Source organism: Sphingomonas sp. CFBP 13603 (assembly GCF_014892665.1).
Taxonomy (GTDB): Bacteria; Pseudomonadota; Alphaproteobacteria; order Sphingomonadales; family Sphingomonadaceae; genus Sphingomonas.
The window spans coordinates 1-96,113 of the sequence record NZ_JADBIA010000015.1 but is presented as its reverse complement, the minus strand read 5'-3'; the positions used below and the strand labels follow the sequence as shown (position 1 = coordinate 96,113).

Sequence of the window (96,113 nt, the reverse complement as noted above, 5' to 3'; positions counted from 1 at the left end):
GCCGCGGCCAGCATCCACGGCGCGACCCGTCGCGGCGCGCGACCCAGCGCCGCTCGCGCCACCGCGGCGTGCCGCAGCGCCAGCATGTCGGGATGGTCCGCAAGGCTCGCGCTGGTCGCCCGCGCTTCGGAAACCGCCGCCCATGCTGCTGCGTGGCCGGGCCGCGCATGCCAGTCGTTGAACCGTGTAAGCGTCGTGCCGTCGCCGCCATCACAGTCGCGGTCGAGCCGCTCGACCCATTCCGCCGCTTCGATCATCGCGGGATCGCTCACCGTCGCCAGTCCTTCAGCCGTTCCGCGACATGCGCCAACGCGCGCGCCTGATGCTTTTCCGCGGCGCGCGTCGAGATAGCCATGGCATGCGCGACATCGGCCATCTTCAATCCCTCCAGCATCCTGAGCACGAACACGTCGCGCGTCCGTTCGGGCAGTTCGGCAAGCGCACGACGCAGCGCGTCGGCGACATGCCTACTCTCCAAGACGCGGTCCGGCGCGAAATCCGAACTTTCGATGGAAAGATCGTCGATCGGATCGGACAACCCGGCGCCGCGCCCCTGGTTTCGGCGCGCTTGATCCTTGAGGACGTTGGCGGCGGTTACGAAGATGAAGCTGTCGTGCTGGCGAATGTCGTTCGGGTCCGCGAGCCGGCTGAGCCGCAGGAACACCTCCTGCACCAGGTCGGGAACGTCGTGCGACGCCGACACGCGCCGATTGAAGTACCGGCTCAGCGGTCGGCTATACGTCTCGACCAGCGTCCGGAGGATCGTCGCCCTCTCGCCCGGATCGGACGACCTCTTACCCGCCGCGCCCATGCCCACGGTCTAATGGGTCCGCATCGGCCGTCAACGGCTATGCACGCGCCTCGACACCGCACTTTGCCCCGCCTGCGATCGGCACCGTCGGCCTACTCGGCGCTAGTAGCCGAGGTGGTTCGCGCTATGATGCACGCCTATTCTCCAGCGCAATTGATCGAAACGAATGAGACACTTTCCTTCCCGCTTCCGTCGGCTCGACGGGGCGCTTGCCGATCTTCCTCTCGACGAGCCAATGCTGCTCACCGAACTGGACGGCTTCCTCACCGGCATCGTCGTCGGCCCGGACCGAATTCCGCCGAGCGAATGGCTGCAAGGTATATGGGGTATCGATGACGGCGAGACCGCGCCCTTCGAGGATCCCGCCGACGTCCAGTGGTTCGTCGATGCGGTGACGGCGCGCTGCACCGAGATCGTCCGCGATCTGGGCCGCGGCAAACCTCAGCCGATCTTCGACGTCGACGAACGCAATGGCGAGGTGCTCTGGGAGCTGTGGGTCGACGGTTTCTCCGAGGCGATGGCGTTGCGTCCCGACAGTTGGGCGATACTTGCCGCCGGGGCAGACCACGACGCCGCCGACGCGCTGGCACGCCTGTCGTCCCTGATCGCGATCGCGCAGGACGAAAGCCCTCTCGACAGTATCGAGATCAACGTCGTCAACGATCGGGCGCTGGCTGATCTGAACGACAGCATCGTGCGTCTGTACGCGGCGCGCATCCGCGCCGGCGAGCTCGGCTCGATGACACCGCTCCCGCCGACGGCTACGAAGATCGGCCGGAACGATCCATGCCGGTGCGGATCCGGGATCAAGTCCAAGCGCTGTTGCGGATGATTTTTTTCGGGTTAGATCGACGCTGTCCTGAAGGCCGCTAGTCGGAATTCCGTAGCTCGGGATTTCGAGCTCGACCCCCAGGCGATCGGATTTCAGGCGCGTGGTGGTGCCCCCGGCGAGATTTGAACACGCGGCCTACGGTTTAGGAAACCGTCGCTCTATCCGGCTGAGCTACGGGGGCATCGGCTGGCGCAATACGCCGGTCGGGTGGGACGATCAAGCGCTGCGCTCGTGTCTGGTCGTGCACGATAGCATTCGAGCAATGACGATATTTCGGTAGTTCGAACCCTCGATGAGGTCCGATCAAGGGCGACGGGTATCGCTGTCGATGCCCCGTCGCCGCTTGCCGTGCAGTGCGGGCGGTTAGGCCTTGACGTGCTGCGAGATGTACTTGTTCATCTCGAACATCGTGCACTTGTCACGCCCGAAGACCTTCTTCAGCTTCTCGTCAGCCAGAATCTCGCGCTTGTTTTCGGGGTTCTGGAGGTTGTGTGCCTTGATGTAGACCCACACCTTGCTGATCACTTCGCTGCGCGGCAGCTTGTCGTTGCCGACGATCTCGCCGAGCTCGGGAGAGGGCTGGACGGGGGCGTGGATGCCGCCGGTCTTGGGAGCTGTAGCCATAAGCATTCCTTCCTGTTGCGCGCGTGCGTTAGGCACTGCGCGCGTGGTCACGCCTTGGTGAGCGCGTCCGCCTTGTGCGCTGCCTTGCCGCCCTTGTCACTCCTTACGATGAACTGGGGCTCCTCCTTGGAGGCCTTGACGGTGTGGCCCTTGATCTTCGTGTCGCTGGTCTGCTTCTTCTCGACCGTGCCGTGCGCTTCGCCGCCGTGCGATTTCCAGGTGACCTCGTCGCCCTTCTTCGGATCCTTCATCGCGCCATCTCCTTGATTTGAAAGGATCAAGCGCGGGAACGCGGCATTAGTTGCATCGCCTGCGGGTTGCGGAGGCGGGGCGCTGGGGGCATCAGGGCGGCAATCAAGGAGACCCACCCATGAAGACCCGCGCCGCCGTAGCCTTCGAGGCAAAAAAACCGCTCGAGATCGTCGAACTCGACCTCGAAGGGCCTAAATTCGGCGAAGTCCTCGTCGAAATCATGGCGACGGGCATCTGCCATACCGACGCGTACACGCTCGACGGGCTTGATTCGGAAGGGTTGTTTCCGAGCGTGCTCGGCCATGAGGGCGCCGGCATCGTTCGCGAGATCGGCGCAGGCGTGACCAGCGTCGCGGTCGGCGATCACGTCATCCCGCTCTACACCCCCGAATGCCGTCAGTGTAAGTCGTGCCTCAGCGGCAAGACCAACCTGTGCACCGCGATCCGCGCGACGCAGGGGAAGGGGCTGATGCCCGACGGCACGACGCGGTTCAGTTACAAGGGGCAGCCGATCTTCCACTACATGGGCTGCTCGACCTTCTCGAACTTCACCGTGCTGCCCGAGATCGCGGTGGCGAAGATCCGTGAGGACGCGCCGTTCGATACCTCGTGCTATGTCGGCTGCGGCGTGACGACCGGGGTCGGCGCGGTGGTGCATACGGCGAAGGTCCAGCCGGGCGACACGGTTGTCGTGTTCGGGCTTGGCGGGATCGGGCTGAACGTGATCCAGGGCGCGCGGCTTGCCGGCGCAGGAATGATCGTCGGCGTCGACATCAATCCCGACCGTGAGGAATGGGGGCGTCGCTTCGGCATGACGCACTTCGCCAACCCAAAGGATGTGGGCGATATCGTCCAGCACATCGTCGCGCTCACCGATGGAGGCGCGGACTACACGTTCGACGCGACCGGCAACACGACCGTGATGCGGCAGGCGCTGGAGGCGTGCCATCGTGGTTGGGGCACCTCGATCGTGATCGGCGTGGCCGAGGCGGGGAAGGAAATCTCGACGCGGCCGTTCCAGCTCGTGACCGGGCGCAACTGGCGCGGGACGGCGTTCGGCGGCGCGCGCGGGCGCACGGATACGCCGAAGATCGTCGACTGGTACATGAACGGGATGATCGAGATCGACCCGATGATCACGCACCGCCTGACGCTCGACGAGATCAACAAGGGCTTCGACCTGATGCATGCCGGCGAGAGCATCCGCTCCGTCGTGATCTACTGAGGCGCGGGATCATGTTCATGCACATCATGCTCGGCGCCGACGATATCGCGGCGTCGAAAGCGTTCTACGACGTGGCTTTGGGCGCGCTCGGCGTGCCGGAAGGCGTCGTCGATGAATGGGGGCGGGTGGTCTATGCGCACGCCGGCGGACGTTTTCTGCTGACGAAGCCTATCGACGGCGAGCCGGCTAGCCACGGCAACGGCAGCACGATGGGGTTCGCTGCGGCCTCGACCGAGGCTGCCGATGCTTGGCATGCTGCAGGGCTGGCGCACGGCGGGACGGCCTGTGAGGATCCGCCGGGCGTGCGAGAGGCTACGGGAGGGCGGAAGCTGTACCTCGCCTATCTGCGCGATCCGTCGGGAAACAAGATCTGCGCATTGCACCGGGTCGCGTGATGGAAACCGTCTCCACCAGCAAGGCTTATGGCGGCACGCAGGGCGTCTATCGCCACGCGTCGACCGCGACCGGCACCGACATGACCTTCGCGGTCTATGTGCCGCCGCATGACGAGGGGGCGCGGTTGCCGGTGTTGTGGTTCCTGTCGGGGCTCACCTGCACGCACGCCAACGTCATGGACAAGGGCGAGTATCGGCGCGCGTGTGCCGAACTGGGCGTGATCCTGGTTGCGCCGGATACCTCGCCGCGCGGCGACGACGTGCCGGACGACGACGCGTACGACTTCGGCAAGGGCGCAGGCTTCTACGTCGATGCGACCGAGGAACCCTGGGCGAAGAATTTCCGGATGCGGTCCTATGTCGAGGACGAACTGCCAGCGCTGATCGCGGCGGAGTTTCCGGTGGCGGACATGGCGCGGCAGGGGATCTTCGGGCACTCGATGGGCGGGCACGGCGCGCTGACGATCGCGTTGCGCAATTCGGAGCGTTTCCGAAGCGTGTCGGCGTTCGCCCCGATCGTGGCGCCGTTGCAGTGCGCCTGGGGTGAGAAGGCGCTCGGCGGATATCTCGGACCGAATCGGACGACGTGGCGGGCGTACGACGCGTGCGCGCTGATCGAAGATGACGCGCGGGTGGAGGACATCCTGGTCGATCAGGGCGAAGCCGATGACTTCCTGGTCGAGCAGTTGAAGCCCGAGTTGCTGGCCGACGCTTGCAAGGCGGCGGGGATCGACCTGACGCTACGGATGCAGCCTGGGTATGATCACAGCTACAATTTCATCGCGACGTTCATGCCGGATCATGTGGCGTGGCACGCAGAGCGGCTGAAGCGCTAACCACGCGCTTGATGTTTCACGGCTATCGATCTGCAGGTCGTGCCCTCACCCTCGCCGCCCTTGGCGTCTCTCCCTCTCCCGACGGGAGAGGGCAAGGGAGCGTCGGTCGTCATGTTGGCGCTCGTGCCGGGCGGCGCGCGCATCGTCGTCCTGACGAACGTTAGGATCCAGAGCCGAGCACCGCAGCGTTAGCGACCCTGAGTCCTGACGGCGTCAAAATGACGTGATGTGCTTTGCGATCCTCCCCCGCAAGGGGGAGGTGGCTGGCTCTTGCCAGACGGAGGGGGAGGCACGCGCCCACCTCTGCTCCGTGTCCTCCCCCTCCGTCACCTTCGGCGCCACCTCCCCCTGGCGGGGGAGGATCGTTTGCGCCGTCCTTCAGAACTTGAACCCAGCCGCGATGCCGTACCGCCGCGGGTCGATCGTGAAGATATTCGTAAACAGCCCCGACGACTGGTCGCCGACCGCCTGCCCCGTGATCGAGTCGTTGTTCGTCAGATTCTGCACGAAGCCGCGCAGGAACCAGCGGTCGTCGGCGCCGTTCAACTGCACCTGCGCGTTGACCACCTCATAGCCCTGCACGCGGTCAACCAGCTGGTTGAAGATCGATGCGGTGAAGCCGCCGGTGTAGTTGAGATCCACGCGGGGCACGAACGACATGCCGTTGCGGAATGCGATGGTGTACTGCGCGCCTGCCGAGAATTTGTAGGTCGGTGCTTGGGGCAGCTTGCCGCCGCGGATGTTGACGCCGACGCCGTCGGTCACGCTGAACGGCAGCGCACCGGTCGGCACACCGAACAGCGCACGGAGTGGCGCGGGCGGATTGGCCGCGGTCGCGGCGAGAACCGAGCAGAGGCTGTATGCCCCGGTCGTGTTGGTCGACGGGATCGCCACGGGTCCGCGCAGGCCGAGACCTGAGTTCATCGCGCCGACATAGGTGTTCACGCCGAAGATATTGCCCGCGGTGGTTGGCACGACCGCGCAGTTGGCCGCGCTCTGCAGGTCCTTGATGATCACCGCGTCGGAGCGGCCGCCCGACGGATCGCGCGGATTGACCAGGAACTTGTCCGCCGACACCTCGCTGTGGAGGTAGCTTGCGTTCATGTTGACGACGAACGCAGGGATCGGGCTGAGGATCGCTTCCGCCTCAACGCCGTAGACATTGGCGTCGACATTGTCGTTGACCGCGGTCCGCGCGACGATCCGGCTCAGCTGCAACTGCTTGTACTTGTAGTAGAAGCCCGTGACATTGAGCCGCAATGCGCCGTTACCGAAGGTATTCTTGGACCCGATCTCGAACGAGTCGATCTTCTCGGGCGTGAACGTCGTCGGTACCGAGAAGGTCGCGGGCAAGGGCGGATTGATGCCGCCCGACTTGTAGCCACGCGAATAGGACGCGTAGATCAGATTGTCGGGCGAGATCTTGTAGTCGATCACCGCGCGCCCCGTCAGCCGCGAGAAGCTGACCTTGTCGAGCGCATATTCCTGCACCCCGGCGCGCGTGGAGTCGAAGTCGGTGGTGGTGTAGTTCAGCCCCTGCGTCATGTTCGACGCGCCGATCGGGGTGAGCACGTTCAACGTGATGTTGCGCGCCTTCACGTCCTTCTCGTCGTGATTGTAGCGCAGGCCGAGCGTCAGCTTCAGCTTGTCGTTGAACTCGAAATAGGTCTCGCCGAAGATCCCGTAGGATTTCAGGCGGAAATCGTCACCGTCGTTGCGGTAGAACGGCGTCGCGAGGAACGCGTTGCCGTTGACGCCCGGGATCGCCGCCGAGCTGGCTGCGCCGAGCACGCCCGATGCGTAATCAAGCCCGAACGCGTTGACGAAATAGTCGGTGTTCTGGCTGCGCGAGTCCACATAGATGCCGCCGAGCAGGAAGTTGAACATGCCGTCGAACGAACTGTCGATATGCGCCTCGGCCGAATATTGCCGGTTTACCTGGCGCGAGCGATCGACGTCGAGGCTCTGCGCGTAACAGCCGATGCCGTTGCCGCCGAACACGCCGACATTGTTCGTATCGGCACCCGACTGGCACGCGCCGCCGGCCGGGCCATTGGGGATCAGCACGGAGCGGACGCCGTTGAGATAGCCGGTATTGACCAGCGCGCCGCCCGGCAGCCGGATGACCACGCCGGGGCGGCCGATCGCGTTCAGCGTGTTCAGTCCGACATTGGCCGCAAGGGGGTTCTCGACCGCAAGGTTGAAGTCGGTCGTGCTATCGACCGTGTTGCGTGAGAACCCGCCCGTGAAGTTGAACGAGACCGGACCGAAATCGTGGAAGATCTTGGCGGTGTACTGCTCTTCCTCGGCGAAATAGGTCGGGTTGGAGTCGATCCGGACGGTGCGGACGTCGCCGGGATTGACGACCCCGGCATAGGTGTCGGTCGCATACAGGTTCTGCAGGCCGATCGCGGCAATCTCCGGGTGCCCGAGCTGCGTGCCGGCGATTCCGAAATACTGTGTCGAGGCGAGCGTAGCGGCCAGCGTCGAGTTGCCGTTCGGCGTCTCGTTCGCGAGCCGATCGGGGAGGCAGCCCAGAATGCCGGTCGGATCGCGGTGGCAGAGCTGCTTCTGGATGCGGCTGCGGTTGTCCTTCTCGCGGAAATAATAGCCGATCAGGTCGACGCGGGTATCGTTGGTCGGCTCCCACGACAACGTGCCACGGATCGAATACAGGTCGCGCCCGTCGATTTTCGAATTGTCATAGGTGTTCTTGGTATAGCCGTCGCGGTTGAGATACGTGCCCGCGACGCGGATGCCGAGCGTGTCCGTGAAGGGCAGGTTGATCATCGCGCGGGCGCGCTTCGAATCGTAATTGCCGTACTCGGCCTCGGCGGAGGCATGGACCCCCGACAGGTCCGGCTTGGCGGTGATGAAGTTGACCACGCCCGAGGTCGCGTTGCGGCCGAACAACGTACCCTGCGGTCCGCGCAGGACCTCGATCCGTTCCAGATCGAAGAACTCGCTTTCGAACAGTCGCGTGGTGACCAGTGGCATGTCGTTGACGTGGATCGCGGTCGCCTGGTCGCACGTCGCGCCGACGCACAGGTCGCCGATGCCGCGGATCGTGAAGCTCGACGTGGTGAAATTGGTCTTGGTGAAGGTGACGTTGGGCAGCGTCTGCTGGAGCGCACTCGGATTGACGATCTGCTGCTTCGAGATCGTGTCCGCGGTAAAAGCGCTCACTGCAATCGGAACATCCTGCAAACGTTGCGATTGGCGTTGCGCGGTAACCACGATATCCTGCGACGCATAGGCACTGGCCGCGGTATCGGCGGGCGTGGTCTGCGTCGATGTGCCGGGCGTGGATGGCGCCTCTTGCCCGGGGCCATTGGTGGGGCCGGGGTTTTCAGCCGATGTGGTGGCCGTCTGAGCCATTGCCGGCGCAATCGACAGGAGTATCATCGCCGAGGCGGCGAGCAATTCGAACTTGGCCATGTCAGTCCTCTCCCCGATCGTGCCGGTCTGTGCCGATTCACGATTTAGATTTTCAGGTATGGCGAAGTAACGACGAAAAAATTCCACCGTCAACGCTTTTTGAAGCCCGGATTACTTGGATTTATGGCGCGTTGCTGAAATGAAACAGTTGCAAAAGAGGACCCATGTTCTGATGTTTGGGTATGCTGACAAAGGGTGTTGCGATGCGGGATGAACTGAACGGGGCCGAGGAGCGGTCGGTTGACGGAGATGTACTCGGTCCCGACGGCAAGGTGATTGTGCCCGAAGACGTAGCGTCGGCGATCCGTACGCTGATCCGCTGGGCAGGCGACGATCCGACCCGCGAAGGGTTGCTCGACACGCCGCGTCGTGTTGCACGTGCGTGGAAGGAATATTGCGCGGGCTATGGCGACGATCCGGCGAAACATCTCGAACGCGTGTTCGAGGAGGTCGGCGGCTATGACGAGATCGTGCTGCTCAAGGACATCCCGTTCCAGTCGCATTGCGAACATCACATGGCACCGATCATCGGCAAGGCGCACATCGCGTACCTGCCGCGCGACCATGTCGTCGGCATCTCGAAGCTCGCACGCGTGCTGCACGGGTTCGCGCGGCGGTTGCAGGTGCAGGAGCGGCTGACCGCGGAAGTGGCCGACTGCATATGGGACAACCTCAAGCCGCAGGGCGTCGCGGTGGTAATCGAGGCCAGCCACGCCTGCATGACCGCGCGCGGGGTCCGCACGCCGGGGGTGACGATGGTCACGAGCCGGATGATGGGCGTTTTCCGCGACGACGAACGCAGCCGGAAGGAAGTGCTGGCCTTGATGGGGCGTGGCGTCTGATGCGAACCGTCCTGGTGACGGGTGGGGCGAAGCGGCTGGGTGCGGCGATCGTCCGGCGGCTGGCTGCCGACGGGCATGCCGTGGTCGTGCATCAGGGACATTCTCCCGACGAGGCGGCCGCGCTGGTGGCGGAGATCGTTGGCGGGGGAGGGCGTGCTGCTGCGGTGCCTGGGGACCTGAGCGATCTAGGCACGATCGGCGACCTGTTCGCGGCGGCACGCTCGGCGATCGGCGGACCGATCGACGGGCTGGTGAACTGCGCGTCGAAGTTCGAATTCGACCGACCGCCGGCCGTCGATCCGGTACTGTTCGCCGAGCTTGGCGCGATCAATTGCGGTGCTCCGGTGCTGCTCGCGTCCGCGCTCGCGTCGCAGGACGATGTCGCGGACGGCGCGGTGGTCAATGTGCTCGACCAGAAGGTGGCCAACCTCAATCCGGACTTTTTCTCGTACAGTTGCGGCAAGATCGCGCTGGAGGGGGCGACGACGATGCTCGCACAGGCGCTCGGACCGCGCATCTCGGTCAACGCGGTATCGCCGGGGCTGACCTTGCCGAGCGGAGACCAGAGCGAAGAAGAGTTCGCAGCGGTGGCGAGCGACAATTTGCTCGAGCGACCGGTCGGTGCGAAGGCAGTGGCCGATGCGGTCGCGTGGCTGCTGACCGCGAGGGGCGTGACGGGGCAGAATGTGTTCGTCGATTGCGGACAACGGTTTCTGACGCGCGACGGCGACGTGATGTTTGAGGGGCGGAATGGCTGAATTCACGACGATCCTGGACGGACTCGACGTCATGATGCGCCTCGGCATTCACCCGCACGAGGTCGCGCCACAACGCGTGGTCGTTTCGGTCGAGATGACGGTCGTGTATCCGGGGCCGCTTGGCGAAGACGCGATCGGGGAAGTCCTCGATTACGACTTCGTCCGCGCAGGCATTCTGGCGATGGCAGCGGAGCGCCCGTTCGCGCTTCAAGAGACGCTCTGCGAGGCAATCGCCGCACTGTGTCTGGCAGACGAACGGGTGCGGCGGGTCGAGATCGAGACCATGAAGACCGACATATACCCGGACGCCGCGATCGGCTGCCGTATCGTGCGCGAGCGCTCGATCTAGCTGGAGATTGATCCAGCGTTTGGAAAAGACTTGTTTCCCCGCGAAGGCGGGGATCCAGACTGGGCTCCCGCCTTCGCGGGAGAACAAGGAGGGGCATGGCGTCGTATGATTGCCGACCGGCCCTGCCCAGGGCGATAGTCCCACGTTCGGGCGCAATTCGTTTCACGTGCGTAAGGCGCCGATCCTAGAGCCGGTTCGTTCTCTCCCCACGAACCCGATCCGGAGATCAATCTTGAAGATTCTCGTCGTCCTCACCTCGCATGCCGATCTCGGCGATACCGGCCGAAAGACCGGCTTCTGGCTGGAGGAGCTTGCCGCGCCTTACTACGTGTTCAAGGATGCGGGTGCTGACATCACGCTCGCGTCGCCGGCCGGTGGCCAGCCGCCGCTCGATCCAAGCAGCGCCAAGCCCGACGCGCAGACCGATGCGACGCGGCGGTTCGAGGGCGATGCGGAGGCCACCGCGGCGCTCGCCGATACGCGCGTACTGTCCGATATGCGGATCGCCGATTATGACGCGGTGTTCTATCCGGGTGGGCACGGACCGCTCTGGGATCTCGCCAACGATCCGGCATCGATCGCGTTGATCGAAACCGCGATCGGCGCAGGCAAGCCCGTCGCCCTGGTCTGTCACGCACCCGGCGTGCTGCGCGACGTGAAGGCCGCCGATGGCGCGCCGCTCGTGAAGGGCAAGACGGTCACCGGCTTCACCAACAGCGAAGAGGCGGCTGTCGGGCTTAGCGATGTCGTGCCGTTCCTGGTCGAGGACATGCTGCAGCAGAAGGGCGGCACCTATTCCAAGACCGCCGACTGGGGTGTGTACGTGGTCGAGGACGGCCTGCTGATCACCGGCCAGAACCCTGCGTCATCGGCAAAGGCGGCACAGGCGTTGCTGGCGAAGTTGGCGTAGGGAAAGACGGCCACCGGTTCAGCCGGTGGCCGCCTTTTATAAGGTCAGGCGCGGTTGGCGGCGCTCAGGACTGCGCGGACCGACGCGGTGGCGATGTCGGTGTCCATGCCGACGCCGAACACGGTCCGACCCTCGGCAGTCCGGCATTCGACATACGCCGCCGCCTGCGCATCCGCACCGTGGCCGATCGCGTGCTCGTTGTAGTCGACGACGTCGAGTGTCGGCCCGGTCGACTCCGCGATCGCCGCGATCACGCCCGAGATCAGCCCGTTGCCGCGCCCCGAGATCGACCGCTCCTCGCCGTCGATCGCAACCCGGCCGATGAAGACGCGCTGCCCCGACGCACCGCCCTCCTCATAGTCGCGCAGTTCCACCCGGTCGTCGGCCTGCGGCATGTAGGTCCGCTCGAACAGGCTCCAGATATCCGCGGCGTTCAGCTCGCGGCTGGTCTCGTCGGCATAGGCCTGGACGTGGCGGCTGAAGTCGGCCTGCAACCGCTTGGGCAGCTTCAGCCCCTTGTCCTGCTCGATCACCCAGGCGACGCCGCCCTTGCCCGACTGCGAGTTGACTCGGATCACCGCCTCGTAGCTGCGGCCGAGATCGGCCGGGTCGATCGGCAGATACGGGACCTCCCACAGCGTGTCGTTCTTCGCCTCCTGCGCCGCGAAGCCCTTCTTGATCGCATCCTGATGCGACCCCGAGAACGCGGTGAAGACCAGGTCGCCGGCATAGGGCGTGCGCGGGTGGACGGGGATGTTGGTGCAGTAATTGACCGTGTTCACGACGCCGTCGATGTCCGACAGGTCGAGCTTCGGATCGACGCCTTGCGTGTACATGTTGAGCGCGACGGTCACGAGATCGCAATTGCCGGTGCGCTCGCCATTGCCGAGCAGGCAGCCCTCGACGCGGTCCGCACCCGCCATCATGCCGAGCTCCGCCGCCGCGACGCCGGTGCCGCGGTCGTTATGCGTGTGCAGCGAGATCGCCACCGCGTCACGGTTGCGGATGTTGCGCCCGAACCATTCGATCTGGTCAGCATAGATGTTCGGCGTCGCGCACTCGACGGTGGCGGGCAGGTTGAAGATGATCGGATTGTCGGGCGTCGGCATCAGGACGTCCATCACCGCCTCGCAAACCTCGAGGCTGAAATCGAGTTCGGCGGTCGAGAAGGTTTCGGGGCTGTATTCGAACTGCCAGCGGACGTTCGGCTGCTTCGCGGCTTCGTCGCGGAGCACCTTGGCGCCGTCCACAGCGATCTGCTTCACCTGCGCGCGGTCCATCCCGAACACGATCTTGCGCCATGCCGGCGACACCGCGTTGTAGAGATGGACGATCGCGGTCTTCGCGCCGACCAGGCTGGCGAAGCTCGTCTCGATCAGGTCACGGCGCGACTGGGTGAGCACCTGGATCGATACGTCGTCGGGGATGCGGCCGGTCTTCACGAGGCCAGAGATAAAGTCGAATTCGGTCGCGCCCGCGCTCGGGAAACCGACTTCGATCTCCTTCAAGCCCACCTTGCAGAGCAGGTCGAAGAACCGCGTCTTCTTCTCGGCATCCATCGGATCGATCAGCGCCTGGTTGCCGTCGCGCAGATCGGTGGACAGCCAGCGCGGCGGCTTGACGATGGTCTTCGACGGCCATTGGCGGTCGGGCAGGTCGACTTGGGGAAAGGGACGGTATTTGGTCGATGGGTCGCGCAGCATGGCCAGTCTCTCGTGTCGTCGGGAGCGTTCGGGTCAGCCCTTAGGCGCGAGGCGCGGGGCATGGCCACCGCGCAAACGATCGGCGCGCCTAAGGGCGCGTAAGTCGAAGCAGCAGGAGGCGGCCGTGCATCATTGATGGCGTCCTATCGCGCGGACACGTCCCGTGTCCAGCGCGATAGGGATTTTGACAGATTATTGCGCGGAGAAGGCGGCGTTGATCGTGAGGTCGACCTTGTCTGACACGACCGGAGCGTAAGCACCGATATTGAAGTCGCTGCGCTTGATCGAGGTCGTCGCGCGGAAGCCGAAGTTGAGCTTCTTGTTCATCGGGTTCGTGCCCGCGCCGATGAAGGTCGCCTGCAGCACGACCGGCTTGGTGACGCCCTTGAGCGTGAGGTCGCCGGTGATCGTCGCCTTGTCGCCGGTCGCGACGACCTTGGTCGAGACGAACTTCGCGGTCGGGTAGGTCGCGGCGTCGAAGAAGTCCTTCGACTTCAGATGGCCGGCGAACGGTGCCGCGGTGACCGAGAGCTGGTCGATCGCGAAGTTCACCTCGACCTTGGTTGCGTTCGGCTTGGCGGGATCGATCGTGATGCTGCCGCCCGATGCGCCGAGCTGCCCTTCGAGCATCGAGAAGCCCATGTGGTTGACCTGCCACGTGACCTGCGTGTGGTTCGGATCGACCGCGTAGGTGCCGGCGGCGACGCGTGCCTTGACCGGGGCGCCGGGGATGGCGGCGGTCTGGGCCATGATGGGCGCGGCGGTGAGGGCGAGGATCGAGGCTAGGACTAGGCGCATGCGGGGTCTCCTGTTTGACGCGCGATGCTGGCCGAGCGGAGGGGGCGCGTCAAACGACGTTATGCCAACGCTGTGTTTCGGAATTGGGTTGTGGGGGAGGGGGAGAAGAGAGCACCGCTCGTTCTTGTTCCCCCGCGGACGCGGGGGCCCAGCTAAACCACGACCACCGCCCGAGACCCTGGACCCCCGCGTTCGCGAGGGAACAGAAAGGAGAAGCCGGCCCAACCTTACAATACCACCCCGGCGAAGGCCGGGGCCCAATTGGGGGATGTTGCCGACTGAGGACGGCGCTCCTTTACTAAAGCCTTCCCAATTGGGCCCCGGCCTTCGCCCGGGTGGATTGGGGGTATGGGAGCAACCGAAACGCGCTCCTCACGCCAACCCGTCGGCCCCGGCGAAGCCGTGCCCTATGGGCAGGCTTCGTCGTGCCGGCCGCGCTCACGCGCGTTCGCTTCGCTCAGTTGCGCTCGCGATCCACCAAAGCATTCTTCCCGATCCAAGGCATCATCCCACGCAACTCCGACCCGATCTTCTCGATCGGATGCGCCAGCGCCTGCTTCCGCGCCGCCTTCAGCTCAGGCTGCCCCGCACGATTGTCGAGGATGAAGTTCTTCACGAACCGACCCGACTGGATGTCCGCCAGCACGCGCTTCATCTCGGCCTTGGTCTCCGCCGTGATGATCCGCGGGCCCGTCGTGATGTCGCCATATTCGGCGGTGTTCGAGATCGAATAACGCATGTTGGCGATGCCGCCCTCGTACAGCAGGTCGACGATCAGCTTGGTCTCGTGCAGGCACTCGAAATACGCCATCTCGGGCGCGTAGCCGGCTTCGACCAGCGTCTCGAACCCGGCCTGGATCAGGTGGGTGATGCCGCCGCACAGCACGGCCTGCTCGCCGAACAGGTCGGTCTCGCATTCCTCGCGGAAGTTGGTCTCGATGATTCCCGAGCGACCGCCGCCGACGCCGCTCGCGTATGCCAGAGCGATGTCATGGGCGTTGCCCGACTTGTCCTGGTCGATCGCGATCAGGCAGGGGACGCCGCCGCCGCGGACATATTCGCTGCGCACGGTGTGGCCAGGGCCCTTGGGCGCGATCATGATGACGTCGAGATCGGCGCGCGGCTCGATCAGGCCGAAATGCACGTTGAGGCCGTGCGCGAACGCAATCGTCGCACCCTGCTTGAGGTTGTCGTGCAGGTCGGCAGCGTAGATCGCTGCCTGATGTTCGTCGGGCGCGAGGATCATGACGATGTCCGCCCAGGCTGCGGCTTCCTTGTTCGACTTGACCGCGAAGCCCGCCTCGATCGCCTTCTTGGCGGTGGCCGAGCCTTCGCGGAGCGCGATCGCGACGTCCTTGACGCCTGAATCGCGGAGGTTTTGCGCGTGAGCATGGCCCTGCGAGCCGTAACCGACGATCGCGATCTTCTTGTCGGTGATGAGGTTCAGGTCGGCGTCGCGATCGTAATAGACACGCATTGGAATGGTCCTTTCGATAAGGTGTGTCCCTCCGCGAAGGCGGAGGTCCAGGCTGGGCTCCCGCCTTCGCGGGAGAACAAAACTTAAAAAGCGGAGAAGCGTTACGCCGGCTCTTTGCCGCGGGCGATCGCGACGATGCCGGTTCGGGCTACTTCGATCAGACCGACTTCACCCATAAGTTCGACGAACTTGTCGATCTTGTCGATGCCGCCGGTGACCTCGAACACGAAGCTCGACGTCGTCGCATCAACCACGCGCGCGCGGTACACGTCGGCGAGGCGCAGCGCCTCGATCCGGTGGTCGCCGGTGCCACGCACCTTCACTAGGGCGAGTTCGCGTTCGACGTGCGCGCCCTGTGCGGTGAGGTCGGTGACCTTGTGCACCGGCACCAGCCGGTCGAGCTGGGCGATGATCTGCTCCATCGTCGCCGGCGAGGCGCTGGTGACGATCGTGATCCGGCTGACCGACTTGTCCGCGGTGATCTCGCTCACCGTCAGGCTCTCGATATTATAGCCGCGCGCGGTGAACAGGCCGGCGATTCGGGCGAGGATGCCCGGTTCGTTGTCGACGATGACGGCGAGCGTGTGCCGCTCGGCCTTTTCCTGGGAAATGTGCATCTTAAACCAGCGCCTTCGCTTCGTCGTCCATCGTGCCGGACACCTCGTTCGCCTGCAGGATCATGTCGGTATGCGCGGCGCCCGACGGGATCATCGGGAAGCAGTTGGTCAGCTGCGACACGCGGCAATCGACGATCACCGGGCCGTCATACGCGAGCATCTCGGCGATCCCGCCGTCGAGCTGGTCGCGCGTCTCGATCAGGATGCCCTTCCAGCCATAGGCCTCGCCGAGCTTCACGAAATCGGGCAGCGAATCCGAATAGCTCTCGGCATAGCGGCTCTCATAGGTGAGCTCCTGCCACTGGCGGACCATGCCCATATACTGGTTGTTGAGGATGAAGATCTTCACCGGCAACCGGTATTGCGACGCGGTGGCCAGCTCCTGGATGTTCATCTGGATCGAGGCCTCGCCGGCGATGTCGATCACCAGGGCGTTCGGGTTGCCGAGCTGCGCGCCGATCGCGGCGGGCAGGCCGTACCCCATCGTCCCGAGACCACCGCTGGTCAGCCACTTGTTCGGCTTCTCGAACCCGAAATGCTGCGCGGCCCACATCTGGTGCTGGCCGACCTCGGTCGTGATGATCGGCGACTGCGCGTGCGTCGCGTCGAACAGCGCCCGGATCGCGCGCTGCGGCATGATCTCGTTCGGGTCGTTCTCGGGGAAATCGAGACACTTCACCGCACGCCAGCCGGCGATGCGACGCTGCCAGTCGGTCGTGTCGGGCTTGGGATGCTGGCGGCTCTTCCAGATCCGCACCATGTCCTCGAGCGCATGGCCGACATCCGCGATAATCCCGAGATCGACGCGCACCGTCTTGTTCACCGACGAGCGATCGATGTCGATATGCACTTTCCGCGAGTTCGGGCTGAACGCGTCCAGCCGCCCGGTCACGCGGTCGTCGAAGCGCGAGCCGAGCGCGACGACGAGGTCGGCCTGGTTCATCGCCAAGTTGGCCTCGTACGTGCCGTGCATCCCGAGCATGCCGAGCCACTGCGGCCCCGACGCGGGATAGGCGCCGAGACCCATCAGCGTCGACGTCACCGGCGCGCCGGTGATGCGGACGAGTTCGCACAGCAACTGGCTTGCGGCGGGGCCCGAGTTGATGATGCCGCCGCCGGTGTACAGGATCGGGCGTTCGGCCGCGGCGAGCATGTCGACGAGCTGCTCGATCTGCGACTGATCGGCCTTCACCTGCGGGCGATAGGTCTTGTGCTGGATCGGCCCCGGCTTCTTGTAGCGCGCGGTCGCGACCTGCACGTCCTTGGGAATGTCGACGACCACCGGCCCCGGACGCCCCGAGGTGGCGATGTGGAACGCCTCGTGGATCACGTCACCCAGGCGGGCGGGGTCCTTCACGAGATAATTGTGCTTCGAGCAGTGGCGCGTGATGCCGACGGTATCGGCCTCTTGGAACGCGTCGGTGCCGATCAGCGCGGTCGGCACTTGGCCGGTGATCACGACCATCGGGATCGAATCCATCAGCGCGTCGGTGATCCCGGTGACCGCATTGGTCGCGCCGGGGCCCGAGGTGACGAGCACCACGCCGGGCTTGCCGGTCGAGCGGGCATAGCCTTCCGCGGCATGCGTCGCGGCCTGTTCGTGGCGCACCAGAATGTGCTTGATCCGACCGCCGTTCGAATTGTGGCGAAACAGCGCGTCGTAGATCGGCAGCACGGCGCCACCCGGATAGCCGAAGACGACCTCCACGCCGAGATCGCACAGCGCCTCGATCAGGATATCGGCTCCACTCTTCTCGGTCATTTCACATCATCCTTTGCGAGAACACTGCCTTTAGCGTCTCGTGGAGGGGCCGGCTACCGATATAAAAGATGCGTGTCAAACATCATTTGAGCAATATAGTTTCAATTTGCTGCAACCGCGTTGAGAGATCAAGGGCTTCGGTGCGTGTCCATTCGGGCGGTGGCTGGTGCCGGAGCCACGTATATTGTCGCTTGGCGTAGCGGCGCGTGGCGAGCGATCCGGCTTCGATGGCGTCGGGTTTCGACTTCTCGCCGCGAACGAGCGCGGCGATCTCGGGCACACCGATCGCGCGGCGGATCGGGGCGTCCTGCGGAATGTCGGTGCGGGCGAGAAGCGCGGCGATTTCCTCGCGGCTGGTGTCGGCCATTTCGGCGAAGCGCTGGTCGATGCGCGCGTTGAGCCAGTCGCGGTCGGGGATCAGGATGAGCGCGCGGACGTCGATCGTCTCGCCGATCCCGCCGACCTTCTCGGTCTGCCAATCGGTGAGCGTGCGGCCGGTGCCGCGGACGACTTCGAGCGCTCGGGCGACGCGGGTGGTGTCGGCGGCGTTGAGCTTGGCCGCAGCTTGCGGGTCGAGTTGCGCGAGTGCGGCGTGCGCCTCCGCCACGGGTAGGGCGCGGACCTCCTCGCGGAGGGCCGGGTCGATCGCAGGGACGGGCGCTATGCCGTCGAGCAACGTGCGGATGTAGAGCCCGGTGCCGCCGACCAGGATCGGCAGCTTGCCCTCGGCGAGCGTGTCGCGGATCGCCAGCGTCGCCTCGGCGGCCCAGCGCGCAGCGGAGTAGGTCGCGTCGGCGGCGTCGACATGGCCGAACAGCCGGTGCGGGGCGGTCGCTTCTTCTTCTGCCGACGGGCGCGCGGTGACGATGCGGAGGTCGGCATAGACCTGCGCGGAGTCGGCGTTGATGACGACGCCGTCGTGGCGCGCAGCGATGGCCAGCGCGAGCGCGGACTTGCCGCTCGCGGTCGGCCCTGCGATGAGCGCGACCTTCGGGAGAGTTTCTATGTTCACGGCAACGCTTATAGCCTCGGGCACGCTGACCGCAGGCGATATTTCGACCGCGATGGACCGCCTGCGCGACGCGGACTGCGCACCGGGCGCGAGCGGCTGGATCGACGAGGGCGACGCTGCCGACCTGATCTTCGGGATGGCGCCTGACGCGGCGCGGGTCGCGCTCGAGGGGGCATTCCCCGCGACTGACGTCGTCGTACAATCGAGCCTGACGCGCACCAAGACGTTGATCGTCGCCGACATGGACTCGACGATGATCACCGTCGAATGCATCGACGAACTCGCCGACTATGCCGGTATCAAGCCGCAGATCGCGGAGATCACCGAACGCGCGATGCGCGGTGAACTCGATTTCGAAGCGGCGCTCGACGCTCGCGTTGCCCTCCTGAAGGGGCTGGCCGAAAGCGACATCGAACGCTGTCTGACCGAACGCGTGAAGATCATGCCCGGCGCGAAGGCGCTCGTGCGGACGATGCGCGCGCAGGGCGCTCTGGCGGTGCTGGTATCGGGAGGCTTCACGCGGTTCGCGGAGCCGGTAGCGAAGGAGATCGGCTTCGACCGCGCGATCGCCAACGTGCTTGAGATCGACGGTGGCGTGCTGACGGGGACGGTGACCAAGCCGATCGTCGGGTCGAATACGAAGCTGACGACGCTGCACGCCGCGATCGCCGAGCGGGGGATTACGGTCGAGGAGTCGCTCGCGGTCGGTGATGGCGCGAATGATCTGGCGATGATCGAGGCGGCCGGGCTTGGTGTGGCCTATCACGCCAAGCCGATTGTTGCGGCTGCGGCAGCCGCGCGGATCGATCATGGCGACCTTACTGCGCTGCTCTATGCGCAGGGTATCGCGAAGCAGCACTGGGTCTTAGACTAGCCGTCCTTGCGATCCTCCCCCGCTAGGGGGAGGTGGCGCCGAAGGCGACGGAGGGGGAGGACACGGAACGCTGGTTTCCCTTACCTCCCCCTCCGTCTGGCAAGGGCCAGCCACCTCCCCCTGGCGGGGGAGGATCAGAGGGGTCGCGTCAGCCCTTTGCCAACGGCGTACCGCTCGCGTTGCAAACATACGTCGCAAGCTCTTCACGCAACGGCAGGCCCTTGATCGGGCGCAGCGGACCGTCATGCGCTACGTTGGTCTCGACCAGCGCGCGGTTCGGGCCGACGCCGAGGACGTGGAACAGGCGATTGGCGCAATCGGTCTCGGTGCGCGCATAGGCGACCTTACCGTCATGCTCCTGGCGCAGGATCGCGATGATCGTTCCGCCTACGGCCTTGCGCTCGCGCAACAGGAAATGGCGTGACGTCGGATCGGAAGGGGTAGGGATCAGCCGGCCCTTGACCGTCAGCTGCTCGGGCTTGGGTACGGCCACCTCGGTCTCGGCGAGGTTGCGCAGCGATACGCCGTTATCCGCCATCGCGTCGGTATTGGTAGTCGCAGGCTGCTCGCCAGAACACGCGGCCAACAGCGTTGCGCCGGCAAGTGCCAGCGCCAAGGTCTTCGAAATCATTCATCTAGCTCCCGGTCGATGTCGAAACGAAACGACCGGTCCGGCTATTTGATCCCTGCCGCACCGGATCGCTCGGCCGCCGGGTAGCAGGCGACGTCGCTCAGCGCGCCCTCTTGTCGAGGCCACGATCCGTTCGTGCCATGGTCTTCGGCGGGACGGCAGGTTCGCACACGCGACGGGTGGGCTGGCAGGCTATGCCGACTGTCGAACATCCTTTGATGCTGCTTTCGGTGGGGCACGCGCGGCATTGCTGCTTGATCTCGGTGCAGGTCGATGGCGCCGACACCAACGCCAGGGTCAGGAACAACATTCGCACGTCCTTATCAGAAGCATCCGGCTCATCACGAGCATCCTGCTCATCACGAGCATCCGGGGGATCAGATCAAGGCGCGACGATCACGCAGGGCACGCCAGCCGCCGAGCAAGCCCGCGTCGCATCCGCCTTCGACGCGAAGCCGCCCGCCTGGAGCCGGGTCACGCTGCCCGCCTTGGGATAGGAAGGCTGTGCGCCACGGAGCTTGCCGCGAACCTTGTTCCACAGCGTCTCGGCATTGCCCTGGTCGCGGAAGGCGCCAAGCTGGATGCGCCAGTTGCCGGTCGCACGCGCTGGCGCCAGCTTCGCGACGGCAGGCGTCGGTGCGTTGGCTTTCGGCGGCACGGGCTTGGGTGTGGGTTTGGCTACCGGCTCCCGCGCGGGGGCCTGAACGCGGGCGGGCAGCGGACTCGGCGCCAGCCTGGTCGGGCGCGGCGTTTCGGCGATGCGGGACGGCGGGACGGGCGTCTGCCCGACCGTCGAGCGCGGCGCGGCTGCGGGCCTGGCCTGCAACGCATATTGCTGCGCCAGTGCGGTGCCCTTCTCGCGGTCTGCGGGCGAGATATACTGGTCCATCTGCGTCAGCGTCTGCGAGGCGGACTGCAACCCGGACGCCGACGCGCGCGTCATCAGCGCATAGGCGCGCGGAAAATCGCGCGGGACGCCGTCGCCATTGAACAGCATCGTGCCGAGCACCAGCTGGGTCCGCGGTTCGCCGCGCGCAACCGACTTCTCCAGCCATGGCAGCGCGTCGGATTTCTTCCCCGCCTGGAACAGCGCGAGCCCGTAATTGTCCTCGGCCTGCTGATGCCCCTGCATCGCCGCCTTGCGGAACCAGCTCTCGGCGAGCGCCGGATCGAGCGGTACGCCGCGGCCGAGCTTGTACGCCTGGGCGAGATTGAACTGCGCATCGGCATCGCCGCCGATCGCGAGCGGGCGCCATTCGCCGACCGCCTTCGGGAAATCGCCCTTGGCCCAGGCATCGACGCCGGCCTTCACGTCGGCCATCGCGGGAACGGCGACGAGCACGCCGCTCAACGCGACCGCACCCAAGAGAAGCTTCCCAACCGTCATCGCTCTACCTCAACATCCACTCGTCGCTACCATGCCGCCGTTCGGCGCGCATGGCAAAGGGAGCTTGTGCGGATTTCGCACCAATGTCGCTTGATTCGAACCCATTATGAAGCCGCGTTAACCGCTTCTTAGAGCCGCGCATGGCACTCCCGTCGCGAATACCAGGGGTTGGGCCGATTATGCGCGTTCTAGCGTTCGCATCGCAGAAGGGGGGATCGGGGAAGACGACCTTGACGGGTCATCTCGCCGTCCAGGCCGAGCGTGCCGGACACGGGCCCGTGGTCCTGATCGACATCGATCCGCAGGGGTCGCTGACCGACTGGTGGAACGAGCGAACCGACGAAGACCCCGCCTTCGCGCAGACCACGGTATCGCGGCTGGCGGCGGATCTGGAGATCCTTCGCCAACAAGGCTTCAAGCTGGCGATGATCGATACGCCGCCTGCGATCACGATGGCGATCCAGAGCGTGATCCAGGTCGCCGAGCTGATCGTCGTGCCGACCCGGCCCAGCCCCCATGATCTGCGCGCCGTCGGCGCCACCGTCGACATGTGCGCACGGGCCGGCAAGCCACTGATCTTCGTCGTCAACGCGGCGACGCCGAAAGCGCGCATCACCGCCGAAGCCACGCTCGCCCTGTCGCAGCACGGCACGGTGGCGCCGACGATCATCCACCAGCGCACCGACTTCGCGGTGTCGATGATCGACGGACGTTCCGTCATGGAGCTGGACCCGAAGAGCAAGTCGGCCGCCGAGATCGAGGCTTTGTGGACCTATGTCTGCGACCGGCTGGAAAAGAACTTTCGCCGTACCGTGTTCACCGTGCCGACCGCCGCAGGGCATCGCCCCGCCCCTGGTGGCTTCGGTCGTCGAGTGGTCGGCTAAGACCATGGTCCAGCCGAAACCCGCCGCGTCGCTGTCGTCCTCGCTGCTGGCGCGCAAGGGCGATGCACGCCCCGCGATGCGCGCGCAGGACGAACGCGCGCCAAACGATGCAGGCGACGATCTGGGCTGGAACGACATGGGATCGCCCGTGCCGCCCGTGTTGATCGAGCGCGAGGCGTTGAAGGCCGGGATCGAGACGCCGCCGATCGCCGTCGCCGATGTTTCGCTCGCGACTGCCGTACGGATCAGGCGCCAGGCGGCGCCGACGACCCCGGGATCGAAGGCGGCGTTCACGTTGCGCCTCGATGCCGACCGGCATCTGCGGCTTCGGCTGGCAAGTGCAATTACCCGACGTTCGTCGCAGCAACTGATGACCCAGGCGCTCGACGCTTTCCTGCAATCCTTGCCCGAGGTGGAGGCGCTCGTCGCGCAACTGCCGCCCGCAAAACCCAAACGTTGAAACAGGGATCATCCCGATGAACACGCGCGCACTTCTCCTCGGCGGCATATCGGCCCTCCTGCTTGGCGGTACGATGGTCGGTTGCGCCGCCAATGGCGCCATGAGCAACGGGGGCGTCGCCTCGGCCAGCGATCGCAGCGCGGCGCTGGCGTCGAAGGGCGCGGCGCGCGACGCGGGCAAGGCACAGATCGCGCTCGCCAATCGCAACGGATCGGCGGCGATCGGTCTTGCGGAGAATGCCGTCGCGCTGGTGCCGCGGTCGGCGGAGTATCGCATGCTGCTCGGGCAGAGTTATCTCCAGGGCGGTCGGTTCGCATCGGCATCCCGCGCGTTCGCGGACACGCTCCAGCTGTCGCCGGGCAACGGCAAGGCTGCGCTGAACCTCGCGCTGTCGCAGGTCGCGACGGGGGACTGGCAGGCGGCGCGGCAGACGCTGGCGGTAAACGCTGCGATCATCCCGGCGACCGATCGCGGGCTGGCGCTATCGCTGGCAGGGGATACGGCCGGCGGCATCGCGGTGTTGACCGAGGTTGCGCGTTCGCCCGCGGCGAGTGCCAAGGTGCGGCAGAATCTGGCGTTGAGCTATGCGCTGGCAGGGCAGTGGCCCGCGGCGCGCGTGGTCGCCGCGGCGGACATGGCGCCGGCGGATGTCGATGCTCGGCTCGAACAATGGGCGACGTTCGCGCAACCCGCCAACGCGTCGGACCAGGTGGCGGGGCTGCTCGGCGTCCGTGCGGTGGTCGATCCCGGGCAGCCGGCGGCGCTGGCGTTGAACGCGCCCGCGCCTGTCGTGCCGGGCGTTCCCGAGCAGGCCCTGGCGGCGGCCGATCCGGTCGAGGTTCCCGGCGCGCCGCTTCCCGTCGAAACGGCTGCGGCACTGACGGCGGGGCCGGTCGCAGGTTTCTCCAAGGTGTCGTTCGGACCGCGGCAGGAGGTTGTCCAGTCGCTGCCGTCTATGATGATGCGCCCGGCCGGTGGCCCGATCAAGGTTGCCGCGGCGCCCGCGCAAACGGGTCGTGGCATGGCGACCGCCGCGTACCGGGTGAAGGCTGCGGCGACCGGCAACTGGTACGTGCAGCTCGGCGCGTTCGAAAGTGCCGGCGTTGCGAAGGACGCCTGGGGCCGCGCCGCGCGCCGGTTTGCGGTGCTCGCCAGCTATTCGCCGAACGGCACGGCCTTCAAGGCGAGGGGCGAGGATTTCTACCGGCTTTCGGTCGGCGGGTTCAGCCGGTCGGCGGCGGATTCGATGTGTCGCCAGTACCGCGCCACGGGCGGGGCGTGCTTCGTCCGGCAGGGCGCTGGCGATGCGATGGCGCTGTGGTTGCGCAAGCCGGGTATGCAGATGGCGTCGCGGTAAGCGCGCGCCTCCCACCTACATCATAAACGCCACCCCGGCGGAGGCCGGGGCCCAGTTGGGGAACGTCACTAGTTGAAGGCGGCACTCCGTTACGCCGACCTTTCCAACTGGGCCCCGGCCTCCGCCGGGGTGGTGGTGCATCAGCGATGGGGCGCTGGGCGCGTTCACCGAACCTCGCGGCCACCCTTCCACAATCGCAACACGCGACCCTGCACCGGCAAGCCGTCGAACGGAGTATTGCCAGCCTCGGCCGCAAACTCTTCCCCGACGATCTGCCAAGGCGCCTGCTGGTCGAACAGCATCAGGTCGGCGGGCTTGCCCACCTCCAACGTCCCGGTATCGAGCCCGAGCACGCGTGCCGGGTTGCTCGCCAGCAGCGCGAACAGCCGCTCCAGGGTGATGCGCTCGTCGCGCACGAGCATCAGTGCGAGCGGCAACAGCGTCTCCGCGCCCGCCATCCCGCCGCTCGAATCGGTAAACGGCAGCCTCTTTTCCTCTGGCCCGCGCGGTTCGTGCCCCGAGCACAGCACGTCGATCGTGCCGTCTGCGATCGCCTCGAGTGCCGCGCGACGGTCGCTGTCCGCACGCAACGGCGGCGACAGCAGCGCGAACGAGCGGAAGTCGCTGACCGCGATCTCCGACAAATGCAGATGCGCGGGCGTGATGCCGCACGTGACGGCGACGCCGCGACGCTTCGCCGCGCGGATCAGGTCGAACCCGGCCGCCGTCGTCACCTGGCGAATGTGGAGCCGCGCACCGGTATCCTCGGCGAGCATCAGGTCTCGCGCGATCGCCAGCGCCTCCGCCACCGCCGGCGCGGCGGGGAGGCCGAGCCGGGTCGCCGTCTCGCCCTCGGTCGCAACCGCGCCGGCGGTCAGCCCGCCGTCTTCGGCATGCGCGATCACCGTCACGTCGAGATCGCGCGCATAGGCGAGCACGCGCCGCATCACGCCACTGTCGGCGATCCAGTGCTTGCCCGTGCCGACCGCCTTCGCGCCCGCCGACAGGCAGATCGCCATCTCGGCGAGGTCATGGCCTTCGAGTCCGCGCGTTGCCGCCGCGATCGGGTGAATCCAGAGGTCGGGCTTGCCGATCAGCGCCGCACGCTGGACGATACCGGGGTCGTCGAGCACCGGCGACTGGTCGGGCATCAGGCCGATCCGCACGATCCCGCCGGCACGGAACGCAGCACGGTCGACCTTCGCGACGCCGAGGTCGACGATCCCGGGTGCGATGGTCTTGCCGCCGCAATCGACGACCGTCGCATCGGCAGGAATATCGACGATCCCGGTCGCGACGATCACGCCGTCGCGGACCAGCAGATTGCCCTTGGTCACGCCGCCGACCGGGCAGGCGAGGGTTGCGTTGGTGAGCGCGAGGATCATGCCCAACCCTCCACGCCGCGTGCTCTTCGGGTCAGCACGTCCAGGCAGGCCATGCGGACGGCGACCCCCATCTCTACCTGTTCGGTGATCGCCGACCGTGCATGATCGGCCACCGCGGAATCGATCTCGACGCCGCGGTTCATCGGGCCGGGGTGCATCACCAGCGCATCGGGCGCCGCCTTCGCCAACCGGTCGAGCGTCAGCCCGTAGCGCAATCGATATTCTCGCGTGGAGGGGACGTACGCGCCGTCCATTCGCTCGTTCTGGAGCCGGAGCATCATCACCACGTCCGCACCCTCCAAGGCCTTGTCGAAATCGGTGAATGCCGTGACGCCCATCCGCTCGATCATCGGCGGCATCAGCGTGGAGGGCGCGCAGACGCGGACCTCGGCGGCAAGCGCGGTGAGGGCGAGGATGTTCGACCGCGCGACGCGGCTGTGCAGCAGATCGCCACAGATCACGACGCGTTGCCCGGCGATCGAACCCTTGCGCCGGCGGATCGTCAGCGCGTCTAGCAGTGCCTGCGTCGGATGCTCGTGGCGCCCGTCGCCCGCGTTCAGCACGGGGCAGTCGACCTTGTCCGCGATCAACCGCACCGCGCCGCTCGACATATGCCGGATGACGATGACGTCGGCGCGCATCGCGTTGAGCGTCATCGCGGTATCGATCAGCGTCTCGCCCTTCTTCACGCTGGACTGTGCGGCGTGCATGTTGACGACGTCGGCGCCGAGCCGCTTGCCGGCGATCTCGAACGACAGGAGCGTGCGCGTGCTGTTTTCGAAAAACGCATTGATCTGCGTGAGCCCTGCTAGCCGCTTGTCGGGCGTGGCATGCGTGCGGTTGGCGCCGACCCACGTCTCCGCCTCGTCGAGCAGGAACGCGATCTCGTGTGGCTGGAGCCCGTCGATGCCGGTGAGATGCCGGTGCGGAAAGACGGCGCCGCCTTCGATGAGGGCGGCGGGGCGGTGATCTGAGGTTCGCATTAAAGCTGCGGGATAGTGGCGCGCGGGGCAGGGGGCAAGCGCTCCGCGATGCTCCGCCGCAATCCGCATGGTTAACCGGAATTTAGCGTGGATATGGGATGGCGTTTGCAGATGGGGCGAGGGCGCAGGACGAGATGACGAACGCGAACGGAGCCGGATGGTGGGAAACGCGCGCGTTTGCCGTGACGCTCGTCCTGCTGTCCGCGGTGCCGCTGTTGTGGCCGGCGCTGCCTCCACTCAGCGATCTGCCGGGCCATATGGGACGCTGGCATATCGCGATGGCGCTGCCGACCTCGCCCGATCTTCAGCGCTATTACGACTATCGCTGGGCGTTGATTCCCAATCTGGGGATGGACTTGCTCGTGCCGGCGCTGGCGCACCTGTTTCCGTTCGAGGTCGCGACCAAGCTGGCGGTGATCGCGATCCCGATGCTGACTGTCGCCGGGCTGTTATGGGCAGCGCGCGAGGCGCATGGGCGCGTGCCGCCGACCGCGATGTTCGCGGTGCCGCTCGCCTATGCCTGGCCGTTCCAGTTCGGCTTCGTCAATTTCGCGCTGTCGCAGGCGCTCGCGTTCTGCGCGCTGGCGTTGTGGATCCGGTTGGGGCGGCAGGATCGACTTGTCCTGCGCGCGCTGCTGTTCGTGCCGATCGCGTGCGTGCTGTGGATATCGCACAGCTTCGGTTGGGGACTGTTCGGGCTGATGGCGGCGGGCGCCGACGTCGCGCGAGTACGGGCCAGCGGGCGCGGCTGGCCCGCATCGTTCGTCATGGCAGCGGTGCAATGCGTACCGCTCGGCGTGCCGCTGATCGCCATGATCGCCGCCGCTGCGTCGGGGCAGGGGGCGGGAGGGTTGGGCGCCGACGACTGGTTCAACCTGACGGTGAAGACGATGTGGCTGCTGTCGCTCTTTCGTGATCGCTGGCAATGGTTCGATCTGCTCTCGTTGCTGACGGTGATCGGCGTCCTGTACGCAGCCCTGCGGAGCCGACGGATGGGATTTTCACCGCTGCTCGGACTGCCTGCGCTGCTATGCCTCGGCGCGTTCGTCGTGCTGCCACGGCTGCTGATGGGGGGCGCGTATGTCGACATGCGGATCGCACCGGCCGGGATGATGCTCGCGCTGATTGCGATACGGCCGACCGATGTCGCGCAGTCGCGGACGCTGGCGCTGCTGGCGGTGGCGTTCGTCCTGATCCGCTTGACGGGCGACACCGTCAGCTTCGTCGAGCGATCGTCCGAACAGCAGCGGGAACTCGCCGCGATCGGCCATATTCCACGAGGTGCGGCCGTCCTGTCTCTGATCGCACGCCCGTGTAGCGGGGCGTGGACCGATCTGCGGCGCGATCACCTGCCGGGATTGGCGATCGTGCGGCGCGATGCTTTCAGCAACGAGCAATGGGCTATCGAGGGCCAGCAGGCGCTGCAGATCCGCTATGCGATCGCCGCGCCCTATACTGCAGACCCTGGCCAGAGCGTCTATCCGTCGATCTGTGCCGACATAGGTTCCGATTTCGAGACGACGATCGCGCAGTTCCCGCGCGCGGCCTTCACGCACGTCTGGACGATCGGGTTCGCGCCGGGAGCGGCGAAAGCGCCGGACCTGCGCGTGATCTGGACCAACGGTCAGTCCACGCTCTACCGGGTCGTGCGCTAGATCTGCGCGGTCACCAGCGCGTCGATCGCGCCCTGGAGGATGTAGGCGGCGGCCATCTTGTCGACGAGTTCGGCGCGCTTGGCGCGGCTGGCGTCCTGTTCGATCAGCGTGCGGGTGACGGCGACGGTCGACCAGCGTTCGTCCTGGAGGAGAATTGGCAGGCCCATGTCCTTGAGGTTCTGCGCGAATGCTCGCGTCGACTGCGAGCGCGGGCTCTCGCTGCCGTCGAGGTTGATCGGCAGGCCGATGACGAGACCGACGACCGCCTGCGCCTTGATGATCTCGGCGAGTGCGGCCTTGTCCTTCTGGAACTTGGTGCGGCGGATCAGGAGCGCGGGGCTCGCGAACGACCAGCCGGCGTCGCAGAGCGCGGTGCCGATCGTCTTGGTGCCGACGTCGAGGCCGATCAGCCGGCCGCCGTTCGGGAGGGCGTCGCGGAACTGCGCGGCGGAGAGCGTGATCATTGGAAAGCCTTCAGGCGACGGTTGGCGTCGGCACGGATGTTCGCCCAGAACAGGCTGTAGTCGTAGACGTGGTAGTTGTTGCCGGGCAGCACGTACGGTCCGAGGTTGGGCGGCTCGCCGATCAGCAGGAAGCCGCGGTCGGCACAGCGTGCGGGGACGCTGCCGATCACGATCGTCGCGGTCTTGAGGTCGGCGGACGGGACCAATGTGCCGAGGTTCGCCGTGGCGGGCGCGGCGGTGTACGGCATCCCGGTCAGCGGGTTGGTGCACACCATCGGCGTGCCTTTGCGCGCCTGGCCGTTGAAGCCGGTCGTCTGGTCGTACGCGTCGACGATCAGCGACGGATCGGCGGGTTCGGCGAAACTTTCCCACGACAGGATGCAACTGGTCTGATCCGCTGCGCGACATTCGGGGAGGCCCATCTTCGGCAGGTCGGTCGTGCGCGAGACTGGCCAGCCGACGACATACGCCGCGACGATCCGTGCCTTCAGCTTCGGGTCGGTGGCGATGCGGTCGCGGAGGAGGCGGGTGAGGTGCAATGCGCCTTGGCTATGCCCGGCGAGGATGATCGGGCGCTTCGGGCCGGCTTCTTTCAGGAAGCGGTCGAAGGCGGCGGAGACGTCGCCGTATGCTAGTGCCAGCGCGCGTTCGCTGTCGGCGACGCTGGTCAGGAATGCGCCGAACGTCGCCTGGCGATACCGCGGCGCCCATATGTCGCCGGCCTCGTTGAAGGCGCTCGCTTGGCCGCGCAGGAACAGTTCCGCCCGGGCATTGGTCTCGGGGTCGTCGATCGGCGCGTTCCAATGGTCGCGGTTGATGTACGATGTCGGGTGGATGAAGAAGATTGCCGCGCCCGTGCCGGGCTTGCCGGGCGTGTAGCCGGGGGGCGTCCAGAGTGCGGGATTGCCGGGCGCATCGGGCCGGGCGAGCCACATGATCTTTCGCGCGTAGATGTTGCGCGGGGCTTCGCGTTGCGCCTGGAAAGTCTCGCTCGGGACCATCACTGCGCGCATCAGCTGCGTGCCGAACAGGCGGTAGGCGAGCAGGGCGGCGATCGCGAGGACGATCATCGCGGCGACGAAATAGAGAAACTTGCGGGCCAAGCGGGACCTTCCGTGCAGGCGGTCCGGCTCCCGTGCCGTATGCGCGCCGCCGTTGCAATCGCGCAGCTTCGTGTTCCCCCGCCTCCGCGGGGGAACACGAAGGGTGTTGCGCCGCCTGCGCGCCCGGTGCTAGCCGCACGGCATGTCCGTAGATACTGCAACCGTGAAGCGGATCGCGAGCCTTGCGCGCATCGCGATCACCGACGAGGACGCCGCCCGCATGGCGCCGGAACTCGGAAACATCCTTGGCTGGATCGAGATGCTCGAAGAGGTCGACACGACCGGTATCGAGCCGATGACCGCCGTCATCCCCAACACGCTGCGGCTGCGCGACGACGTCGTCAACGCCGACCCGCTGACCGGCGGCGGCATCCGCGAGCAGGTGCTGGCCAATGCACCGGCGGCCGAACACGGGTTCTTCGCCGTGCCGAAGGTGATCGAATAATGACCGACCTTACAGATCTCGGGATCGCAGGCATCCGCGACGGCGTCCGCGATGGCAGCTTCAAGGCGCGCGAAGTCGCCGATGCGTTCATCGTAAAGGTGAGCCAGGCCAAGGCGTTGAACGCGTTTCTCGTCGAGACGCCGGAGCACGTGATCGCCGCCGCCACGGCCGCCGATACCGCGCGCGAAGCCGGCGAGACGCTCAAGCCGCTCGCCGGGGTGCCGATCGGCATGAAGGACCTGTTCTGCACCAAGGGCGTCACGACGACCGCGGCGAGCCACATCCTCGAAGGCTTCACGCCGACCTATGAGTCGACCGTCTCGCAGAATTTGTGGGACGCGGGCGCGGGGATGCTCGGCAAGCTGAATATGGACCAGTTCGCGATGGGCTCGTCGAACGAGACCTCGGCGTTCGGCAACGTGATCTCGCCGTGGAAGCGCAACGATGGCGGTAACGCCTCGCTCGCCCCAGGCGGCTCGTCGGGCGGTTCGTCGTCGGCCGTCGCCGCACGGCTCTGCCCCGGCGCGACCGGCACCGACACCGGCGGCTCGATCCGCCAGCCTGCCGCCTTCACCGGCATCAGCGGCATCAAGCCGACCTATGGCCGCTGCTCGCGCTGGGGGACGATCGCGTTCGCCTCGTCGCTGGACCAGGCCGGGCCGATGGCACGCGACGTCCGTGACTGCGCGATCCTGCTCGAGGCGATGGCCGGGTTCGACGCCAAGGACGGCACCTCGTTGCAGCTCGACGTGCCGAAATGGGAAGCGGGTTTGTCCGGCAATCTCAACGGCCTGCGCGTCGGTATTCCCAAGGAATATCGCGTCGACGGAATGCCCGAGGAGATCGAGGCGCTCTGGCAGCAGGGCATCGCCTGGATGAAGGACGCCGGCGCGACGATCGTCGAGGTCTCGCTCCCGCACACCAAATACGCGCTGCCCGCCTATTACATCATCGCGCCCGCCGAAGCGTCGTCGAACCTCGCGCGCTATGACGGCGTGCGCTACGGGATCCGCGACCTGCCGACCGGCGCCGGCTTGCAGGACATGTACGCCGCGACGCGTGCGGATGGCTTCGGCCCCGAGGTGAAGCGCCGCATCATGATCGGCACCTACGTGCTGTCGGCGGGCTTCTACGACGCGTATTACACGCAGGCGCAGAAGGTCCGGACGCTGATCGCGCGCGATTTCGAGCGGGCGTGGGAGACGTGCGACGTCCTTCTCACCCCGACCGCCCCCTCGGCAGCGTTCGCGCTCGGCGAGAAGTCGGCCGATCCGATCGCGATGTACCTGAACGATGTCTTCACCGTGCCGTCGTCGCTTGCGGGCTTGCCGGCGATGTCGGTGCCGGGTGGCCTCGACAAGCAAGGTCTGCCGCTCGGGCTGCAGATCATCGGCAAGCCGCTCGACGAGCAAGGCGTGCTGAACGCAGGGCTCGCGATCGAACAGCGAGCAGGATTTACCGCGCGACCAGAGGCTTGGTGGTAACATGAGCGATTACAGAATCCAGGGCGAAACCGGCGAGTGGGAGGTCGTGGTCGGCCTCGAAGTGCACGCGCAGGTGACGTCGAACGCCAAGCTCTTTTCGGGCGCGGCGACCGCGTTCGGCGCGGAGCCCAACACGCAGGTGTCGCTGGTCGACGCTGCGATGCCGGGCATGCTGCCGGTCCCGAACCGCGAGTGCATCCGCCAGGCGGTCCGCACCGGCATGGCGATCGAGGCGCAGATCAACAAATGGTCGCGGTTCGATCGTAAGAATTACTTCTACGCCGATCTGCCGCAGGGCTATCAGATCAGCCAGCTCTATCACCCGATCGTGGGTGAGGGTGCGATCGACATCAGCCTCGACGAGAAGAATCCGGATGCCGCGGGCAAGCGGATCGGCGTCGAGCGCATCCATGTCGAGCAGGATGCAGGCAAGCTGATGCACGACCAGCATCCGACCCAGTCGTATGTCGACCTCAACCGGTCGGGCGTCGCGCTGATGGAGATCGTGTCGAAGCCCGATCTGGCATCGCCGGCGGAAACAGGGGCTTACCTGCGGAAGCTGCGATCGATCCTGCGCTATGTCGGGTCGTGTGACGGCAACATGGAAGAAGGCTCGATGCGCGCCGACGTCAATGTCAGCGTGCGCAAGCCCGGCGACGAGCTCGGCACGCGGACCGAGACGAAGAACGTCAATTCGGTGCGCTTCGTGATGGCGGTGGTCGAGCAGGAGGCCAAGCGCCAGGTCGAGGTGCTCGAAGCCGGCGGCAAGATCCAGCAGGAAACGCGGCTCTACGATCCCGATCGTAACGAGACGCGCTCGATGCGGTCGAAGGAAGACGCGCATGATTACCGCTACTTCCCCGATCCCGATCTGCTGCCGCTGGTGCTCGACGATGCGTTCCTGGCCGAGTGCCGGGCTTCGTTGCCGGAACTGCCGGACGCGAAGCGCGCGCGGTATGAGGCGCTCGGGATCACCGCGTATCAGGCGACGGTGTTGACCGCCGAGGTCGAGGCGGCGCGGTGGTTCGATGCGTTGCTCGACGCGGGCGTGAAGCCGGCGGCGGCGGCGAACTGGACGACCTCGGAACTGTTCGGCGCGCTGAACCGGACGGGGAAGGACATCGAGAATTCCCCGGTGTCCCCGGCGCAGGCGGCGGAACTGCTGGGGCTGATCGCGGACGGGACGCTGTCGGGGAGTCTTGCCAAGCAGGTGTTCGAGGTGATGCTCGAAACTGGTGACGGCGCGGCGAAGGTGGTTGAGGATCGTGGGTTGAAGCAGACCAGCGATACCGGCGCGATCGAGGCGGTGATTGCTGACGTGATGGCGGCGAACGCTGACAAGGTCGCTGATTATCGCGGCGGTAAGGACAAGCTGTTCGGGTTCTTCGTGGGCCAGACGATGAAGGCGATGGGGGGGAAGGCTAACCCTGCTGTTGTGAACGAGGTTCTGAAGGGGATGCTTGGGGAGTCGGTGGCTTCGTAAAGTTACCAAACCTCGCTCGCTCGCTCTCTCTCCAGCGAAGGCGGGAGTCCAGGGTAACTGAGTGCAGCGCTGCTTGATTCCTGGGCCCCCGCGTTCGTGAGGGAACTAGCAGAAGTGTAGTTCGCCCGCCTCCACATGCCCCACCCCGGCGAAGGCCGGGGCCCAATTGGGGGACGGTGATAACGATGGGCAGCGCTTCGTTACTGCAACCTTTCCAATTGGGCCCCGGCCTTCGCCGGGGTGGTTGTGTACGGAGGCGGCCTTACGCGTCCACCTTCTGCGGATGATGCGGCACGAGGATTAGCGTGTTCTCCTCTACCCGCCACGACGCGAGGCGCGACAGGAAGTTCATCCCCAGCACGTTGGTCTCGCCAAACGCCGGCGACACCACCACCTGCAAATCCCGCGCGACGATCGCACCGAGACGCAGCGAGGCAATCGTCCCCGTCTTAGCCGCGATCGAGCCATTGGCGGTCTGTAAAACGATCGGCACCACGCCAACCCGCGCCTCGACACCAGCTTTCTCCGCCGTCTTCTCGGAAATAGCGGTGATCGTCGCGCCGCTGTCGATCAGCAGCCGCTGGCTCACCCCGTCGATTGTCGCGCGCGCCCAGAAGTGCCCATCCGGCGACATGCGGATGCGAACCTCGCCGCCGACCACCTGCTGATCCTCGATCTTCAGGAACCGCGCGATCTTGCCGATATAAGGATCGAACTGACGCCGCTGGTCGATCGCAACGAATAGGAGTCCGACAAGGACAAGCGTCATCGCCAGATTGACGAGCGTGCGGATGATCGGGATGCGCTGCGCCAGGATCAGCAGCAAAACGGCGAGCCCGAGCGCGATATAGAGGCTCTGGTGCTCGGCGAAGGTGGGGATCGTGGGGATTATCGAGTCCTGATTGGCGGAGGTGGCACCGTATAGATAGCCACCCCCGCCTGTATGGTTGCTGACACGAGCTTACTGCGCGTCGTTGTCCTGGTTCTTCACGACGCCACCGGTACCACCGACGCCGTCGGGCAGGCCGGTATCCGTGAACGTCTCGGGCTCGTCGCCGCCTTCGCCGCGCTCGACCGCGTCTGAGCGCGACTCCACCGCCTGTTCGATGTCGCTGCGGGTGTCCTCGTCACGATCCTCGGGGAGCGTTTCGGGGTTCGTGCCGGAATGCGGATCGCTCACGGTCAAAACTCCGGCTGGACGGGTGCGGGATCGTTCGACGGCGTTCCCGGTGCTGGCACGTCGATATCCGGCGCGGGCGGATTGAACTCGGGCGGCGGCGCGGTCGGCTCGACGGGCGACGTCGGGGTCGGGAATTCTGCCGGGGGTTGGGTAGCCATGATGTCTCTCCTTCTGGATGTTCAACGCCTGTAATCGAGCGCGGTTGCGTTGGGAGTTGCCTATGTGCTTGCCCCCGCATGCATCGTTGGTATAGACGCGCCCGCTACGGCGATGTCCTGTGCGGGCGTGGCGGAACTGGTAGACGCGCTTGGTTTAGGTCCAAGTATCGCAAGATGTGGGGGTTCGAGTCCCTTCGCCCGCACCAGCCCGCCGCGCAGGCGAGGCGACCGCCCGAAGAATTATCCTGAATGCTCTTTTAGACAAAGGCCGGACATGCAGACTGTCGAGACGTTGAACGAGGGCCTCAAGCGCGCCTTTACGCTCACCATCACCGCGAAGGATATCGATGCCAAGGTCGATGTCGAGCTGAAGCGCCTCGCGCCGCAGATGAAGATGCCGGGTTTCCGTCCGGGCAAGGTACCGGCGAACCTCATCCGCAAGATGCACGGCCCGGCGCTGACGCAGGACGCGCTGAACGCGGCGATCCAGGAGGGCGTCCAGACGCTCGTCGCCGAGAAGCAGCTTCGCCCCGCGATGCAGCCTTCGGTCGAGCTCGAAGACGGCTATGACCTCGGCAAGGACGCGGTGGTCAAGGTCGAGATGGAGGTCCTCCCGCAGGTCCCCGCACCGGCGATCGACGGCATCAAGCTCGAGCGCCTGACCGTGCCCGTCGCCGACGACGCGGTCACCGAGCAGCTCCAAAAGTTTGCCGACCAGCAGAAGAAGTGGGACGACGCAGCTGACGATTACGTCGCCAAGATGGGCGATCTCGTCACCGTCGATTTCGTCGGCAAGACCGCCGACGGCGTCGCGTTCGACGGCGGCACGGGCACTGACATGGGCGTCGAGCTCGGTTCGGGTCGTCTGATCCCCGGCTTCGAGGATCAGCTCGTCGGCGTGAAGACCGGCGACGACAAGGTCCTGAACGTGACCTTCCCCGAGGAGTATCAGGAGAAGTCGCTCGCGGGCCAGCCGGCGACGTTCGACATCACCGTCAAGTCGGTGAAGACCGCGGGCGAGAGCAAGATCGACGAGGATCTGGCCAAGTCGCTGGGTCTCGAGAGCCTCGAGCAGCTCACGGGGCTGTTGAAGGGTCAGATCGAGCAGGAGCATAACGGTCTCACGCGCACGCACATGAAGCGCAAGCTGCTCGACCAGCTCGCCGAGGGTCACGACTTCGAGGTTCCGCCGTCGATGGTAGAGGCTGAGTTCAACCAGATCTGGTCGCAGCTCCAGCACGAAGCCACGCATGAAGCCGATCCAGAGGCTGCAATGGCCGAGATGGAAGGCGAGCGCGACGATTACCGCAAGATCGCCGAGCGTCGCGTGCGTCTGGGCCTGCTCCTCTCCGAGATCGGCCAGGCCAACGGCGTCGAGGTTTCGAACCAGGAAATGCAGCGTCTACTCGCACAGGCCGCGCAGCAGTATCCTGCCGAGCAGCGCCAGCAGTTCATGCAGTACGTCCAGCAGGAGCCGATGGCGGCCGCCCAGCTGCGCGCGCCGCTGTACGAGGACAAGGTCGTCGACTTCCTGTTCGAGAAGGCCGAGATCACCGACCGCGAAGCGACGCGTGAGGAGCTGGAAGCAGCGATCGAGAGCGAGGACGGGTTCGCCAGCGGCACGCACACGCATGATCACGACAACCACAAGCCGAAGAAGAAGGCCGCTGCCAAGAAGGCCAAGCCGGCTTCGGACGACGTTGCTTCGGATGACGCCGTGACGGACGAGGCACCGGCTTCGGACGCAGCGGACGAGGCCAAGCCTGCGAAGAAGGCGCCTGCCAAGAAGAAGTCGGCTCCGGTCGAAGCAGAGACCGCTGTGACGGAATCGTCGCCGGTTGCTGCCGAGAACGCAGAGGGCACCGAAGCTGCCGACGCACCGGTGAAGAAGCCGCGCGCGAAGAAGGCTCCGACCAAGACCGAGGCGTAACGCACGTTCGAGCGCCTCAGTAAGTGAGGCGCTTCACCCAACCGGGTCACCTCCCCGGCGTAGGCCGGGGTCCAATTGGAAAGTTAGCTGTAACGATGCGCGATGCTTCGTTATGGACCTTTCCCAATTGGGCCCCGGCCTCCGCCGGGGAAGTGCATTTTAGGGTTGTTCGGTGACTGAAATACCGTCTTCAACTCCGCAAGGGCAGGGCAGGGCAGGGCAGGGCATGATCGAACCGAGAATCGCCGTCCTGCTACCCTGCTACAACGAGGAAGCCGCGATCGCGCAGACGATCGCCGGGTTCCGCGATGCGCTGCCTGGCGCCACCATCTACGTCTACGACAACAACAGCGCCGACCGCACGATCGAGGTCGCGCGCGCCGCCGGAGCCGTCGTCCGGACCGAGCGCATCCAGGGCAAGGGCGCCGTCGTCCGCCGCATGTTCGCCGACATCGACGCCGACATCTACGTGATGGCCGATGGCGACGCGACCTACGACGCCGCCTCCGCCCCGAATCTGGTCGCTCGCGTCCTGGACGAGCAGCTCGACATGGTCGTCGGTTCGCGCATCAGCCAAGTCCAGGAAAGCTATCGCCGCGGCCACCGTTTCGGCAACGCGCTACTGACCGGGATGCTCGCGCGCCTGTTCGGCCGCAGCTTCACCGACATCCTCTCAGGGTACCGCGTCTTCTCGCGCCGGTTCGTGAAGAGCTTCCCGTCGCTGTCCGCCGGGTTCGAGATCGAGACCGAGATCAGCGTCCACGCGCTCGAACTCAAGATGCCGATCGGCGAGGTCGAGACGCCCTATTACGCCCGCCCCGAAGGCTCCGAATCGAAGCTCAGCACCTACGGCGATGGCTGGCGCATCCTGCGCACGATCATGACGCTGTACCGGATCGAGCGGCCGCTCTGGTTCTTCGGCGCGATCGGCAGCGTGTTCGGCCTGCTGGCGCTGGTCCTCGGCATCCCGCTGGTGCTGACGTACATTGAAATCCACCAGGTCCCGCGCTTCCCGACCGCGATCCTGATCACCGGCCTCGGCATCTTCGCCGCGCTCAACGTGTTCACCGGCCTGATCCTGGACACGGTCGTAAGAGGCCGCCGCGAAGTCCGCCGCCTGGCGTACCTGGCCTACCCCGCCCCAGGCATCTAACTCCCTCGCCCCTCCGGGGAGAGGGAAGGAGGAGCCGCTTGGCGACGGGAGGGTGAGGGGCGGTTGGCGGATCCCAACGCCCCTCACCCTCCCGCCCGCAAGTGCGGGCGGGCCCCTCCCTCTCCCCGGAGGGGCGAGGGGTTAAGCAGGGCTTGAACTCCCCTCTCGGACCGCCGATGTTAGCGGTTCACTGGGGCATAAGAGAGATTTCCATGCACAATCCGTTCGAGACCGGCGATTTCGCGAGCCCGTTGGCCAGCGCCGGGCTCGGCCTGCAGCAGACGCAAGCAGGCCTGGTTCCCATCGTCATCGAGCAGTCGAACCGCGGCGAGCGTTCGTTCGACATCTTCTCGCGCCTGCTCCGCGAGCGCATCATCTTCGTGACCGGCGGCGTCGAGGACGGCATGGCCTCGCTGATCACCGCACAGCTGCTCTTCCTCGAGTCCGAGAACCCGAAGAAGGACATCTTCATGTATATCAACTCGCCGGGCGGTGTCGTCACGGCGGGCATGGCGATCCACGACACGATGCGGTACATCCGTCCGCGCGTCGGCACCGTCTGCATCGGCCAGGCAGCCTCGATGGGCAGCTTCCTGCTTGCGAGCGGTGAGCCCGGCATGCGCGTCGCGATGACCAACGCACGCATCATGATCCATCAGCCATCGGGTGGTGCACAGGGCATGGCCAGCGACATCGAGATCCAGGCGCGCGAGATTCTGCGCATCCGCAAGCGCATGAACGAGCTGTATTCGCAGTATACCGGCCAGCCGATCGAAGAGATCGAGCGCCGGATGGACCGCGATACGTTCCTCGAAGCGAACGAGGCGAAGGATTTCGGTCTGATCGACGAGGTGTTCGACAAGCGTCCGGCGGTATCCGAGGATGCGCCGAAACCCGCCTAATCGCCGTCCGACCGACACTGGCATGGGGTGAATCGTAAACCCCGCCGGTTTATTTGATTGTAGGAACTCCGGGGTGCGTTACGGTAGCGGCCCCGGAAACGGCACGTGCACCGACATGCGCGAGAGGTGATTGAATGACGAAGCTGAGCGGTGGCGACTCGAAGAGCACCCTCTATTGCTCGTTCTGCGGGAAGTCGCAGCACGAGGTCCGCAAGTTGATCGCCGGGCCGACGGTCTTCATCTGCGACGAGTGCGTCGAGCTATGCAACGACATCATCCGTGAGGAGACGAAGTCTGCGCTGGTGTCCAAGAAGGACGGCGGCGTGCCGACTCCGCAGGAGATCTGCGACGTCCTCGACGATTACGTGATCGGCCAGAAGCGCGCCAAGCGCGTGCTGTCGGTGGCGGTGCACAATCACTACAAGCGGCTCAACCACGGCGCCAAGGGTGCCGATGTCGAGCTGTCGAAGTCGAACATCCTGCTCGTCGGGCCGACCGGTTGCGGCAAGACTCTGCTCGCGCAGACGCTCGCCCGCATCCTCGACGTGCCGTTCACGATGGCCGACGCGACGACGCTCACCGAGGCGGGCTACGTCGGCGAGGATGTCGAGAACATCATCCTCAAGCTGCTCCAGGCGTCGGACTACAACGTCGAGCGGGCGCAGCGCGGGATCGTCTATATCGACGAGATCGACAAGATCTCGCGCAAGGCTGAGAACCCCTCGATCACGCGCGACGTGTCGGGCGAGGGCGTGCAGCAGGCGTTGCTCAAGCTGATGGAAGGGACGACGGCGTCGGTTCCTCCGCAGGGTGGGCGGAAACATCCACAGCAGGAGTTCCTGCAGGTGGATACGACCAACATCCTGTTCATCTGCGGTGGCGCCTTCTCGGGTCTCGAGAAGATCATCGGCGATCGCCTCCAGGGCAAGTCGATCGGTTTCGGCGCGTATGTCGCCGGGCCGGACGAGCGCAAGACGGGCGAGACGCTGAAGTCGGTCGAGCCTGAGGATCTGCTGAAGTTCGGGCTTATCCCCGAGTTCGTCGGCCGTCTGCCGGTGATCGCGACGCTCGAGGATCTCGATGTCGACGCGCTGGTGAAGATCCTGAAGGAGCCGAAGAACGCGCTGGTCAAGCAGTACCAGAAGCTGTTCGAGATGGAGGACGTCGCGCTCGGCTTCACCGACGACGCGCTGGTGTCGGTCGCCAAGAAGGGCATCGAACGCAAGACCGGTGCGCGCGGTCTTCGCTCGATCCTGGAGAGCATCCTGCTCGACACGATGTTCGACCTGCCCGGCATGGACGGGGTCGACGAGGTGATGATCGACAAGGACGTGATCGAAGGCCGCAAGGAACCCATCCGCGTCTATGCCGAGAAGAAGAAGACTGGCGATGCCGCTTAAGTCTGGACTGATTTGAGATACGGGAGAGGGCGTCGAGCGATCGGCGCCCTTTTTCGTTCTGGGGCATACGCGCCTGAAAACCGTCGTCCGTCATCCTGACGAAAGTCAGGATCCAGAGCAATTAAGGCTCGCGCTAGTTACCCTGGATCCTGACTTTCGTCAGGATGACGGGAGGGGGTGTACCACCAAACCATCTCGCCTTGAGGAAGGTAAGGACAGAACTACGAGGTCAACAGCCTAACCCGCTCTAGATCCTTAGGACGCCCGAACATCCTGAGAATCCGGGATAATTCCGCCCGATCAGGCACGTAAACGACGCGTCCGTCGAACGGGCGGGATACGCGCGTTCGCGGCAGCACCTCCGTCCAACCCGCGCTCGTCGCAACATGAAACCCCGCCATGATCTCGACTACCAAAGGCGGTGTCTCCCACCGCCCGAACAGCGTCGATCGGAACAACGAACTCGTGCCATCCTTGATGGGCACGACCCCGAGCCTGTCCATCGCCCTTAGAGCATCCAACACGCTCATGAGCACATCGACGTCGCCGACCTCGATCGGTACCACCCCGTGAAGCGCGACCGCCGCGCTGGAAATGACCCACCATGGGTCTTGAGCATCCCGCATCGCATCGGCGGTCATGACGAGCGTTTCGCGGAGATCGCAAGCCAACATCGCTGCAACCTACCCGATCCTTACCACTCCGCAATCGCCCCGACTCGGACCCTTATCGGCCCTCGCGCATTCGTTGACCAAGTGGAACGAGGGAGCATGCATGACGATCGAAGTGGCCGACCGACCGAACGAACACGTGGTGGAGACGATGCCGGACCGTCTGGCGCTCCCGATCTGGACGCTGATCGCGCCGGGCCTGGGACTGCTCGCCGTCCTCGTCGGCCTCGCCAAGATGGGCACGCTCGGCACCGCCGCCGCAGTCATCGTCCTGATTGGCAGCGTGCTCGCCGCCGTCCATCACGCCGAAGTGATCGCGCACAAGGTCGGCGAGCCATTCGGGACGCTCGTCCTCGCAATCGCGGTCACCGTGATCGAAGTGTCGCTGATCGTCTCGCTGATGCTCTCCAACGCCGGCGACGCGACCACGCTCGCGCGCGACACGGTGTTCGCGGCGATCATGATCATCCTCAACTTCATCATCGGCATCTGCCTGCTCGCGGGGGCGGTGCGGCATCATGAGCAGCGCTTCACGCTGAAGGGCATGACCGCAGCGCTCGGCGTGCTCGCGGCGATGGCGGTGCTGTCGCTGATCCTGCCGAACTATACCTCGTCGACACAGGGCCCGACCTACGCGTCGTCGCAGTTGATTTTCGTCGCGGTCGTGTCGCTGATCCTCTACGGGACGTTCGTGCTGGTGCAGACGGTACGCCACCGCGATTATTTCCTGCCGTCGACCGACGATAAGGACGATCACGCTGCGCCGCCATCGGGCCGCGCGACCGGGATAGCGTTCGCCGCGCTGCTGGTGGCGCTCGTCTCGGTGGTGCTGCTCGCGAAGACGCTGTCGCCGACGATCGAGGCGGCGGTGCTCGGTGCCGGCCTGCCGCTGACCGTGGTGGGCGTGGTGATCGCAGCGCTGGTGCTCGCGCCGGAAAGCCTTGCAGCCTACAAGTCGGCGCGGCGTAATCGGTTGCAGACCAGCCTCAACCTCGCGCTCGGCTCGGCATTGGCGACGATCGGGCTGACGATCCCGAGCGTGGCGATCGTGTCGCTGGTGCTCGACCTGCCGATCGCGCTCGGCATCGACGCGAAGAGCATGACGCTTCTCGCGCTCTCGCTGTTCGTCGCCACGCTCTCGCTCGGCACGGGCCGGACGACGGTGTTGCAGGGCGTCGTCCACCTCGTGATCTTCGCCGCCTATCTGTTCACGACGGTGGTGCCATAAGCTCAGGGGCCCTGCGTCGATAGATAGGCTATGACGTCGGCGCGGTCCTTGGGGTCGGGAAGGCCGGCGAACGCCATCGTGGTGCCGGGCACCATCTTGCGCGGGTTGGTAAGCCAGGCGTCCATGCGCTTGGCATCCCAGTTGCCGCCGAGTGCTTTCAGCCCGGCGGTGTAGGAGAAGCGCGGGCGACGCTCGCCGATCGGGTTGCCCATGACTGCGTAGAGGTTCGGCCCATCGGTATCGCCCGCGTATTGCCCGATCGTGTGGCAGGCAGTGCAGCGACGGAAGACGCGTTCGCCGCTGGCAATCTGGCCGGTGGTGCCGGCGTCGGGGCTCGAACCGCAACCGGCGAGCGCCAGCGCCAGCAGGGGCCACCGCGGCAGGGTCATCGCTTCTGGCGTGCGGCCAAGGCGAGGCCGGCGGCGATCTGCGCGACGGCGTAGAGGCGGCGGCGGCCTGGGCGGTCGACGAAGGGCTTCACCAGTTTCTCGGTCCCGAGCGCTTCGTCTTTCCAGAGGTCGACGTGGCGGCGGGGTTGGAGGAGGCCGATCAACCCGTCCCCAACCATGAAGATCGCTGTCATCTCCGCCGCGCGAGACGCCCAGATGTTCTCCTGCGCACGTAGGAGGCCAGGAGCCACGGGCGTCGTCTCTTGGGACCCTTGGCCCCCGCCTTCGCGGGGGAACGGTGGAGAGGTCATTGGGGCTTGGCCTTCGCAGCTTGCGCGGCTTTCCAGGTGGCCACGTCTTCCAGTGCGATACTCCGACGCAGGACCAGCGCATCCGGATCGATCACGACATGCGCGCCCGCCGGGACCGACAAGCTCGCCTTCCCTCCAGTCATCGGCAAAGTCCGCGTCTTGCCGTCGATCTGCACCTGCACGGGAAGCGGGAAGGGGCCGTTACCGGGCACTTTCCAGGCCAAAGTCAGCATATTCCCCATCCGCGTTTCCACTAGCTCGGGCAGCGCCGCCTGCCGGAGATACACGTCGAAGAACCACGCATAGTCCTTCCCCGTCACCTTCCGGACGAGCGCTTCATATTCCTTCGTCGACCCGAACCGCGGCGCGAAATTGCCCGGCTTCGGATCCGCGCGCCCATACACCGCCAGCCGCGTGACGTCGAAGAACGCCTTGTCGCCGATCAGGCTCCGCAGCGTGTGGAGCATCCAAGACCCCTTGTAGTAGATGTCCTGCCCCGCACCGCCCTTGTCGAGTTCGTACACCTCCTCCTCGGTGGTGACGCGCTGCTGCGTGATCGGCTTGAGGTTCATGATCGAGGTGCGCTCGCCCTGCATCATCGCGGCATAGCGCGCGCGCCCCTCGCGCCACTGGCCGTAGAGCGGCTGCATGTAGGTTCCATACCCCTCGTGCAGCCAGTAATCGTCCCAGTTGGCGGCGGTCAGCTGATTGCCGAACCACTCATGCGCGAACTCGTGCTGGAACAGCCAGTCGAACCCCTCCGGCGCCTTGGCATATTCGTTGCCGTACGCGTTGATCGTCTGGTGCTCCATGCCCTTGTGCGGCGTCTCGACCACGCCGAGCTTCTCGTCGCCGAACGGGTAGGGGCCGATCATGCTCTCGAAGAAATCGAGCGTCGGCGCGAACTCGGCGAACAGCTTTTCGGCCTGCACCTTCTCGCCCGGCAGGTACCAGTAATACATCGGGATGCTGTTGCCGAAGCGGCTCTTGTACGCGCCGCTGATCTCCTCATACGGTCCGACGTTCAGCGCGATACCGTAGGTGTTGGGATGCTTGGCACGCCAGTTCCACGTCGTCCGCCCGTCCGCGAGCGTATCGACACCGAGCAGCACGCCGTTCGACGGTGCCTTCAGCCCCTTGGGCACGGTGATGTGCAGCGTCACCAGCGCCGGCTCGCCGGTCGGGAAGTCGAGGCACGGCCAGAACAGGTCGCAGCCATAGCCCTCCGCGGTCGTCGCGAACCACGTGCGGCCATCGGGTGTCTTCGACCAGACCATGCCGTCGTCCCACGGCGCCTTCACCGCGACGTGCGGCGTGCCGCCATAGGTGATCTTCGCGGTGACCTTGCCGCCAGCGGGGACGGGCTTTGGCAGCGTGATCGTCAGCCGACCCTCGGGATTGCTCCAGGCCGAGGGCGCGAGCGGAACGCCGTCGATCGCGATCGCGCTGACGGGTAGATTGCGGTCGAGGTCGATCGGCAGCCGGGTTAGGGGCGCCTTCGCGGTGAAGACCAGGGTGGCGACACCGTTCAGGCTTTCCGTCTCGGGCAGCACTTCGAACGCCAGGTCCGCGCTGTCGAACCGTAGCGCGGTCTGTTCGGGTGTCAGTACGCCCCCCGACCGCTGCGTCTGCGCGGTGATCGCGGGTTCGCCCTTCTTCGGGAGGGGCGCGGCGGCGGTAAGAAGTGCGACGGCGCTTGCAGCGAGTAGAAGACCTGATTTCATGGCGTATCCTCGCGCGGAGGTCAGGGCGATACAAGCTATAAGCCTATATTCCTCGTCATTCCCGCGGAGGCGGGAACCCATACCGGCTAGCCTCGCAGCATGATCACAGACCTCCGAGGATATGGATCCCCGCCTTCGCGGGGATGACGGTGGGGTATTCGAACGCTGGACCCCGGAACAAGGCTCTCCTGAGCGTAGCCGAAGGACCCGGGGTGACGGGGGTGCTCGCGGCATCGTTTCGGACCGGATCGTACCGATCCCACCGCCAACCAATTGATGGACGGTTCATCCTCACCATATACACTGTAGATTATGCCCCCATGCAGGCACCCACCGGAGCGTTCATGACCCAGTACCCCGTCCTTCCCCTTCGCGACATCGTCGTGTTCCCGCACATGATCGTGCCGCTGTTCGTCGGCCGCGATAAGTCCGTTGCCGCGCTCGAGGCGGCGATGGCGGCGGACAAGGAGATCTATCTCGTCGCGCAGGTCGATCCCGCAGAGGACGATCCCTCGCGTGACGACCTGTATTCGATGGGCGTCACCGCGACCGTGCTCCAGCTGCTGAAGCTGCCCGACGGCACCGTCCGCGTGCTCGTCGAGGGCAAGGGCCGCGCGACTCTGGAAACGCTCGACGAAAGCGGCGACTTCCTCACCGCCACGGTCGAACCGGTCGCCGATGCCGAGGTCGAAGGACCGGAGCTCATCGCGCTGATGCGCTCGGTGGTCGACCAGTTCGAGAACTACGCCAAGCTCAACCGCAAGCTCTCGTCGGAAACGTCGGTGCAGTTGTCGGAGATCGAGGACGCGTCGAAGCTCTCCGACGCGGTGATCGCCAACGTCCAGATCAAGGTCGCCGAGAAGCAGGCGATCCTGCTCGAGACCAACCCGTCGAAGCGTCTCGAAATGGCGTTCGCGGCGATGGAGGGCGAGCTGGGCGTCCTTCAGGTCGAGAAGAAGATCAAGAGCCGCGTCAAGCGCCAGATGGAGAAGACGCAGCGCGAATATTACCTCAACGAGCAGTTGAAGGCGATCCAGCGCGAGCTCGGCAACGAGGACGGCGAGGGCGAAGGTGACGAGATCGCCGAGTTGACGCAGAAGATCGCGACGCTCAAGATGAGTAAGGAAGCACGCGGCAAGGCGACGTCTGAGTTGAAGAAGCTCAAGACGATGGCGCCGATGAGCGCCGAGGCGACCGTCGTGCGCAACTATCTCGACGTCCTGCTCGGGCTCCCCTGGGGCAAGAAGTCGAAGATCAAGAAGGACATCGCCGCCGCGCAGGTGACGCTGGACGAGGATCATTACGCGCTCGAGAAGGTCAAGGACCGGATCGTCGAGTATCTCGCGGTGCAGGCGCGCACCAACAAGCTGAAGGGGCCGATCCTGTGCCTCGTCGGCCCTCCTGGTGTCGGCAAGACCTCGCTCGGCAAGTCGATCGCCAAGGCGACCGGGCGCGAGTTCATCCGCCAGTCGCTCGGCGGCGTGCGTGACGAAGCCGAGATCCGCGGCCATCGTCGCACGTATATCGGCTCGCTGCCGGGCAAGATCGTCACCAACCTGAAGAAGGCCGGCACGTCGAACCCGCTGTTCCTGCTCGACGAGATCGACAAGCTCGGCCAGGATTTCCGCGGCGACCCCGCCTCGGCGCTGCTCGAGGTTCTCGACCCGGAGCAGAACGGCAAGTTCCAGGATCATTATCTGGAGGTCGATATCGACCTGTCGGACGTGATGTTCGTGTGCACGGCCAACTCGCTGAACCTGCCGCAGGCGCTGCTCGATCGCATGGAGATCATCCGTCTGGAGGGGTATACCGAGGACGAGAAGGTCGAGATCGCCGAGCGTCATCTGGTCGAAAAGCAGATCGAGGCGCACGGCCTGAAGCCGGGCGAGTTCACGCTGACGCAAGAGGGGCTTCGCACGCTCATCCAGCAGTACACGCGTGAGGCCGGCGTGCGTACGCTCGAGCGCGAGATCGCAAAGCTGTGCCGCAAGGCGCTGCGCCAGATTCTCGAGAACAAGACGACCAGCGTTACGATCACGCCCGAGAACATCGGCGAATATGCCGGGGTGCAGAAGTATCGCCACGGGCTCGGCGAAACCGAGAACCAGATCGGTGCGGTTACCGGGCTGGCCTGGACCGAGGTCGGCGGCGAGCTGCTGACGATCGAGAGCGTGACGGTCGCGGGCAAGGGCCAAGCCAAGCTCACCGGTAAGCTCGGCGACGTGATGAAGGAGTCGATCGAGACCGCGTTCAGCTTCGTCAAGGCACGCGCGCCGAGCTACGGGATCAAGCCGAGCCTGTTCGCGCGGAAGGATATCCACATCCATCTGCCCGAGGGTGCGGTGCCGAAGGATGGTCCGTCGGCGGGTATCGGCATGGTCACGTCGATCGTCTCGACGCTGACCGGCGTGCCGATCCGGCGCGAGGTGGCGATGACCGGCGAGGTGACGCTGCGTGGTCGCGTACTGCCTATCGGTGGCCTCAAGGAGAAGTTGTTGGCTGCTCTGCGTGGCGGGATCGAGACGGTGCTCATCCCCGCGGAGAACGAGAAGGACCTCGCGGAGATCCCGGCGAACATCAAGGCGGGGCTCAAGATCATCCCCGTTTCGCACGTCGACGAGGTGCTTCGTCTGGCGCTGACCGAACCGCTCGAAGCGATCGAGTGGACCGATGCGGACGAGTTGGCGGCACTGCCACCGGCACCGATCGCGCCGGTCGGGGGTGGCCTTCACCACTGATCCATGTTTGGATCGTAAGCGATGACGCGGCGGTTTCGTTTGACAGCAGACGGGGCCGCCGCATTATTGCGCGCTGACTGCGGCCGTGATTCTATCGCGGCCGACTTGAGACTTTCCGGGGGACTATATGAACAAGCAGGAACTGATCGCGACGGTTGCCGACACGTCCGGGCTGGTGAAGGCCGACGCGGTCAAGGCCGTCGAGGCGGTGTTCGACGCGATCGAGGCATCGTTGAAGAAGGGCGACGAGGTTCGCCTGGTCGGTTTCGGCACGTTCTCGATCTCGAAGCGCAAGGCGTCGACCGGTCGCAATCCCCGGACCGGCGAGCCGATGACGATCAAGGCCTCGACCCAGCCGAAGTTCAAGGCCGGCAAGGGCCTGAAGGACGCGGTCAACTAGGACCGGTGTTGATAGGGCTGGACAGGTGGACGGGGTCTGCCTAAAGGCCCGCTTCCGAACGAGTTTCGGGCGCGTAGCTCAGTGGTAGAGCACACCCTTCACACGGGTGGGGTCGCTGGTTCAATCCCAGCCGCGCCCACCAGATTTACGCCGGTTCCTTCGCACGAAGGGGCCGGCGTTGCTGTTTCTGGGGTCCGTCGGGGTAGTGTAATCTCGCGGCGGGCTTCGTCCCCAAAGTTCCGTCATCCTGACGAAAGTCAGGATCCAGGGTAATTAAGCGGCATCCTCCTTAGCACTGGATCCTGACTTTCGTCAGGATGACGGGGTGTTTTTCGTGGCGCGGCGTGCGGCAGAGATCAGTCGTCCGCGCAACATGACAGCTTCTTCATTAGGCTGGTTCGTTCGATCGAACTAAATGCCCCCCGTGGTCCAGTCACGACTCCTAGACATCGCGATCAGCGAATTCGGTAGCAAGGGGCTGGAGGGAGCAAGCACGCGCGCGATCGCTGCGGCGGCGGGCACGGCAATGTCGTCGATCACCTATCATTACGGCGGTAAGGACGGGCTGTACCTCGCCGCGGCGGATCGGATCGCCGAGCGCATGTCCGCGATGATGACCGAGCCGTTCGACGTACCCGCCGGGGTCGTCGAGGACGCCGCCGCAGCCCGCACCCGTATCCACCGGATATTCGCGCGGCTCGCGGACAAGATGGCGAGCGACGAGAACGCCGACTGGACACTGTTCATCCTGCGCGAGCAGATGAAACCCGGCGCGGCGTTCGAGCGGATCTATGGCGGCGTGATGGGGCAGATGATCGAGACGCTTGCCGATCTCGTCGCCACCGCGACCGGCTGTACCAGCGCGCGCGTCGCGCGGATCACGACGATCACGTTGATGGGGCAGGTCCTCGCGCTGCGATCGAGCCGCGCGACCTTCCTCAAACTGCTCGGGCGCGATGCGCTCGGGGCCGACGACATCCACGATATCAAGGCGCGGATCGACGCCAATATCGACGCCATCCTCGATTCGATGCGTGCTGAAGAACAGGGCCAGGCATGACCGACCAGACGAACCACTCCGACACCGACCACGACGAGGATCGCAAGGACGATCCGAACGGCGAGGACCAACAGCCCGATACCGAACAGCAGGACGATTCTGAGGACGAGGCCGACAAGAAGCCGTCGGTCTTTAAGAAGCCGCTGTTCTGGATCATCCTCGTCATCGTCGTCGGCGGGTTGATCATCGGCGGGGTGCTCTACTGGCTCCATGCGCGGCAGTTCGAGTCGACCGACGACGCGTTCGTCGATACGCACATCGTCCGCCTCGCACCGCAGGTCGCGGGGACGCTGGTCCAGGTCGCCGATATCGACAATCGCCACGTCGAAGCGGGCCGCCTGCTTGCGGTCATCAAGGCATCCGGCCGCGATGCGCAGGTCGCCGAGGCGCAGGCAAACGAATCGCAGGCCCGCGCACAGTTCGCGCAGGCACAGGCGCAGGTCACCGCCGCCGAAGCGCAACGCCAGCAGGCCGCCGCCCAAGCACGCGTCCCAATGGCGGCTGCGGTGAAGGCTCAGCAGGATCTCGCGCGTTACGAGGCGTTGCTGCGGCTGGATCCGAGCGCGGTCGCCGGCCAACAGCTCGATCAGGCGCGCGCGACCGCTCGCCAGACCGCCGCCGATGCCGCCGCCGCGCGCGAGCAGATCGACACCGCCACCGCGCAGATCAGCGTCGCCAGGAAGCAGGTCGGCGCAGCGAAGTCGGTGATCGACGCCCGCCGCGCGCAGGTCGACCAGGCGAACGTCACGATCGGCGATCTCCGCCTGACCGCGCCGGTCGCAGGCCAGGTCGTCAACCGCTCGGTCAACGTCGGTTCGTACGTCGCGCCCGGCACGCAGCTGATGGCGATCATCCCCGACACAATGTGGGTCACGGCGAACTTCAAGGAAACGCAGCTTACCCTGATGCGTATCGGCCAGCCCGTCGACATCCATGTCGACGCGTATCCCGGCGTCGACTTCAAGGGTCATGTCGATTCGATCCAGCGCGGCGCCGGCCAGGCGTTCGCGCTGCTGCCCCCGCAGAACGCGACCGGGAACTATGTGAAGGTGGTCCAGCGCGTGCCGGTGCGGATCGTGTTCGACGCGAAGAACGGCCCCGATCCGAAGCGCTACCCGATCGGCCCCGGCATGTCGGTGGTGCCGACCGTCAAGGTCCGCTGAGGTGGCGAAAGCTCCTGCGAAAGTCGATGCGGGAGGCGGTCACACGTGGTCGCCGAGCCGGTCGGCGGCGGGCAAGTACAGCCCGTGGCTGATCGTCGCGATCATCTCGATCCCGACCTTCATGGAGGTGCTCGACACCTCGATCGCCAACGTCGCGCTCGATCATATCTCGGGCGGGCTGTCGATCACCACCGATCAGGCGACGTGGGTGCTGACCAGCTACCTCGTCGCCAACGCGATCGTCATCCCGATCTCGGGCTGGCTGTCGGACGCGATTGGGCGGAAGCGGTATTTCCTGCTGTCGATCGCGCTGTTCACGCTCGCATCGCTGCTCTGCGGCCTCGCGCCGAACATCGGTACGCTGGTCGTCGCACGCGTGTTGCAAGGCATCGGCGGTGGCGGATTGGCGCCGGTCGAACAGTCGATCCTCGCCGACACCTTCCCGCCCAAGCAACGCGGGATGGCGTTCGCCGCCTTCGCGATCGTCGTCGTCGTCGGCCCCGTGCTCGGGCCGACGCTCGGCGGCTATATCGTCGAATATTCGAGCTGGCACTGGGTGTTCCTGATCAACGTCCCCGTCGGCATCGCCGCGTGGTTCCTGGTCGAGACGTTCGTCGACGAGCCGCCGCAGGTGAAGAAGGACCGCGACGAGCGGTTCAAGAACGGCCTGACGATCGACTATGTCGGCGTCGCACTGGTGGCGCTTGGGCTCGGCTTCCTCGAACTCACCTTCGATCGCGGCGAGCGTGAGGACTGGTTCGCGAGCGGGTTCATCGTCATGTCGGCGATCATCGCCGCGGTGTCGCTGGTCACGCTCGTCGTCTGGGAGCTGAATCACAAGGACCCGGTGATCGACCTCAAGCTGATGAAGAACCGCAACTTCGCGCTGACGATCGGCGTGATGGGTGTCACCGGGATGATCCTGTTCGGCACCACGCAGCTCATCCCCCAGATGCTGCAACAGGTGCTCGGCTACAGTTCGCTCGATGCCGGCCTCGCGCTGACCGCCGGCGGTCTGGCGACGCTCGTCATGGTGCCGTTCGCGGGGCGGTTGAGTGGGCTGGTCGACGTGCGCTTCCTGCTGTTCCCGGCGTTGCTGGTGCAGGCGTTCGCGCTGTGGAACATGAGCCACCTGACAGCCGACATCGCGTTCTCCGACGCGGCGTTCGCGCGGCTGTTCCAGGCGATGGCGCTGCCGTTCCTGTTCGTGCCGATCAACGCGATCGCCTATGTCGGGCTCAAGCAGACGCAGACCGCGCAGGCATCGAGCCTGCTCAACGTCTCGCGCAATCTCGGCGGCACGATCGGCATCTGTTTTGCGCAGACTCAGCTTGCGGGCGGGTTGCAGCGGCACCAGTCGGAACTGACTCAGACGCTCAACCCGCTCGATCCGAACTATAACGACTGGATGCAGAAGGCGACGAGCGTGTTCGGCGGGCAGGGCGATGCGACGACGCCTTTGGCGGTTCTCTACAGCCAGATGCAGCGGCAGGCGACGATGCTCGCGTTTCTCGACGTGTTCCGCGCGATGATGGTGGTCGTGCTGTGCGTCGCGCCACTGGTTCTATTCATGCGCTCCGGCAAGACCGGCGGCGCGCCCTCGGGAGGGATGCATTGATGCGTGCGCGGTTCATGGTGGTTGCGGTTGCGGCCCTGCTCGCGGGGTGCACCGTCGGCCCGAATTACGTCGCTCCCGAGATGGCAGTGCCGCCGGCGTTCGTCGGTCCGCAAGCAAGCGTTGGTACTTCGGTCGATCCGGCACGCTGGTGGTCGGCGTTCGGCGATCCGCAGCTGGACGGGCTGGTCGAGCGCGCGCTGAAGGGCAATCCCGACATCGCCATCGCCGCCTCGCGCGTGCGCCAGGCACGGTTGCAGGAGATCGTCGCACGCTCGCAAGGGTTGCCGAGCGTGAACGCCAGCGCCAGTCCGAGCCACATCGAGTTCAGCAAGAACGCCGGCCTCTCGTCGATCGCGCGCGCGTTCAGCGGCGGCACGGGGGCAGGCGGCACCGGCTCGACCGGCGGCATCGCACTGCCCGGCAGCGGGATCACGACCTATTCCGTCGGCTTCGACGCCAGCTGGGAACTCGACCTGTTCGGCGGTATCCGTCGCAGCACCGAAGGTGCGCGGGCTCGGACCGAAGCAGCAGTCTGGTCGAAACGCGACGCCGCGGTGACGCTCGCCGGCGAAGTCGCCCAAGCGTATTTCGCGCTGCGGCTCGACCAGGCGCAGATCGCGACGATCGAGGGCGAGATCGTCCGCCAGCGTCGTGCGCTGGAGATCGCGGGCAACACCGCTAAGGTTGGCCTCGTTCCCCCGATCGACGTGACGCGTCAGCGCGCCTCGATCACCTCGACCGAGGCGCGCGCCGAACCGGTCCGTGCCGATGTCGATGTTCGCATGCACGCGTTGGCGATCCTGCTCGGCGAGCCGCCGGCGACGCTGATGGCGGAGCTCGCGGCGCCTTCGGCCGCGCCACTCGGGGTGCCGACGATCCCGGCCGGGTTGCCGTCAGAGTTGTTGCGGCGCCGCCCGGACGTGCGGGCCGCCGAACGCGATCTCGCGGCCTCGACGGCGGATATCGGCGTGGCGGTGGCGGATATGTATCCGAAGTTCAGCCTCACCGGCATGGGCCAGCTGATCTCGACCGCGCTCGGCAATCTGTTCTCGGGTGACAGCCTCCAGCTGACCGCGTCCGGTGCGGCGCAGTTTCCGTTGCTCGACTGGGGCCGGCGCAAGGCGACCGTGAAGTCGCGCGAGGAGGACCGCCAGCAGGCGTATCTACGCTATCGCTCGACCGTGTTGCAGGCGTTGCGCGACGTCGAGGACCCGCTCGCGCAGATCGCGGCCGAGCGTCGCCGCAACGCAGCGTTGCAGCGCGCGGTGATCGATGCGCAGAGCAGCGCGAACGCAGCGGAGTCGCAGTACCGGACCGGCTTCGTGGCGCAGACGACGCTGCTGAATGCGGAGACGGACGTGCTGACGGCGCGCGAACAGCTGGTGTCCAGCGATGCGCAGTTGCGGCAACTGACGGTGGCGTTGTTCAAGGCGCTGGGGGGCGGTTGGGAGCAAGCGGAGTAAGGGCCGCTTCAACACTTCTGTTACGCACACTTAGTTGTTCTCCCGCGAAGGCGGGAGCCCAGTCTGGGCTCCCGCCTTCGCGGGAGAACATACTAGTTGCAGAACCGCACCTGTTCGGCGACCACCCCGGCGAAGGCCGGGGTCCAGTTGGGGGATGTCGCCAACGGTGGACTGCGCTCCGTTACCCCTACCTTGCCAACTGGGCCCCGGCCTTCGCCGGGGTGGCGGTTATCTCAAGCAGAGGGCGCTTTCAGCTAGCAGCAAGTAATTCACTAAACAGGGCGACGAGATACCGCCGCCCCGCGCCAAATCACTTCTTCTTGTTCTTCCGCGCCGCATACTTGGCGTCACGGATCGCCTTCTTCTCGGCATCGGTCAGCTCGACCTTAGCCTCGGCCTCGCGCTTCTTAGCAGCAGCAGCCTCAGCTTCAGCCTTCTTCGCGGCCTTGGCTTCGTCCTCGGCGGCACGCTTCGCGGCACGCTTCTCGCGCTCGGCGAGTTCCTTGGCTTCGCGCGCGGCGAGGCGCTCGGCTACGACCGCTTCGTCGATCGGCGGCTTGGCGCGCAGGGCTTCCAGCGCCTTCTGCTTGGCGGCGGCTGCGCTGCTCGTACGGTCCTGGAAGCTGGGGTCCTTGAAAGAGGCCATTGTCGTAGAATAATCCTGTAATATTGGTCTGACCGCCCGCACGCAGGAATGCGTGGGCAGTGACGCTGGCTGCGCCTTTAAATCATCGCGCGCCGGATCGGAAGAGATGTGTTCGATGGCGCGGTTTTCAAGGCGCGGGTCGGCAGCATAGCGATCGACAGTCATCGAACCGTCATATCATCGTCATGCAAACGTAACCGAAATCGCATCGCCGCGTCATCTGGCCAGCCTAACCGCCATGTCACGGTCGGCAGGGGGGAGCCTGGGTCGATCCGAACAAACAACGGTACGACTCGGGAGTCCTTCGCATGACCAGCTTTACTCGCCTCGGCACGATCCTGCTGACCGGCACGGCCTGCCTCGCACTCACCGCATGCGGCGGTGCCGACGACGTCGCTTCGCCGGGCGCAGGCACGGTGATCATCACCCCGCCGGCAACGCCGACCCCGACGCCGTCCACTCCGACGCCAACGCCGACTGCGATCACGGCGGCTCAGTTCGCATCGACCTCGGGCGCGCGCTCGGACGGCTCGATCACGATCAGCGCCGACGAGCAGCTTGCGATCGTCAACGCGGGCACGAACAACAACGTCAACGGCACGAACGTCCTGAATGGCGTCTACCCGATTGCTGCCACTTCGGCGACCACCGCGACCGACCCGTCGTCGATCAACCCGTTCTTCACCAGCACGAACTTCGTCGGCGCGCTGAACGGTCCGACCGACACGGCGTTCCAGGGCTGGACCTGCAACTCGTCGTCGGCACAGTTCGGCGGCACCACGACCGCGAGCTGCACGGCCGTCCCGAGCATCGGTGCTTACAGCGCTGCGACCTCGGTATGCCCGACGGGTACGATCGACGATGGTACGAACGAAACCAGTTCGGCGCCCGCAACGCGTCGCCTCTGCCGTCTGCCGACGCTCATCACCACCAGCCTGACGCTGCCGAAGATTGCCGGGGTCGTCTATCGCCTGCGTGGCCAGACCGAAGTCGGCACCGATGTCGGCACGACCGGTGCCGATACCGGCGTGACGCTGACGATCGCGCCTGGCGTCGTCGTCGCCGCGGATTCGACCGAAGTCACCGCCGACCTCCTGCTCGTCAACCGCGGGTCGAAGATCAGCGCCGTCGGTACGCGCGATGCGCCGATCATCTTCACGTCGCAGCAGAACCTGACCGCCAACGGCGTCAGCGATGCGACGCAGGGCCAGTGGGGCGGGATCATCCTGCTCGGCCGCGCACCCGTCGCGGTCTGCGCCACCGGTACCGGCCCGAACAACGCGGGCGGCACCAGCACGACCTGCCAGCTCGCGATCGAGGGCGTTACCGGGCGGTCCTATGGTGGCCCGACGCAGGCCGACAACAGCGGTACGATGCAGTACGTCCAGATCCGCTACAGCGGCATCGCGATCAGCGACGGCAACGAGCTGCAGGGCCTGACGCTCGGCGGCACCGGTTCGGGCACGACGATCGATCACGTCCAGAGCCACAACTCGGCCGATGACGGCATCGAGATCTTCGGCGGCACCACGAACATCAAGTATTTCGCGGTCACCGGCGCCGACGACGACGGCTACGACATCGACAACGGCTATCGCGGCTTCATGCAGTTCATCATCGCTGCGCAGAAGATCACCCCGGCGACCGCCGACTCGTTCTCGACCGAGATCGACTCGAACGGTGCAGAGGACCTGCTGCCACGTACCTTCGGTCAGTATTCGAACTTCACGTTCGTGCAGACCGCATTTGCACCGGCCGCGATCCGCCAGCGTGGTGGCTCGGACATGCGCTTCATCAACGGCATCGTGAAGACGCCGGCGACCGTCGCCTGCCTCAACCTCGTTGCGCAGGAAGCCAGCCAGGCCGACCGCTCGACGATCCGCGCGGCCGATGCTTCGAAGCAGGACCAGGGGCCGCCGATCTTCACGTCGGTCTACTTCAACTGCAACGGCCGGTAACGGTTCGCAGTCGTCCCCTTAGTCGGCTCCCCAGTCCGCTGGGGCGGTCGATGATGTGAGCAGCGATGCCGGGGTGGTTCGACGACCACCCCGGCATTTGCCCATAGACTCCTGATCTGGATATTCGGCCATGCAAACGCGCTTCGGCTATGCCACCTTACTTCTCCTGACCTCGCAGTTGGTCGCGCCCGCGGTGCTGGCCCAAACCGGCGGCGCCGCACCCGCTCCCGCCGCATCGCCACCCGCCTCGACCACGCCGACCGGGCCTACCTCGACGCCGGTGGATACCTCCGCGCCCCAGGCTGCCGGTGCAGAGTCTGCCGCAGCGCAAGCCGAAGTGTCGACGCCGGGCTATGATCCCAACGCCGGTGAGGACATCGTCGTCGTCGGTCGCAACATCCCGAATTTCGTACGCGCGACCCCGCAGGTCGTCTCGATCCTGTCGACCGAAGACATCGCGCGTACCGGCGAAGGCGACATCGCCGGCGCGCTGTCGCGCGTCACCGGTCTGAGCATCGTCGGCAACGGCTTCGTCTACGTCCGCGGTCTCGGCGATCGCTATTCGTCGTCGCTGCTCAACGGCTCGCCACTGCCGAGCCCCGAGCCGCTGCGCCGTTCGGTCCCGCTCGACATCTTCCCGACCACGATCGTCGGGTCGGCGCTGGTCCAGAAAACCTATTCGGTGAACTATCCCGGCGAATTCGGCGGCGGCGTGATCAACCTCACGACCAAGGCGATCCCGGACAAGAACTTCCTGTCGTTCGGCGGTTCGATCTCGGCCGACACCGCGACCACCAGCGAACTCGGCTACACCTATTATGGTGGCGATGCCGACTGGATCGGCTTCGACGACGGCACGCGGAAAGTGCCGAGCTTCATCAAGAACGCGCCGAAAGGCACCGGCAACATCTCGGCCGCGCAGGCGGCGACGCTCAGCAACGCCTCGACTTCGCTCCTCCAGCGCAACAACCAGCTTCCCGCCAATTTCTCGGGCGAGATCAGCGGCGGCTCGGTGTTCGACGTCGGTTCGGGCCGGCTCGGCGTGATCGCCTCGGTCAGCGCGAGCAACACCTTCCGCACGCGCAGCATCACGCAGCAGGATTCGGTCACCAACGAGGGTCTGCTCCGCAACGATTTCCAGACCCTGCTGACCGACAACCGGATCGTCGCCAACGCGCTGATCGGCCTCGGCTACGAGTTCGGCGAGAACAGCATCAAGCTGACAAACGTCTATATCCACGACACGCTGAAGCAGGCGCGTGGGTCGTCGGCGACCACCTACAACAACTCCAGCGGCCTGCGTTTCCAGCAGAATACCAACTGGTTCGAACGCCAGCTGTTCGAGAGCCAACTGGTCGGTGCGTTCAAGCCCGTCGACGCGCTGACGCTCGACGTCCGCGGCGCCTATGCCAATTCGAAGCGCAATGCGCCGTACGAGCGGCAGTTCGACTATCTCTGCTCGAACACCACCACGACTGGTCAGCCGATCACGGTGCAGGATCCGAACGGGACCGGCGGCGCGCAGTGCAACGGCGCGTATCAGGTGACGCAGCGCTTCTCGCCGTTCGCGTCGATCATCTTCAGCGAACTGAAGGAAGACCTCTACAGCGGGCAGGCGGATGCCGCGTACAAGCTGTCGACCGATCGGCCGATGACGCTGTCGACCGGCTATTTCTACTCGGATACGAAGCGTACGTCGTCCCGTCTCCAGTTCAACTACCAGACGCCGCGCGGTGGCGGCACCGCGCCGGGCTATCCGTACAATCTGCTGCGTCCGGATTACCTGCTGGCGATCGATACAAACGATCCGCTGAACTCGCTCGAATTGCAGTTCAACACCCCGCTCGGCGCGTATCAATATGATGCGTCGCTGCGGATCCATGCGGGCTACGTCCAGGCCGAGGCCGAGGCGAGCGACGGCGTTCGTGCGACGATCGGCGTGCGCTACGAAACGGCGGAAGAGCGTGTCACGCCGATCCTCTCCGCGACGACGCGTCTGAAGAACGATTATTTCCTGCCGGCCTCGACGCTGACCTGGAATTTCGCGCCGGACATGCAGCTTCGCGCCAGTGCGTCGAAGACGATCTCGCGCCCGCAGTTCCGCGAGCTCGCGCCGCAGCAGTTCCGCGATCCCGAATCGGATCGCCTGTTCTTCGGTAACCCGCTGTTGCAGGATACCAAGCTCTACAATCTCGACGCGCGTTACGAATGGTTCTTCGCGCGTGACCAGCGCTTTACGCTGGGGGCGTTCTACAAGCGGATCGACAAGCCGATCGAACAGGTCGGTTTCTACACCGGCGCGGACGATCGTCTCCAGACCGGCTTCACCAACCTGCCCAAGGCCAAGCTGTACGGCGGCGAGGTTGAGTTCCAGAAATACGTGCCGCTCGACACGCTCGGCAGCGATTTCTTCGCGACGCGGCGCCTACTGTTCATCGCCAACTACACCTATACGCAGTCGTCGATCACGGTCGACGGCAGCTGCGTCCCGAACGTGGTGGACCAGAGGACGGCGACCGGGGGCTGCCAGGTCGGCTTCGCACCCGCGACCGGCAATTTCCGCGACGGCGCGCCGCTCACGGGTCAGTCGGATCACCTGGTCAACGTCCAGCTCGGGCTCGAAGATACCAAGGCGCTGTCGCAGATCACGTTGCTCTTCAACTACGCCAGCGACCGCGTGACCAATCGTGGCCCGTCGAACCTCGGTGGCACGGGCTTCCTGCCCGACATCGTCGAAAAGCCCGGCATCCGTCTGGATCTCGTGGCTCGCCAGGGCGTCGAACTGCGCGGCGCCAAGTTCGAGGTGAAGGCCGAGGCCCGTAACCTCACCAAGACGCGCTTCACCGAGGGCCAGACGTTCGAGAACGGCAACAAGGTGTACATCAACCGGTATAATCTGGGTCAGGTGTTCACGCTCGGGATCAGCACGACGTTCTGAGGACCGGATCGAGAGCCGCAATCCTCCCCTTGGCGGGGGAGGATTGTACCTGGAGCGAAATGCCGCGGCTAACCCCAAGGCTTCTCCCGAAACCATTTGGTGATCACATACTTGACCCCCGACCGCACCTTCATCCCGTGATGCAGCGTCGCGGGGTTGAGGCTGCCATCCGCGCGCCGGTTGTTCCACGCCAGCAGCTTGCCCGTCTCCGGCTGGACGATCTTGTCGATCGCCTTGAACCGCGTCGCGCCGCCTGCTTCGGGCTGGTTGAGGTAGATCATCACGGTCCACGTCCGGTTGCCGGCAATCCCGCAGTAACGCTGATAGTCGACGCCGTTCGGCTCGAAATAATCGGTGTGTCCCTTGAACTCCTGCCCGACCGCATAGCGTTGCCCCTGCAACGGCTCCCCGTGGCGCGCGTCGAGCCCGGTCAGCGCGGCGATCCGGCGCTCGACCTCGATCACCGCGCGGTGCAGCGCCGACAGGTCGCCGGTCTCGCTCGTCCGATAGCTCGCATCGCCGTTCGAATCGGAGATCGTCGACGGGCGTCGCACCGCGTCGATCTGTTCGATCAACGTCGCACACAGGTCCGGCGGCAGGAAGTCGCGCCGCACGAACAGGTCGAGCTTGGGGCTCGGTACGCGCTGCACGCCGGGCACGGACAGCCGCGCGATGATCGCTTCGGGGGGGAGGCCGGAGCCGCTGGACGGGACAGGATCGGACATGAGCGTCTTCTGCCCATCGTCGACGCGAAGCGCTACCCCATCAGAATTGAAGCAACCGACGTGCAAGCCATTGACGCGGAATTGTAACATGGCATGCCTACGCGACGAAGAGAGCGGGGAATTGGGGTGGATCGCGAATGCGATTGAAGCTGGACGCGCGGGCGCGCCGTATCTTGCGGCGTATGCCCGTCGTGAATGTCTATAATGTGGTGGAACTTGCGCTGCTCGCCGGGCTGGCGGTGCAGTGCGCGCGGCTGGCGTGGACGATCGTGACGCCGATCACGCCACTGGGTGACTGGCGGCCCGCTGCGCCGATGGTCGTAGGGTCGCCCGCCGATATCCTGCGCGGGTTCGATCCGTTCTTCCGTCTCGGTGGTGCGGCCGGCGCACCTGCCACGGTGACCTCGCTCCAACTGACGTTGTTCGGTACGCGCATCGACGAAGCGATGGGCCGCAGTTCGGCGATCATCGCAGGGGCCGACGGTGTCCAGCAGAGCGTCGCGGTCGGCGACGAGATCCAGCCGGGCGTGCGCCTTAAGTCGGTCGCGTTCGATCACGTCACGATCGACCGCGGCGGTGCCGACGAGGACCTGTTCCTCGATCAGTCGGGCGCCGTCACGCCAGTCGTTCCCGGCGCGGCACCCGCCGGCGCTGCGTCTCCGGTCGTCGGCATCCCCGTGGCGCAGTTGCGCAGCGAGATCGGCTTCATCCCCCGCATCGACGGCGGCCGCATCAGCGGGCTCACGGTCCGGTCGCAAGGCTCGGGCAACGCGTTCCGTTCCGCAGGACTGAAGGACGGCGACATCGTCACCTCGATCGGCGGGCGGCCCGTTTCCGGCCCCGGCGATCTCGATCGCATCGTCAAGGATTTCGCGGGCGGCGGCAACGTCCCCATTACCGTAGAACGCGGGCAGGATACTCTGCCGCTCGCCATCACGATCGCGCCACCCCAATGAAAAAGCTTCTTCTCGGCCCCGTCGTCGCGCTCGCGCTGGCGGCAGGCGTCCACGCGCAGACCACGCTCAACGTCCGCGATGCCGATATCCGCGCGTTTATCGCCGACGCCGCCAAGGTCACCGGGCGCACCTTTATCATCGACAACCGCGTCGCCGGCAAGGTGACCGTGGTTACCGATCGCCCGCTGTCGCGCTCCGAATATTTCGAGATCTTCCTCTCGACGTTGCGCGCCAACGGCCTCGTCGCGGTGCCGACCTCGGGCGGTGCGTTCCGCGTCCAGCCGCTCGATAACGCCGCTTCGCAGCCGAGCCGAATCGGTGTCGCTGGGGCCGCGCGCAACAGCTACGTCACGGAGATCATCCGCCTCCGCGCGATCGACGCGCAGTCCGCGGTCGAGACCGTCCGCCCGCTGGTCAGCGCGCAGGGCTCGGTCAGCGCGAACCGTGGCGGCAACAGCCTCGTCGTGGTCGATTTCGCCGACAACATCCGCCGCATCCGCGAAGTCCTCCGCCGGATCGACACCGACACCTCTTCCACCCGCGTCGTCGCGCTCAAGAACGCCAGTGCGAAGGAGATCGCGACGGCGCTCCAGGGCCTGATCGGAACCGGCACTGGCGGCGGTCAAGGCGGGCAGGGCGGTGGCGCCGGCTCCGGTCCGAGCGCTTCGGTGGTCGCGGTCGAGGGCTCGAACGCGGTCGCGTTGCGCGGCGATCCGACCACCGTCGCCCGCCTTGCGCAGGTCGCTGCGGACCTCGACCAGAAGGCGCGCAATGGCACCGAGATCAAGGTGGTCTTCCTCGAGAATGCCGATGCCGAGCAGCTGCTGCCAGTGTTGCAGGAACTCGTCGGCCAGACTCCGACGCAGCCGGTGCAGACCGCCTTGTCGCGCTCGAACTTCGGATCGAGCAGCACCAACGGCGCGTCCGGCGGACAGTCGAACTTTTCGCAACCTCAGATCCCGCAATCCGGACCGTCGTCGAGCGGCGGGGGCGGCGGATCGGGCCAGGCGGCGATCACCGCAGCCGGCGGCAAGACCGCCGCGGTCGTCACGCGCTTTGCCGGTGCCAACGCGATCGTCATCGCCGCACCCGCCGAGATCCAGCGTCAGTTGAACGAAGTCGTCCGCCAGCTCGACACCCGCCGCGAACAGGTTCTGGTCGAGGCGATCGTCGCCGAAGTCTCCGATTCGACCGCGCGCACGCTCGGTGCGCAGTTCATCGTCGGCGATCCGAGCGGTGGCGCGTTCGGCGCGTCGACCTTCTCGAACTCGGCGCCCAACATCCTCCAGATTGCGGGCGCGATCGGCGCACGCTCGATCGGCGGCAACGGCACGACGGTCGTCGCGCCCGACGGCACGCGCACCGAAACGAACACGCCCAATGCCGCGGCGGACGCTTTGCAGCAGTCGGCAATCGCGTCGATCCTTGCGGCCACCGGCGGCTTCGGCGGGTTCGGCGGCAAGATCGGCAGCACCTTCTTCGGCGCGATCATCAACGCGGTGAAAAGCGACACGACCTCGAACCTGCTCCAGGTCCCGCACCTCGTCACGCTCGACAACCAGGAGGCGCACAGCCTCGTCGGGCAGGAAATACCGATCACCACGGGGCAGGCGCTCAGCACCAATTTCGACAACGCCTTCCGCACGACGCAGCGCCAGAATGTCGGCATCGAGCTGACCGTCCGGCCGCAGGTGAACTCGTCGGGGACGGTGAAGCTCAACCTCCGCCTTGAGGTCAGTTCGATCGCCGGCCCGGTGTCGAGCGACAATAGCGACCTGATCCTCAACAAGCGCGAGGTCGAGACCGTCCGCACCGTCGACGACGGCCAGATCGCGGTGATCAGCGGCCTGCTCGACGATAACGAGCGCCGCACGATCGAGAAGATCCCGCTGCTCGGCGACATCCCGGTGCTCGGCCATCTGTTCACGTCGAAGGCGAAACAGCGGTCGAAGACGAACCTGATGATCTTCATCCGCCCGACCATCCTGCGCACCGCGGAAGACAGCCGCAAGCTGACCGAGCAGCGCTACGGCTATGTCCGCCTGCAACAGGGCTTGCAGGAGCCCGGCGCGGAGCCGTCGATCGACCAGCTCGTCCGCGACTACATGGGCGCCGCGCCGCCGATCCCGAGCGCACCGATCCCCGGCAGCATCGAAGACCCGCGCATCGCGGTGCCGGTCCGCACCTCGACGATGGTCGTGCGGCCCAGGAAATGATCATCCGCGAAGGCCACGAGATCGACGCTTCTACTCCGCTTGCGGGAGGGGTCGGGGGAGGGCTTGCCTCGATCACGGACGACGCGATCGAGGGGTATGTCATTCCCGCCCCCAACTCCTCCCGCATACGGGAGGGGAGTGAAGCACACCTCCCCCAGATCACCATCCCCTACGCCTTCGCCAGAAAGTTCGGTGTCGTCGTCGACCACACCGACACCGATTCCCACCTCACCATCGCGATGCGCGCCGGCGCCGACCCGAAAGTCCTGCTAGAACTCCGCCGCTACCTCGCCCGCCCGTTCGACGTGACGTTCGTGGAACAGATCGCCTTCGACCGCCTGCTATCGAACGTCTACGCGATGGACGGCCAGGCCAACGCGCTCGCCGCGGTCGGGATGGGCGACGAACTCGACCTGCTCGCCGGCGACATGCCGACGGCGGAGGATTTGCTCGACACCGCCGACGACGCGCCCGCGATCCGCCTCATCAATGGCATCATCGCCGACGCCGCGCGCAACGGCGTGTCGGACATCCATATCGAGCCGTACGAGTCCGGCCTCGTCGTCCGCATGCGCATCGACGGCGTGCTGCGCGAAACGCTGCGCATGCCGCCCAACGTCGCCCCGGTCGTCGTCAGTCGTATCAAGGTGATGGCGCGCCTCGACATCGCCGAGCGCCGCGTCCCGCAGGACGGCCGCATGGGGCTGACGCTCGGCGGCAAGTTGCTCGACGTCCGCGTCTCGACGCTGCCGAGCCGCGCAGGGGAGCGCGTGGTGCTGCGTATCCTCGACAAGGAAAACGCGGGTATCGATCTCGAAGCGCTCGGCCTGCCGCCCGCACTGTTCGCGCTGCTCAACGAAGCGCTGAGCGAGCCGAACGGCATCATCCTCGTCACCGGCCCGACCGGCTCGGGCAAGACCACCTCGCTCTACGCGGCCTTGCGCCTGCTCAACGACGGCAGCCGCAACATCCTCACCGTCGAGGACCCGGTCGAGTATGCGGTCGACGGCGTCGGCCAGACTCAGGTCAACCCGAAGGTCGGCCTCACCTTCGCGGCGGGCCTGCGCGCGATCCTGCGCCAGGATCCCGACGTCGTGATGGTCGGCGAAATCCGCGACCGCGAGACTGCCGAGATCGCGGTGCAGGCGTCGCTGACCGGCCATCTCGTGCTGTCGACGGTCCACACCAACGACGCGATCGGCGCGATCACCCGTATGCGCGACATGAAGGTCGAGAGCTTCCTGCTCGCCTCGACGCTGCGTGCGGTGATCGCCCAGCGCCTCGTCCGTCGGCTGTGCCCAACCTGTCGTAAGGCCGTGCCCGCGTCGGCTACGGTAGCCCCGCTGCTCGGCATCGCACCGGACGCGGTCGTCTACGTCGCGCAAGGCTGCGAAGACTGCAACCAGACCGGCTACAAGGGCCGCATCGGCGTCTTCGAAGCGGTCCGCATCGACGACACGATCCGCCGCCTGATCAACACCGACGGGCACGAATCGGAAATCACCGCGCACGCATTCGCGAAGTCGCCGAACCTGGCGCAATCGGCCCGCGACCTAGTCCTCTCCGGCCAGACCACCGCCGAAGAAGCCGTCCGAGTATCCCGCCGCGACACCACGGAAGTCGTCGAGGATTCAGTAGTTGCGTAGCGCGCGGCAGTTCCTCCCCGGAACGGGGAGGGGGACCAGCGAAGCTGGTGGAGGGGGTTCACCACGCTCGCACCACCGGCCGTACGCCGCCAGCAGCGCAACGCAACGTGCGCGGCACGCCCCCTCCACCACCGCTTCGCGGCGGTCCCCCTCCGCTTGCAGGGGAGGATGATGGCGGACTTCGACTATATCGCGATCGACACGAAAGGCGCCGAACGCCGCGGCCACGTCGCTGCGTCTGACATCGACGTCGCGCGCGCTACCCTGGATGCACGCAAATTCTATGTCGTGAAGATCACCCCCGGCGCGCCGCCGCAAGCCTCGAAAGGCCGCCCGCTGTTCGGCCTACAGCTCGGCACGCCGAAGATGTCGGGCAAGAACCTCACCCTCTTCACCCGCCAGCTCGCCACGTTGAACCGCGTCTCCCCGCTGGAGGAATCGCTCCGTACGATTACGCGCCAGACCGAACAGGACAGCGTCCGCACGATAGTCCAGCACGTCCACGCTGGCGTCGTCGAAGGCCGCCGCCTCGCTGACGCAATGGCGCGCGAACCGAAAAGCTTTCCGCCGCTCTACCGCGCGATGGTGTCGGCTGGCGAAAGCTCGGGCTCGCTCCCGACCATCCTCGACCGTCTCGCCGCGCTGCTCGAACGCCAGGCCGAGATCCGCGGCAAGCTCATCACCGCGCTCGCCTATCCATCGATCCTCGCGCTCGTCGCGTTCGGTGTCGTTACCGCACTGATGATGTTCGTGGTGCCGCAGGTGGTCGAGCAATTCGACACGGTCGGTCAGCAACTCCCGCTGCTCACGCGGATGGTGATGGCGTTCTCGGCGTTCCTCGTCGGCTATTGGTGGGTGATGCTGCTGATCGTCGTCGGTGGCGGCCTGGCCGGATGGCGGGCGCTCAAGGACCCGACGCTCAGGCTCGCGTTCGACGGCTGGCTGCTCCGCATTCCGCTACTCGGCCGCCTGATTCGGGACCTCCACGCGGCGCGCATGGCGCGCACGCTCGGCACGATGGTCGCGAGCCGCCTGCCGTTGCTCGACGGTCTCAACCTCACCGCCAGCACGATCCACAATCGCCGCCTCCGCCTCGCCTCCGACCAGATCGTCGACGCGATCCGCGGCGGCGGTTCGCTCTCCGCCGCGATGCGCCGCGCCGGCGTCTTCCCGCCGCTGCTGACCTATCTCGCGGCGAGCGGAGAAGCGGCAGGTCGCCTCGACGAGATGCTCGAGCGCGCCGCCGACTATCTCGAGCGCGAGTTCGACCGGTTCACCGCCACCGCATTGTCGTTGCTCGAACCGCTGATCATCGTCGTGATGGGCGGCATCGTCGCGACGATCGTGCTATCCATCCTGCTCCCGATCCTCCAGCTCAACACGCTGGCCGGACAATGAGGTTTCGTATGCGTCCCGAAGATAAAAAGAAGCGCCGCGAGGCCGGCTTTACCCTCGTCGAGCTGATGGTCGTGATCGTGATCATCGGCCTGCTCGCTACTATCGTCGCGCTCAACGTGCTGCCCTCGGGCGACACTGCGCGGATCCAGAAGGCGAAGGCCGACATCGCGCAGATTGAGGGCGGGCTGGAGCTCTACAAGCTCCAGAACATGACCTTCCCCAACACCACGCAAGGGCTGAACGCGCTCGTCACCGCGCCCGCGGGCCTGACCGATCCGTCGCGGTATCAGCGTGGCGGGTATCTCAAGAAGCTGCCGAACGATCCCTGGGGTCGCCCGTATCTCTATGCCTCGCCGGGCGCACACGGCGAGGCCGACGTCTGGACCTTCGGCGCGGACGGCAAGGAAGGCGGCGAGGGGATCGATGCCGATATCGGCAGCTGGCAATAAGTCCTTGGACTGGGTCCCCGCCTGCGCGGGGACACTTTCGCGGAGACGCGAAAGTGGCTTCACGCTGGTCGAGCTGATGGTCGTCGTCACGATAATCGGCTTGGCCTCTGCGGTAGCCGTGCTCGTCATGCCGGACCCGCGCGGCCGCGTGCTCGACGAGGCGACGCGCTTCGCCCTGCGCACCCGCGCGGCGCACGATTCGGCGATCGTCGAGGCACGCCCGGTAAGCGTCTGGATCAGCGGCGGCGGCTACGGCTTCGACCGGCGGCTGGCGGGCGGCTGGACGCCAATCGCGGAGAAACCGATGCGCGTCGAACGCTGGAACGAGGGTACCAGGGCCAGCATCGGCGACACCACCGGCCGGATGCGCGTCACGTTCGACCCTACCGGCCTCGTCGATCGCCCCGCTGAGATTCGCCTGGATCGCGGTGGTGTAGCAGCGACCGTCCACATCGACGCCGACGGCAGCGTAAGAGCCGATGCGGGCTGAGCGCGGCTTCACCCCTCGTCGACGTTACGCCGAACACGGCTTCACGTTGATCGAAATCATGGTCGCGCTGGCAGTGTTCAGCCTCGCGGCGATGGCGCTCGTGCGTCTGGAGAGCGCGACGATCCGCGGCGCCTCGATCCTCGACGAAACGCTGGTCGCGCAGATGGTCGCGCGCAACGTCGCGATCGACGCGGTCACCAGCGCGCAACCGCCGACGGCAGGCCGCGTCACCGGCGTCGAGACGAACGGCGGCCAGCCCTGGACGTGGACGCGGCAGGTCAGCGCACTCGGCGGATCGAGCGTGCTGCGGATCGACGTGGCGGTCGCCGACCGGACCGGCACGCAACTCGGCCGCCTGACGATGGTGCGACCCGCGCCGCGGATGGTGATGTGACGCATCCGAAAACCGAGGCCGGCTTCACGCTCATCGAAGTCATGGTGTCGCTTATGATCTTCGGCATGATCGCCGCCGCCGGCGTGGCGATCCTGTCGTTCAGCGTGAAGGCGCAGAGTTCGACCGGTGCGAAGCTCGACGACATCAGCGCACTCACGCGGACGATGTCGATCCTGTCCGCCGATCTCGCCCAGGCGTCGAACCGCGCTACCCGCGACGAGGCCGGCACCAGCGTTCCCGCGTTCATCGGCGAGAGCGGGTCGGGCGTCACGCCGATGCTCCGCCTCGTCCGCGCCGGCTGGAGCAATATCGACGGTGCGGCGCGCTCCAGCATGCAGAAGGTTGCCTATCGCGTTGATGGGGGCGTGTTCCAGCGGATCGCCTATCCGATGGTCGACGGCGCGCAGCCGCTGCCGCCTGCCGCGTTGCTCACCAAAGTTCGTCAGGTCGGACTGCGCTATCGCATCGCGGGCGCCTGGAGCGATCGATGGGACGGCGCGAGCGGCAGGCCCTTGCCCGACGCGATGGAACTCACCGTCCAGCGCGATGACGGTACGCAGTTCCGCCAGATGTTTCTCGTCGGCACCAGCTACGTGCCCGCGCCCTCGGACGGAACCGGTCCTGTCATAACGCCACCAGCGGGCACCCCTCCGGGACAGGAGACGCCCGGTGCGCGAACCTGATCTCGGCATTCGACGCGGGAAAGAGCGGGGCGCAGCGTTGCTCACCGTGCTGATGCTCGTAGCCATCATCGCGGTGATGGCCGGGGCCGCGCTGGAAAAACTCCGGCTGTCGACCCGCCTCGCGAGCAACGCCGCGACCGGCGAGCAGGCGCGCGCCTATGCGCTCGCGGCGGAGACGATGGCGCTGACTCGGGTCTCCAACCTGCTCGCGCCAAAGCCCACGCGGGTCACGCTGGCCGGCGGCTGGAGCAACACGCCGTTCGGCCTGCCGGTCCCCGGAGGCTTCGCGACCGCGCGCGTCCGAGACGGTGCGAACTGCTTCAACCTGAACTCTCTCGTCGGCATGACGACCCCGGGCGTGTACGTCGCGAGCGGCGAAGTACGGCCGCAGTTCGTCCGCCTGATGCGGTTGCTCGACGTACCCGTGCAGGTCGCGGAACAGGTCGCGGCGGGCACGACCGACTGGATCGACAGCGATCAGGACCAGTCACCGATGGGGGCCGAGGACGGCGCGTATCTCGGTCGCGTGCCGTCGTACCGCACCGCCGGCACGTTGATGAGCGACCCGAGCGAACTGCGCGCGATCGCGGGGATGACGCCTGAGATCTACACGAAGATCCGCCCGTGGATCTGCACGCTGCCCTTCGCCAAGCCGTCGCCGATCAACGTCAACACCCTGCTGCCCGAACAGAGCGTGCTGCTGGCGATGATGTACCCCGATACGCTGTCGGTCGGCGCCGCCCAGCAGCTGCTGCTGCGGCGACCGGTGCAGGGCTACGCGACCTTCGACGAATTGCAGAAGGGCGCGTCGCTGCTCGGCGCCGCCAACATCGCGCCCGGCGTGGACGCGCAGGTGCTGTCGAAATGGTTCACACTCGATATCGACGTGACGCTCGGCACGACACAAATGCAGGAACGGGCGCTGATCGACGCGAACCGGCTTCCCGCGCAGCTCGTATCGCGGCAATGGGGCGAGCCATCATGACGACTTTGCTGTTCCTTCCCGCCGGCGAGACCGGATTTCGCTGGATGCGTGTCGCGGACGCGCGCGTCGTCGGGGAGGGGGAGGGTATCCCCGATGCGATCGACGACGAGACGATCGCGGTGGCACCTGCCGACGCGGTGACGCTGCACTGGGCGGAACTGCCGTCGCGGTCTGCGGCGCAGGCGACCGCGGCCGCGCGAATCCTGGCGAGCGAAGCGAGTGCATCGCCGCTCGTCGAACTTCACGTCGCAGTCGGGGACGAAGGCGCGAGCGACCGACCGATCGGGGTCGTCGGTGCCGCGACGATGCGCGACTGGCTGCTGATGCTGGCGGAGGCAGGCGTCGATCCGGTCGCGGTAATTCCCGCACCGATGCTCATCCCACGACCAGAAGAGGGCTACGCGCGGGCGGAGCTTGCGGGCAGCGGTGTCGTGCGCGGCACGTCCAGCGGGTTCGCCGACGAAGCGCGGCTGACGGAGTTGGTGACCGGCGGCACCGCGCCCGCGACGATCGACCGCGATACGCTGGAGGCAGCGATCGTTGCCGCCGTCGCGTCGCCACCGCTCAACCTACGCCAGGGGCCGTTCGCGCGGCGGCGAAGGTTCGCGATCGACTGGGGGCTGATCCGTCGGCTCGCGCTGTTATCGCTGACGATTCTGGCCGTGACGCTGGCGATCTCGCTCGTCCGCATCGCCAAATACAGCTTCGGCGCGGATGCGTTGGAGGCGGAGGCCAACACCGTGGCGGTCACCGGCCTGCCGCGCGGCGAGACGGTGGTGGACGTGAGCCGCCAGCTCGACGAGCGCCTGTCGCGCGTGCGGGGACCGGGGCTGGGTTTCACCAGCACGACCGCGGCGGTGTTTGCAGCGGTGCGCGCAACCCCCGGCGCCGAAGTCACCGCGCTCGATTTTCAGGCGAACGGCGACCTGCGCCTGTCGGTGGCCGTCGAACGCGAAGCCTTGGCGACCGACCTGAAGCGCGCGCTCGAATCTGCTGGCTTCTCGGTCCGCGCCGGCGTGTTCCAGGCGGCAGCCGGCCGCGTGACGGGCGAACTCACGATCAGCCCGGAGAGCGGACGATGACCGGACTGAAAACGTGGTTCGAAGGACGTTCGCTCAGGGAGCGGCGACTGCTGCTCGTGATGGCGGCGCTCGCGGTCCTCACGTTGCTGTGGGCGCTGATCATCCGCCCGGTCGGCGACGGCCTGTCGAGCGCGCGCGAGCGTCATGCCGACGCCGTCACCCGGCTCGGCGAGACGCGCGCGCAAGTCGCGACGTTGCGCGATATCCAGCGGACTCGCGCTACGCCGCTGACCGGCACGCTCGCCGACGCGGTGCGCGCCGAGGCGGACCAGGCCGGCTTCGCGCTCGCCTCGCTCGATCAGGACGGGGCTAGCCGGGTACGGGTCGGCATCCAGTCGGCGCGCCCCGCGGCGCTGGTCGCGTGGCTCGCGCGCCTCGAACGGCTAGGCATCCTCGTCGATTCGGTGGCGATGACCGACAAAGGCGACAAGACCGTCGGCGTCGCGCTCACGTTGAAGGCGCGTGCGGCATGAGGCGGATCCGTTTGCGTACCGGCCCCGCCGCGCTGTTCGGCGGGATGCTGCTGATCGCGCTGATCGTCTTCCTGCCGATGCGCGCGGTGCTCGGCTGGGTCGGCGTCGGCGACGAAGGGCTGGTCGCACGGCGCGTGTCGGGAACGATTTGGGGCGCGACGCTGACCGAAGCGCGGTTCGGCGATCTCGCGCTTGGCGATCTGCACGCGCGGCTGTCGCCACTGCCGCTGCTGGTCGGCCGCGCGACGATCGTCTTCGCCGGTCCCGAATCGGTGTCGGCCAAGCCGTTGCGCGGGTCGGCGAGCGTCAGTCGCCACGGCTTCGGCGTCGATCACATGACAGCCACGGTCGCGACCGGCCGGCTGTTCGCGCCGGTGCCCGTCTCCGCGCTCGACCTCGACGACGTCTCGGTCCGCTTCCGCGATGGCCAGTGCGAAGCCGCCGAGGGCCGCGTCCGCGCGACGCTGGCGGGTGACGTCGGCGGGATCACCCTGCCGCAGTCGGTGAGCGGCACCGCACGGTGCGACGGCACGGCGTTGCTGTTGCCGCTGGCGAGCCAGTCCGGGACCGAGAGCATCGCGCTCCGGATCGAGGGGGCAGGGACCTACCGCGCCGAACTGTCGCTGCGTCCGTCCGATCCGCTGGCGATCCAGAAGCTCGAGCAGGCGGGCTTCGTGAGCGGCCCGAACGGGTACAAGCTCGCCATCGAAGGACGTTTTTGACGTCTTTTTGGCAAGTCGACGGTTGACGCCGCCCGGCGACCCCCGCTAGGGGGCGATGCCTACGCGGCGGTCGTAGTTCAATTGGTTAGAGCGTCGGCTTGTGATGCCGGATGTTGCGGGTTCAAGTCCCGTCGGTCGCCCCATTTTCCCATTATTTTTCCGAGCTCCCCCCAACGTGAGCGCTTTGGGCTGGTAAAACCTGCCGGAAAATAATATTTCGCCTCCCGGTAATTTTATTCTCCTCAGGAGCCGGCGATGACAGCGGTTTGGGACCTTCCCGATTTCGACGACCACGAGGGCGTTCATGCCTTCACCGATCCCGAATCGGGTCTGCATGCGGTGATCGCGGTGCACTCGACCAAGCTCGGGCCGGCAGCCGGCGGCGCACGCTTCTGGCATTATGCCGACAACGGCCGCGCGGTGACCGACGCGCTGCGCCTGTCGCGCGGCATGAGCTTCAAGAACGCGATGGCGGGCCTGGAACTCGGTGGCGGCAAGGGCGTGGTCCTCGCGGCCAAGCCCGGCGACGTCATCACGACGGCACAGCTCGAGGCGTTCGGCCGCGCGGTCGACTCGCTCGGCGGGCGCTACGTGACCGCCGAGGACGTCGGCATGTCCGAAGACCGCATGAAGGTGATCGCCAGCCAGACGCGCTACGTCTCCGGCCTGCCGGTCGCGAGCGGCGCTGCGGGTGGTGATCCTGGCCCGTACACCGCGCTCGGCATCTATCTCGGCGTAAAGGCGGCGGCGCAGCGTGGCCTCGGCGCGACCGACATGAAGGGCGTACGCGTCGCGATCCAGGGCGTCGGTTCGGTCGGCGGCGGCCTCGCGCGGTTGCTCGCGAAGGACGGCGCGGTGCTGACTCTGGCCGACGTCGACGAGGGCCGTGCGCAGAAGCTGGCCGGCGAACTCGGCGCGACCGCGGTGGCGGCCGAGGCGATCCTGACGACCGAGGCGGATATCTTCAGCCCGAACGCGCTGGGTGCGATCCTGACCGAGATGTCGATCGCGGCGCTGAAGGCGAAGGTCGTTGCAGGTGGTGCGAATAACCAGCTGAGCGTCCGCGAGGACGGCGCGCGGCTGCACGCGCGCGGCATCCTGTATGCGCCGGACTACGTCATCAACGCGGGTGGGATCATCAATGTCGGCCTGGAGTATCTGGGTCACGGCGACGAGGCCGAGGTGAAGGCCCGGATCGCGCGTATCCCGGAGCGCCTGATCGAGGTCTGGAACGAAAGCGACCGGACCGGCCAGCCCGCGTCGGACGTGTCGGACTCGATCGCCAAGCGCCTGATCGGCCGGTAACGGTCCTTCTCCCCTCCGGGGAGAAGGTGGCACAAAGTGCCGGATGAGGGGTGGTTGGGGTAAACGACCCGTGCCTCACTCCCCCTCACCTTCCCACCGCAAGTGCGGCGGGCCCCTCCCTCTCCCCAAAGGGGAGAGGGGCTTAAGTCCGAGGTGACAGCCTCGTAATGTTGCCATAGTGGTGTCCGTAGTGGCCACCCTACACGCCTTCGCAAATCCGGCACGCTTTCTGAAGATCGCCAAGCCGTTGACGCCGTTGCTCTTCTGGGCCGGCGTCGCGTTGATCGCGCTGGGCTGCTGGGCGGGCCTAACCCAGACCCCGCCCGATTACCTCCAGGGCGAGACGGTCCGCATCCTCTACATCCACGTCCCCGCAGCCTGGCTCGGCATGGGCGGATGGAGCGGGATCGCGATCTCCAGCATCATGTTTCTCGTCTGGCGCCACCCGCTCGCCAGCGTCGCCGCGCGCGCAATCGCGCTGCCCGGCGCGGTGTTTGCGGCGCTATGTCTCATAACCGGCTCGATCTGGGGACGGCCGACCTGGGGAACGTGGTGGCAATGGGATGGCCGGCTGACCTCGATGCTGCTGCTGTTCTTCGTCTATCTCGGCTATATGGCGCTCGCGAAGGCCGATGCCGACCGTGGCGGCGACGGGCGCGTGCCGGCGCTGTACGGGATCGCCGGGTCGATGCTGCTGCCGATCATCCGCTATTCGGTGGTGTGGTGGAACACGCTGCACCAGGGGCCGAGCATCGGGCTGACGCAATCGACCATCGACGGTTCGATCCTCTGGCCGCTGCCGATCATGCTGGCCGGCTTTACCTTCGTGTTCGCGGGGATAGTCCTAATGCGGATGCGGACGATGCTGGCCGTTGCAAAGTCCGAAGCACGCATGCGTCGGATGGCGCGCGCATGAATCCCTGGCCGTTCGTGACTGCCGCGTATGTCGTGACGCTGGGAGGCGGCGCGATCATTGCGTCGCTAAGCTATCTGGCGATGCGTAGGTCCGAAAAATGAAGGCCAAGCATCAACGCCTGACGCTGGCATTGCTCGCGCTTGGCGCCGTCGTGGTTGCAGGGCTGCTCGCGCTGTCCGCATTGAAGGATCAGGCCGCATTTTTCTATGCGCCCTCCGACGTGCGCCGCGACGGCCTGCCTCTCGGCCGCGCAGTCCGGCTCGGCGGCATGGTCGAGGGCGGTTCGGTGAAGCGCGCCGCCGACGGCATCACCGTCCATTTCACCGTCACCGACGGCCAGGCGACCACCCCGGTCGTCTTCGCCGGCATCGTTCCAGACCTGTTCCGCGAGAAATCAGGTGTCGTCGCCGAGGGCCAGTTCCAGCCCAACGGCAGCTTCGTTGCGTCGAACCTGCTCGCCAAGCACGACGAGAAATACATGCCGCCGGAGATGGCGGGCAAGATGCACGAGACCAAGACGCTCGAACCGGACGCAAAGCAGTGATCGCCGAAGCAGGCCTCGCCGCGCTCTGGTTCGCGGGCGCGCTCGCGGCGTTGCAACTGGTGATGGCAGCGATCGGCATCGCGCGCGGCCGTGACGATGTCGCGGCGGCGGTCCGGCCGGTGGCGATCGTCCAGGGGCTGCTCGCACTGCTGGCGATGGCGCTGCTGATCGAGCTATTCCTCGACTCCGACATGTCCGTGAAGCTGGTCGTCGAGAACAGTCATTCCGCCAAGCCGTGGCTCTACAAGTTCGCCGGTGCGTGGGGAAATCACGAAGGCTCGATGCTGCTCTGGGTGACGATCCTCGGGCTGGCCGGTGGCGCGGTGGCGATCTTCGAGCGCTCGCTGCCCGAACGCACGCTCACCGCCACGCTCGGCGCGCAGGCGACGATCGCGCTCGGTTTCTACGCGTTCCTGCTGTTCTCCTCGAACCCGTTCGCGCGGTTGAACCCCGCAGCACCCGACGGACTCGGGCTCAACCCGCTGTTGCAGGACCCCGGCTTGGCGTTTCATCCGCCGACGCTTTATACCGGCTATGTCGGCCTCTCGGTCGCGTTCTCGTTCGCGGTCGGTGCCCTCGTCACGCGTGATGTCGGGCCAGCGTTCGCGAAGGCGATGCGGCCTTGGGTGCTGATCGCGTGGATATTCCTGACGCTCGGCATCACCGCCGGATCGTATTGGGCCTATTATGAACTCGGCTGGGGCGGCTGGTGGTTCTGGGATCCGGTCGAGAACGCGTCGCTGATGCCGTGGCTTGCCGCGACTGCATTGCTCCATTCGGTGACCGTGCTCGCGACCCGCGACGGCTTGCGCGCCTGGACGATCATGTTGGCGGTGGTCGCGTTCTCGATGTCGATGATTGGCACGTTTTTGGTGCGCTCAGGCATCCTGACCAGCGTCCACGCGTTCGCGGTCGATCCGGAGCGCGGCGCGTTCATCCTGGCGCTGCTCGCGATCTACATCGGTGGTGCGCTTGCGCTGTTCGCCGCGCGGATCGGCACCGTCCGCGCGGGCACGACCTTCGATCCGGTCAGCCGCGAGGGCGGACTGGTCGCGAACAACCTGCTGTTATCGGTGATCCTCGGGATCGTCCTGATCGGCACGCTCTACCCGATCGTCGCGGCGAGCTTTGGTGTCCAGCTTTCAGTCGGCCCGCCCTTCTTCAACAAGGCGGCGGGGCCGATCGCGCTGTTGCTGGTCGCGGTAATGGCGGTCGGGCCACTGCTGCGCTGGCGCCGTGACGACGCGAAGGCGGTGCTGCGCCGTGTCATGCTGCCGATCGGCGCGACGCTGGTCGCGGCAATCGCGTTGCTGTTCGTATGGCCGGGCGTACTTCCGTGGGCCGGACTATCGCTGGCCGCGGGGCTTGCCGTCGCGAGCGTCGCGCCGTTGTGGAAGCGCAACCTGAAGCGCACGCCGCTCTTCACCTACGGCATGGTCATCGCGCACCTCGGCATCGCGGTAAGCCTCGCCGGGATGGCGTCGGACAGCGCGTTCACCAAGGAAACGCTGGTCGCGGTGCGTGCGGGGGAGCCGGCGCGGGTGGGGCCGTACACCGTGACGCTCGACGGTATTTCGCCGGTGATCGGCGAAAACTGGTCGGCGCTCGAAGCACGCCTGACCGCGACGCGCGGTAGCAGCGAGAGCATCCTGCGCCCGCAACTCCGCTTCTTCGCCAATCCGCCGACGAGCACCAACGAGTCCGCGATCCTGACGGTACTAGACGGCCAGCTCTATACCGTGCTCGGGCAGCCGGACGGGCAGGGGCGGTGGCAGCTTCGCCTCTGGTGGAAGCCGTTCGTGACGCTGATCTGGTTCGGCGGGGTGCTGATCGCGCTGGGCGGCATGCTGTCGCTGCTCGGCCGGGTGCGGCGCGAGCGACGGACCGCGATACGGGCCGAATGGGCATGAAGCGGTTCGCACTCTGGGCGCCGCTTGCGATCTTCGCGCTGCTGTTCGCGGTGGTGGCGAGCGGGCTGTTCCGGCCGGCGGAGAAGGTGGTGCGATCGGCGATGGTCGGCAAACCGCTCCCCGATTTCGCGCTGCCGGCAATGGTCCCGGGCAAGCCGGGCCTCACCAGCGCGTCGTTCCGGCAGGGCAAGCCGCGGCTGCTCAACGTCTTCGCGAGTTGGTGCATTCCGTGCATCGCCGAAGCGCCCCAACTGATGCGCCTGAAGGCGATGGGCGTACCGATCGACGCGATCGCGATCCGCGACACCGCGCCGGCGATCGGCGGATTCCTGCGGCGCAACGGCGATCCGTACGAGCGTATCGGCAGCGATCGGGCCAGCCAGGTGCAACTGGCGCTGGGCTCGTCGGGCGTGCCGGAGACGTTCGTGATCGACGGCCGCGGGATCGTGGTGAAGCAGATCATCGGCGATATCCGTCCGGAGAATGTGCCGGAGATCGTGCAAGCCGTGAAGGACGTGCGGTGAGGGGCCGTTTCTTCATCCCCCTTCCGCTTACGGGAGGGGCTAGGGGAGGGGCTTCTCCTCCAGCACCAACCGCGCGTTCGCGTCATGCCCTCCCCCGACCCCTCTCGCGAGCGGGAGGGGAGGTTCTTGCCGCGCTGTTGCTCTGCATCTCGCCGGCCTTCGCCCAGCCGGTCACTCCGCCAGCGCATTACGCCAACGTGCAACTTACCGACCCCGCGCAGGAAGCTTCGGCACGCGCGCTGATGGAGACGCTGCGCTGCCTCGTTTGCCAGGGCCAGTCGATCGCCGATAGCGATGCCGACATGGCCGCGGACATGCGTGCTCTGGTGCGTGAGCGGATCGAGCGGGGAGAGAAGCCTGCGTCGATCCGAGACTGGCTGATCGCGCGCTACGGCGACTACGTGACCTACGATCCGCCGCTATCGGGGCTGACGTGGCCGTTGTGGCTAGCGCCGATCCTGCTGCTCGGCATCGGCGGCTGGATCGCGCGGTCGAGCTTCCGGCGGAGGACACGCTGATGGGGTATTTCTGGCTGGCCGCGATCGGGGCGGGGGCGGTTGCGCTGCTCGCGGTATTGAAGGTGAACCGCGTTCTTTGGACGATGGTCGCTGCGGCGCTGATGCTCGGCGCGGCGGGATACGCGTGGCAGGGGCAGCCAGGGCTTGCCGGCCATGAAGCGTCGCCCGGGCTTGCCGCAACGCCGGACGACAGCGCGATGCTCGAATTGCGCGACCAGATGCTCGAGCGGTATACGGGCGCGGCGGCGTATCTGGTTGCGGCGGATGCGATGACGCGGATCGGCGATCGCCGTGCGGCGGTGCAGGTGTTGTTGGGCGGCATCCGGATCGCACCGAAAAGCCTGGTGTTATGGACTGGCCTTGCCAATGCGCTTGCTGCGCACGACGCGAACCAAGTTTCTCCGCCCGCGCTGTTCGCGTTCCAACAGGCGATGCGACTGGCGCCCAAACATCCGGCGCCGCCGTTTTTTCTCGGGCTAGCATATGTGCGGGCCGGGGAGTTCGCGACGGCTCGACCGTATTGGGCTAAAGCGCTTGCCTCGACGCCAGCCAACATTTCGTATCGGGGCGAGATCGCTACGCGTCTGGCTTTGTTGGATCGGTTCCTAGCCATGCAGGACGTGCCGAACGCAGGCCAAAAATAATCCCGTCATCCTGGGCTCGACCCAGGATCCAGAGCCATGAACGTAAAGCTATTTGGCTCTGGATCCTGACTTTCGTCAGGATGACGAGAAAAAGAGTGACTGTAAGGAAGGCCTTACTGCCCGCGGCCGGTCTTCGACTGCAGCTCGTCGATCTTCTTCGACGCATCCGCCTTGGTCAGCGTCTCGTCGAATTCCTCATGCGCTTCCTCGGACAGCGTCTTGAGGTAGCTTGCCTGAGCACCGGTCATCTTCTCGTCGCCGGTGGTCCAGTCGTCCGGGTCCTTCTCGGCGTTCGAGAACGGTTCGGACTTGGGGTTCGGGGTGTCGGACATTGGAAATTCCTTTCCCCTGTCCAACACCCATGTTCCGTATCCGTTCCCGAGTCAGCCCGCCCATGCTTCGTAAGGTAAACCTAGATCATCGGCGACCGCCTTGTACGCGATCTTGCCCTTGTAGACGTTCAGCCCGTTGGCGAGATGCGGGTCAGCCTTCATCGCCGCCTCGGCACCGAGGTTGGCGAGCTTCAGCGCGAACGGCAGCGTCGCATTGTTCAGCGCGAACGCCGAGGTGCGCGCCACGGCGCCCGGCATGTTGGCGACGCAATAGTGGATCACGCCGTCGACCTCGAACACCGGATCCTCGTGCGTCGTGGCGTGCGACGTTTCGAAGCACCCGCCCTGGTCGATCGCGATGTCGACCAGCACCGAGCCGCGCTTCATCGTCTTCAACATCTCGCGCGTGACGAGCTTCGGCGCAGCGGCGCCCGGCACCAGCACCGCGCCGATCACAAGATGTGCGTTCTTCACCGCGGCCGCGATCGCGGCCTTCGACGCATACGCGGTCTTGATCTGGCTGGAGAAGAACATGTCGAGTTCGGCCAACCGGTCGTTCGAGATATCGTAGATCGTCACGTCGGCGCGCATGCCGACCGCCATCTGCGCGGCGTTGACGCCCGAGACGCCGCCGCCGAGGATCGCGACCTTCGCCGGCGCGACACCGGGGACGCCGCCGAGCAGGACGCCACGTCCGCCCTGCTCCTTCTCGAGATAATGCGCGCCGACCTGCACCGACATGCGGCCCGCGACTTCCGACATCGGCTTGAGCAACGGCAGCCCGCGACGGTTGTCGGTGACGGTCTCGTACGCGATGCAGGTCGCACCGGACTTCATCAGCCCCTCGGCCTGCGGCTTGTCCGCGGCGAGGTGGAGATAGGTGAACAGCAGGTGGCGCGGCTCGAGCATCGCGATCTCGCTCGGCTGCGGCTCCTTGACCTTCACGATCATGTCGGCGCCGGCGAACACGGCAGCAGCGGTCGGCAGGATCGTCGCGCCAGCGTCGACATAGTCCTGGTCCTCGAAATCGATGCCCGATCCGGCCTGCGTCTCGACGACGACCTCGTGGCCCGCGGCGACCAGTTCGGCGACCGACGGCGGGGTCAGGCCGACGCGATATTCGTGGTTCTTGATTTCCTTGGGGACACCGACGCGCATTGATTCCACTCCATTATCGTTTGCGCCATACTAGCGCGTTTTGGACGGGAAGGGTTCGCAAACTGGTCCCGGTGCGATACCGCATTTGCAAGATGCGTGCATCCATCGCCATCAAAACGAGAGAATCTTGAGCGCAACGATCGAACGCAGGATTCTGGGCCTGCTCGCCGCCAATTCCGACCTGACCAGCGCAGAGCTCGGTGACGCGGTTGGCCTATCGGCGAGCGCCGCGCATCGGCGGGTCGCGCAGCTTCGGGAAAGCGGCGCGATCATCGGCTATCGCGCCGTCCTGTCGAGGGCCGCGCGCGGCGACCCGAGCATAGTCCTGGTCAACGTCACGCTCCGCGACCAACGCAAGGAGACTATGGCGGCGTTTGAAGCGGAAATCGTCGATTGCCCGCAGGTCGTGCAATGTTTCCTGATGAGCGGCGAAGCGGATTACATGCTCCATGTCGAGATCCGCGACGGCGAGACGTTCGAACGTATTCACCGCGAGACGCTCTCGCAATTGCCGGGTGTAACGCGGCTGGCCTCGCATTTCGTCATCCGGGAAGTGATCACGCGCGGTTGAGCGTGGCCGATCAGCCCCAGTTAATCCACGTTGCCAGCCTCGCCGTTGCCGCCCTCTACCCCGCATGCTAAATGCGCGCGCTTGGGGCACAGGGTGAAATCGGAAATTCGATGAGTATTGCTGCACTTCCGGGCCGATTCACCGTCCAGTGAGCGTCGACCAGACCGCCGCGGCCTCGACCGTGCCACCCGCCAATCTCGATCTCGAGACGGGGCATCACAACTCCGACGGCATGCTGAAGCTCGCCTTCGGTGCGATCGGCATCGTCTTCGGCGATATCGGCACCAGCCCGCTCTACGCCTTCCGCGAGACCTTCGCCGGCCACCACAAGCTCGCGCTCGACGCGGCGCACATCATGGGCGTCATCAGCCTGATGTTCTGGTCGATGATGATCGTCGTGACGGTCAAGTACGTGATCATCATCATGCGCGCGGACAACAAGGGCGAGGGCGGCAGCCTCGCGCTGCTCGCATTGGTCTCGGGCAAGACCAAGACGAAGCGCTGGAGCAAGGGCATCATCTTGCTCGGCGTCTTCGCGACGGCTTTGTTCTACGGCGACAGCATGATCACGCCCGCGGTGTCGGTGCTGTCCGCGGTCGAAGGCCTCGCCGTCGCCGCGCCCGCTTTCGCAGGGCTAGTGCTGCCGATCGTGATCGTGATCCTGATCGCGCTGTTCTGGGTGCAGAAGAGTGGTACCGCGCGGATCGGCCTCGTTTTCGGACCGATCATGCTGGTGTATTTCAGCGTCATCGCGGTGCTCGGCATCCTCAGCATCGTCCAGACGCCCGAAGTGCTCTGGGCGTTGTCTCCGCACTACGCGGTAGAGTTCTTCATCATCGATCCCGAGCGGGCGTTCCTCGCACTGGGCTCGGTCGTCCTCGCGGTGACGGGCGCGGAGGCGCTGTACGCGGACATGGGCCATTTCGGGCGCAAGCCGATCGGCCTGTCGTGGCTGTTCTTCGTGCTTCCCGCGCTGATCCTTAACTATATGGGGCAGGGCGCGCTGCTGTTCCGCGACGGCCGCGAGGCGCTAGTCAGCCCGTTCTACAACCTCGCCCCCGAAAGCCTCCAGCTCCCGCTCGTCATCCTAGCGACGATGGCCGCCGTGATCGCGTCGCAGGCGGTGATCTCCGGCGCGTTCTCGGTGACGCAGCAGGCGATCCAGCTCGGTTTCATCCCGCGTCTTCGGATCGAGCACACCAGCGCGTCGACCGCCGGCCAGATCTACATCCCGCTCGTCAACGGCGCGCTGATGGTGATGGTGATCCTGCTCGTGCTATTCTTCCGCACCTCGTCGAACCTGACGAGCGCGTACGGAATCGCGGTGACCGGCGCGATGTTCATCGACACGTGTCTGCTCGGCGTGGTGCTGTTCCGCCTCTGGAACTGGCCAAAGATCGCGGCGATCCCGCTGCTGGCGATCTTCTTCACCGTCGACGGCGCCTATTTCGCGGCGAACCTCACGAAGGTGCCCGCGGGCGGCTGGTTCCCGCTGCTGGTCGGGTTCATCATCTTCACTTTCCTGACGACGTGGTCGAAGGGGCGGCAGTTGATGATCGACCGGATGCACGAAGCGGCGATGCCGATAAAGGTGTTCATCGGCTCGGCGGCGAGTTCGGCGTCGCGCGTGCCAGGCACCGCGGTGTTCATGACCTCGACTGCGGACGGCGTGCCGCACGCGCTGCTCCACAATCTCAAACACAACAAGGTGCTGCACGAGCGCGTCATCCTGCTCACCGTCAAGATCGTCGGGCAGCCTTACTGGCCCGCGCATGACCGTGCGGTGCGCGAGGAGCTTGGCGACGGCTTCCACCGCCTCGTGCTGCGCTACGGCTTCATGGAGGACGCCGACGTGCCCGCGGCGTTGCGCCAGGTCCATAATTGCGGTGCGGACTTCAAGATGATGGACACCAGCTTCTTCCTGTCGCGTCAGACGCTGCTCGCGTCGGACAAGCCCGGCATGATGATCTGGCGCGAAAAGCTGTTCGCGTGGATGCTGCGCAACGCGGAAAGCGCGATGGAGTTCTTCCGCCTGCCGACGAATCGCGTGGTCGAGCTGGGTAGTCAGGTCGAGATTTGATGATCACCGATACGGGACCAGCCCCGATCATCGTCACGGCCCTGTTCGGCCGCCAAGACACCGCGTTCTTCGATGCCATGCGCCGCGAGCATTTCCCGCCCGAGCGCAATCAGCTCGACGCGCACCTGACGCTGTTCCACCACCTGCCGCCCTCGGGCCTCGACGAACTCAAGCACCGCCTCAAGCAGGAAACGCGCGGCATCCGTGCTCCACAGGCGCGTGTGGGCGGCCTGATGTCGCTAGGACGGGGTGTAGCCTACCGGATCGAGTCCCCCGAGCTTGTCGGCATCCGCGCGCGCCTTGCCGACGCATTCACCGGCATGCTCACCCCGCAGGATGCCGGCGGCTGGCGGCCGCACGTCACGATCCAGAACAAGGTCAGCCCGCAAGTCGCCAAGCTCCTGCTCGGCAATCTGCAGCGAGATTTCACCCCGAAGGACGTCGAAATCGCCGGTCTTGGCGCGTGGTGGTATCGCGGCGGACCGTGGGAAGCGATTTCCCGGCACATGTTCGCTTGACCGCCTCGAAACCGCTTCCTATAGGCCGCGCCTCGCAGGGAAGAACGCTTCCCTGACGGACGGTACGGCGAAGTAGCTCAGTTGGTTAGAGCACGGGAATCATAATCCTGGGGTCGGGGGTTCAAGTCCCTCCTTCGCTACCATTTCAGACCTGGCGCACGGCGCTCGTGGTCCAGCTCCCGCGACAGACGCAAGCGATCACCAAGTGCGGGAAACTCGTCTTCGCAATCGCAAAATGCCGTTCTATTGCCTTGGGTTAATGGTCGGGCGTCGCGCTGCGTATTCGGTGTTCGCGTCGGTCCGGCCTTACGGGAGAGACGAGCATGCGCGATAAACGCCCTGATGGGATTGCCGATTATACGGGTCCGGCCGGTGGCTGGGGCGCGCTGAAGGCGGTCGCCGTCTCGCTCAAGGCGCAGCAGATCGTGGTGCGCGGCGGCCAGACGTTGCTCAAGTCGAACCAGCCCGACGGCTTCGATTGCCCGAGCTGCGCATGGCCTGACCCGAAACATACCTCCTCGTTCGAATTCTGCGAGAACGGCGCGAAGGCCGTCGCGTGGGAGTCCACTGCCAAGACGATCGGCGCCGACTTCTTCGCCGCGCACAGCGTGTCCGACATCTGGAAGCAGAGCGATCACTGGATCGAGGACCAGGGCCGCGTCACCGAGCCGCTCCGCTACAACGCCGCCACCGATCACTATGAAGTCGTGAGTTGGGCGGATGCGATGCGCGAGATCGGCGCAGGCCTCGCCGCCGTCCCCGATCCGAACCAGGCCGAGTTCTACACGTCGGGCCGCTGCTCGAACGAGGCGGCGTTCCTGTTCCAGCTGTTCGTGCGGCTTTACGGCACCAACAACTTCCCCGACTGTTCGAACATGTGCCACGAGGCGACCTCGGTCGGCCTGCCCAAGTCGATCGGCATCGGCAAGGGCACCGTCAGCCTCGAGGATTTCGACCACGCCGACCTGATCCTGTCGATCGGCCACAACCCCGGCACCAATCATCCCCGGATGATGGCGACGTTGCGCGAAGTGTCGAAGCGCGGCGGTAAGATCATCGTCTTCAACCCGCTCAAGGAACGCTCGCTCGAACGCTTCGAATCGCCGCAGTCGGTGGTCGAGATGGCGACGATGTCGGCCACCCCGATCGCGAGCAGCTATTACCAGGTGAAGGTCGGCGGCGACGCAGCCGCGTTGAAGGGCATCGCCAAGGCGCTGGTCGCGCTCGACGAAGCGGCCAAGGTGTCGGGTGGCGAGCGCGCGCTCGATCACGCATTCATCGCCGAGCATACCGCCGGGCTCGACGACTATATCGCCGATCTGGCCACTACCGAATGGGCGGATATCGAGCGCTCCAGCGGCCTCTCCCGCAGCGATCTCGAGGAAGTCGCGCTCGCCTATTCCAAGTCGAAGTCGACGATCTGCTGCTACGGCATGGGCGTCACGCAGCATCGCACCGGCACGACCAACGTCCAGCAGATCGCGAACCTGCTTCTCCTGCGTGGCAACATGGGCCGGCCAGGGGCGGGCATCTGTCCACTGCGGGGCCACAGCAACGTCCAGGGCGATCGTACCGTCGGGATCACCGAGCGACCGATGCCGGTGCTGCTCGACGCGATGCGCGACGTGTTCGGGTTCGAGCCGCCGCGCGATCACGGTCATTCGGTGGTCGAGAGCATCGCGTCGATGCGCGACGGTCACGCCAAGGCGATCGTCTGCCTCGGCGGCAACCTCGCGATCGCCTCGTCCGATCCACAGGCATGTGCGGAGGGCTTCCGCAACCTCGACCTCGCGGTCCACATCACCACCAAGCTCAATCGTACGCAGTTGCTGATGGCGAAGGCGACGTATGTCCTGCCGTGCCTGGGGCGGACCGAACTCGACATGCAGGCGACTGGCCAGCAGTCGGTCACGGTCGAGGATTCGATGTCGATGGTCCACGCTTCGCGCGGGTTCCTGATGCCGCCGGGCGACAACGTGAAGTCGGAGATCTGGATCGTCGGCGAGATCGCCAAGGCCACCTTCGCCGCCAAGGGCCGCGCGCCGATCGAGATCGACTGGGATGCCTATGTCGGCGACTACAGCCTGATCCGCGACAAGATCGAGGCGGTGTTCCCCGCGTTCGCCGACTACAACGCACGTATCCGCAAGCCGGGTGGTTTCCACCTGCCGAACTCGGCGGCGATGCGCGAGTGGAAGACGGACAGTGGCAAGGCCAACTTCCTCGTCGCCAAGGGTGTAGAGGAGGACGAGAGCGCAGGCGATCCGACCGTGCTGCGGCTCACCACGCTGCGCGCGCACGATCAGTACAACACCACCGTCTACAGCCTCGACGATCGCTATCGCGGTGTGTTCGGGCGTCGCGACATCCTGTTCATGAACGAGCGCGACATGGCGCGGCTCGGCCACAAGGAAGGCGACGTCGTCGACATCGCCACCGCGCTTCAGTTCGCCCGGCCCGACCGTGTCGTGCAGAAGCTGATGCTGGTCCGCTACGCGCTGCCAGATGGCTGCGTCGCCTCCTATTACCCCGAGACGCAGCCGTTGATCGCACTCGAGGATCACGATCCGCAGAGCTTTACCCCGTCCTACAAATCCATCCCGGTGACCGTCCGTCCCGCCGCCGCCGACATGGGTTCGGACCGCGGCGTGGTGCGCGCGGGGATCGTCGGGCACGAGAGTAAAGTACACGCATGAGCACCGGCTATTCGTCGACGATCGACACCTACGCGACCCTAGCGGCGACCAAGGCGGAGGCGTTGCGGCGTTCTCCCGCGGGGTTCTTCGCGGGCGCGATCCTCGCAGGCACGTATATCGGCATCGCGATGATCCTCGCGCTCAGCACGGGCTCGGGGCTCGAACCCGGCGTACGACCATTGGTAATGGGCGCGACCTTCGGGCTTGGGCTGATCCTGACCGTCTTTGCCGGGGCTGAACTGTTCACTGGCTATGTGATGTATCTCGGCTTCGGCCTCGCGCGCCGGACCATCACGATCGGAGACGCACTCAAGCTCGCCGTCGTCGTGTGGATCGGCAATCTCGTCGGCGGCGTCGTGCTGTCGGTGGTGTTCGCGGCGGGCGGCGGCGGGGCGATCTTCGCCAACGCCGATACGATGTTTCACGCGTACGTCCTGCACAAGGTGTCGGTCGACGCGACCGCGCTGATGGCCCGCGCGATCCTGTGCAACTGGCTCGTCTGCCTCGCGATCTGGACCGCGGCGCGGATGACTGGCGACACCGCCAAGTGCATTGCGATGGCCTGGATCCTGCTCGCGTTCGTCGCCGCCGGGTTCGAGCATTCGGTCGCCAACATGACCGCGTTGACGCTCGGCCTGCTGGTGCCCAACTCGTCGATCGACCTCGCCGGCATGATCCGCAATCTTGCCATCGTCACCGTCGGCAACACGATCGGTGCGTTGGTCTTCGTCGTCGGCGGCTATCTGGTCGCGTCGAAGACGGACGCGGTGCAAGCCGCTAAGTAATCCCGGTTTCGCGTGGCAGCGGCGAGCCTGCTGCTACGCGAACACCTCCCACGGATCGTTGACCACCAGGATCGCGTCGCTGCGGGCGAGCGCGAGCAGCGTCAGGCCGTGCTCGCGTGCATGATCAATCGCCAGACTGGTCGGCGCGGAGATCCCAACCAGCATCGGGGCCCCGGCGATCAGCGCCTTGTCGACCATCTCGAAACTGATCCGCGACGTGACGAGGATGAAGCCGTCGATCGGCTGCCTGCTGATCGCGATGCCGCCGACGAGCTTGTCCAGCGCATTGTGACGGCCGACGTCTTCATACGCCGCAACGATACGACCCTCACGGTCGCAGGCAGCGGCGGCATGGATCGCGCCCGTAGCCGCGTTGAGAGGCTGATGAGCGCGTAACCCACCCAGCGCGGCAAACAGCGCGTCCACAGGCGTGTCAGGCTTGGGCGGCGTCCTCGGGACCGGTTTGCGAAGCTGTTCGAGCCCGGAGATCCCGCACAGCCCACAACTCGTGTCGCTGGTCCGGTGGCGGACGCGGTCGTGAATGCGGCCCTTGCACCGATCGGACAGCCCGACGCGTACGATCCAGCCCGCCTCCGCCTCGAAGGTATCGATGTCGCGCACGTCGTCCGCGCTGTCCGCGAGCCGCTCGGTCAGCAGGAATCCCGTCGTGAACTCGGCCAGGTCGGCCGGCGTCATCATCATCACCGCATAGCCAAGCCCGTCGATCTCGATCGCGACGGGCACTTCGATCGCGATGGCGCGCGCGCCCGCAGTAATCGAATCAGGTCGCAGGATCTGGATCGCTTGCGGGCGCGACGTGGTCATAAGGTATCGAGGTCCTGCGGCGTGTTGACGTTCGGGATAGCCGCACCCGCCGGGATAGGGATAGCCCCGATCGCCTCAGCCCAACCGCGCACCGAGCGTCTCGGCACGGTCTCGATATGGGTCAGCAAATTGCCAAGCAAACCCGTTTCCCAATGCCCGAGCACCGGAGCGTCGGGGCAATAGGCGGAGGCACGACAGGACAGCGCCGTCAGCAACCCGTCCGGCAACCACGGCATATCGCACGCGATCGTCAGCACCGACGTGAACCCGCGCTGGGCTGCGTAACCGAGCGCGCCTGCGATGCCCCCCAGCGGCCCAATATCCCCTCTTGGCAGGTCCGGAATCGCCCCATCGCGTCCTGCGATCACCGCGCTCTCGACATGAGACAGCAGCAATGTCCGCGCATGCTCAGCCAACGCACGCCCGTCCAACACCGCCATCGCCTTGTCGGACCCGAAGCGAGACGACCGCCCGCCCGCCAGTACGACGCCGAGAATACGCTGCTCGGTCAGCGCGTCTTCTCAATCCGTACCGGCACCGATTTTGCCGCCGGAACATGACTTTCGCGGGCATGGTGAGCAACCGGTATGAGCAGGTTGCACTCGGGGTAGTACGCGCCGAGGCAGCCTTCTGGGATCGCATATTCGACCACGCGCAGCTCGTTCAGGCGACGGTCCGAATTGTCGCCTGCGTCACCGACCAGATCGACGTCGTCGCCATCGGTGATCCCCATCCGGATCATGTCGCTGCGGTTCATGAACACGATGTCGCGCGTGCCCTTCACCCCTCGGAAGCGGTCGTGATAGCCATAGACGGTCGTGTTGAACTGGTCGTTCGACCGCAGCGTCATCAACCGGAAGCGGCCCTCCGCCTCCTCGAACCCAGTCACGTTCAGCGACTGCGGAACGTTGATCTCCGCCTTGCCGCTCTTCGTCTTCCACTCGCGATGTGCCGCCGGCACGCCCTTCCAGAACCCGCCGGGCGTGAACATCTGGTCGTTGAAGTTCTTGAACAGGTCCGGATACGTCACCTCGATCGCATCGCGAACCCGCGCATAATCGCGCACCCACGCGTCCCAATCGAGCTTCGGATTGGGCGCCAGCGTAGCCTTGGCGATACCCGCGACGATCGCCGGTTCGGACAGCAACGTCTCGGACGCCGGCGTCGCCTTGCCCTTCGACCCATATATCTGACTGAACGAATCCTCGATCGACACGCTTTGCGGCCCAGTGCCCTGCATGTCGGTCTCGATCCGGCCGAGGCACGGGAGCAAGTACGACGTTTCACCCGGCAGCAGGTGCGAGCGATTGAGCTTGGTCGCGATGTGCACCGTCAGGTCGAGCGCGCGCCATTTCGGCTCCATCCGCGCATGATCCGGGATCGCGCGCACGAAATTGCCACCAAGCCCAACGAACGCCTGCGCGCTGCCGTCGAGCACCGCTTCGCACGCCTCGACCGTATCCCAACCCTTCTCGCGCGGAGGCTCGAAGCCGTATTGCTCGGCAAGCTTGTCGAGCGGCGCGAGTTCGGGCTTCTCGGTGATCCCGACGGTGCGCTGGCCCTGCACGTTCGAGTGGCCTCGCACCGGACCCATGCCCGCACCGGGCTTGCCGATATTCCCACGCAGCAGCATCAGGTTGACGACCATGTGGACGTTGTCGATCCCGCCGACATGCTGCGTCAGCCCCATGCCGTACACCGCGATGACGGCCTTCGACTTGGCATAGACCTTCGCCGCCGCCTCGATCTCGGTCCGGGGCAGGCCGCTTTCATGCTCGATCGTCGCCCATTCGGTCGCGCGTGCGACATCGGCGAACGCCTCGAACCCGGTAGTGTGCTCGGCAAGGAACGCGTGGTCGAGCACCGGCAGGCCGTTGATCCGCTTGGCGTTGTCGTCGGCCTCGATCAGATATTTGCACATCCCCATGATCGCGCCGACATCGCCGCCGGTCTTCAACTGGTGGTATTGCGAGGCGATCGGCGTCGACTTGCCCGTCACCATCTCGATCGGGTTTTGAGGATCCTGGAATTTCTCCAGCCCGCGTTCCTTGAGCGGGTTGAACACGACGATCTCGACGCCGCGCTTCGCGCAATCGCGCAGCGGATGCAGGAATCGCGGGCTGTTCACACCGGGGTTCTGCCCGAAGTAGAAGATCGCGTCGCACTTCTCATAGTCCGACAGGTGGATCGTGCCGACCGCCGATCCGATCGCCGACTTGAGCCCGACCGAGGTCGTCTCGTGGCACATGTTCGAACTGTCGGGCAGGTTCTGGCTGCCATACATCCGCGCGAGCAGGCTATACATGTACGACGTCTCGAGGCTGGCGCGACCCGACGCGTAGAAGATGACCTTGGTCGGGTCATAGGTCTTCAGCTTGGCGCCAATGCCGGCAAACGCCTCGTCCCAGCTGCACGCCGCGTACTTGTCGGTCGCGGCATCATATTTCAGCGGGTGCGTGAGCCGCCCGGCCTGTTCGAGATCGTAATCCTTCCAGCCGATCAGCTCGCTGACCGTATGCTGTGCGAAGAAAGCAGGCGTCACCCGGAGCGAGGTCAGCTCCCACGCAGTCGCCTTCGCCCCGTTTTCGCAGAACTCCGCGACATGCGGATGCGCCGGCTTGCCCCACGCGCAACTCACGCACGCAAAGCCATCCGGCTTGTTCTGCCGGGCGAGTTCGCGGATCACTTCCGGCCCGACCTTCTCGCGCGCGGAAATCTCGACGAGCGACTTCATCGAGCCCCAGCCGCCTGCCGGTGCGGTGTAATCCTCGATCTCTACGGTCCGGTCGTCGCTCATGCTCATCTCCGCTTTTATCGTCCAACGCAGTGGCAAAGCTTTCGATGCAGGCACCACAGATTTACCGGCGGTTCAAATCCGGCCGCGCATCGCCTAGATGCAGTCTCGAATCTCCAAGGAACTCTGATGACGACGCACACGACCCGCATGCTTATCCTCGGCTCGGGCCCAGCCGGACTCTCCGCCGCGATCTATGGCGCGCGTGCCGGGATGGCGCCGATCGTCGTGCAGGGCATCCAGCCCGGCGGCCAGCTGACCACGACTACCGATGTCGAGAACTATCCCGGCTTCAAGGACGTGATCCAGGGCCCGTGGCTGATGGAGCAGATGACGGCGCAGGCCGAGCATGTCGGAACGCGAATGATGTGGGACACCGTCACGCAGGTCGACCTGACCAGCCGCCCGTTCCGCCTGATCGGCGACAGCGGCGACGTGTATGAGGGCGACACGCTGGTGATCGCGACCGGCGCGCAGGCCAAGTGGCTCGGCATCGACAGCGAGGAGCCGATGAAGGGCAAGGGCGTTAGCGCCTGCGCGACCTGCGACGGGTTCTTCTACCGCGGCAAGAAGGTGGCGGTGATCGGCGGCGGCAATACCGCGGTCGAGGAGGCGCTGTACCTCACCAACCATTCGCCTGACGTGACGCTGATCCACCGCCGCGACTCGCTCCGTTCGGAGAAGATCCTCCAGGAGCGGCTGTTCGCGCACAAGGGCGTGACGGTGCTCTGGAACAAGGAGGTTCGCGAGTTCGTCGACGGCGGCGGCAATGCGGGTCTGGTCGCGCTGGAACTCGAGGACACGGTGACGGGCGAGCGCTCGCGGCTCGCGGTCGATGGCGGGTTCGTTGCGATCGGGCATCACCCGGCGACCGAGCTGTTCCGCGGCCATATCGATCTGGATTCGGACGGGTATATCTCGGTCGAGACCGGCTCGACCCGTACCAGCGTCGAGGGTGTGTTCGCGTGCGGCGATGTCGCGGACAAGGTGTATCGGCAGGCGGTGACCGCGGCGGGCACGGGCTGCATGGCGGCGCTGGACGCCGAGCGCTTCCTGGCGGCGGCCGAGTTTGCGGAGCTGGCCGAAGCCGCGGAATAACGCCCGCGTCCTTCGTCATCGTCATCCTGACGAAAGTCAGGATCCAGCTTTCCAAACGATAGCGGTTATGGCTCTGGACCTGCGTTCATCAGGACCAGAGCAGCTACTCCTGCGCCATCCCGTCGACGATCGCGGCGTGGAGCGCTGCGGCGTTCTCCGCCCCGGCAAAGCTATGGGACGCCGTGTCGAACCGCTTCACTTTCGCGCCACCGCGATACCGTGCGGCAAAGGCGATCGCGGTCGCGTCGCCAGTCGCAAGGACGATGGCGGCGTCGTCGTGCCAGCCGTCAAGTGCGGTCAAGACGTTGGTCGCTAGTGAAGCACGCTCTTCAGTCTTGGCGAGCACAACCCTTTTCAAGCCTCTGAGAAGCTTGGTAAAGCTGACCTTCCCTATCAGCGCACGTCGCCAGGTTGCGGGGTCGCGCAGCGCGCTGTGATAGCGGGCCCGGATCGCGGCGGCGGGGGGCAGGTCGTCAAGGGGTTGGACGACCCATGGGTTGGCGATGATGATCCGGTCGATCCCCGCCGATCGTCCGAACAGCGCGAGCGTGCTGGCCGCGTCGCAATTGCCGAAACCGACCAATCTGCTGACCCTAGGTGCCGCGCGGCGGAACGCGGCGGCGGCTGCGATCAGGTCAGGTTCGGCGCTGAGGAAGCCCTTATTATCGCCCGTCGAGTCTCCCACGCCGCGGCGGTCGTAACGGAACACGGGTATGCCAGCGGCCGCCAGTCGATGCGCCAGCATCGCCATCCCGCGATGGGCGCCGCTGCGGATTTCATTGCCGCCGGACACGATGAGCAGTCCTGTCGGCCCGTCTGCCTCGTCTATCGTTGCGACGAGGCTTTCGCCTTCGCAAGCGAACGCGATCAGCGTTCGCACGATGCGATCCAGTGCGAGATGTCGTCGGCAAGTATCTGAGCCAGCGCAGTATCATTGTCCGGCTCTGACCGACGCCAAAGGGGCGATGCCGCATGCTTCACGTCTGCGTCGCGCGGGTCGGATTCGAGCCTGACAACGCGCAGGGGGCCGGCTCCAGCATCGGGTTTGGCGTCGTGGAGGTCGGCCAGCATCTCGCGGGACAGCGTGTTGCCCGCATACTCGGTTTCGCTGGCGGGAGCGGAGCGGGAGGTCGCTCGCGTGCGATCCAACTCGCGCAACAGGTCGTCGCCTGATTGCGGAGACAGCTGCCATCGTCCGGCGAGGGCCGCGTCGGTATCGAAGAGCGCGCCGCTTCTTATCGAAATACCGTAAGTGTTGCGGCCAAGTTGCTGAGCAAGCTCGGTATAGGCTGTCCGCTGGTCACGGATTCGCGCTTCGCCGGTGACGACGATGCTTTCGCCGGTGCCGGGAAGATCGGGGAGCACGCTGCCAATCCCAAGATCCGCAAGTTCGCGTAAAATCGAGACGAGGAACTGGCGCGTCCGGTTCGCTTCTTCGAACAGCGGGAGGGCGGCGATGACGACAGGGCCCGTATCGGGGCCGAACCGCAGCATCGCTTCGCGGCCGCCGCTCCAGTCATAGGTATCGAAGCGCAGGGCGGTCATCCCGGGTGAGGCTAGACCCCCCGTTAAAGCTAGACCAGTGCCTTGCTCGCGGCAAACTGGACGAGTGCGCCGAACGTCTCGAGCATCTCGCCGTCGATCTCGTCGTCCTCGATCAGGATGCCAAGCCGGTCCTCGAGTTCGGTCAGCACGCTTGCCACCGCCATCGAATCGAGCTCGGGCAGCGCGCCGAACAGCGGTGTGTCGGCGGTGAACGCGGCGACGCGGTCGGCGCTCAGACCGAGAATATCGGCGAGGACGGCGCGTACCGTCGTTTCGACTTGGGAAGTGCCTTCGAAGATCACGAGCATCGCCTGAACGGTTAGGAACCCGGCCCCGCTAGCGTGTGGGGGTGAATTCGGCAACGGGTTCGCGCTAAAGGGGGCTTGGCGCTATTAGGGCGTCATGATCGCGCTCGACCCCAAGCCGTACCCTATCGACCACATCGCGCTCTGTGGTGCGCCGGATGCCGTCGCGCTAGCGGACAAGGCGGGCACTATGACGTTTGCCGAGCTTGAGGCGGGGGTCGGTGCATTGGCGGGGTGGCTCGCTGCCCGAGGGCTGTCGGCCGGCGATCGCGTCGCGACGTGGCTGCCGAAGACGCGCGTCGCCTGCCTGATGCCGCTCGCGGTGGCGCGAGCAGGTTTGGTGCATGTCCCGGTAAACCCACTGCTCCGCCGAGCCCAGGTCGCACATATCCTGGCAGACAGCGGCGCTCGCCTACTGGTGACCCAAAGCGTGCGGGCCGGGACGCTAGACGATGGCGACGTGCCGGATGGCTGCGCGATCGTAGACGAGACGGAGCTGCTCTCGTTCCCTCGCGAACGCGGGGGCCCAGGAATCCCAAACGTTGCGCTTTGTAACCCTGGCCCCCCGCCTCCGCGGGCGAACGGAATGTTGAGCCCCTCCGACGCCGACCCCGATACCCTGGCAGCAATCCTCTACACGTCCGGCTCCACCGGTCGGCCGAAGGGCGTGATGCTAAGCCACGCCAACCTGTGGCTCGGCGCGATCTCCGTCGCGCACTATCTCCAGCTGGAGCCCGAAGACCGCGTACTCGGCGTGCTCCCCTTGTCGTTCGACTACGGTCAGAATCAGCTGTTATCCACCTGGGCGGCAGGCGCGTCGGTAGCGCCGCTCGACTACCTCGTCGCACGCGACGTGGTGAAGGCTGTCGAGCGGGTCGAGGCGACGACGCTGGCAGGTGTGCCGCCCTTGTGGGTTCAGCTACTGGAAGCGGAGTGGCCGGTGGAAACCGCCGCGCGGTTGAAGCGCCTGACCAATTCGGGCGGTGCGCTGACGCCGCGGCTCGTGCGAGGCCTGCGCGAGCGGTTCCCGGCGGCGGATGTGTACGCGATGTACGGGCTGACCGAGGCGTTTCGGTCGACCTATCTCGACCCGGCGCTGATAGATACGCATCCCGACGCGATGGGGCGTGCGATCCCGTTTGCCGAGGTCTCGGTGATTAAACCCGACGGTACGCGCGCTGCACCGGGTGAGGCGGGGGAACTCGTGCATGCCGGGCCACTCGTCGCGCAAGGCTATTGGCAGGATGCGGAGCGGACGGCTCAGCGGTTTCGGCCGGCACCCGATGGCAACGGCATGGCGGTCTGGTCCGGGGATACCGTCGTCGAGGGCGATGATGGCTTGCTTCGGTTCGTCGGGCGCGATGACGAGATGATCAAGAGCGCGGGCAACCGGATCAGCCCGCTTGAGGTCGAGGAGGCCGTATTGGCAGGCGGCGAAGCGCGCGAGGCGGTCGCGGTCGGGGTGCCGGACGAGCGGCTGGGGCAGGCTATCGTCGTGATGCTGGCGGGGGATGCGAGCGAGGAGACGGCGTTGCGGGCGCGATTGCGGACGGCCTTGCCGAGCTTCATGCAGCCGGGTGCGTATCTGTGGCGCGACGAATTGCCGCGCAATGCCAATGGGAAGCTGGACAGGTCTGGCATTGCGTCGGAGGTAAAAGCTTGTTCTCCCGCGAAGGCGGGAGTCCAGTCTGGGCCCCCGCCTTCGCGGGGGAACATGGAAGGGAGCGCGTCATGAAACCGATGGGTGCTCTTCCTCCTGAGTTTGTTGCGCAGTCGGGGGCGCTAACGATCGGCGGTCGGACTGCCGATGGTTGGGCGGTAGAGGCAGGCGACACGCCGCTGTTCGTTTACGACATGGAGATCGTCGCCGCCCGCATCGCACGGTTCCGCGCGGCGATGCCGGCGATCGATCTCCATTATGCGATCAAGGCGAATCCGCATGCCGACTTGCTCGCCGCGATCGCGCCGCTGGTCGACGGACTGGACGTCGCATCGTCTGGCGAACTGACCAAGGCGATGGCGGTCAAACCGGCTGCCTCGATCAGTTTCGCCGGGCCAGGCAAGCGCGACGACGAGCTCGCCGCCGCGATCACCGCAGGCGCCACGCTCAACGTCGAATCGGAAGGCGAGGCGGCGCGGGCTTTCGCGATCGGCGACTGGCTCGGGCATACACCGCGCATGGCGGTCCGCGTGAACCCCGACATCGAACTCCGCGGCTCGGGCATGCGGATGGGCGGCCGCGCGTCGCCATTCGGGGTCGATGCGGTACGGGCGGCAGCGCTCGTTAAAGCGATCGTTGAGGCGGGGGCCGACTGGCGCGGGTTTCATATCTACGCCGGCAGCCAGGCGCTCGATGCCGGCGCGATCGTCGAGACGCAGGCGGCGACGATCGCGCTTGCGGCGCGGTTGGCGGAGGAAGCGGGCGTTGCGCCGCCGCTCGTCAACCTCGGCGGCGGCTTCGGCGTGCCGTATTTCGCCGGAGACGTGGCGCTCGACGTCGAGCGGGTCGGCGAGGCGCTGGCCGACGCGCTGGCATCGCGTCCGGCAGTCCTTGGCGAAGCGCGATTCGCGATCGAACTCGGGCGCTGGCTCGTGGCGGAGGCGGGCGTGTACCTGACCCGCGTCGTCGACGTGAAGCAGAGCCAAGGCGAGACCTTCGTCGTCGTCGATGGCGGGCTGAACCACCAGCTCGCCGCGAGCGGCAATTTCGGCACGGTCGTCCGTCGCAACTATCCGATCGCAGTCGCCGCGCGGATGGGCCAGGCGCCGACCGAGACCGTCTCCGTCGTCGGCCCGCTCTGCACGCCGCTGGACCGACTTGGCGACAAGATCGCGCTCCCGCCGGTGCAGGTCGGCGAGCTGATCGCGATCTTCATGGCCGGGGCATACGGCGCGAGCGCGAGCCCGAGTGCGTTTCTTGGGCATCCACCGGCGATCGAGATCGTTACTGCTGGATAGCCCATCGGTGCCGTCTCGAATTGGGGTGTCCCAATCTGGGGCCATGGCCCGCCTGGAGCATGGTTACGGGGCGCTCCTAACGCTATCTTCACCTGTTCCTTGCATAGCCGAGGCTGAGTTTAGCCGACCGCCGGGCAACCGTCGGTCAGCGTCCCGCCAATGTGGCGCCAGGAGAGAAGTGCCCATGCGTTCCGGACCCGTATCGAAATCCCTGCTGACCTTGGGCCTCGTCGGAACGGCGTTGTCCGCCTGTTCGACCACCGGTGGCCGTCCCGAACTGCCGCCTGCGTCGTATGTCGCGAACAAGGAACTGCCGGGCGAGGAATACGTCATCGGGCCGCTCGATCAGCTCAACATCTTCGTCTGGCGCAATCCGGAATTGTCGTCGAAGGTCCAGGTGCGTCCCGACGGCCGGATCACGACGCCGTTGATCAACGACATGCCCGCGGTCGGCAAGACCCCGGCGATCCTGGCGGATGACATGAAAAAGGCGCTGGGTGCGTATATCAAGGACCCGATCGTCTCGGTCATCGTCGAGAATTTCAGCGGCACGTACAGCCAGCAGGTCCGCATCGTCGGCGCGACCGAGAAGCCCGCGTCGATCCCGTATCGTGCCAACATGACCTTGCTGGATGCGATGATCGCGGTCGGTGGGCTCAGCCAATATGCCGCGGGCAACAAGGCGCGGCTGGTGCGCTATGATCGCGAGACCGGCAAGCAGACCGAGTTCGCGTTGCAGATCGGCAATCTGCTCAAGAAGGGCGATTCGTCGGCCAACGTCCGGCTCGAGCCCGGCGACGTCATCATCATCCCTGAATCGATGTTCTGACGATGAACGGGATCTACGACGAAGTGCGCATCGCGCTGCATGCGATCTGGACGCGGCGATGGCTGGCGCTGGGCGTGGCGTGGGGCGTGTGCGTGCTCGGCTGGCTGGTCGTGTCGCAGATCCCGAGCCGATATGATTCGACCGCGCGTATCTTCGTCCAGATGCAGACGATCCTGCCGGCGGGAATGGACGGCGTGCCGCAGAGCGTGCCGATGTCCGTCGATACGATCCGTACGACGTTGATCTCCGCGACGAACCTCGAAAAGGTCGTGCGCGGGACCGATCTGGCCAACACGGTGGCGAGCGACAGCGACGTCGCCGACCGCGTTGCGACGCTGGCCCCCAACATCAAGATCGCGTCGCAGCAGGACAATCTGTTCCAGATCACGACGAGCGCCGCGAGCCCGAAGATCGCGCGGCAGGTGACGCAGAAGCTGATCGACCTGTTCGTCGAGCAGAACCTTGCGGGCGATCGTTCGAAGACGACGCAGAGCCTGACCTTCCTCGATCAGCAGCTGGCAGCGCGGCAGAAGCAGCTTGCCGATGCCGAGGCCAAGCGCGCCGATTTCCAGAACCGTTATCTTGGCGCTCTGCCCGGTACCGGGTCGGTCAGCGACCGGATCGGTGCGTCGCGGTCGCAGATGGCACAGGTCGACGGCGATCTTGCCGCTGCGCAGTCGAGCCTCGCCGCGGTGCAGGGCCAGATGGCGGGAACGCCGGCGACGGTGCCGGGCGCTGGTGGCGTCGCAGGCGCGGCCGGGCCGGCGCGGGCG

At 65.9% G+C, this 96,113-nt stretch carries 92 protein-coding genes, 5 tRNA genes and 1 pseudogene; 62 read left to right on the top strand and 36 right to left on the bottom strand.

The window, feature by feature from the left end:
* Both IFR23_RS18380 and IFR23_RS18375 read right to left on the bottom strand, forming a co-directional pair.
* Positions 1–272 (bottom strand): hypothetical protein (locus IFR23_RS18380; protein WP_197978541.1); only part of this gene is annotated, 272 nt, incomplete at its 3' end.
* Positions 269–811: an RNA polymerase sigma factor gene (locus IFR23_RS18375; RefSeq protein ID WP_192977098.1), complete on the bottom strand. Its 543-nt coding sequence runs from the start codon at positions 809–811 to the stop codon at positions 269–271. The genes IFR23_RS18375 and IFR23_RS18380, both read right to left, overlap by 4 nt.
* Positions 812–977: 166 nt before the next feature.
* Between IFR23_RS18375 and IFR23_RS18370 the strand changes: the two genes are divergently transcribed.
* Positions 978–1,643, top strand: coding sequence for a UPF0149 family protein (locus IFR23_RS18370; RefSeq protein ID WP_192977097.1), 666 nt, complete (start codon positions 978–980; stop codon positions 1,641–1,643).
* Between the two features lie 104 nt (positions 1,644–1,747).
* Here IFR23_RS18370 and IFR23_RS18365 read toward each other — a convergent pair.
* The 3 genes from IFR23_RS18365 to IFR23_RS18355 all read right to left on the bottom strand — a co-directional run bounded on the left by IFR23_RS18365 (position 1,748) and on the right by IFR23_RS18355 (position 2,518).
* Positions 1,748–1,824, bottom strand: a tRNA-Arg gene (locus tag IFR23_RS18365).
* A gap of 182 nt (positions 1,825–2,006) precedes the next feature.
* Positions 2,007–2,267 (bottom strand): SWIB/MDM2 domain-containing protein, encoded by a 261-nt coding sequence (locus IFR23_RS18360; RefSeq protein WP_031394799.1) that lies wholly within the window; start codon positions 2,265–2,267, stop codon positions 2,007–2,009.
* Positions 2,268–2,314: 47 nt separating this feature from the next.
* Complete coding sequence (locus IFR23_RS18355; protein WP_056048079.1) at positions 2,315–2,518, bottom strand: DUF2945 domain-containing protein; 204 nt, start codon at positions 2,516–2,518, stop codon at positions 2,315–2,317.
* A 119-nt stretch (positions 2,519–2,637) separates the two neighbouring features.
* Here IFR23_RS18355 and IFR23_RS18350 point away from each other — a divergent pair, with 119 nt between their 5' ends.
* From IFR23_RS18350 to fghA, 3 genes are read left to right on the top strand one after another with little or no spacing between them, the layout of a single operon-like run.
* Complete coding sequence (locus tag IFR23_RS18350) at positions 2,638–3,744, top strand: S-(hydroxymethyl)glutathione dehydrogenase/class III alcohol dehydrogenase (RefSeq protein WP_192977096.1); 1,107 nt, start codon at positions 2,638–2,640, stop codon at positions 3,742–3,744.
* Between the two features lie 11 nt (positions 3,745–3,755).
* Positions 3,756–4,139 carry a VOC family protein gene (locus tag IFR23_RS18345; protein WP_192977095.1) on the top strand — a complete coding sequence of 128 codons (384 nt, stop codon included), beginning with the start codon at positions 3,756–3,758 and terminating at the stop codon, positions 4,137–4,139.
* The gene (gene fghA / locus IFR23_RS18340) at positions 4,139–4,975 is read left to right on the top strand and encodes an S-formylglutathione hydrolase (protein WP_192977094.1); all 837 of its coding nucleotides are present in this window, start codon (positions 4,139–4,141) and stop codon (positions 4,973–4,975) included. The genes IFR23_RS18345 and fghA overlap by 1 nt, the downstream gene beginning before the upstream one ends.
* 378 nt (positions 4,976–5,353) lie before the next feature.
* Here the strand turns inward: fghA and IFR23_RS18335 are convergent, their stop codons facing one another.
* Positions 5,354–8,413, bottom strand: coding sequence for a TonB-dependent receptor (locus IFR23_RS18335; RefSeq protein ID WP_192977093.1), 3,060 nt, complete (start codon positions 8,411–8,413; stop codon positions 5,354–5,356).
* Between the two features lie 203 nt (positions 8,414–8,616).
* On the opposite strand from IFR23_RS18335, the gene folE reads away from it, so the two are divergent.
* From folE to IFR23_RS18315, 4 genes are all read left to right on the top strand, one after another.
* The gene (gene folE / locus IFR23_RS18330; protein WP_192977092.1) at positions 8,617–9,255 is read left to right on the top strand and encodes a GTP cyclohydrolase I FolE; all 639 of its coding nucleotides are present in this window, start codon (positions 8,617–8,619) and stop codon (positions 9,253–9,255) included.
* Entirely contained in the window at positions 9,255–10,013 is a 759-nt protein-coding gene (locus IFR23_RS18325) for an SDR family NAD(P)-dependent oxidoreductase (protein WP_192977091.1), read from the top strand. The genes folE and IFR23_RS18325 overlap by 1 nt, the downstream gene beginning before the upstream one ends.
* The gene (locus IFR23_RS18320; RefSeq protein ID WP_192977090.1) at positions 10,006–10,362 is read left to right on the top strand and encodes a dihydroneopterin aldolase; all 357 of its coding nucleotides are present in this window, start codon (positions 10,006–10,008) and stop codon (positions 10,360–10,362) included. Before IFR23_RS18325 ends, IFR23_RS18320 begins: the two co-directional genes overlap by 8 nt.
* A 232-nt stretch (positions 10,363–10,594) precedes the next feature.
* The gene (locus tag IFR23_RS18315; RefSeq protein ID WP_192977089.1) at positions 10,595–11,272 is read left to right on the top strand and encodes a type 1 glutamine amidotransferase domain-containing protein; all 678 of its coding nucleotides are present in this window, start codon (positions 10,595–10,597) and stop codon (positions 11,270–11,272) included.
* Positions 11,273–11,316: 44 nt separating this feature from the next.
* Here the strand turns inward: IFR23_RS18315 and leuA are convergent, their stop codons facing one another.
* The 6 genes from leuA to miaA form a co-directional block, all read right to left on the bottom strand.
* Positions 11,317–12,975, bottom strand: a complete 1,659-nt coding sequence (leuA, locus tag IFR23_RS18310) for a 2-isopropylmalate synthase (protein ID WP_192977088.1) — start codon at positions 12,973–12,975, stop codon at positions 11,317–11,319.
* A 192-nt stretch (positions 12,976–13,167) separates the two neighbouring features.
* Positions 13,168–13,773 carry a YceI family protein gene (locus IFR23_RS18305; protein WP_192977087.1) on the bottom strand — a complete coding sequence of 202 codons (606 nt, stop codon included), beginning with the start codon at positions 13,771–13,773 and terminating at the stop codon, positions 13,168–13,170.
* A 457-nt stretch (positions 13,774–14,230) separates the two neighbouring features.
* Positions 14,231–15,250: a ketol-acid reductoisomerase gene (ilvC, locus tag IFR23_RS18300; protein WP_192977086.1), complete on the bottom strand. Its 1,020-nt coding sequence runs from the start codon at positions 15,248–15,250 to the stop codon at positions 14,231–14,233.
* Between the two features lie 101 nt (positions 15,251–15,351).
* Positions 15,352–15,867 (bottom strand): acetolactate synthase small subunit, encoded by a 516-nt coding sequence (gene ilvN, locus IFR23_RS18295; RefSeq protein WP_056048113.1) that lies wholly within the window; start codon positions 15,865–15,867, stop codon positions 15,352–15,354.
* A 1-nt stretch (position 15,868) separates the two neighbouring features.
* Positions 15,869–17,629, bottom strand: a complete 1,761-nt coding sequence (ilvB, locus tag IFR23_RS18290; RefSeq protein WP_192977085.1) for a biosynthetic-type acetolactate synthase large subunit — start codon at positions 17,627–17,629, stop codon at positions 15,869–15,871.
* An 82-nt stretch (positions 17,630–17,711) separates the two neighbouring features.
* The gene (gene miaA, locus IFR23_RS18285; RefSeq protein WP_192977084.1) at positions 17,712–18,641 is read right to left on the bottom strand and encodes a tRNA (adenosine(37)-N6)-dimethylallyltransferase MiaA; all 930 of its coding nucleotides are present in this window, start codon (positions 18,639–18,641) and stop codon (positions 17,712–17,714) included.
* On the opposite strand from miaA, the gene serB reads away from it, so the two are divergent.
* Entirely contained in the window at positions 18,634–19,515 is an 882-nt protein-coding gene (gene serB, locus IFR23_RS18280) for a phosphoserine phosphatase SerB (RefSeq protein WP_192977083.1), read from the top strand. The two genes, miaA and serB, sit on opposite strands and share 8 nt — an antisense overlap.
* A 148-nt stretch (positions 19,516–19,663) precedes the next feature.
* Here serB and IFR23_RS18275 read toward each other — a convergent pair whose 3' ends face one another.
* The 3 genes from IFR23_RS18275 to IFR23_RS18265 all read right to left on the bottom strand — a co-directional run bounded on the left by IFR23_RS18275 (position 19,664) and on the right by IFR23_RS18265 (position 21,533).
* On the bottom strand, positions 19,664–20,146 hold the full coding sequence (locus tag IFR23_RS18275) for a hypothetical protein (RefSeq protein ID WP_192977082.1): 483 nt from the start codon (positions 20,144–20,146) through the stop codon (positions 19,664–19,666).
* Positions 20,147–20,246: 100 nt separating this feature from the next.
* Positions 20,247–20,456: a hypothetical protein gene (locus IFR23_RS18270; RefSeq protein WP_192977081.1), complete on the bottom strand. Its 210-nt coding sequence runs from the start codon at positions 20,454–20,456 to the stop codon at positions 20,247–20,249.
* 72 nt (positions 20,457–20,528) lie between these two features.
* Entirely contained in the window at positions 20,529–21,533 is a 1,005-nt protein-coding gene (locus IFR23_RS18265; RefSeq protein ID WP_192977080.1) for an SPOR domain-containing protein, read from the bottom strand.
* A 179-nt stretch (positions 21,534–21,712) separates the two neighbouring features.
* Here IFR23_RS18265 and IFR23_RS18260 point away from each other — a divergent pair, with 179 nt between their 5' ends.
* Genes IFR23_RS18260 through IFR23_RS18250 form a run of 3 tightly spaced genes read left to right on the top strand, consistent with a single transcriptional unit; the run spans position 21,713 to position 24,234 of the window.
* Positions 21,713–22,417, top strand: a complete 705-nt coding sequence (locus IFR23_RS18260) for a ParA family protein (RefSeq protein ID WP_192977079.1) — start codon at positions 21,713–21,715, stop codon at positions 22,415–22,417.
* A gap of 4 nt (positions 22,418–22,421) precedes the next feature.
* Positions 22,422–22,877 (top strand): hypothetical protein, encoded by a 456-nt coding sequence (locus IFR23_RS18255; RefSeq protein ID WP_192977078.1) that lies wholly within the window; start codon positions 22,422–22,424, stop codon positions 22,875–22,877.
* 16 nt (positions 22,878–22,893) lie between these two features.
* Positions 22,894–24,234, top strand: coding sequence for an SPOR domain-containing protein (locus IFR23_RS18250; RefSeq protein WP_192977077.1), 1,341 nt, complete (start codon positions 22,894–22,896; stop codon positions 24,232–24,234).
* A gap of 164 nt (positions 24,235–24,398) precedes the next feature.
* Here IFR23_RS18250 and IFR23_RS18245 read toward each other — a convergent pair whose 3' ends face one another.
* Positions 24,399–25,619, bottom strand: a complete 1,221-nt coding sequence (locus IFR23_RS18245) for a dihydroorotase (RefSeq protein ID WP_192977076.1) — start codon at positions 25,617–25,619, stop codon at positions 24,399–24,401.
* Entirely contained in the window at positions 25,616–26,602 is a 987-nt protein-coding gene (locus IFR23_RS18240; RefSeq protein WP_056048137.1) for an aspartate carbamoyltransferase catalytic subunit, read from the bottom strand. The genes IFR23_RS18245 and IFR23_RS18240 overlap by 4 nt, the downstream gene beginning before the upstream one ends.
* A 98-nt stretch (positions 26,603–26,700) precedes the next feature.
* Between IFR23_RS18240 and IFR23_RS18235 the strand changes: the two genes are divergently transcribed.
* On the top strand, positions 26,701–28,257 hold the full coding sequence (locus tag IFR23_RS18235) for a hypothetical protein (protein WP_192977075.1): 1,557 nt from the start codon (positions 26,701–26,703) through the stop codon (positions 28,255–28,257).
* Here IFR23_RS18235 and ruvX read toward each other — a convergent pair.
* Together ruvX and IFR23_RS18225 are read right to left on the bottom strand one after the other, a co-directional pair.
* Entirely contained in the window at positions 28,254–28,721 is a 468-nt protein-coding gene (gene ruvX / locus IFR23_RS18230; RefSeq protein WP_060524389.1) for a Holliday junction resolvase RuvX, read from the bottom strand. The two genes, IFR23_RS18235 and ruvX, sit on opposite strands and share 4 nt — an antisense overlap.
* Entirely contained in the window at positions 28,718–29,824 is a 1,107-nt protein-coding gene (locus tag IFR23_RS18225) for a DUF3089 domain-containing protein (protein ID WP_192977074.1), read from the bottom strand. The genes ruvX and IFR23_RS18225 overlap by 4 nt, the downstream gene beginning before the upstream one ends.
* Positions 29,825–29,966: 142 nt before the next feature.
* Here IFR23_RS18225 and gatC point away from each other — a divergent pair, with 142 nt between their 5' ends.
* From gatC to gatB, 3 genes are read left to right on the top strand one after another with little or no spacing between them, the layout of a single operon-like run.
* Positions 29,967–30,269 carry an Asp-tRNA(Asn)/Glu-tRNA(Gln) amidotransferase subunit GatC gene (gene gatC, locus IFR23_RS18220; protein ID WP_192977073.1) on the top strand — a complete coding sequence of 101 codons (303 nt, stop codon included), beginning with the start codon at positions 29,967–29,969 and terminating at the stop codon, positions 30,267–30,269.
* Positions 30,269–31,753 (top strand): Asp-tRNA(Asn)/Glu-tRNA(Gln) amidotransferase subunit GatA, encoded by a 1,485-nt coding sequence (gene gatA / locus IFR23_RS18215; RefSeq protein ID WP_192977072.1) that lies wholly within the window; start codon positions 30,269–30,271, stop codon positions 31,751–31,753. The genes gatC and gatA overlap by 1 nt, the downstream gene beginning before the upstream one ends.
* A gap of 1 nt (position 31,754) precedes the next feature.
* Complete coding sequence (gene gatB, locus IFR23_RS18210) at positions 31,755–33,236, top strand: Asp-tRNA(Asn)/Glu-tRNA(Gln) amidotransferase subunit GatB (RefSeq protein WP_093397113.1); 1,482 nt, start codon at positions 31,755–31,757, stop codon at positions 33,234–33,236.
* A gap of 262 nt (positions 33,237–33,498) precedes the next feature.
* On the opposite strand, the gene IFR23_RS18205 is transcribed toward gatB, so the two are convergent.
* The 3 genes from IFR23_RS18205 to IFR23_RS18195 all read right to left on the bottom strand — a co-directional run bounded on the left by IFR23_RS18205 (position 33,499) and on the right by IFR23_RS18195 (position 34,574).
* A complete protein-coding gene (locus IFR23_RS18205; protein WP_244655782.1) occupies positions 33,499–34,062 on the bottom strand; it encodes a retropepsin-like aspartic protease family protein in 564 nt (187 codons plus the stop codon).
* 135 nt (positions 34,063–34,197) lie between these two features.
* Positions 34,198–34,416, bottom strand: a complete 219-nt coding sequence (locus tag IFR23_RS18200) for a hypothetical protein (protein WP_192977071.1) — start codon at positions 34,414–34,416, stop codon at positions 34,198–34,200.
* Between the two features lie 2 nt (positions 34,417–34,418).
* The gene (locus IFR23_RS18195; RefSeq protein ID WP_168371595.1) at positions 34,419–34,574 is read right to left on the bottom strand and encodes a hypothetical protein; all 156 of its coding nucleotides are present in this window, start codon (positions 34,572–34,574) and stop codon (positions 34,419–34,421) included.
* Between the two features lie 121 nt (positions 34,575–34,695).
* Here IFR23_RS18195 and IFR23_RS18190 point away from each other — a divergent pair.
* The 5 genes from IFR23_RS18190 to clpX all read left to right on the top strand — a co-directional run bounded on the left by IFR23_RS18190 (position 34,696) and on the right by clpX (position 39,959).
* Positions 34,696–34,780: transfer RNA gene (locus IFR23_RS18190), tRNA-Leu, on the top strand.
* A 68-nt stretch (positions 34,781–34,848) separates the two neighbouring features.
* Positions 34,849–36,504, top strand: a complete 1,656-nt coding sequence (tig, locus tag IFR23_RS18185) for a trigger factor (RefSeq protein WP_192977070.1) — start codon at positions 34,849–34,851, stop codon at positions 36,502–36,504.
* A gap of 226 nt (positions 36,505–36,730) precedes the next feature.
* A complete protein-coding gene (locus IFR23_RS18180) occupies positions 36,731–37,657 on the top strand; it encodes a glycosyltransferase family 2 protein (protein ID WP_192977069.1) in 927 nt (308 codons plus the stop codon).
* A 212-nt stretch (positions 37,658–37,869) separates the two neighbouring features.
* On the top strand, positions 37,870–38,559 hold the full coding sequence (locus IFR23_RS18175; protein ID WP_056048165.1) for an ATP-dependent Clp protease proteolytic subunit: 690 nt from the start codon (positions 37,870–37,872) through the stop codon (positions 38,557–38,559).
* A 134-nt stretch (positions 38,560–38,693) separates the two neighbouring features.
* Positions 38,694–39,959, top strand: coding sequence for an ATP-dependent Clp protease ATP-binding subunit ClpX (gene clpX / locus IFR23_RS18170; RefSeq protein WP_056048170.1), 1,266 nt, complete (start codon positions 38,694–38,696; stop codon positions 39,957–39,959).
* A gap of 221 nt (positions 39,960–40,180) precedes the next feature.
* Here the strand turns inward: clpX and IFR23_RS18165 are convergent, their stop codons facing one another.
* Positions 40,181–40,600, bottom strand: a complete 420-nt coding sequence (locus tag IFR23_RS18165) for a hypothetical protein (protein ID WP_192977068.1) — start codon at positions 40,598–40,600, stop codon at positions 40,181–40,183.
* Between the two features lie 133 nt (positions 40,601–40,733).
* Between IFR23_RS18165 and IFR23_RS18160 the strand changes: the two genes are divergently transcribed.
* The gene (locus tag IFR23_RS18160; protein ID WP_056048176.1) at positions 40,734–41,858 is read left to right on the top strand and encodes a calcium:proton antiporter; all 1,125 of its coding nucleotides are present in this window, start codon (positions 40,734–40,736) and stop codon (positions 41,856–41,858) included.
* Positions 41,859–41,860: 2 nt separating this feature from the next.
* On the opposite strand, the gene IFR23_RS18155 is transcribed toward IFR23_RS18160, so the two are convergent.
* The 3 genes from IFR23_RS18155 to IFR23_RS18145 are packed head-to-tail and all read right to left on the bottom strand — an operon-like array spanning position 41,861 to position 44,282.
* Positions 41,861–42,247 carry a c-type cytochrome gene (locus IFR23_RS18155; RefSeq protein ID WP_192977067.1) on the bottom strand — a complete coding sequence of 129 codons (387 nt, stop codon included), beginning with the start codon at positions 42,245–42,247 and terminating at the stop codon, positions 41,861–41,863.
* Complete coding sequence (locus IFR23_RS18150; RefSeq protein WP_342345006.1) at positions 42,244–42,498, bottom strand: hypothetical protein; 255 nt, start codon at positions 42,496–42,498, stop codon at positions 42,244–42,246. Before IFR23_RS18150 ends, IFR23_RS18155 begins: the two co-directional genes overlap by 4 nt.
* Before the next feature lie 56 nt (positions 42,499–42,554).
* The gene (locus IFR23_RS18145) at positions 42,555–44,282 is read right to left on the bottom strand and encodes a M1 family metallopeptidase (RefSeq protein WP_192977066.1); all 1,728 of its coding nucleotides are present in this window, start codon (positions 44,280–44,282) and stop codon (positions 42,555–42,557) included.
* A gap of 344 nt (positions 44,283–44,626) precedes the next feature.
* Between IFR23_RS18145 and lon the strand changes: the two genes are divergently transcribed.
* The 7 genes from lon (at position 44,627) to IFR23_RS18110 (ending at position 52,724) form a co-directional block, all read left to right on the top strand.
* Positions 44,627–47,020, top strand: coding sequence for an endopeptidase La (lon, locus tag IFR23_RS18140; RefSeq protein WP_107962240.1), 2,394 nt, complete (start codon positions 44,627–44,629; stop codon positions 47,018–47,020).
* Positions 47,021–47,147: 127 nt separating this feature from the next.
* Complete coding sequence (locus IFR23_RS18135) at positions 47,148–47,420, top strand: HU family DNA-binding protein (protein ID WP_056048186.1); 273 nt, start codon at positions 47,148–47,150, stop codon at positions 47,418–47,420.
* A 67-nt stretch (positions 47,421–47,487) separates the two neighbouring features.
* A tRNA-Val gene (locus tag IFR23_RS18130) sits at positions 47,488–47,562 on the top strand.
* A 282-nt stretch (positions 47,563–47,844) separates the two neighbouring features.
* Positions 47,845–48,480, top strand: coding sequence for a CerR family C-terminal domain-containing protein (locus IFR23_RS18125; RefSeq protein ID WP_192977065.1), 636 nt, complete (start codon positions 47,845–47,847; stop codon positions 48,478–48,480).
* Positions 48,477–49,643 (top strand): HlyD family secretion protein, encoded by a 1,167-nt coding sequence (locus tag IFR23_RS18120; protein WP_192977064.1) that lies wholly within the window; start codon positions 48,477–48,479, stop codon positions 49,641–49,643. The genes IFR23_RS18125 and IFR23_RS18120 overlap by 4 nt, the downstream gene beginning before the upstream one ends.
* 1 nt (position 49,644) lies before the next feature.
* Positions 49,645–51,261 (top strand): DHA2 family efflux MFS transporter permease subunit, encoded by a 1,617-nt coding sequence (locus IFR23_RS18115; protein WP_192977063.1) that lies wholly within the window; start codon positions 49,645–49,647, stop codon positions 51,259–51,261.
* The gene (locus tag IFR23_RS18110) at positions 51,261–52,724 is read left to right on the top strand and encodes an efflux transporter outer membrane subunit (protein ID WP_192977062.1); all 1,464 of its coding nucleotides are present in this window, start codon (positions 51,261–51,263) and stop codon (positions 52,722–52,724) included. Before IFR23_RS18115 ends, IFR23_RS18110 begins: the two co-directional genes overlap by 1 nt.
* 310 nt (positions 52,725–53,034) lie before the next feature.
* Here the strand turns inward: IFR23_RS18110 and IFR23_RS18105 are convergent, their stop codons facing one another.
* Positions 53,035–53,535: a DUF6481 family protein gene (locus IFR23_RS18105; protein WP_342345005.1), complete on the bottom strand. Its 501-nt coding sequence runs from the start codon at positions 53,533–53,535 to the stop codon at positions 53,035–53,037.
* 143 nt (positions 53,536–53,678) lie between these two features.
* Here IFR23_RS18105 and IFR23_RS18100 point away from each other — a divergent pair, with 143 nt between their 5' ends.
* Both IFR23_RS18100 and IFR23_RS18095 read left to right on the top strand, forming a co-directional pair.
* Positions 53,679–55,328 (top strand): hypothetical protein, encoded by a 1,650-nt coding sequence (locus tag IFR23_RS18100; RefSeq protein ID WP_192977061.1) that lies wholly within the window; start codon positions 53,679–53,681, stop codon positions 55,326–55,328.
* 130 nt (positions 55,329–55,458) lie between these two features.
* Positions 55,459–58,266 (top strand): TonB-dependent receptor domain-containing protein, encoded by a 2,808-nt coding sequence (locus IFR23_RS18095; RefSeq protein ID WP_192977060.1) that lies wholly within the window; start codon positions 55,459–55,461, stop codon positions 58,264–58,266.
* Between the two features lie 68 nt (positions 58,267–58,334).
* Here the strand turns inward: IFR23_RS18095 and IFR23_RS18090 are convergent, their stop codons facing one another.
* On the bottom strand, positions 58,335–58,991 hold the full coding sequence (locus tag IFR23_RS18090) for a prolyl hydroxylase family protein (RefSeq protein ID WP_192977059.1): 657 nt from the start codon (positions 58,989–58,991) through the stop codon (positions 58,335–58,337).
* A 182-nt stretch (positions 58,992–59,173) separates the two neighbouring features.
* Here IFR23_RS18090 and IFR23_RS18085 point away from each other — a divergent pair, with 182 nt between their 5' ends.
* The 20 genes from IFR23_RS18085 (at position 59,174) to IFR23_RS17990 (ending at position 76,846) form a co-directional block, all read left to right on the top strand.
* The gene (locus IFR23_RS18085) at positions 59,174–59,947 is read left to right on the top strand and encodes a type II secretion system protein N (protein WP_342345004.1); all 774 of its coding nucleotides are present in this window, start codon (positions 59,174–59,176) and stop codon (positions 59,945–59,947) included.
* Positions 59,944–62,163 (top strand): type II secretion system secretin GspD, encoded by a 2,220-nt coding sequence (gspD, locus tag IFR23_RS18080; RefSeq protein WP_192977057.1) that lies wholly within the window; start codon positions 59,944–59,946, stop codon positions 62,161–62,163. The genes IFR23_RS18085 and gspD overlap by 4 nt, the downstream gene beginning before the upstream one ends.
* Positions 62,160–63,809, top strand: a complete 1,650-nt coding sequence (locus tag IFR23_RS18075; protein WP_192977056.1) for a GspE/PulE family protein — start codon at positions 62,160–62,162, stop codon at positions 63,807–63,809. The genes gspD and IFR23_RS18075 overlap by 4 nt, the downstream gene beginning before the upstream one ends.
* Before the next feature lie 171 nt (positions 63,810–63,980).
* Complete coding sequence (gene gspF / locus IFR23_RS18070; protein ID WP_056058019.1) at positions 63,981–65,207, top strand: type II secretion system inner membrane protein GspF; 1,227 nt, start codon at positions 63,981–63,983, stop codon at positions 65,205–65,207.
* A gap of 8 nt (positions 65,208–65,215) precedes the next feature.
* Positions 65,216–65,656 (top strand): type II secretion system major pseudopilin GspG, encoded by a 441-nt coding sequence (gspG, locus tag IFR23_RS18065; protein WP_192977055.1) that lies wholly within the window; start codon positions 65,216–65,218, stop codon positions 65,654–65,656.
* A 4-nt stretch (positions 65,657–65,660) separates the two neighbouring features.
* Positions 65,661–66,146: a GspH/FimT family pseudopilin gene (locus tag IFR23_RS18060; RefSeq protein ID WP_274599209.1), complete on the top strand. Its 486-nt coding sequence runs from the start codon at positions 65,661–65,663 to the stop codon at positions 66,144–66,146.
* Positions 66,136–66,540, top strand: coding sequence for a type II secretion system minor pseudopilin GspI (gene gspI, locus IFR23_RS18055; protein WP_120300471.1), 405 nt, complete (start codon positions 66,136–66,138; stop codon positions 66,538–66,540). The genes IFR23_RS18060 and gspI overlap by 11 nt, the downstream gene beginning before the upstream one ends.
* Positions 66,537–67,223 (top strand): type II secretion system minor pseudopilin GspJ, encoded by a 687-nt coding sequence (gspJ, locus tag IFR23_RS18050; protein ID WP_342345003.1) that lies wholly within the window; start codon positions 66,537–66,539, stop codon positions 67,221–67,223. The genes gspI and gspJ overlap by 4 nt, the downstream gene beginning before the upstream one ends.
* A complete protein-coding gene (gene gspK, locus IFR23_RS18045) occupies positions 67,210–68,208 on the top strand; it encodes a type II secretion system minor pseudopilin GspK (protein ID WP_342345002.1) in 999 nt (332 codons plus the stop codon). Before gspJ ends, gspK begins: the two co-directional genes overlap by 14 nt.
* Positions 68,205–69,290 carry a type II secretion system protein GspL gene (gspL, locus tag IFR23_RS18040; RefSeq protein WP_192977053.1) on the top strand — a complete coding sequence of 362 codons (1,086 nt, stop codon included), beginning with the start codon at positions 68,205–68,207 and terminating at the stop codon, positions 69,288–69,290. Before gspK ends, gspL begins: the two co-directional genes overlap by 4 nt.
* Positions 69,287–69,763: a type II secretion system protein GspM gene (gene gspM, locus IFR23_RS18035; protein WP_192977052.1), complete on the top strand. Its 477-nt coding sequence runs from the start codon at positions 69,287–69,289 to the stop codon at positions 69,761–69,763. The genes gspL and gspM overlap by 4 nt, the downstream gene beginning before the upstream one ends.
* Positions 69,760–70,485, top strand: coding sequence for a type II secretion system protein N (gspN, locus tag IFR23_RS18030; protein WP_192977051.1), 726 nt, complete (start codon positions 69,760–69,762; stop codon positions 70,483–70,485). The genes gspM and gspN overlap by 4 nt, the downstream gene beginning before the upstream one ends.
* Positions 70,486–70,551: 66 nt before the next feature.
* Positions 70,552–70,628, top strand: a tRNA-His gene (locus tag IFR23_RS18025).
* 112 nt (positions 70,629–70,740) lie between these two features.
* Positions 70,741–71,790, top strand: coding sequence for a Leu/Phe/Val dehydrogenase (locus tag IFR23_RS18020; protein ID WP_121885274.1), 1,050 nt, complete (start codon positions 70,741–70,743; stop codon positions 71,788–71,790).
* A 190-nt stretch (positions 71,791–71,980) separates the two neighbouring features.
* Entirely contained in the window at positions 71,981–72,706 is a 726-nt protein-coding gene (gene ccmC, locus IFR23_RS18015) for a heme ABC transporter permease CcmC (RefSeq protein ID WP_192977050.1), read from the top strand.
* Positions 72,707–72,803: 97 nt separating this feature from the next.
* The gene (gene ccmE, locus IFR23_RS18010) at positions 72,804–73,250 is read left to right on the top strand and encodes a cytochrome c maturation protein CcmE (protein WP_133019459.1); all 447 of its coding nucleotides are present in this window, start codon (positions 72,804–72,806) and stop codon (positions 73,248–73,250) included.
* A complete protein-coding gene (locus IFR23_RS18005; RefSeq protein WP_192977049.1) occupies positions 73,247–75,160 on the top strand; it encodes a heme lyase CcmF/NrfE family subunit in 1,914 nt (637 codons plus the stop codon). Before ccmE ends, IFR23_RS18005 begins: the two co-directional genes overlap by 4 nt.
* Positions 75,157–75,684: a DsbE family thiol:disulfide interchange protein gene (locus tag IFR23_RS18000; protein ID WP_192977048.1), complete on the top strand. Its 528-nt coding sequence runs from the start codon at positions 75,157–75,159 to the stop codon at positions 75,682–75,684. The genes IFR23_RS18005 and IFR23_RS18000 overlap by 4 nt, the downstream gene beginning before the upstream one ends.
* A gap of 137 nt (positions 75,685–75,821) precedes the next feature.
* Complete coding sequence (locus tag IFR23_RS17995) at positions 75,822–76,202, top strand: cytochrome c-type biogenesis protein (protein ID WP_446740926.1); 381 nt, start codon at positions 75,822–75,824, stop codon at positions 76,200–76,202.
* Entirely contained in the window at positions 76,118–76,846 is a 729-nt protein-coding gene (locus IFR23_RS17990) for a tetratricopeptide repeat protein (RefSeq protein WP_342345001.1), read from the top strand. The genes IFR23_RS17995 and IFR23_RS17990 overlap by 85 nt, the downstream gene beginning before the upstream one ends.
* 113 nt (positions 76,847–76,959) lie before the next feature.
* On the opposite strand, the gene IFR23_RS17985 is transcribed toward IFR23_RS17990, so the two are convergent.
* Complete coding sequence (locus IFR23_RS17985) at positions 76,960–77,178, bottom strand: DUF3072 domain-containing protein (protein WP_056058060.1); 219 nt, start codon at positions 77,176–77,178, stop codon at positions 76,960–76,962.
* 51 nt (positions 77,179–77,229) lie between these two features.
* Positions 77,230–78,336 (bottom strand): alanine dehydrogenase, encoded by a 1,107-nt coding sequence (ald, locus tag IFR23_RS17980; RefSeq protein WP_056048250.1) that lies wholly within the window; start codon positions 78,334–78,336, stop codon positions 77,230–77,232.
* Positions 78,337–78,463: 127 nt separating this feature from the next.
* Between ald and IFR23_RS17975 the strand changes: the two genes are divergently transcribed.
* From IFR23_RS17975 to IFR23_RS17950, 6 genes are all read left to right on the top strand, one after another.
* Positions 78,464–78,907 (top strand): Lrp/AsnC family transcriptional regulator, encoded by a 444-nt coding sequence (locus IFR23_RS17975; RefSeq protein WP_192977047.1) that lies wholly within the window; start codon positions 78,464–78,466, stop codon positions 78,905–78,907.
* Between the two features lie 181 nt (positions 78,908–79,088).
* The gene (locus IFR23_RS17970; protein ID WP_435368449.1) at positions 79,089–80,987 is read left to right on the top strand and encodes a potassium transporter Kup; all 1,899 of its coding nucleotides are present in this window, start codon (positions 79,089–79,091) and stop codon (positions 80,985–80,987) included.
* A complete protein-coding gene (locus IFR23_RS17965) occupies positions 80,987–81,505 on the top strand; it encodes a 2'-5' RNA ligase family protein (RefSeq protein WP_192977046.1) in 519 nt (172 codons plus the stop codon). The genes IFR23_RS17970 and IFR23_RS17965 overlap by 1 nt, the downstream gene beginning before the upstream one ends.
* Before the next feature lie 66 nt (positions 81,506–81,571).
* Positions 81,572–81,648, top strand: a tRNA-Met gene (locus IFR23_RS17960).
* Positions 81,649–81,828: 180 nt separating this feature from the next.
* The gene (locus tag IFR23_RS17955; RefSeq protein ID WP_192977045.1) at positions 81,829–84,201 is read left to right on the top strand and encodes an FdhF/YdeP family oxidoreductase; all 2,373 of its coding nucleotides are present in this window, start codon (positions 81,829–81,831) and stop codon (positions 84,199–84,201) included.
* Positions 84,198–84,986, top strand: coding sequence for a formate/nitrite transporter family protein (locus IFR23_RS17950; protein WP_192977044.1), 789 nt, complete (start codon positions 84,198–84,200; stop codon positions 84,984–84,986). The genes IFR23_RS17955 and IFR23_RS17950 overlap by 4 nt, the downstream gene beginning before the upstream one ends.
* A gap of 33 nt (positions 84,987–85,019) precedes the next feature.
* Here IFR23_RS17950 and fdhD read toward each other — a convergent pair whose 3' ends face one another.
* Genes fdhD through IFR23_RS17935 form a run of 3 tightly spaced genes read right to left on the bottom strand, consistent with a single transcriptional unit; the run spans position 85,020 to position 88,608 of the window.
* The gene (gene fdhD / locus IFR23_RS17945) at positions 85,020–85,811 is read right to left on the bottom strand and encodes a formate dehydrogenase accessory sulfurtransferase FdhD (RefSeq protein ID WP_192977043.1); all 792 of its coding nucleotides are present in this window, start codon (positions 85,809–85,811) and stop codon (positions 85,020–85,022) included.
* A complete protein-coding gene (gene mobA, locus IFR23_RS17940; RefSeq protein WP_192977100.1) occupies positions 85,808–86,293 on the bottom strand; it encodes a molybdenum cofactor guanylyltransferase in 486 nt (161 codons plus the stop codon). Before mobA ends, fdhD begins: the two co-directional genes overlap by 4 nt.
* Before the next feature lie 26 nt (positions 86,294–86,319).
* Positions 86,320–88,608 (bottom strand): FdhF/YdeP family oxidoreductase, encoded by a 2,289-nt coding sequence (locus tag IFR23_RS17935; protein WP_192977042.1) that lies wholly within the window; start codon positions 88,606–88,608, stop codon positions 86,320–86,322.
* Positions 88,609–88,734: 126 nt separating this feature from the next.
* On the opposite strand from IFR23_RS17935, the gene trxB reads away from it, so the two are divergent.
* Complete coding sequence (gene trxB / locus IFR23_RS17930; RefSeq protein ID WP_107961939.1) at positions 88,735–89,703, top strand: thioredoxin-disulfide reductase; 969 nt, start codon at positions 88,735–88,737, stop codon at positions 89,701–89,703.
* A gap of 103 nt (positions 89,704–89,806) precedes the next feature.
* On the opposite strand, the gene IFR23_RS17925 is transcribed toward trxB, so the two are convergent.
* From IFR23_RS17925 to IFR23_RS17915, 3 genes are read right to left on the bottom strand one after another with little or no spacing between them, the layout of a single operon-like run.
* A complete protein-coding gene (locus IFR23_RS17925) occupies positions 89,807–90,583 on the bottom strand; it encodes a hydrolase 1, exosortase A system-associated (protein ID WP_192977041.1) in 777 nt (258 codons plus the stop codon).
* Positions 90,571–91,248 (bottom strand): hypothetical protein, encoded by a 678-nt coding sequence (locus tag IFR23_RS17920; RefSeq protein ID WP_244655780.1) that lies wholly within the window; start codon positions 91,246–91,248, stop codon positions 90,571–90,573. The genes IFR23_RS17925 and IFR23_RS17920 overlap by 13 nt, the downstream gene beginning before the upstream one ends.
* A 29-nt stretch (positions 91,249–91,277) precedes the next feature.
* The gene (locus tag IFR23_RS17915) at positions 91,278–91,556 is read right to left on the bottom strand and encodes an acyl carrier protein (RefSeq protein WP_093397165.1); all 279 of its coding nucleotides are present in this window, start codon (positions 91,554–91,556) and stop codon (positions 91,278–91,280) included.
* Between the two features lie 94 nt (positions 91,557–91,650).
* On the opposite strand from IFR23_RS17915, the gene IFR23_RS17910 reads away from it, so the two are divergent.
* From IFR23_RS17910 to IFR23_RS17895, 4 genes and pseudogenes are all read left to right on the top strand, one after another.
* Entirely contained in the window at positions 91,651–93,288 is a 1,638-nt protein-coding gene (locus IFR23_RS17910; RefSeq protein WP_192977040.1) for an acyl-CoA ligase (AMP-forming), exosortase A system-associated, read from the top strand.
* On the top strand, positions 93,285–94,511 hold the full coding sequence (locus tag IFR23_RS17905) for a pyridoxal-dependent decarboxylase, exosortase A system-associated (protein ID WP_192977039.1): 1,227 nt from the start codon (positions 93,285–93,287) through the stop codon (positions 94,509–94,511). Before IFR23_RS17910 ends, IFR23_RS17905 begins: the two co-directional genes overlap by 4 nt.
* 184 nt (positions 94,512–94,695) lie before the next feature.
* Positions 94,696–95,340, top strand: a complete 645-nt coding sequence (locus IFR23_RS17900) for an XrtA/PEP-CTERM system exopolysaccharide export protein (protein ID WP_107961943.1) — start codon at positions 94,696–94,698, stop codon at positions 95,338–95,340.
* Positions 95,341–95,342: 2 nt separating this feature from the next.
* Positions 95,343–96,113 (top strand): annotated as a pseudogene (locus IFR23_RS17895) (XrtA system polysaccharide chain length determinant); the annotation flags it as partial.

Bases quoted from the DNA above. Each gene is read 5' to 3' on its own strand.
- tig (WP_192977070.1), top strand. From the start codon at position 34,849: ATGCAGACTGTCGAGACGTTGAACGAGGGCCTCAAGCGCGCCTTTACG.
- ccmE (WP_133019459.1), top strand. From the start codon at position 72,804: ATGAAGGCCAAGCATCAACGCCTGACGCTGGCATTGCTCGCGCTTGGC.
- IFR23_RS18375 (WP_192977098.1), bottom strand. From the start codon at position 811: ATGGGCGCGGCGGGTAAGAGGTCGTCCGATCCGGGCGAGAGGGCGACG.
- ald (WP_056048250.1), bottom strand. From the start codon at position 78,336: ATGCGCGTCGGTGTCCCCAAGGAAATCAAGAACCACGAATATCGCGTC.
- IFR23_RS18175 (WP_056048165.1), top strand. From the start codon at position 37,870: ATGCACAATCCGTTCGAGACCGGCGATTTCGCGAGCCCGTTGGCCAGC.
- gspG (WP_192977055.1), top strand. From the start codon at position 65,216: ATGCGTCCCGAAGATAAAAAGAAGCGCCGCGAGGCCGGCTTTACCCTC.
- IFR23_RS18260 (WP_192977079.1), top strand. From the start codon at position 21,713: ATGCGCGTTCTAGCGTTCGCATCGCAGAAGGGGGGATCGGGGAAGACG.
- IFR23_RS18095 (WP_192977060.1), top strand. From the start codon at position 55,459: ATGCAAACGCGCTTCGGCTATGCCACCTTACTTCTCCTGACCTCGCAG.
- IFR23_RS18350 (WP_192977096.1), top strand. From the start codon at position 2,638: ATGAAGACCCGCGCCGCCGTAGCCTTCGAGGCAAAAAAACCGCTCGAG.
- IFR23_RS18075 (WP_192977056.1), top strand. From the start codon at position 62,160: ATGATCATCCGCGAAGGCCACGAGATCGACGCTTCTACTCCGCTTGCG.
- IFR23_RS18000 (WP_192977048.1), top strand. From the start codon at position 75,157: ATGAAGCGGTTCGCACTCTGGGCGCCGCTTGCGATCTTCGCGCTGCTG.
- clpX (WP_056048170.1), top strand. From the start codon at position 38,694: ATGACGAAGCTGAGCGGTGGCGACTCGAAGAGCACCCTCTATTGCTCG.
- IFR23_RS18370 (WP_192977097.1), top strand. From the start codon at position 978: ATGAGACACTTTCCTTCCCGCTTCCGTCGGCTCGACGGGGCGCTTGCC.
- IFR23_RS18345 (WP_192977095.1), top strand. From the start codon at position 3,756: ATGTTCATGCACATCATGCTCGGCGCCGACGATATCGCGGCGTCGAAA.
- IFR23_RS18335 (WP_192977093.1), bottom strand. From the start codon at position 8,413: ATGGCCAAGTTCGAATTGCTCGCCGCCTCGGCGATGATACTCCTGTCG.
- gatA (WP_192977072.1), top strand. From the start codon at position 30,269: ATGACCGACCTTACAGATCTCGGGATCGCAGGCATCCGCGACGGCGTC.
- gspL (WP_192977053.1), top strand. From the start codon at position 68,205: ATGACGACTTTGCTGTTCCTTCCCGCCGGCGAGACCGGATTTCGCTGG.
- ilvN (WP_056048113.1), bottom strand. From the start codon at position 15,867: ATGCACATTTCCCAGGAAAAGGCCGAGCGGCACACGCTCGCCGTCATC.
- gatB (WP_093397113.1), top strand. From the start codon at position 31,755: ATGAGCGATTACAGAATCCAGGGCGAAACCGGCGAGTGGGAGGTCGTG.
- IFR23_RS18105 (WP_342345005.1), bottom strand. From the start codon at position 53,535: ATGACTGTCGATCGCTATGCTGCCGACCCGCGCCTTGAAAACCGCGCC.
- IFR23_RS18275 (WP_192977082.1), bottom strand. From the start codon at position 20,146: ATGATTTCGAAGACCTTGGCGCTGGCACTTGCCGGCGCAACGCTGTTG.
- IFR23_RS18245 (WP_192977076.1), bottom strand. From the start codon at position 25,619: ATGATCCTCGCGCTCACCAACGCAACCCTCGCCTGCCCGGTCGGCGGC.
- IFR23_RS18360 (WP_031394799.1), bottom strand. From the start codon at position 2,267: ATGGCTACAGCTCCCAAGACCGGCGGCATCCACGCCCCCGTCCAGCCC.
- IFR23_RS18355 (WP_056048079.1), bottom strand. From the start codon at position 2,518: ATGAAGGATCCGAAGAAGGGCGACGAGGTCACCTGGAAATCGCACGGC.
- IFR23_RS18085 (WP_342345004.1), top strand. From the start codon at position 59,174: ATGCCCGTCGTGAATGTCTATAATGTGGTGGAACTTGCGCTGCTCGCC.
- IFR23_RS18270 (WP_192977081.1), bottom strand. From the start codon at position 20,456: ATGTTGTTCCTGACCCTGGCGTTGGTGTCGGCGCCATCGACCTGCACC.
- IFR23_RS17955 (WP_192977045.1), top strand. From the start codon at position 81,829: ATGCGCGATAAACGCCCTGATGGGATTGCCGATTATACGGGTCCGGCC.
- ruvX (WP_060524389.1), bottom strand. From the start codon at position 28,721: ATGATCACGCTCTCCGCCGCGCAGTTCCGCGACGCCCTCCCGAACGGC.
- IFR23_RS18250 (WP_192977077.1), top strand. From the start codon at position 22,894: ATGAACACGCGCGCACTTCTCCTCGGCGGCATATCGGCCCTCCTGCTT.
- ilvB (WP_192977085.1), bottom strand. From the start codon at position 17,629: ATGACCGAGAAGAGTGGAGCCGATATCCTGATCGAGGCGCTGTGCGAT.
- ilvC (WP_192977086.1), bottom strand. From the start codon at position 15,250: ATGCGTGTCTATTACGATCGCGACGCCGACCTGAACCTCATCACCGAC.
- serB (WP_192977083.1), top strand. From the start codon at position 18,634: ATGTTCACGGCAACGCTTATAGCCTCGGGCACGCTGACCGCAGGCGAT.
- gatC (WP_192977073.1), top strand. From the start codon at position 29,967: ATGTCCGTAGATACTGCAACCGTGAAGCGGATCGCGAGCCTTGCGCGC.
- IFR23_RS18255 (WP_192977078.1), top strand. From the start codon at position 22,422: ATGGTCCAGCCGAAACCCGCCGCGTCGCTGTCGTCCTCGCTGCTGGCG.
- gspN (WP_192977051.1), top strand. From the start codon at position 69,760: ATGAGGCGGATCCGTTTGCGTACCGGCCCCGCCGCGCTGTTCGGCGGG.
- IFR23_RS18160 (WP_056048176.1), top strand. From the start codon at position 40,734: ATGACGATCGAAGTGGCCGACCGACCGAACGAACACGTGGTGGAGACG.
- gspD (WP_192977057.1), top strand. From the start codon at position 59,944: ATGAAAAAGCTTCTTCTCGGCCCCGTCGTCGCGCTCGCGCTGGCGGCA.
- IFR23_RS18240 (WP_056048137.1), bottom strand. From the start codon at position 26,602: ATGCGAACCTCAGATCACCGCCCCGCCGCCCTCATCGAAGGCGGCGCC.
- IFR23_RS17920 (WP_244655780.1), bottom strand. From the start codon at position 91,248: ATGACCGCCCTGCGCTTCGATACCTATGACTGGAGCGGCGGCCGCGAA.
- gspI (WP_120300471.1), top strand. From the start codon at position 66,136: ATGCGGGCTGAGCGCGGCTTCACCCCTCGTCGACGTTACGCCGAACAC.
- lon (WP_107962240.1), top strand. From the start codon at position 44,627: ATGACCCAGTACCCCGTCCTTCCCCTTCGCGACATCGTCGTGTTCCCG.
- IFR23_RS18145 (WP_192977066.1), bottom strand. From the start codon at position 44,282: ATGAAATCAGGTCTTCTACTCGCTGCAAGCGCCGTCGCACTTCTTACC.
- trxB (WP_107961939.1), top strand. From the start codon at position 88,735: ATGACGACGCACACGACCCGCATGCTTATCCTCGGCTCGGGCCCAGCC.
- IFR23_RS18320 (WP_192977090.1), top strand. From the start codon at position 10,006: ATGGCTGAATTCACGACGATCCTGGACGGACTCGACGTCATGATGCGC.
- IFR23_RS18165 (WP_192977068.1), bottom strand. From the start codon at position 40,600: ATGACCGCCGATGCGATGCGGGATGCTCAAGACCCATGGTGGGTCATT.
- fdhD (WP_192977043.1), bottom strand. From the start codon at position 85,811: ATGACCACGTCGCGCCCGCAAGCGATCCAGATCCTGCGACCTGATTCG.
- gspF (WP_056058019.1), top strand. From the start codon at position 63,981: ATGGCGGACTTCGACTATATCGCGATCGACACGAAAGGCGCCGAACGC.
- IFR23_RS17900 (WP_107961943.1), top strand. From the start codon at position 94,696: ATGCGTTCCGGACCCGTATCGAAATCCCTGCTGACCTTGGGCCTCGTC.
- IFR23_RS18325 (WP_192977091.1), top strand. From the start codon at position 9,255: ATGCGAACCGTCCTGGTGACGGGTGGGGCGAAGCGGCTGGGTGCGGCG.
- IFR23_RS18155 (WP_192977067.1), bottom strand. From the start codon at position 42,247: ATGACCCTGCCGCGGTGGCCCCTGCTGGCGCTGGCGCTCGCCGGTTGC.
- IFR23_RS17905 (WP_192977039.1), top strand. From the start codon at position 93,285: ATGAAACCGATGGGTGCTCTTCCTCCTGAGTTTGTTGCGCAGTCGGGG.
- IFR23_RS18110 (WP_192977062.1), top strand. From the start codon at position 51,261: ATGCGTGCGCGGTTCATGGTGGTTGCGGTTGCGGCCCTGCTCGCGGGG.
- IFR23_RS17985 (WP_056058060.1), bottom strand. From the start codon at position 77,178: ATGTCCGACACCCCGAACCCCAAGTCCGAACCGTTCTCGAACGCCGAG.
- IFR23_RS18090 (WP_192977059.1), bottom strand. From the start codon at position 58,991: ATGTCCGATCCTGTCCCGTCCAGCGGCTCCGGCCTCCCCCCCGAAGCG.
- IFR23_RS18305 (WP_192977087.1), bottom strand. From the start codon at position 13,773: ATGCGCCTAGTCCTAGCCTCGATCCTCGCCCTCACCGCCGCGCCCATC.
- folE (WP_192977092.1), top strand. From the start codon at position 8,617: ATGCGGGATGAACTGAACGGGGCCGAGGAGCGGTCGGTTGACGGAGAT.
- IFR23_RS18235 (WP_192977075.1), top strand. From the start codon at position 26,701: ATGGCGTTTGCAGATGGGGCGAGGGCGCAGGACGAGATGACGAACGCG.
- IFR23_RS17950 (WP_192977044.1), top strand. From the start codon at position 84,198: ATGAGCACCGGCTATTCGTCGACGATCGACACCTACGCGACCCTAGCG.
- IFR23_RS18195 (WP_168371595.1), bottom strand. From the start codon at position 34,574: ATGGCTACCCAACCCCCGGCAGAATTCCCGACCCCGACGTCGCCCGTC.
- IFR23_RS18120 (WP_192977064.1), top strand. From the start codon at position 48,477: ATGACCGACCAGACGAACCACTCCGACACCGACCACGACGAGGATCGC.
- IFR23_RS18265 (WP_192977080.1), bottom strand. From the start codon at position 21,533: ATGACGGTTGGGAAGCTTCTCTTGGGTGCGGTCGCGTTGAGCGGCGTG.
- IFR23_RS17935 (WP_192977042.1), bottom strand. From the start codon at position 88,608: ATGAGCGACGACCGGACCGTAGAGATCGAGGATTACACCGCACCGGCA.
- IFR23_RS18180 (WP_192977069.1), top strand. From the start codon at position 36,731: ATGATCGAACCGAGAATCGCCGTCCTGCTACCCTGCTACAACGAGGAA.
- gspM (WP_192977052.1), top strand. From the start codon at position 69,287: ATGACCGGACTGAAAACGTGGTTCGAAGGACGTTCGCTCAGGGAGCGG.
- fghA (WP_192977094.1), top strand. From the start codon at position 4,139: ATGGAAACCGTCTCCACCAGCAAGGCTTATGGCGGCACGCAGGGCGTC.
- IFR23_RS18135 (WP_056048186.1), top strand. From the start codon at position 47,148: ATGAACAAGCAGGAACTGATCGCGACGGTTGCCGACACGTCCGGGCTG.
- IFR23_RS17915 (WP_093397165.1), bottom strand. From the start codon at position 91,556: ATGCTCGTGATCTTCGAAGGCACTTCCCAAGTCGAAACGACGGTACGC.
- IFR23_RS17965 (WP_192977046.1), top strand. From the start codon at position 80,987: ATGATCACCGATACGGGACCAGCCCCGATCATCGTCACGGCCCTGTTC.
- IFR23_RS18020 (WP_121885274.1), top strand. From the start codon at position 70,741: ATGACAGCGGTTTGGGACCTTCCCGATTTCGACGACCACGAGGGCGTT.
- IFR23_RS18100 (WP_192977061.1), top strand. From the start codon at position 53,679: ATGACCAGCTTTACTCGCCTCGGCACGATCCTGCTGACCGGCACGGCC.
- IFR23_RS17910 (WP_192977040.1), top strand. From the start codon at position 91,651: ATGATCGCGCTCGACCCCAAGCCGTACCCTATCGACCACATCGCGCTC.
- leuA (WP_192977088.1), bottom strand. From the start codon at position 12,975: ATGCTGCGCGACCCATCGACCAAATACCGTCCCTTTCCCCAAGTCGAC.